This is a genomic window from Candidatus Margulisiibacteriota bacterium (assembly GCA_041658645.1).
Classification (GTDB): Bacteria; Margulisbacteria; WOR-1; order O2-12-FULL-45-9; family XYB2-FULL-48-7; genus JBAZZV01.
In genome coordinates this window covers 1-113,505 of sequence record JBAZZV010000001.1, presented here as the reverse complement: position 1 = coordinate 113,505, position 113,505 = coordinate 1, and the positions used below count along the sequence as shown (strand labels likewise).

General features: G+C 56.2%; 113 protein-coding genes, 2 tRNA genes and 1 pseudogene (1 of these 116 only partly in view). 66 read left to right on the top strand and 50 right to left on the bottom strand.

All coding sequences use genetic code 11. The annotated features are described in order from the left end of the window. Nucleotides 1–1,641, bottom strand: partial view of a tRNA uridine-5-carboxymethylaminomethyl(34) synthesis enzyme MnmG gene (gene mnmG, locus WC903_00580; protein MFA5892451.1) — the 5' portion only. 117 nt of this gene lie to the left of the window's left edge; 1,641 of the gene's 1,758 nt are visible here — the first part of the coding sequence; its start codon is at nt 1,639–1,641; the stop codon falls past the left edge of the window. Then, nucleotides 1,641–2,684 (bottom strand): PAS domain-containing protein, encoded by a 1,044-nt coding sequence (locus WC903_00575; protein MFA5892450.1) that lies wholly within the window; start codon nt 2,682–2,684, stop codon nt 1,641–1,643. Before WC903_00575 ends, mnmG begins: the two co-directional genes overlap by 1 nt. Nucleotides 2,685–2,715: 31 nt before the next feature. Between WC903_00575 and pyrH the strand changes: the two genes are divergently transcribed. From pyrH to nadC, 5 genes are all read left to right on the top strand, one after another. After that, nucleotides 2,716–3,450, top strand: coding sequence for a UMP kinase (gene pyrH, locus WC903_00570; protein ID MFA5892449.1), 735 nt, complete (start codon nt 2,716–2,718; stop codon nt 3,448–3,450). 1 nt (nt 3,451) lies between these two features. Beyond that, entirely contained in the window at nt 3,452–4,006 is a 555-nt protein-coding gene (gene frr / locus WC903_00565) for a ribosome recycling factor (GenBank protein MFA5892448.1), read from the top strand. A 141-nt stretch (nt 4,007–4,147) separates the two neighbouring features. Further along, nucleotides 4,148–4,837: an isoprenyl transferase gene (locus WC903_00560; GenBank protein ID MFA5892447.1), complete on the top strand. Its 690-nt coding sequence runs from the start codon at nt 4,148–4,150 to the stop codon at nt 4,835–4,837. Next, complete coding sequence (locus tag WC903_00555; GenBank protein MFA5892446.1) at nt 4,834–5,634, top strand: phosphatidate cytidylyltransferase; 801 nt, start codon at nt 4,834–4,836, stop codon at nt 5,632–5,634. The genes WC903_00560 and WC903_00555 overlap by 4 nt, the downstream gene beginning before the upstream one ends. After that, nucleotides 5,634–6,476, top strand: a complete 843-nt coding sequence (gene nadC, locus WC903_00550; protein MFA5892445.1) for a carboxylating nicotinate-nucleotide diphosphorylase — start codon at nt 5,634–5,636, stop codon at nt 6,474–6,476. Before WC903_00555 ends, nadC begins: the two co-directional genes overlap by 1 nt. Here nadC and WC903_00545 read toward each other — a convergent pair. Then, nucleotides 6,457–7,023, bottom strand: coding sequence for a hypothetical protein (locus tag WC903_00545; GenBank protein ID MFA5892444.1), 567 nt, complete (start codon nt 7,021–7,023; stop codon nt 6,457–6,459). The genes nadC and WC903_00545 overlap by 20 nt on opposite strands. Beyond that, on the bottom strand, nt 7,020–7,202 hold the full coding sequence (locus WC903_00540) for a hypothetical protein (GenBank protein MFA5892443.1): 183 nt from the start codon (nt 7,200–7,202) through the stop codon (nt 7,020–7,022). Before WC903_00540 ends, WC903_00545 begins: the two co-directional genes overlap by 4 nt. 173 nt (nt 7,203–7,375) lie before the next feature. Between WC903_00540 and WC903_00535 the strand changes: the two genes are divergently transcribed. From WC903_00535 to hisD, 32 genes are all read left to right on the top strand, one after another. Next, nucleotides 7,376–9,496, top strand: a complete 2,121-nt coding sequence (locus WC903_00535; GenBank protein ID MFA5892442.1) for an ATP-dependent helicase — start codon at nt 7,376–7,378, stop codon at nt 9,494–9,496. Nucleotides 9,497–9,498: 2 nt separating this feature from the next. Continuing rightward, nucleotides 9,499–10,146 carry a 3'-5' exonuclease gene (locus WC903_00530; GenBank protein MFA5892441.1) on the top strand — a complete coding sequence of 216 codons (648 nt, stop codon included), beginning with the start codon at nt 9,499–9,501 and terminating at the stop codon, nt 10,144–10,146. Between the two features lie 84 nt (nt 10,147–10,230). Beyond that, nucleotides 10,231–10,302 (top strand) — tRNA-Glu (locus WC903_00525). Between the two features lie 49 nt (nt 10,303–10,351). Continuing rightward, nucleotides 10,352–12,049 (top strand): right-handed parallel beta-helix repeat-containing protein, encoded by a 1,698-nt coding sequence (locus WC903_00520; protein MFA5892440.1) that lies wholly within the window; start codon nt 10,352–10,354, stop codon nt 12,047–12,049. A 134-nt stretch (nt 12,050–12,183) separates the two neighbouring features. Further along, the gene (locus WC903_00515) at nt 12,184–13,881 is read left to right on the top strand and encodes a right-handed parallel beta-helix repeat-containing protein (GenBank protein ID MFA5892439.1); all 1,698 of its coding nucleotides are present in this window, start codon (nt 12,184–12,186) and stop codon (nt 13,879–13,881) included. Further along, on the top strand, nt 13,882–15,168 hold the full coding sequence (locus tag WC903_00510; protein MFA5892438.1) for an S-layer homology domain-containing protein: 1,287 nt from the start codon (nt 13,882–13,884) through the stop codon (nt 15,166–15,168). A 48-nt stretch (nt 15,169–15,216) separates the two neighbouring features. Continuing rightward, entirely contained in the window at nt 15,217–17,133 is a 1,917-nt protein-coding gene (locus WC903_00505; protein ID MFA5892437.1) for a hypothetical protein, read from the top strand. Next, nucleotides 17,133–19,025 (top strand): S-layer homology domain-containing protein, encoded by a 1,893-nt coding sequence (locus tag WC903_00500; GenBank protein ID MFA5892436.1) that lies wholly within the window; start codon nt 17,133–17,135, stop codon nt 19,023–19,025. The genes WC903_00505 and WC903_00500 overlap by 1 nt, the downstream gene beginning before the upstream one ends. Nucleotide 19,026: 1 nt before the next feature. Continuing rightward, entirely contained in the window at nt 19,027–19,344 is a 318-nt protein-coding gene (locus WC903_00495; GenBank protein MFA5892435.1) for a hypothetical protein, read from the top strand. A gap of 64 nt (nt 19,345–19,408) precedes the next feature. Then, nucleotides 19,409–19,645, top strand: a complete 237-nt coding sequence (locus WC903_00490) for a hypothetical protein (protein ID MFA5892434.1) — start codon at nt 19,409–19,411, stop codon at nt 19,643–19,645. Continuing rightward, entirely contained in the window at nt 19,646–19,882 is a 237-nt protein-coding gene (locus tag WC903_00485; protein ID MFA5892433.1) for a hypothetical protein, read from the top strand. It begins immediately after the preceding gene. A 78-nt stretch (nt 19,883–19,960) separates the two neighbouring features. Then, nucleotides 19,961–21,103, top strand: coding sequence for a hypothetical protein (locus WC903_00480; protein ID MFA5892432.1), 1,143 nt, complete (start codon nt 19,961–19,963; stop codon nt 21,101–21,103). Between the two features lie 126 nt (nt 21,104–21,229). Continuing rightward, nucleotides 21,230–21,529, top strand: coding sequence for a hypothetical protein (locus WC903_00475; protein ID MFA5892431.1), 300 nt, complete (start codon nt 21,230–21,232; stop codon nt 21,527–21,529). Between the two features lie 28 nt (nt 21,530–21,557). Next, complete coding sequence (locus WC903_00470) at nt 21,558–22,745, top strand: hypothetical protein (protein ID MFA5892430.1); 1,188 nt, start codon at nt 21,558–21,560, stop codon at nt 22,743–22,745. 29 nt (nt 22,746–22,774) lie between these two features. Next, nucleotides 22,775–23,902 carry a hypothetical protein gene (locus WC903_00465; protein MFA5892429.1) on the top strand — a complete coding sequence of 376 codons (1,128 nt, stop codon included), beginning with the start codon at nt 22,775–22,777 and terminating at the stop codon, nt 23,900–23,902. Nucleotides 23,903–23,957: 55 nt separating this feature from the next. After that, a complete protein-coding gene (locus tag WC903_00460; protein ID MFA5892428.1) occupies nt 23,958–25,286 on the top strand; it encodes a hypothetical protein in 1,329 nt (442 codons plus the stop codon). A 27-nt stretch (nt 25,287–25,313) separates the two neighbouring features. Continuing rightward, entirely contained in the window at nt 25,314–26,504 is a 1,191-nt protein-coding gene (locus WC903_00455) for a hypothetical protein (GenBank protein ID MFA5892427.1), read from the top strand. Between the two features lie 39 nt (nt 26,505–26,543). Then, nucleotides 26,544–27,929, top strand: a complete 1,386-nt coding sequence (locus tag WC903_00450; protein ID MFA5892426.1) for a hypothetical protein — start codon at nt 26,544–26,546, stop codon at nt 27,927–27,929. 21 nt (nt 27,930–27,950) lie between these two features. After that, entirely contained in the window at nt 27,951–29,060 is a 1,110-nt protein-coding gene (locus WC903_00445; GenBank protein ID MFA5892425.1) for a hypothetical protein, read from the top strand. Continuing rightward, a complete protein-coding gene (locus WC903_00440; protein ID MFA5892424.1) occupies nt 29,057–30,223 on the top strand; it encodes a hypothetical protein in 1,167 nt (388 codons plus the stop codon). Before WC903_00445 ends, WC903_00440 begins: the two co-directional genes overlap by 4 nt. Further along, nucleotides 30,223–31,314 carry a redox-regulated ATPase YchF gene (ychF, locus tag WC903_00435; protein MFA5892423.1) on the top strand — a complete coding sequence of 364 codons (1,092 nt, stop codon included), beginning with the start codon at nt 30,223–30,225 and terminating at the stop codon, nt 31,312–31,314. The genes WC903_00440 and ychF overlap by 1 nt, the downstream gene beginning before the upstream one ends. Before the next feature lie 68 nt (nt 31,315–31,382). Next, entirely contained in the window at nt 31,383–31,787 is a 405-nt protein-coding gene (rpsF, locus tag WC903_00430; protein MFA5892422.1) for a 30S ribosomal protein S6, read from the top strand. Beyond that, nucleotides 31,771–32,178, top strand: a complete 408-nt coding sequence (gene ssb / locus WC903_00425) for a single-stranded DNA-binding protein (GenBank protein MFA5892421.1) — start codon at nt 31,771–31,773, stop codon at nt 32,176–32,178. The genes rpsF and ssb (WC903_00425) overlap by 17 nt, the downstream gene beginning before the upstream one ends. A 3-nt stretch (nt 32,179–32,181) precedes the next feature. Continuing rightward, nucleotides 32,182–32,616, top strand: coding sequence for a single-stranded DNA-binding protein (gene ssb / locus WC903_00420; GenBank protein ID MFA5892420.1), 435 nt, complete (start codon nt 32,182–32,184; stop codon nt 32,614–32,616). Nucleotides 32,617–32,629: 13 nt separating this feature from the next. Next, on the top strand, nt 32,630–32,881 hold the full coding sequence (gene rpsR / locus WC903_00415; protein ID MFA5892419.1) for a 30S ribosomal protein S18: 252 nt from the start codon (nt 32,630–32,632) through the stop codon (nt 32,879–32,881). A gap of 1 nt (nt 32,882) precedes the next feature. Further along, nucleotides 32,883–33,308, top strand: a complete 426-nt coding sequence (gene rplI / locus WC903_00410) for a 50S ribosomal protein L9 (protein ID MFA5892418.1) — start codon at nt 32,883–32,885, stop codon at nt 33,306–33,308. A gap of 3 nt (nt 33,309–33,311) precedes the next feature. Beyond that, nucleotides 33,312–34,577: an excinuclease ABC subunit UvrC gene (locus WC903_00405; GenBank protein ID MFA5892417.1), complete on the top strand. Its 1,266-nt coding sequence runs from the start codon at nt 33,312–33,314 to the stop codon at nt 34,575–34,577. Nucleotides 34,578–34,617: 40 nt separating this feature from the next. Then, on the top strand, nt 34,618–35,724 hold the full coding sequence (locus tag WC903_00400) for a peptidoglycan DD-metalloendopeptidase family protein (protein MFA5892416.1): 1,107 nt from the start codon (nt 34,618–34,620) through the stop codon (nt 35,722–35,724). A gap of 11 nt (nt 35,725–35,735) precedes the next feature. Beyond that, nucleotides 35,736–36,926, top strand: a complete 1,191-nt coding sequence (locus WC903_00395; protein MFA5892415.1) for a S41 family peptidase — start codon at nt 35,736–35,738, stop codon at nt 36,924–36,926. Then, on the top strand, nt 36,919–37,986 hold the full coding sequence (locus WC903_00390) for a bifunctional phosphoglucose/phosphomannose isomerase (protein ID MFA5892414.1): 1,068 nt from the start codon (nt 36,919–36,921) through the stop codon (nt 37,984–37,986). The genes WC903_00395 and WC903_00390 overlap by 8 nt, the downstream gene beginning before the upstream one ends. After that, nucleotides 37,983–39,065, top strand: a complete 1,083-nt coding sequence (locus tag WC903_00385) for an NDP-sugar synthase (GenBank protein ID MFA5892413.1) — start codon at nt 37,983–37,985, stop codon at nt 39,063–39,065. The genes WC903_00390 and WC903_00385 overlap by 4 nt, the downstream gene beginning before the upstream one ends. Further along, nucleotides 39,059–40,327, top strand: coding sequence for a histidinol dehydrogenase (gene hisD, locus WC903_00380; protein ID MFA5892412.1), 1,269 nt, complete (start codon nt 39,059–39,061; stop codon nt 40,325–40,327). The genes WC903_00385 and hisD overlap by 7 nt, the downstream gene beginning before the upstream one ends. On the opposite strand, the gene WC903_00375 is transcribed toward hisD, so the two are convergent. Continuing rightward, nucleotides 40,305–40,991, bottom strand: a complete 687-nt coding sequence (locus WC903_00375) for a histidinol phosphate phosphatase domain-containing protein (GenBank protein ID MFA5892411.1) — start codon at nt 40,989–40,991, stop codon at nt 40,305–40,307. The genes hisD and WC903_00375 overlap by 23 nt on opposite strands. Nucleotides 40,992–41,015: 24 nt before the next feature. Here WC903_00375 and rlmD point away from each other — a divergent pair, with 24 nt between their 5' ends. Further along, a complete protein-coding gene (gene rlmD / locus WC903_00370) occupies nt 41,016–42,233 on the top strand; it encodes a 23S rRNA (uracil(1939)-C(5))-methyltransferase RlmD (protein MFA5892410.1) in 1,218 nt (405 codons plus the stop codon). 73 nt (nt 42,234–42,306) lie between these two features. Here the strand turns inward: rlmD and miaA are convergent, their stop codons facing one another. The 7 genes from miaA to WC903_00335 form a co-directional block, all read right to left on the bottom strand. Next, the gene (miaA, locus tag WC903_00365) at nt 42,307–43,281 is read right to left on the bottom strand and encodes a tRNA (adenosine(37)-N6)-dimethylallyltransferase MiaA (GenBank protein MFA5892409.1); all 975 of its coding nucleotides are present in this window, start codon (nt 43,279–43,281) and stop codon (nt 42,307–42,309) included. Between the two features lie 20 nt (nt 43,282–43,301). Continuing rightward, nucleotides 43,302–43,706: a HEPN domain-containing protein gene (locus tag WC903_00360; GenBank protein ID MFA5892408.1), complete on the bottom strand. Its 405-nt coding sequence runs from the start codon at nt 43,704–43,706 to the stop codon at nt 43,302–43,304. Further along, nucleotides 43,699–44,037: a nucleotidyltransferase domain-containing protein gene (locus WC903_00355; GenBank protein MFA5892407.1), complete on the bottom strand. Its 339-nt coding sequence runs from the start codon at nt 44,035–44,037 to the stop codon at nt 43,699–43,701. Before WC903_00355 ends, WC903_00360 begins: the two co-directional genes overlap by 8 nt. Nucleotides 44,038–44,131: 94 nt before the next feature. Next, a complete protein-coding gene (locus WC903_00350; GenBank protein MFA5892406.1) occupies nt 44,132–44,308 on the bottom strand; it encodes a hypothetical protein in 177 nt (58 codons plus the stop codon). 116 nt (nt 44,309–44,424) lie between these two features. Then, nucleotides 44,425–45,102 carry a zinc metallopeptidase gene (locus WC903_00345; protein MFA5892405.1) on the bottom strand — a complete coding sequence of 226 codons (678 nt, stop codon included), beginning with the start codon at nt 45,100–45,102 and terminating at the stop codon, nt 44,425–44,427. Nucleotides 45,103–45,172: 70 nt separating this feature from the next. After that, nucleotides 45,173–46,522, bottom strand: coding sequence for a hypothetical protein (locus tag WC903_00340; GenBank protein ID MFA5892404.1), 1,350 nt, complete (start codon nt 46,520–46,522; stop codon nt 45,173–45,175). 16 nt (nt 46,523–46,538) lie between these two features. After that, nucleotides 46,539–47,633, bottom strand: coding sequence for a radical SAM protein (locus WC903_00335; protein ID MFA5892403.1), 1,095 nt, complete (start codon nt 47,631–47,633; stop codon nt 46,539–46,541). Between the two features lie 209 nt (nt 47,634–47,842). Between WC903_00335 and WC903_00330 the strand changes: the two genes are divergently transcribed. After that, nucleotides 47,843–48,865 (top strand): LacI family DNA-binding transcriptional regulator, encoded by a 1,023-nt coding sequence (locus WC903_00330; GenBank protein MFA5892402.1) that lies wholly within the window; start codon nt 47,843–47,845, stop codon nt 48,863–48,865. A gap of 22 nt (nt 48,866–48,887) precedes the next feature. Here WC903_00330 and WC903_00325 read toward each other — a convergent pair whose 3' ends face one another. From WC903_00325 to WC903_00305, 5 genes are read right to left on the bottom strand one after another with little or no spacing between them, the layout of a single operon-like run. After that, complete coding sequence (locus tag WC903_00325; GenBank protein ID MFA5892401.1) at nt 48,888–49,589, bottom strand: hypothetical protein; 702 nt, start codon at nt 49,587–49,589, stop codon at nt 48,888–48,890. 17 nt (nt 49,590–49,606) lie between these two features. Continuing rightward, nucleotides 49,607–50,677 (bottom strand): Ig domain-containing protein, encoded by a 1,071-nt coding sequence (locus tag WC903_00320; protein MFA5892400.1) that lies wholly within the window; start codon nt 50,675–50,677, stop codon nt 49,607–49,609. Further along, a complete protein-coding gene (locus tag WC903_00315; GenBank protein ID MFA5892399.1) occupies nt 50,658–51,161 on the bottom strand; it encodes a 3-isopropylmalate dehydratase small subunit in 504 nt (167 codons plus the stop codon). The genes WC903_00320 and WC903_00315 overlap by 20 nt, the downstream gene beginning before the upstream one ends. After that, a complete protein-coding gene (locus WC903_00310) occupies nt 51,158–52,411 on the bottom strand; it encodes a 3-isopropylmalate dehydratase large subunit (GenBank protein ID MFA5892398.1) in 1,254 nt (417 codons plus the stop codon). The genes WC903_00315 and WC903_00310 overlap by 4 nt, the downstream gene beginning before the upstream one ends. Continuing rightward, nucleotides 52,412–53,326 carry a hypothetical protein gene (locus tag WC903_00305; GenBank protein MFA5892397.1) on the bottom strand — a complete coding sequence of 305 codons (915 nt, stop codon included), beginning with the start codon at nt 53,324–53,326 and terminating at the stop codon, nt 52,412–52,414. It abuts the gene before it with no gap. A gap of 50 nt (nt 53,327–53,376) precedes the next feature. Between WC903_00305 and rnc the strand changes: the two genes are divergently transcribed. The 7 genes from rnc (at nt 53,377) to WC903_00270 (ending at nt 58,530) form a co-directional block, all read left to right on the top strand. After that, on the top strand, nt 53,377–54,171 hold the full coding sequence (gene rnc / locus WC903_00300) for a ribonuclease III (GenBank protein MFA5892396.1): 795 nt from the start codon (nt 53,377–53,379) through the stop codon (nt 54,169–54,171). Next, on the top strand, nt 54,168–55,457 hold the full coding sequence (locus WC903_00295; GenBank protein ID MFA5892395.1) for a dihydroorotase: 1,290 nt from the start codon (nt 54,168–54,170) through the stop codon (nt 55,455–55,457). The genes rnc and WC903_00295 overlap by 4 nt, the downstream gene beginning before the upstream one ends. Then, on the top strand, nt 55,441–56,082 hold the full coding sequence (locus tag WC903_00290; protein MFA5892394.1) for a carboxypeptidase regulatory-like domain-containing protein: 642 nt from the start codon (nt 55,441–55,443) through the stop codon (nt 56,080–56,082). Before WC903_00295 ends, WC903_00290 begins: the two co-directional genes overlap by 17 nt. Next, a complete protein-coding gene (locus WC903_00285) occupies nt 56,082–56,420 on the top strand; it encodes a hypothetical protein (GenBank protein ID MFA5892393.1) in 339 nt (112 codons plus the stop codon). The genes WC903_00290 and WC903_00285 overlap by 1 nt, the downstream gene beginning before the upstream one ends. Before the next feature lie 85 nt (nt 56,421–56,505). Next, the gene (locus WC903_00280; GenBank protein MFA5892392.1) at nt 56,506–56,946 is read left to right on the top strand and encodes a hypothetical protein; all 441 of its coding nucleotides are present in this window, start codon (nt 56,506–56,508) and stop codon (nt 56,944–56,946) included. 1 nt (nt 56,947) lies between these two features. After that, the gene (locus tag WC903_00275; protein MFA5892391.1) at nt 56,948–58,105 is read left to right on the top strand and encodes a secretin and TonB N-terminal domain-containing protein; all 1,158 of its coding nucleotides are present in this window, start codon (nt 56,948–56,950) and stop codon (nt 58,103–58,105) included. Continuing rightward, nucleotides 58,102–58,530, top strand: coding sequence for a four helix bundle protein (locus tag WC903_00270; protein ID MFA5892390.1), 429 nt, complete (start codon nt 58,102–58,104; stop codon nt 58,528–58,530). The genes WC903_00275 and WC903_00270 overlap by 4 nt, the downstream gene beginning before the upstream one ends. A gap of 55 nt (nt 58,531–58,585) precedes the next feature. Here WC903_00270 and WC903_00265 read toward each other — a convergent pair whose 3' ends face one another. Next, nucleotides 58,586–59,311 (bottom strand): UPF0280 family protein, encoded by a 726-nt coding sequence (locus WC903_00265; protein ID MFA5892389.1) that lies wholly within the window; start codon nt 59,309–59,311, stop codon nt 58,586–58,588. Nucleotides 59,312–59,325: 14 nt separating this feature from the next. Here WC903_00265 and WC903_00260 point away from each other — a divergent pair, with 14 nt between their 5' ends. Together WC903_00260 and WC903_00255 are read left to right on the top strand one after the other, a co-directional pair. Continuing rightward, the gene (locus tag WC903_00260) at nt 59,326–59,991 is read left to right on the top strand and encodes a metallophosphoesterase family protein (GenBank protein ID MFA5892388.1); all 666 of its coding nucleotides are present in this window, start codon (nt 59,326–59,328) and stop codon (nt 59,989–59,991) included. A 61-nt stretch (nt 59,992–60,052) separates the two neighbouring features. After that, nucleotides 60,053–60,958, top strand: a complete 906-nt coding sequence (locus tag WC903_00255) for a hypothetical protein (GenBank protein MFA5892387.1) — start codon at nt 60,053–60,055, stop codon at nt 60,956–60,958. 20 nt (nt 60,959–60,978) lie between these two features. Here WC903_00255 and hisB read toward each other — a convergent pair whose 3' ends face one another. The 3 genes from hisB to WC903_00240 are packed head-to-tail and all read right to left on the bottom strand — an operon-like array spanning nt 60,979 to nt 64,773. Next, complete coding sequence (gene hisB, locus WC903_00250; GenBank protein ID MFA5892386.1) at nt 60,979–61,605, bottom strand: imidazoleglycerol-phosphate dehydratase HisB; 627 nt, start codon at nt 61,603–61,605, stop codon at nt 60,979–60,981. Then, nucleotides 61,602–62,612, bottom strand: a complete 1,011-nt coding sequence (gene ruvB, locus WC903_00245; protein ID MFA5892385.1) for a Holliday junction branch migration DNA helicase RuvB — start codon at nt 62,610–62,612, stop codon at nt 61,602–61,604. The genes hisB and ruvB overlap by 4 nt, the downstream gene beginning before the upstream one ends. Then, entirely contained in the window at nt 62,593–64,773 is a 2,181-nt protein-coding gene (locus WC903_00240) for a transglycosylase SLT domain-containing protein (protein ID MFA5892384.1), read from the bottom strand. The genes ruvB and WC903_00240 overlap by 20 nt, the downstream gene beginning before the upstream one ends. Nucleotides 64,774–64,822: 49 nt before the next feature. On the opposite strand from WC903_00240, the gene galT reads away from it, so the two are divergent. Genes galT through WC903_00220 form a run of 4 tightly spaced genes read left to right on the top strand, consistent with a single transcriptional unit; the run spans nt 64,823 to nt 67,582 of the window. Next, complete coding sequence (galT, locus tag WC903_00235; protein MFA5892383.1) at nt 64,823–65,833, top strand: galactose-1-phosphate uridylyltransferase; 1,011 nt, start codon at nt 64,823–64,825, stop codon at nt 65,831–65,833. Continuing rightward, complete coding sequence (locus WC903_00230) at nt 65,830–66,405, top strand: TlyA family RNA methyltransferase (protein MFA5892382.1); 576 nt, start codon at nt 65,830–65,832, stop codon at nt 66,403–66,405. The genes galT and WC903_00230 overlap by 4 nt, the downstream gene beginning before the upstream one ends. Beyond that, nucleotides 66,371–66,808, top strand: coding sequence for a hypothetical protein (locus WC903_00225; protein ID MFA5892381.1), 438 nt, complete (start codon nt 66,371–66,373; stop codon nt 66,806–66,808). Before WC903_00230 ends, WC903_00225 begins: the two co-directional genes overlap by 35 nt. A 12-nt stretch (nt 66,809–66,820) precedes the next feature. Continuing rightward, nucleotides 66,821–67,582 carry an NAD(+)/NADH kinase gene (locus WC903_00220; protein MFA5892380.1) on the top strand — a complete coding sequence of 254 codons (762 nt, stop codon included), beginning with the start codon at nt 66,821–66,823 and terminating at the stop codon, nt 67,580–67,582. Here WC903_00220 and WC903_00215 read toward each other — a convergent pair. From WC903_00215 to WC903_00180, 8 genes are all read right to left on the bottom strand, one after another. Beyond that, on the bottom strand, nt 67,579–67,797 hold the full coding sequence (locus tag WC903_00215) for a hypothetical protein (protein MFA5892379.1): 219 nt from the start codon (nt 67,795–67,797) through the stop codon (nt 67,579–67,581). The genes WC903_00220 and WC903_00215 overlap by 4 nt on opposite strands. 10 nt (nt 67,798–67,807) lie before the next feature. Next, on the bottom strand, nt 67,808–67,996 hold the full coding sequence (locus tag WC903_00210) for a hypothetical protein (protein ID MFA5892378.1): 189 nt from the start codon (nt 67,994–67,996) through the stop codon (nt 67,808–67,810). 48 nt (nt 67,997–68,044) lie between these two features. Continuing rightward, a complete protein-coding gene (locus WC903_00205) occupies nt 68,045–69,010 on the bottom strand; it encodes a serine/threonine protein kinase (protein ID MFA5892377.1) in 966 nt (321 codons plus the stop codon). 20 nt (nt 69,011–69,030) lie between these two features. Continuing rightward, nucleotides 69,031–69,633 (bottom strand): hypothetical protein, encoded by a 603-nt coding sequence (locus WC903_00200; protein MFA5892376.1) that lies wholly within the window; start codon nt 69,631–69,633, stop codon nt 69,031–69,033. A gap of 18 nt (nt 69,634–69,651) precedes the next feature. Next, nucleotides 69,652–69,734, bottom strand: a tRNA-Tyr gene (locus WC903_00195). 330 nt (nt 69,735–70,064) lie between these two features. Next, the gene (locus tag WC903_00190) at nt 70,065–70,190 is read right to left on the bottom strand and encodes a hypothetical protein (GenBank protein ID MFA5892375.1); all 126 of its coding nucleotides are present in this window, start codon (nt 70,188–70,190) and stop codon (nt 70,065–70,067) included. A gap of 14 nt (nt 70,191–70,204) precedes the next feature. Next, complete coding sequence (gene rlmB, locus WC903_00185; GenBank protein MFA5892374.1) at nt 70,205–70,720, bottom strand: 23S rRNA (guanosine(2251)-2'-O)-methyltransferase RlmB; 516 nt, start codon at nt 70,718–70,720, stop codon at nt 70,205–70,207. Further along, a complete protein-coding gene (locus tag WC903_00180; protein ID MFA5892373.1) occupies nt 70,713–71,915 on the bottom strand; it encodes an aminotransferase class III-fold pyridoxal phosphate-dependent enzyme in 1,203 nt (400 codons plus the stop codon). Before WC903_00180 ends, rlmB begins: the two co-directional genes overlap by 8 nt. A gap of 40 nt (nt 71,916–71,955) precedes the next feature. Here WC903_00180 and WC903_00175 point away from each other — a divergent pair, with 40 nt between their 5' ends. Beyond that, nucleotides 71,956–74,220, top strand: a complete 2,265-nt coding sequence (locus tag WC903_00175) for a S8 family peptidase (GenBank protein MFA5892372.1) — start codon at nt 71,956–71,958, stop codon at nt 74,218–74,220. Here WC903_00175 and WC903_00170 read toward each other — a convergent pair. The 15 genes and pseudogenes from WC903_00170 to WC903_00100 form a co-directional block, all read right to left on the bottom strand. Then, entirely contained in the window at nt 74,217–78,278 is a 4,062-nt protein-coding gene (locus tag WC903_00170) for a hypothetical protein (protein ID MFA5892371.1), read from the bottom strand. The genes WC903_00175 and WC903_00170 overlap by 4 nt on opposite strands. Before the next feature lie 15 nt (nt 78,279–78,293). Next, entirely contained in the window at nt 78,294–79,529 is a 1,236-nt protein-coding gene (gene fabF, locus WC903_00165; GenBank protein MFA5892370.1) for a beta-ketoacyl-ACP synthase II, read from the bottom strand. Beyond that, nucleotides 79,529–80,485, bottom strand: a complete 957-nt coding sequence (locus tag WC903_00160; GenBank protein ID MFA5892369.1) for a nitronate monooxygenase — start codon at nt 80,483–80,485, stop codon at nt 79,529–79,531. The genes fabF and WC903_00160 overlap by 1 nt, the downstream gene beginning before the upstream one ends. Nucleotides 80,486–80,498: 13 nt before the next feature. Further along, nucleotides 80,499–80,744: an acyl carrier protein gene (acpP, locus tag WC903_00155; protein ID MFA5892368.1), complete on the bottom strand. Its 246-nt coding sequence runs from the start codon at nt 80,742–80,744 to the stop codon at nt 80,499–80,501. Nucleotides 80,745–80,779: 35 nt separating this feature from the next. Further along, nucleotides 80,780–81,523, bottom strand: coding sequence for a 3-oxoacyl-[acyl-carrier-protein] reductase (gene fabG / locus WC903_00150; GenBank protein MFA5892367.1), 744 nt, complete (start codon nt 81,521–81,523; stop codon nt 80,780–80,782). Between the two features lie 104 nt (nt 81,524–81,627). Beyond that, entirely contained in the window at nt 81,628–82,497 is an 870-nt protein-coding gene (gene fabD / locus WC903_00145; protein MFA5892366.1) for an ACP S-malonyltransferase, read from the bottom strand. Continuing rightward, the gene (locus WC903_00140) at nt 82,498–83,697 is read right to left on the bottom strand and encodes an electron transfer flavoprotein subunit alpha (protein ID MFA5892365.1); all 1,200 of its coding nucleotides are present in this window, start codon (nt 83,695–83,697) and stop codon (nt 82,498–82,500) included. A 73-nt stretch (nt 83,698–83,770) separates the two neighbouring features. Then, nucleotides 83,771–84,553 (bottom strand): electron transfer flavoprotein subunit beta/FixA family protein, encoded by a 783-nt coding sequence (locus tag WC903_00135; GenBank protein MFA5892364.1) that lies wholly within the window; start codon nt 84,551–84,553, stop codon nt 83,771–83,773. Further along, nucleotides 84,553–85,713: an acyl-CoA dehydrogenase family protein gene (locus tag WC903_00130; GenBank protein ID MFA5892363.1), complete on the bottom strand. Its 1,161-nt coding sequence runs from the start codon at nt 85,711–85,713 to the stop codon at nt 84,553–84,555. The genes WC903_00135 and WC903_00130 overlap by 1 nt, the downstream gene beginning before the upstream one ends. Nucleotides 85,714–85,746: 33 nt before the next feature. Further along, nucleotides 85,747–86,712, bottom strand: a complete 966-nt coding sequence (locus tag WC903_00125; GenBank protein ID MFA5892362.1) for a beta-ketoacyl-ACP synthase III — start codon at nt 86,710–86,712, stop codon at nt 85,747–85,749. Nucleotides 86,713–86,733: 21 nt separating this feature from the next. After that, nucleotides 86,734–87,717 (bottom strand): phosphate acyltransferase PlsX, encoded by a 984-nt coding sequence (gene plsX / locus WC903_00120; protein MFA5892361.1) that lies wholly within the window; start codon nt 87,715–87,717, stop codon nt 86,734–86,736. A 77-nt stretch (nt 87,718–87,794) separates the two neighbouring features. After that, nucleotides 87,795–87,965, bottom strand: a pseudogene (gene rpmF / locus WC903_00115) (50S ribosomal protein L32). 24 nt (nt 87,966–87,989) lie between these two features. Continuing rightward, nucleotides 87,990–88,421, bottom strand: a complete 432-nt coding sequence (locus WC903_00110; protein MFA5892360.1) for a DUF177 domain-containing protein — start codon at nt 88,419–88,421, stop codon at nt 87,990–87,992. 45 nt (nt 88,422–88,466) lie between these two features. Next, a complete protein-coding gene (xerC, locus tag WC903_00105) occupies nt 88,467–89,381 on the bottom strand; it encodes a tyrosine recombinase XerC (protein MFA5892359.1) in 915 nt (304 codons plus the stop codon). Next, entirely contained in the window at nt 89,371–89,796 is a 426-nt protein-coding gene (locus WC903_00100) for a DUF882 domain-containing protein (protein MFA5892358.1), read from the bottom strand. The genes xerC and WC903_00100 overlap by 11 nt, the downstream gene beginning before the upstream one ends. A gap of 136 nt (nt 89,797–89,932) precedes the next feature. On the opposite strand from WC903_00100, the gene WC903_00095 reads away from it, so the two are divergent. After that, nucleotides 89,933–90,085 (top strand): hypothetical protein, encoded by a 153-nt coding sequence (locus WC903_00095; GenBank protein MFA5892357.1) that lies wholly within the window; start codon nt 89,933–89,935, stop codon nt 90,083–90,085. A 33-nt stretch (nt 90,086–90,118) separates the two neighbouring features. Here the strand turns inward: WC903_00095 and WC903_00090 are convergent, their stop codons facing one another. Further along, on the bottom strand, nt 90,119–90,802 hold the full coding sequence (locus tag WC903_00090) for a hypothetical protein (protein MFA5892356.1): 684 nt from the start codon (nt 90,800–90,802) through the stop codon (nt 90,119–90,121). Between the two features lie 90 nt (nt 90,803–90,892). Here WC903_00090 and WC903_00085 point away from each other — a divergent pair, with 90 nt between their 5' ends. Next, complete coding sequence (locus WC903_00085; GenBank protein MFA5892355.1) at nt 90,893–91,510, top strand: hypothetical protein; 618 nt, start codon at nt 90,893–90,895, stop codon at nt 91,508–91,510. A 42-nt stretch (nt 91,511–91,552) separates the two neighbouring features. Here the strand turns inward: WC903_00085 and WC903_00080 are convergent, their stop codons facing one another. Continuing rightward, the gene (locus tag WC903_00080) at nt 91,553–93,355 is read right to left on the bottom strand and encodes an ABC-F family ATP-binding cassette domain-containing protein (GenBank protein ID MFA5892354.1); all 1,803 of its coding nucleotides are present in this window, start codon (nt 93,353–93,355) and stop codon (nt 91,553–91,555) included. 98 nt (nt 93,356–93,453) lie between these two features. Between WC903_00080 and WC903_00075 the strand changes: the two genes are divergently transcribed. Continuing rightward, nucleotides 93,454–93,795, top strand: coding sequence for an ORF6N domain-containing protein (locus WC903_00075; GenBank protein ID MFA5892353.1), 342 nt, complete (start codon nt 93,454–93,456; stop codon nt 93,793–93,795). 187 nt (nt 93,796–93,982) lie between these two features. Here WC903_00075 and WC903_00070 read toward each other — a convergent pair whose 3' ends face one another. Continuing rightward, on the bottom strand, nt 93,983–94,573 hold the full coding sequence (locus tag WC903_00070; GenBank protein MFA5892352.1) for an ORF6N domain-containing protein: 591 nt from the start codon (nt 94,571–94,573) through the stop codon (nt 93,983–93,985). A 181-nt stretch (nt 94,574–94,754) separates the two neighbouring features. Between WC903_00070 and WC903_00065 the strand changes: the two genes are divergently transcribed. The 4 genes from WC903_00065 (at nt 94,755) to metK (ending at nt 97,641) form a co-directional block, all read left to right on the top strand. Beyond that, entirely contained in the window at nt 94,755–95,321 is a 567-nt protein-coding gene (locus tag WC903_00065) for a flavin reductase family protein (protein MFA5892351.1), read from the top strand. 7 nt (nt 95,322–95,328) lie between these two features. After that, on the top strand, nt 95,329–95,850 hold the full coding sequence (locus tag WC903_00060; protein MFA5892350.1) for a M48 family metallopeptidase: 522 nt from the start codon (nt 95,329–95,331) through the stop codon (nt 95,848–95,850). A gap of 165 nt (nt 95,851–96,015) precedes the next feature. Then, nucleotides 96,016–96,297 carry an RNA-binding protein gene (locus WC903_00055; GenBank protein MFA5892349.1) on the top strand — a complete coding sequence of 94 codons (282 nt, stop codon included), beginning with the start codon at nt 96,016–96,018 and terminating at the stop codon, nt 96,295–96,297. A gap of 147 nt (nt 96,298–96,444) precedes the next feature. Continuing rightward, entirely contained in the window at nt 96,445–97,641 is a 1,197-nt protein-coding gene (gene metK, locus WC903_00050; GenBank protein MFA5892348.1) for a methionine adenosyltransferase, read from the top strand. Here metK and WC903_00045 read toward each other — a convergent pair. Further along, complete coding sequence (locus WC903_00045; GenBank protein ID MFA5892347.1) at nt 97,638–100,367, bottom strand: hypothetical protein; 2,730 nt, start codon at nt 100,365–100,367, stop codon at nt 97,638–97,640. The genes metK and WC903_00045 overlap by 4 nt on opposite strands. Beyond that, a complete protein-coding gene (locus WC903_00040; protein MFA5892346.1) occupies nt 100,364–102,592 on the bottom strand; it encodes an AAA family ATPase in 2,229 nt (742 codons plus the stop codon). Before WC903_00040 ends, WC903_00045 begins: the two co-directional genes overlap by 4 nt. A gap of 36 nt (nt 102,593–102,628) precedes the next feature. Between WC903_00040 and WC903_00035 the strand changes: the two genes are divergently transcribed. The 6 genes from WC903_00035 to radA are packed head-to-tail and all read left to right on the top strand — an operon-like array spanning nt 102,629 to nt 112,611. Beyond that, a complete protein-coding gene (locus tag WC903_00035; GenBank protein ID MFA5892345.1) occupies nt 102,629–103,846 on the top strand; it encodes an S-layer homology domain-containing protein in 1,218 nt (405 codons plus the stop codon). After that, the gene (locus WC903_00030; GenBank protein MFA5892344.1) at nt 103,846–105,549 is read left to right on the top strand and encodes an S-layer homology domain-containing protein; all 1,704 of its coding nucleotides are present in this window, start codon (nt 103,846–103,848) and stop codon (nt 105,547–105,549) included. The genes WC903_00035 and WC903_00030 overlap by 1 nt, the downstream gene beginning before the upstream one ends. Continuing rightward, the gene (locus WC903_00025; protein ID MFA5892343.1) at nt 105,546–106,451 is read left to right on the top strand and encodes a hypothetical protein; all 906 of its coding nucleotides are present in this window, start codon (nt 105,546–105,548) and stop codon (nt 106,449–106,451) included. Before WC903_00030 ends, WC903_00025 begins: the two co-directional genes overlap by 4 nt. Then, nucleotides 106,451–108,652, top strand: a complete 2,202-nt coding sequence (locus tag WC903_00020) for an ATP-binding protein (protein ID MFA5892342.1) — start codon at nt 106,451–106,453, stop codon at nt 108,650–108,652. The genes WC903_00025 and WC903_00020 overlap by 1 nt, the downstream gene beginning before the upstream one ends. Before the next feature lie 36 nt (nt 108,653–108,688). Further along, a complete protein-coding gene (locus tag WC903_00015; GenBank protein MFA5892341.1) occupies nt 108,689–111,220 on the top strand; it encodes an ATP-dependent Clp protease ATP-binding subunit in 2,532 nt (843 codons plus the stop codon). Further along, entirely contained in the window at nt 111,220–112,611 is a 1,392-nt protein-coding gene (radA, locus tag WC903_00010; protein ID MFA5892340.1) for a DNA repair protein RadA, read from the top strand. Before WC903_00015 ends, radA begins: the two co-directional genes overlap by 1 nt. On the opposite strand, the gene WC903_00005 is transcribed toward radA, so the two are convergent. After that, entirely contained in the window at nt 112,583–113,341 is a 759-nt protein-coding gene (locus WC903_00005) for a lysophospholipid acyltransferase family protein (GenBank protein ID MFA5892339.1), read from the bottom strand. The two genes, radA and WC903_00005, sit on opposite strands and share 29 nt — an antisense overlap. Between the last annotated feature and the right edge of the window lie 164 nt (nt 113,342–113,505).

The window sequence follows — 113,505 nt, the reverse complement described above, 5'->3', positions numbered from 1 at the left end:
ATGCTGAGCGAGTTTGATCCGTGATTCCCGAGACAGGCCAGACAATCCGTCGAAATCAAGGTCGCCGGGGATCAAGCGGTGCTCCAGTTTTTTGAACCGGGCGATCTGCTGGAGCTGGCGGGCGATATAGCCGGCATACTTGGCGCTGATCTCGATCTGTTCCGAGATCTCGGTGGAGAGCCGGTCGCCTTGTTCAACCGCAGCCTGTTTTTTCCGGAAGGCGCGGTAGCGCTCCTCCGGCACCAACCCGACACGATATCCTTTCTCGGTCAGGCGGAGGTCGGCGTTATCCTGGCGCAGGACGAGGCGGTATTCCGACCGCGAGGTGAGCATCCGGTAGGGCTCCAGGATCTCCTTGGTGATCAAGTCGTCGATCAGTGTACCGATGTAGCTATCAGCCCGCCCCAGGATGAGCGGTTCTTTCCCTTTAACCTTGAGAGCGGCGTTCAACCCGGCGACCAGCCCCTGGGCCGCCGCTTCTTCATAACCGGAGGTGCCGTTGATCTGACCGGCGCAGAACAGGCCGTTGATCGTTTTTGTTTCCAGAGTATATTGCAGTTGTGAAGGCAAAACATAATCATATTCGACGGCATAGCCGGGACGGAGGAGCTCCACTTTTTCCAGCCCCGGCATCGTCCGGAGAAAAGCGAGCTGGACATCTTCCGGCAGAGAGGTCGACATCCCCTGCGGGTACATTTCCTCCGTCTCCCGCCCGGTCGGTTCAATGAAACATTGCTGGCGATCTTTTTCCGGGAAGCGGACGACCTTGTCCTCAATTGAAGGGCAATAGCGCGGGCCGGTCCCTTTTATTTTCCCCTGGAAGAGTGGGGAGCGGTCGAGATTGGCGCGAATTATCTTATGCGTCTCTTCATTCGTCCAGGTCAAATGACACGGCACTTGGGGAAGTTTGGCCGCCGGGTTCTCGGGAACGTTGGGCAGGCCATACTGCGCGTACTCCCAGATAAAAGAAAACATTTTGGGCGGCTCGTCCCCGGGCTGGAGCGTCATTTGCGAAAAATCTATTGAACGGCGGTTCAACCTGGCCGGGGTGCCGGTCTTGAGCCGGCCGAGCTGGAGGCCAAGCCCGGCTAAGGCAGCGGATAAGCCGGTGGCCGGCGGCTCGCCGAGTCTTCCCGCCGCTTGATGACGCATTCCGACATGGATAAGGCCGTTCAAGAAGGTGCCGGTCGTGACGACGACCGACCGGCCCTCATAAATAACATCCAAACTTGTCTTAACGCCGCAAACTATTTGCCGCTCGGTTAGGATCTCGACGACCTCGGCTTGTTTAAGGTCGAGGTTGGCTTGTCCCTCGAGGCGGTGTTTCATCGTCTGGTGATATTGCAGACGGTCGGACTGGGCGCGGAGGGCGTGGACCGCTGGCCCCTTATTAGTGTTGAGTGTTTTCATCTGGAGAAAGGTGAGGTCGGTAGCGAGGCCGATCTCGCCGCCGAGCGCGTCGACTTCCCGGACCAGCTGGCTTTTAGCCGGCCCGCCGACGGCCGGGTTGCACGACATGAACGCGAGCGTGTCGAGATTCAGCGTCAGGAGTAAAGTTTGGCAACCAAGGCGTGCCGCAGCCAAGGCCGCTTCGATCCCGGCGTGTCCGGCGCCGACAACGATCACATCATATTGTTTCATCAGCCGCGGACGTCGCGAACGACAAAGACGATGCCGAGGGTTTCGCCGAGATGGCGGTCGCGGATGATCCGGGCATTGATCAAGGCCGGGATCCGCTCGCCGAGCGGGTTGACCAGCTCAGCTTCAAATCGTTCCACGACCAATCTTTTCTCCACCACCTCACGGTAGAGCCGGTAGAAATCGTCTTTGTTGCGGAAGAGGTCGGCGATACAGTGTCCGGCGATCTCCTCCTCCGGCACGTGAAAGAACTGCCGCGCTTCCTCGTTAAGGAAAATTACGCGGCCGGTCAGGTCGGTGACCAAGAGGGAATCCGGCATGGTCTCGATGATCGCGTCGGCCGCCAGCTCCGGCGAGATGGCGAACAGGCTGTAGCGGCGCATGGTGATAAAAATGAAAAAATTCATGACAGCAATGTCAAAAACGACTGTTGGCGGAATAATCCTTTGTCCCAAAAAAAGCGGCAGGAACATATCGGTAATCAGCCCGATGACGACCGGAACGATCGAGCCAAAAGCGATAATATAGGCCTGGGTCCGGACTATTGGCTGCACGGCCCGCCGGCCATAGTTAAGCAAGAGGCAAGCGCCACCCAGACAAAAGAGGCCCGCCTCCAAAAGAAACAGAGTGTAGAGCGGGGCCGGTTGGCTGATAATGCCAATGGCAACTATCTCGTGCCGCAAATACATCCAGTTAGTGAAAAGGAAGAGCGCGCCGATGATAGAGGGCGGCAGATAAAGCGCGACCAGGCTCCAGGGGTTAGCCAGGAGGCGTTCTTTCTTGGTGAAAATAAGGACAAAGTGGAAATACATGGCAAAAACGAACGCCCAAAGCGTGGCGCTGATCCGGTTGATGTCGGCCGCGAACTCGAGCGTGAAGGCGATGCGTAAGGAATAGGTCAGGATCGCCGCCAGGAAGGCGAGGAAGCCGAAGAGAGAATAGAAGCGGGCCAGGCGGTTCCCATAGTGACGGGTCCAGATCTGGAAAGCGAGCAGCAGGATAAAAAGGGACGCGGCCAATTCAAAGTAAGGGAAAAGAATTGCCATGACGCTAAAATTATAGTATAATCCGCCTGATATGGCAAGGCCGCGCTACAAACGAATTCTCCTTAAACTCTCCGGTGAAGTCTTTGGCGGCCGGCAGAAATACGGCATCGACCTGGAAGTCCTCTCGGTGGTCGCTAACGAAATAAAGTCGGTCCACGACGAAGGGGCCGGGGTGGCGGTGGTCGTTGGCGGCGGCAATATTTTCCGCGGCGTGGCCGGCGCGGTCAAGGGGATCGACCGGGCGACCGGCGACTACATGGGGATGCTGGCGACCGTGATCAATTCCCTCGCTCTGCAGGACGCCCTCGAACGGCTGAAAGTCCCCTGCCGGGTCCAGACGGCGATCGAGATGAGCTCGGTAGCCGAAGCCTTTATCCGCCGGCGGGCGATCCGCCACATGGAAAAAGGGCGGGTGGTGATCCTGGCCGCCGGGACCGGTAACCCCTACTTTTCGACCGATACGACGGCCGCCCTCCGCGCGGCCGAGCTCGACGTCGATGTCGTCATCAAGGCGACCAAAGTGGACGGCGTTTACGACAAAGACCCCTGCCAGTTCAAGGACGCCAAGCGGTATAAAAAGATCACCCACATGGAGGTACTGCAGAAGCGGCTAAAGGTCATGGATTCGACCGCCGCTTCGCTCTGCATGGAGAACAAGATCCCGATCATCGTCCTCGACCTCATGAAGCTGGGCAATATCAAGCGGGCGGTCCAGGGGAAAGAGATCGGGACGCTGGTCGAGGTCGAAAAACAAGGAGGAAAATGAGATGGAAGACGTCTTGAAAGATGGCGAAGGGCGGATGCTGAAGGCAGTCGAGGCGCTAAAAAAGAACTTTGCCTCGATCCGGACCGGCCGCGCCCACCCGGCGCTCCTCGACAATATCGTGGTTGACTACTACGGGGCGCCGACCTCGCTGAAACAGTTGGCCCAGGTCTCCGCTCCCGAAGCGCGAGTGCTCCTCATCACCCCTTACGACAAGAGCGCCGCGGGGAATATTGAGAAAGCGATCCTCGCCTCCGACCTCGGGATCAATCCGAAGAACGAGGGCGGGGCGATCCGCCTCATTTTGCCGGAGCTGTCGGAAGACCGCCGCCGGGAGCTGGGAAAAGGATTGAAAAAAGAAGTGGAAGAGGCGAAAGTCTCGATCCGCAATGTCCGCCGCGACGCGATCGAGGTGCTGAAAAAACAGAAAGCCGAGAAGAAGATCACCGAAGATGAGGAAAAGCTCAAGGATAAAAAAGTCCAGGAGCTGACCGACAAATATACCGCCGAGACCGACAAGCTCTTTGCCGCCAAAGAAAAAGAGATAATGGAGGTCTGACCATCAACCTCAAACCTCCAACTTCCAACATCAAAACAAAGGGCAAATAACAATTTATAAATACCAGAATTTTTGGTAGTTGTTATTTATTGATTGTCGATTGTTTTGAGGTTTGAAGTTTGATGTTGGAAGTTTATACAAATGGTTAACAACAGTATCCCCCAGCATGTCGCGGTGATAATGGATGGCAACGGGCGCTGGGCGAAACAGCGCGGACTGCCGCGGATCGCCGGCCATAAGACCGGGGCGGAATCTCTTCGCGCCGTCCTCAAAGCTTGCGCCGAGTTCGGCGTCAAATATCTGACCGTCTACGCTTTCTCCACCGAGAACTGGGGGCGCCCCCGGGATGAGGTCGACTTTCTGATGAGCCTCTTTTCCCTGACGATCGACCGGGAAATGAACGAACTGATGAAAAACCGCGTCCGCCTCAAGTTCCTCGGCCAGCTCGACCGCTTCTCCCCCGAACTGCAGACCAAAATGAAGGAAGCGATGGAGAAGACGAAGGAGAACGACCGCATTACCTTAAGCGTCATGGTCAACTATGGGGGGCGGGCGGAGATCGTTGACGCGGTGAATGAATTGATAGGTACCAGGGAGAAAATAACCGAAGAAGAATTTGGCAAGTATCTTTACACCAAGGATCTGCCGGACCCAGATCTGTTAATAAGGACGGCGAATGAAATGCGCATCTCCAACTTCCTTCTCTGGCAGATCGCCTATGCCGAAATCTATGTCACGCCGACCCTCTGGCCCGATTTCCGCCGCGAACAGCTGGCCGAGGCGCTGGCCGCTTACGCCCAGCGCGAGCGCCGCTTCGGGAAGGTCAAATGATCGTCCGGGTAGTGACCAGCCTGATCGGGGCGCCGCTGATCCTGGCCGCCGTTTATTACGGCGGGATCCCTTTCCTCCTGCTGGTGCTGGGGCTGGCGATCGTCGCGGTCAACGAGTTCTACAATTTGATGATGAAGAAAGGGCTCTTCCCGGCTTATTATGTCGGCAATATCATCACCGGTTTCTTTATCGTCTTCTCTTATTACGCCCTGAAACGGAACTGGGAGCCGGCCCACTCGGCCATCCTGACGCTGGCGGCCGCCCTGGCGCTGATCTCTGGCGTTTTCCTGAAGAGGGAGAAGGATACGCTGGTCGATGTGGCCGTAACCATCCTGGGGATGATCTATGTCGGCTGGTTCTTCAGCTACCTGATCTTTATCCGGGGGTTGACTGACCACGGCGGCTATCTCTTTTTCCTGATGTTCACGATCTGGGCAATGGATATTGCCGCTTACCTGGCCGGTAAGTTTCTCGGGCACACCCCGCTGGCGCCGTCAATCTCGCCGAAAAAAACCTGGGAGGGGGCGCTGGCCGGTTTTCTGGTCGCGATGGTCGCCGCCATGATCTTAAGCCAGACCGCCCAGCTCGAGCTTAGTCACGCCTTAATCCTGGGCGGGCTGATCGGCATCTTTGGCCAACTTTCCGACTTGGTTGAATCGCTGATCAAGCGTGATGCGGGGGAGAAGGATTCATCGAACATTCTCCCGGGACATGGTGGGGTGCTCGACCGGATCGACTCTTTTGTCCTAACCGCCCCGCTGATGTATTATTATGTTATCCTATTCGTCATTAAGTAATGAGCATTAAAGAAGTAACGGATTTTATGGTCAAGCTGGCGCTGGCGGAAGATGTCGGCCGCGGGGACCTTACGACCAGGGCGATAATCCAAAAAGATCAAAAAGCTAAAGCGATTTTAACGGCCAAAGAAGCTGGGGTCATTTGCGGGCAGGCCATCGCCGCCGAAGTTTTTCGTCATCTCGATCCGCGGATAAGATATTCTGCGAAAGTTAAGGATGGGGCCTTTGCCAAAAAAGGCAAAATCATTGCAGTAGTTTCCGGCCCGGCGCGGGGGATCTTGGCCGGCGAACGGGTCGCCTTGAATTTTCTTCAGCACCTCTCGGGTATTGCCACTCTGACAAAAAAATTCGCGTTACGCGTTACACATTACGCGCCTCGAACGAAAATACTCGATACACGCAAAACAATCCCCGGAATGCGCCTTCTCGAAAAATACGCGGTGAAAATGGGCGGCGGGCAGAATCACCGGATGGGCTTATATGATGCTATTTTAATTAAAGACAACCATATCAAATTAGCTGGGGGAATAGAAAAAGCGGTTGAGAAGGCAAGGGATGGGGGCCGGGGGACGAGGGGAGTGGAAATCGAAGCCAAGACTATTAATGAGGTTCAGAGAGCGATCAATGTCGGAGTGGACAGGATTCTGCTGGATAACATGGGCCCGAAAACCTTGCGTGCCGCCGTCAAGCTTTGCAAAAAGACCGGAGTTAAAACCGAGGCCTCGGGCGGGATTAATTTGAAGAATGTGGCCGCGATCGCCAAAACTGGCGTTAACTTCATCTCCGTCGGTGCGCTGACGCATTCGGCCAAGGCGCTGGACATCAATTTGAAGATAGTTTAGTTTTGAGCTCTTTCCAGATAGCGTGTGTCCCGTTTTTCAAGGCCCACTTGTCAATATAATTCAGGTCCAATTTATCGCCGGATATTTTTAAAATCCCTTCGATATCTTCCAGATGTTTTTGCGACTCCCCCATTTTAAACCATTCAAGCTTTTTGACGATCACATCTTCGGGAGAAGCGAAAAAAGCGGAAATATTTTCGTCAAAGGCCTCTTTTTTCTTTCTCGAAAACTCGGTTTGGCTGAAACTATCTTTGCCTAAAACATAAAAGTCAACTTTGATCCCGACCTCGGATTGAATAAAATTAAAATGCCCCGAAGAATTGACCGCTTCATTTATGCTTTCAGGATTAACGTAATATTCAGGCCCAAACGAAGCCGCGAATTCTTTGATCTTAGGAGGGGCTAAATCGATCACGACATCCATATCCAAGGTCAGGCGGGGTTCGCCGTAGGCGATCGACGCCACCGATCCCCCGATCATATAGGGTATCTTTAATTTTTCTAAAACGGATAGAACTTCAACAAAAACTTCTTGCGCGCTCTTCATCTGGCGAGTCGCTGATTAACCAATCGGGCCAGCTCGGCGGCTTTGAGGTGGGGATTCAAACGGCGGATTTCAGCGGAAATTCTCTGGCGGGCAAAGCTAAATAAGCCGAAGGCCAGGGCCAATCTCTCGGCGGGAGACTTTCTCCTCAGGATTTCAATTTGCTTATCGAGTTCAGCCATGACCTATGCAGTATATCATTTTCGGCGCGCTGACGCATTCGGCAGAGGCTTTGGACCTGAACTTGAAGATAGTTTGAGAAACAAGCGACTAAACGTCGCTGTTTCCAGTGAGGAACCGAGACGTTCAGTCTCAGGTTCCGAACGAGGTCTTTTTCTGATATAATGTCCCTTCAATGTCTCAAAAATACGTTTTAAAATCTCACTTCTCGGCCGAACCGAATTACCGCATCAACTATAAAGAGGCCCTGACCGCCGAACAGTTGCCGGTGGCGCTGGCCGCGGGCGGGCCGATGCTGGTGATCGCCGGCGCAGGGTCGGGCAAGACGCGAACCGTGACTTACCGCGTCGCCTACCTGGTCGAGTCGGGGGTGCCGCTGGACCGGATCCTCCTGGTCACTTTTACCAACAAGGCGGCACGGGAGATGTTGTCCCGGGTCGAAATGCTCCTCAAGCGGGACGTCAAGGGGATCTGGGGGGGGACCTTCCACCATGTCGGCAATTTGATCCTCCGGCGGCACGCCAAACTGATCGGTTATCAGCCGAACTTTACTATCCTTGACCGCGCTGACTCGAAAGAGCTGGTCGACTCGTGCCTGACCGAGTCGAAGATCGACGTTAAGGCCCGCTGTTTCCCCAAAGGGGATACGCTCCAAGCTATTTTTTCCCTGGCGCTTAATACCAGCCGCTCACTGACCGACGTCGTCGCTTATAACTATCCCCAGTTCGAGCCGCTGACCGAAGAGATCGAGGGGGTCTTCCGGCTCTACGGCGATCGGAAGCGGAAGAATGGCCTGATGGACTTTGACGACCTCCTCTATTACTGGTGGAAACTGCTCAACGACAACCCGGAAGTGGCCGGGCTCTACGCGGCCAAGTTCTTACATATATTAGTGGACGAGTACCAGGATACGAACGCCCTGCAGGCCAAAACGATCAACCTGATGGCGCAGGGGCACCGCAACCTGACGGTGGTTGGCGACGACTCGCAGTCGATCTACAGCTTCCGCGGGGCGCACTTCAAGAACATCATTAATTTTCCAAATGTTTATCCCGATGCCCAGGTCTATAAACTGGAGACGAACCACCGCTCCACGCCGGAGATCCTGGCCATCGCCAACCTGGCGATCACCCTGGCCAAGGAGAAGTTCGAGAAGAATTTAAAGACCCACCGCCCGAGCGGCCAGAAGCCGGTCGTCGCCGCGGTGACCACGGTCTACGAGCAGGCGGCTTTCGTCGCCCAGCGGATGCTGGAGCTGCGGGAAGAGGGGCAGTCGCTCAACGAGATGGCCGTTCTCTACCGGTCGCACTACCAATCGATGGAGATCCAGATGGAGCTGACCAAGCGGGGGATCCCGTTCGAGGTCCGCTCCGGCCTCCGTTTTTTTGAAGAAGCGCACATCAAGGATGTCCTGGCCTACATTAAAGTGGTCCAGAACCCGCGCGACGAGATCTCCTGGGGGAGGATCCTGAAACTCTTACCGAAGATCGGCCCCCGGACGGCGGACAAGATCTTCCGCCATATTGACGCGACGGCCGAGCCGCTCCAGGAGGTCCAGAGCGCGGCGACGGCGGCACTGGCTCCGTCCGGGGCCGAACGCTCTTTTAAGCGCTTTCAGGCGCTGATCGCCACCTTGCTCGAGAAAATGGACGCCCCGGCCGAGATGATCAAGGCGGTCAGCGAATCGGAATACGAAGACTACCTCAAGAACCAGTTCCCGAACTACCGCGAACGGCTTGAGGACCTGCAGCAGTTGGGGAGTTACTCCACGCAGTATAAGTCGCTGGAGGAGCTATTGAGCGCGCTGGCGCTCGCCTCGGGGATCGAATCGGAGACGATCGTCGAGGGCGAAGCGACCGAGAAAGAAGCTTGCGTCCTGACCACCATCCACCAGGCCAAAGGGTTGGAATGGAAAACCGTCTTTCTCGTCTGGCTGGCGGACGGCCGTTTTCCCTCGTACCTTAGTTTCGGCAAGGATGACGAGATGGAAGAGGAGCGGCGGCTCTTTTATGTGGCGGTCACCCGGGCCAAAGACGAACTATATATGAGCTATCCGTTGATCTACTCCGGCTACGACGGCGAGGTCCTGCTGAAGATCTCCCGTTATCTGGAAGAACTGCCGAGCTGGACTTTTGAGGAATGGCGGGTGGAGAATGAGGGGTTGGGCAAGGCATCAACAACTAGCGGCTCACGACAAGAAGTTGAAGAAGCGATCGACCTGTCCGAGTATCGCGAGGTTAAAGTTAAAAGCCGCGACAATTTTGAAGCGGTCGATATCAGCGAATTATTTAAATAATTATGCACGGATTTTTTTATACTGAAGAGTTTGTTAAACTGGAAGAACAGTTCCCCCTCCTGCGCCGGGCGCGCGAGCAATTCCTCGGCCTGCTCGGGCTGGGCGCCGTTATCATTGACATCGAGACGACCGGCCTTCTGCCGGCCGAAGCCGAGATCACCGAGATCGCCGGCTTGCGGATCGAGAAAGGGGAGATCGTCGACGTTTTCAGCGCGCTGGTCAAAATTAGCGGTGAGGTCCCGCCCGAGATCGTTAAGCTGACCGGCATCACCAAAGAGATGCTGGAGGAAACTGGCGAGGCTAAGCCAAAAGCCTTGAGCTCCTTCCTCGATTTCATCGGTGACCGGCCGCTCATCGCCCATAACGCCGAATTCGACATCCCGTTCCTCAACCACCATCTGCATAAAAGCTTTGGCCGGACGATCGCCAGCTCCCTGATCTGCACCTTGAAACTCTCGCGCAAACTTCTGCCCAGTCTTCCCTCGCACCGCCTGGCCAAAGTCGCCGAGCATTTCGGCATTCCGACCCCCTTGACCCACCGGGCCCCGGGAGATGTCGAGATCACCTTCCAGCTCTGGCTCAAATTTATCGACCTGCTGGGGCAAAAGGGTGTTCACAACCTCGACGATCTGCTGAAGTTCGCGGCTTGAACTACTCTCTGCTACTCTGATATACTTAACATTGCTTTTGAAGTTTGATGTTGGATGTTTGAAGTTCCCGCCGCAGGCGGTTGCGGCCCCATCGTCTAGGGGTTAGGACACCAGCTTTTCAAGCTGAGAACCGGGGTTCGATTCCCCGTGGGGCTATATCATTTGACATTATGCGAGGCATCGCTATAATTGTTATAATTTAGCTATGAATACACTCATACGTGCCTGGCTTCTTTTGGCCCTTTTTGCCTCCGCCTCATTTGCCGCTACTTACTATGTTGACGCCGTCAACGGCAGCGACGCGACCGGCACCGGCAGCCAGGCCTTGCCCTGGAAAACGCTGAGCAAGGCGACGGCACTGGGCTCGACCGCCGCCGGTGATACCGTCTACGTCAAGCCGGGCACCTACAACGCGGCGTTGGGAGAAACCTTTCCTATTACAATAACAAACAATTTTTTTGTTGCCACCGCGACATATCAGGCCACGATCGAAGAAAGCGGCGCCTCGACGCAGGCGATCAAACTGGTTGGCAACGCGTCGCTGGAGGGGTTTACGGTCAAGGGAGATGGCGATGATACGGCGGTCGTGGCCGGCTTGATAGATGCCGCCTCGGTCATAACGATCAAAAATAATATTATTAATGGATCAAATTTTACGTACGGCATTCAGTGCGTGCAAGTAAACGATACGGTCGATATCGCTTCTAATATTATTTATTCGGCCGGCCGCGGAATTTTTGTTAATGCCGCGCTGACCAGCGGCTCGATCACCAAAAATACGATCAGGGACTGCGCGAATTTTGGAATTTACAGCAACCAAAGCGATCTGACGATCGATAGGAACACAATTGTCAGAAGCGGCACGGGGATCTACGCGGATACCTCGGGAGCAGGCTATACCGTTGACGCGAAAAACACAATAATATATAACACCGGGGTTAGAACGACCGGGATTTCGCAAAATGGGGCGGAAGGTACCCTGAATTCAAATTACAATTGTGTTTTCGGGAACGCGACCGTTTACGACGGGACGGTTTCAGGCAAGATCGGGGACATATCAGTTGATCCGGCATTTTCCGATGCGACGGGCAATAATTTTAACCTTCAATCGTCATCTCCCTGCATTGACACGGGCGATCCCGCCTCCACGGTTGATCCCGACGGCTCGCGAGCGGACATGGGCGCCTATCCTTATGACCACCGGCCAACGGTCCAAGTTATCACCCCCAACGGCGGCGAAAACTTAACCGGCGAGGTTGCCTACAATATAACCTGGACCGCCACGCAGGACGCGGGGATAGATCACCTGGCGCTTTATTATTCGCTTAACAGCGGAACAACTTATCCAAATACTATTAGTTCCAGCGTGACCAACAGCGGCACCTACGCCTGGACCGTGCCTAACGTCAGCACCAACGAAGCCCGCGTCCGAGCGATCGTGACGGCCAGCAACGGTTACACCGCGACAGACGAATCTAATGCCAATTTCTCGATCAATTCAGCCACGACCACGACGACGACCACGACCACGACGACGACCACCACCACGACAACTACCACCATCCCTTCGGGGGTCACGGTGATCAGCTATCCAAGGGCGCCGCTGGCCGGCACCCCGCTCAAGATCTCCTTTACGGTCGACCGGCCGATCCAAATGGTCGCCTACATCATCAACGCGAACCAGGGGTTGGTCAAGACGATCGAACTGACGGCTCAGCCGAGCGTGGTTAACGAGATCGTCTGGTCGCCAAATGCCTATGGACAATACGAAGGGAATTACGGGTTTGTCCCGGCGGGGCTCTACCGTTGTGAAGCCTATGCCACGCAGACTGGCTTGAAGCAGAGCGTCATAAACGTCAAATTCCTGATCGGCCAGATCAGCAATCAAACGATCAACAACTAAATGACGAGGGCCACACTGCTGGCATTAATGGTTCTGCAACGAACATTGGTTTATCAATATGGTACTGAAGATGGGGTAAGGTCAATATCATTTGACATTATGCGAGGCATTGCTATAATTACTATAATTTAGCTATGAATACACTCATACGTGCCTGGCTTCTTTTGGCCCTTTTTGCCTCCGCCTCATTTGCCGCTACTTACTATGTTGACGCCGTCAACGGCAGCGACGCGACCGGCACCGGCAGCCAGGCCTTGCCCTGGAAAACGCTGAGCAAGGCGACGGCACTGGGCTCGACCGCCGCCGGTGATACCGTCTACGTCAAGCCGGGCACCTACAACGCGGCGTTGGGAGAAACCTTTCCTATTACAATAACAAACAATTTTTTTGTTGCCACCGCGACATATCAGGCCACGATCGAAGAAAGCGGCGCCTCGACGCAGGCGATCAAACTGGTTGGCAACGCGTCGCTGGAGGGGTTTACGGTCAAGGGAGATGGCGATGATACGGCGGTCGTGGCCGGCTTGATAGATGCCGCCTCGGTCATAACGATCAAAAATAATATTATTAATGGATCAAATTTTACGTACGGCATTCAGTGCGTGCAAGTAAACGATACGGTCGATATCGCTTCTAATATTATTTATTCGGCCGGCCGCGGAATTTTTGTTAATGCCGCGCTGACCAGCGGCTCGATCACCAAAAATACGATCAGGGACTGCGCGAATTTTGGAATTTACAGCAACCAAAGCGATCTGACGATCGATAGGAACACAATTGTCAGAAGCGGCACGGGGATCTACGCGGATACCTCGGGAGCAGGCTATACCGTTGACGCGAAAAACACAATAATATATAACACCGGGGTTAGAACGACCGGGATTTCGCAAAATGGGGCGGAAGGTACCCTGAATTCAAATTACAATTGTGTTTTCGGGAACGCGACCGTTTACGACGGGACGGTTTCAGGCAAGATCGGGGACATATCAGTTGATCCGGCATTTTCCGATGCGACGGGCAATAATTTTAACCTTCAATCGTCATCTCCCTGCATTGACACGGGCGATCCCGCCTCCACGGTTGATCCCGACGGCTCGCGAGCGGACATGGGCGCCTATCCTTATGACCACCGGCCAACGGTCCAAGTTATCACCCCCAACGGCGGCGAAAACTTAACCGGCGAGGTTGCCTACAATATAACCTGGACCGCCACGCAGGACGCGGGGATAGATCACCTGGCGCTTTATTATTCGCTTAACAGCGGAACAACTTATCCAAATACTATTAGTTCCAGCGTGACCAACAGCGGCACCTACGCCTGGACCGTGCCTAACGTCAGCACCAACGAAGCCCGCGTCCGAGCGATCGTGACGGCCAGCAACGGTTACACCGCGACAGACGAATCTAATGCCAATTTCTCGATCAATTCAGCCACGACCACGACGACGACCACGACCACGACGACGACCACCACCACGACAACTACCACCATCCCTTCGGGGGTCACGGTGATCAGCTATCCAAGGGCGCCGCTGGCCGGCACCCCGCTCAAGATCTCCTTTACGGTCGACCGGCCGATCCAAATGGTCGCCTACATCATCAACGCGAACCAGGGGTTGGTCAAGACGATCGAACTGACGGCTCAGCCGAGCGTGGTTAACGAGATCGTCTGGTCGCCAAATGCCTATGGACAATACGAAGGGAATTACGGGTTTGTCCCGGCGGGGCTCTACCGTTGTGAAGCCTATGCCACGCAGACTGGCTCGAAGCAGAGCGTCATAAACGTCAAATTCCTGATCGGCCAGATCAGCAATCGAACGATCAACAACTAAATGACGAGGGCCACCCTGCTGGCATTAATGGTCCTGCTTCTTAGTTCGGCGGCTTTCGCCGTTGACTCGGACAGCCTGTCGGTCGGTGCCCGGCCGATCAGCTTGGGGAAAGCCTATGTCGGGTTAGCGGACGATGCCTCGGCCATTTTTCTTAATCCGGCCGGGCTCGGCCAGATTAGCGCGCTCAACCTGTTCAACTCCTATACTTCTCCCCACTCGGACGAAAGCACCATTACGCTCGGCGCGATTTTTCCGCGATTCCAGGGGGTAACAGCCGGCCTTGGGTATGTTAATCACACCACAACCGGCATTCCGATGGAACTGCCGGCTACGGTCGAGGTTAATTACACCGAACAGGAGATCGTCTTTTCCCTGGCGGGGGCGATGGTTGACCGGTTGGCGATCGGTTTAAATTTAGACATATTAATGAAAGGCTTTTCGGTCGATTCCCCCCTCCTGGCGGCCAACCGCGGTTCCGGGATGGACCTCGACCTCGGTTTCCTTTACCAGGCGCGGCGCGACCTTAATCTCGGCCTTAATTTTCAGAACATCCTGCCGGCCAACCTGGGCGGAAGATTTAACTATGATTCAGGCGCGTCGGCAAGCTTGCCGGCGAACATTAAGCTGGGTGCCGCCTGGAAAGTCCGTAAGGAGGTTATGATCCTCCTCGACCTGGACAAAGCGCTGGAGAGGCCCGTCCCCCTCCTTTGGCATTCCGGTGTGGAGTGGCGCCCGAGCGAATTGATCGCGATCCGGGGAGGGATCGACCAGACCCCGAAGAACGGGAGCGAAACCTACACCAATTTTGCCGGCGGCATCGGCCTGCGGGCGCGGGGGATCACCTTCGACTACACATACTATAAGAGCGGTCTGCCGACCGAGCCGACGACCAGCTACTTTGCCATTGGTTACAAGGGGGAGGAAGTAAAAGCCGCGGGACCGACCCCAGAAGCGGTTATCCCGCCATCAGAGACGCTGCCGCCCCGGGTTGAGCTGGCCAAGTTCAGCGATGTGCCGGCCGGACATCCGGCCCGGGAAGCGATCGAGTTAATGGCCACTGCCGGCCTGATCAAGGGACAAAGCGACGGGACGTTCCAGCCGGACGAAAGAGTGACCCAGCGGGAATATGAGAACATTATGGCGGCCGCGCGCCGCGTCGAACCGAACAAGGTAGCTGATCCCGATAGCCCGGTGCCGAAAGGGGCCGGCTATCTGACCCGGGCGGACCTCGCCCAATTACTGCTCGCTTCGCCGCAAGGGCAGGCCGCGGCCAAGAGATTGCGTTGACAGTTCCGGGATCAAGGACTATAATAAAGTCGGCAACGAGGTAGTTTAATGACAAAAAAAATATTAGTGGGATTGGCTTTGCTCCTCTGTTTTGCCCCGCTGGCTTACGCCGGCTGGGACGGATTGACCACCGGGACGACCAAACAGCTTAACGCGGCCGCATTTTTCAATAAGGACCTCGGCTTTATCGTCGGCGAGACCGGCACGGAACTGAAGACGGTCACGGCCGGGGCTAGTTTTGACGTGGCCGCGGTCGGGGCGGTTGCCCTTACGGATGTTGTCGTTCTGAGCGGCAGCGAAGCGTACTTGGCCGGCGGGATAAACGGCCTGTATAAAACTACTGACGGGACGAATTTTTCCGCGGTCACTATTGCGGGGACGATCATCGGGGCCGATTTTCGCCGCGGCTCGGCCTACGGCAGCCGGATCGCTTTTGCCGCTTATAAAGCGAGCCCGGCCGGCAGCTTCCTTTATTATTCCAATGATTCAGGCGGGAGCTTTACCTCGGTTGCCTTGTCGGAGACGGCTTTCGAGGTCTACGGCGTCGTCCTGACGAGTGACGCCACCTGGGAGTGGGGCTCGCTTGGCGGCGGTACATACGCCCTGGTCAAGAACGATGTTACGGTTTGGACCGGGACGACCCCGGTCCGCGACCTCTTTTTTGCCAATAACCTGGTCGGCTACGCCGTCGGGGACAGCGGGCTGGTCTTGAGAACGGCCAATGGCGGCGGCTCGGCGGCCGATTGGCAGGTCAAGACGACCGGTTTTTCCCAGAATTTCCGCGCGGCTTATTTTGTCAACACTGATACCGGCTGGCTGGCCGGCGACTCCGGTTTGATCGCCTTCACCAAAGATAGCGGGACCAGCTATTTCCAGTATCCCGGGACGAGCGCCAGCGTCAATTATCAGGACCTGGCCATTGTGACCACGCTCGAAGCCGGGACCAATGTCGTCTACGCTTATGCCGCCGGTTCAGGCGGGACGGTCGGTAAACTCGCTTCGCCGACGATCGGCGCGCTCTCAACTATTTCCCGGACGCAGGGGTGGCTCGGGACCATAGAAGTCACCGGGACAAACTTTATCCCCGGCGCGGTCCTCTCGTTTTCCGGCAGCGGGATCGCGGCTTACGGGACAACGGTCGAATCGGCCACCAAGCTTCGGGCGACGATCGCCGTCAGCTCAACTGCCCCGGTTGGCGCGGTTGACGCTACCGTCACCAATCCCGACCTGACTTTTGTCACGAATACCGGCGCCTTTACGGTCACGGCCAATAACGGCGCGGTCACGATCAATGAGGTCTGGTTCGATGGAGTGAAATATCCCACGCCAGCGCTCGCGGTCAACGCCCAGCCAGCGATTACTTTTGCCGTAACTACCTCGGCCTCAACGTTGACCAAGAGCGGCTTGAATGCCAAAGTCCTGGTCATCCAGAGCGGGTCCAACAACACATATTCTATCCCCGAGAGCGCGGTGACCCTGAACGGAACGACCAAAGCATCGGTCGTCTTCTCCCTGCCGGCCAAAATGTCGACCGGTTGGGCGACGATCGAGCTTTATGCCGAAGATGTGGCCGGCAATGTCAGCCAGGAGGTCCTCCCGGTCGATGTCCCGCCATCAAGCGGCACTGTCGCCCAAGGAAAAAACCTTTTTGACGTTCTCCCGGTCCCTTACAAGGTCGACCTCGAGAGCGAAGACCTCGTCCTCTACTTTAAGTCAAAGGTCGCGGTCACGCTCGACCAAGGGGCGACAGTTTTGATCTATACCGCGGCCGGCGGCGCGCCGGCTTTTTCGAAGAACTACTCTGGTCCGATCACCAACGGGTCCAAAATAATCATTCCCAAGCGTTCGCTCCCGGCCGCCCTGCAACGGGTTTGCATCGCGCTGGTCCAGATAGTGGATAACAATACCAAGCGGATCGTCGCTTCAGGCAAGTTCGCTCTCGTCGACAAGAGGTATGGGATGTAATGAAGGCGAACAGGGGGAGCCTGGCTGTTGCCATATTGGCCCTGTGCGCCAGCTTGGCGCTGGCGCAGTACACTGCGCTTGACCCGACCCGGATCGTTCCGGACGCGCGGGTCCTGGGGCTCGGTAAAGCGTACTTTGGTTTAGCGGAAGGGACCGCCTCGATCTACACCAACCCGGCCGGACTGGCCGACGCCAAAGGGTGGCAGGTCACTTCGATGTCGGGAAAGTTCCTCGATGAATACAGTTACCTCGCTTTTGCCGGTTATTATCCGACCACCTATGGCGTTTTCGGTTTGGCTTATGCCGGGACCTCGATCGGCGGCGCCTTCGCGACCACGGTTGAGGTGGGGTCCGATCCGGACGACCCGATCTACACCTTTGACCTTAGCCAGCCGGTGATGGGGAACGAGAATTCGGTCATTGGCCTCGCTTACGCCAATAAAGTTGATGCTGTCGAATACTTAAAAAAGCTCCCCCTGGCTGACCGGCTCGCTTTCGGCACAACCCTGAAATTCTTTAATGCCTCACTCCACGGCGACAGCATTTTCGGGGGCGACGCCTCCGGCTTCGATCTCGACTTCGGCTTGAAGTTCGCTCCGCCGCAGACCTGGATCAAATTGGGGGCGGCGGTGCAGAACCTCCTCCCGGCCGCCCTGGGCGGGAAGCTCCACTACTCTTCCGGTCATGACGAATCATATCCGGCCTCGCTCAAGCTCGGTTCCGCTTTCCAGGTCATCGGCAAAAAAGACGCTGTCCGGGCGCTGGGCGACCACGAAGTCAAACTGATGCTCGATGCCGACACTTATCCGACCTTGAGCGGGTATCCCTGGGTCATGCATGCCGCGGTGGAGTGGAAGCCCTTCTCCATGCTGGCGATCCGGGCCGGCATCGACCAGGACGCGGCGGGTGACGGGGCCGGCGCTTTGACTACGGTAACGGACAACGCTTTCGGCGTCGGCCTGATGTTTGGCGGGTTCAACTTTGACTACGCCTACCACACTTTTGCCGGCATGCCGAACGTGGATAACCATTATTTCTCGCTCTCCTACGGGCTCCTGCCGCCGGTCGAGGTCAAGACCAAGCTTGTTCTGACCTCGCCGGAAGATAAGCTGATCACCTTCGATGAGAAGGTCAACGTTATCGGCACGGTCCTGGACCCGAACGCCAAGAAGCTTACTCTTAATGATACGGCGACTAAGTTCGGCCTAAAGGGGGAGTTCAGCTCGGTTTACGACCTCAAGTTTGGCAAGAACAAGATCACCGCCTCGCTCTATGACGGGGCGAACAAACCGATCTTCTCCGGCAAGCGGCGCGCCCTCCGGCTGATCACCTTCCCCGACGTCAAGATCGGTTACTGGGTCGACAAACAGATCTCTCTCCTGGCGATGGCGGGTGTGATCACCGGCTATCCCGACAAGACCTTCCGGCCGGAGGGGAACATTACCCGGGCCGAAATGGCGACCCTGATCGTCAAGACAATAGGCGGGACGCCGGAAGCCCTGCCGATGAAGTTTAAAGATGTCGCCAAGAAGCATTGGGCGGCGGCCTACATTGCCAAAGCGGAAAAGCTGGGCATCGTCCTCGGTTACCCGGGGAACAAGTTCCAGCCGAACGGCAAGATCACCCGGGCCGAAGGGTTGGCCATGGTTGCCCGCTACGGCGGCATCTCCGAAGAGGTCTTCACCGGCCAGTTCCAGGATATCGCGGCCGAGCATTGGGTCGCCAAGCTCCTGGCCGGCGCCAGCCAAGCGGGCCTGCTCGACTTCCTGAAAGACAAGCCGTTCGAGCCGAAGAAACTGCTTAACCGGGCCGAGACGGTCGAGATGCTTTATAAGACGGAGCCGGTGAAGACGCTGCTCGACAAGGATCTGCTGAATTGGGAGAGCTATTAAAATGGCGGAAGAAAGGGTAGCGTCGGCTTTAGACGTGATCGAGCGGCTGATCGTGGACGGGCAGAAAGAGGTTATGCAAGGGATTTTGCAACTCCAGAGCGGGCAGGATGAATTAAGGACGGGGCAGGATGAGTTAAGAGGCGGGCTGAATGAATTGAGAGAGGGGCAAAGATCAATAATAGACTGGGTGAAGAAGATCGACAAGAAGCATGACGTTAACGCGGACGCGCATTACGATTTACTGCAGGCCGTCAAAAAAGATGTCGGCGAAGTTAAGGAAAAGCTCGAGGCGCACATGCGTCAGCCGGCCCATGCTTGATAAGGGAAGGGTGGTTAGGTTGTTGGAAACGAAGAGTGGGAGGGGTAATGAGGAGAAAAAGAAAATGGTAAATCAGAAAAACAATTTAAATTTTGGATTTAAGCGGAGAGTCATCAAAAAGGAAAAGATCGGACCGCCGATTTGTTCTGATTTCAGGCAGGCTCAATATGGGGCGGCCTGCGAGCTTTCCAGCAAATGCAAGAACGCGACGTATCAAGGCGAATTTTCCGGCACATGTTATGGCGGCGCAAGAGAGACGGAAATCAGAGATCGTAAAAAACGTCAAGAGGTGGCTGTTTAAATGGCGGAGAAAGAAATAACGCTTAATCAGATAGCGGTCATGATCGAAAAGGTCGGGTCAGATGTCAAGGCGGTCGCCGAGGGCCATCAGGTGATCCGGTCCGAGATGGCTCAAATGGAAGGGCGACTTTCAGAAAAGATCGATTTTGTGGACAGCAAGGTTGAATTTTTAGCCGCGGATGTCCGTGAAATTAAAAAAGACTTGAAAGAGCATATCAAAATGCCCGCGCACGCGTGAGACTTGGATAAAATAGAAGCAAAAGTCGGGGCATAAAACCCTCGCGATGAGTTGAAAAGAAAAAGGGAGGACAATGATATGTTGAAAAAAATAATGACGGCAGGTTTAACGGCGGCGGTGATGGTGGCGATCCTGGTCGGATCCAGCTGGGCGGCGATCCCGCAAAAGATCAATATTCAGGGGGTTGTCACGCCAAAATCAGGCGCTCCTATTTCGTTTCCATTTACCACAGACGTTGCGGTTGGAATTTATAGTGATGAAGGTGGGACGGCGCTGGTTAAGGAATATTTAGTTTCAAAAATCACAATTGACGAAAAGGGATTTTTTAATATTCCGATTGACATCGATAATAGTTTTACGCCTTTTGATCAACCTTATTATGTTAAGATTATACTCGGGAAGCTGGGAGTGTTCCCAGAAAACGGCACTCAACCCCTCCTCTCCGTCCCTTACTCCCTCCGCGCGCAGGTGGCGGAAGGATTGCCGGGAGTTACGGTAAAAAGCGGCAATGTCGGGATCGGGACGACTAGTCCTTGGGGAAAGCTCCATACGGAAGATACATCTAATTATGGTGTAAGCCTTTATACTCGAGGAGCCCGCGGCGTATTAGGGATAAATAAAGATTCCCCGATAGATATAAATGGGAATGGAATCTATGGGTTACTTGGAGGGAAGCGTCTCCAACCCGGCGCTGATTGGGGGACCCAGCTGTTGGGAAATGGCAACGTCGGCGGCGTATACGGGCAGATCAATTACAATAATTTCGGATATCTGGGTTACAACCACTCTTCTTTTGGTGAAAACGGGGTTTATGGTTATAGCCAGGCTGGGACCGCCGTTATGGCATTTACTGCTAGTGGGACTGCAATTAGGGCGGAGAGTACAACCGGCACGGCAATTAATATCTCTAAAGGGACGATCAAGGTCAACAGTGTAAATCAAACTGTGGTTTTAACGGGTTTTGATCTGAATCCTCCCGTCACAACAACGATCAACGCAGCTGCTGGGACTGTTACCAATACTGGAGGGACCAGTGGTTTTGTTAAAGTATTGAACTCGTATGTCACGGCCAATTCAATTATCTTAGCTACCCCACAAACCGGTTACTGGTCAACTTCAACACAATTATGCGTGAAGGATATCCTGGCCGGAAGCTTTAAGCTGTTTGTTCCCGTTCCCGCAGCGGCTAATGGAAAAGTTGCTTTTCTAGTTATTAATTAGCAAATGATAAAGAAAAAATCATAGACAAGCAAAACAAAACTATTCAGCAAAAGAAAGAGATCGACGAATTGAAAGCGCTGGTCAAGAAATAGGGGGCAGGTGGTTGGGTAGAGGGGAAGATAAAATATGGCTGAAGAAAAGACTAACGAATTATTAAATAAGATCGAAAAGCTCATTGTGGATGGGAATAAGGAGCTTCTGGGCCGGTTTGACGCTCTTGCCGCTGACGTTGGCGTGCTTAAAGAAGATGTTGGCGTGCTTAAAGAAGATGTCGGCACTCTTAAAAACGATGTTGGTTGGATAAAACTGGAGCTGAAAAGAATCGACAAGAAGCACGATACTAACGCTGACGCGCAATACGATTTGATGCGGGATGTTAAAGATAAGCTCGAAGCGCATATGCGGGTGCCGCACGCGGTAGCTTAGGGGTCGAAGGGGACGGATGGTTGGGTTTATGAAAATGAATTTAAATAAAATATTTATAATATTAATATTACCGGCACTGGTCATTGCCGCCCCGGCCGCGGCCGACAAGCTTGAGGGGAGCGGCTATACCCTCTATGACGTCATTAACTCCGGCGGTCAAACACTAACGGGCAGTGGTTATACCCTTAAGGATTCCAAGGGAGATACGATCGGCGGGCAAATGACAGGGAGCGGTTATACGATAATTCCCGGACTGTTCGGGCTAGGCGGCGGCAATAAGATCGGCACGGCTCCCTGGGGAACGGTCCCGCTAACGATCGCCCGCGATGGCGATAACATTAAAATTACCTGGGACGCGGCGGCGGCTCCCGGGGCCAAGATCTACGTTTTAGCCGGCGACGGGACCGGCCAGTTCCAAAAAACTGACGATACAAAATGGAAACTTTATACAGACGCCTCAATTGCCAGTCAATTTGGCGTGACTAATATATTAGCGGGGATACTGTTCCATAATACTCAAGTTGGTCAGGGAGCCGGCGAAGTTTATTATTTCGGGTTGCAAGCAGGCGTGACGCCCCAAACGATCTGTCAGGATACCGACCCGCTCTACAAGGGCAAGACCTGTTTTGTGGTCGCTCCGGCGGTGGGGAAGGCGAATGTTAATTTATATAAAACGCCTGCTTCGGGCTGGAACTTTATCTCTTCCCCCTTGTTGCTTGGCGGATTAGATCAGGTTTTAGGGACAGATTATACGCTGGGGGATCAGGTTTGGGTCTGGGAAGACGCTAATCAAAAATTTATCGCTCCAATTACTTTTGATAAATCGACCTGGGGGAACAACAATTTTAATCCCGGATTTGGATATTTATTAAATTTAACGGCTAATTCCCCTAAAGTCACGACAATGATCGGGAATGTTAATACTAAGGCCCTGGATCGGCCGATAAGCTTTAAGACAGGGACGCCGTCGTACGGCTGGAATTTGATTGGCAATCCTCAGGCCACACTTGACCTCAATATGACAGGTTTTGCCGCAGGCAAAAGCGTTAGCGGGGATTCACTCTGGGAATGGGACAATGCCGGGCAAGAATTTCTTGCGCCGTTAACTTTTGACGGGACAAAATGGCCGGGCGGCACTCAACTTAAAATAATGAAAGCCTACGGCTATAATTTTACAGGCACAAATGCTTTTACCTGGCAGGTCCCGGCCCAGTGAGATTTACATATGAATAGGGAGGTTGCGATATGAAGATAATTAAAATTTTAAAAGGAGGCTTGGTGTCGGTTTTTCTAGTCGCCCTGCTTTTGCCGATATTGCAAGGATCGGCTTTTGGCTACGCGGGGATAGTGAAAATAAATTCAGGCATATTGGCCGGCGTTCCTGTGATAGTTTTTTCCGGCTCAAAACCGAATCAAACAACCCCGGCTGATTCACCAAGCACCAATTATACCGTTGAAACGGTCGGTGGCTACGTCGTATATAATATTTATGCCGCGCCGTCCGCCGCCACCTATCTCCTGTTAAAGACAGCCTCTACTTATTCTATTCTGCCGGTCAGCATGGGGACGACCATCCCTCCGACCACGACGTATGACACCGCGACGTTCTACAAGATGGGGCCGCCGAACGATCCTGTTATCCTGGGTAAATTATGGGGCTATGAAACGGCCAAGGTATCGTGGAGCTTGAGCGAAAACACCGACGGAACGGGTTTTGAATATTCCGGTATCGAGCTTCAGCTGGCGACAGATAATGGATATGCAAACTTGGTAGTCAGAATGCCCCAAAATGAGACCTTAACGAGCACCTCAAAAATTTACTCCTGGGCCCTGGGTGAGCTTGTCGACGGGCGGAAATTAACTTCCGGCACGTCATACTGGTTCCGTGTCCGCGGCCTGGTGGATGGAGTGGCTCCTTCAGGTTGGGCGAAAGCAGATTTTACAATGTTAGCTGCTGTCGCCGGCGAATCGACCTGGAATTTCTTTAAGGGATCGAATCTGGCCATCAACCAGCATGAATTGACGGTCGATCCGGCAACAACAACAATTTCTTGTTCCGATGGATTTGGATTGGGCGGATACGTGGAGCTGCCAAAACCGGCCATGGTAAAAAACCTGGTGACGGCCATTAATAAGTTCGCAAAAAATCAGGATAATATTGATAATGCGGTTAACGCCATCGGCTGGTGGGATTCGGTTACCGGCGCCCAGGGGATGCACGGTTACGCGATCGATTATACTAAAACGCCGCCGCAAACCCGTTCCGATGACTCAATTCAGGAGGACTGGGCGGCGGAGCCGCTGGTCTTGGGCCGGACCTACCAGTTCAGCGTCAACGGCTCATTTTCCGGGTTTAAGTTGAAAATAAAATAACGCGTGAGGAGAATAGTTGTTAAAGCGATTTAATATATTTTTAATTGTTGGTCTGATGGCAGCCTGGTTGCCGATTCTCCCGGCCCAGGCGATAACGCCGCCGTTCTTCAATGCCATGTACTGGCTCAAGGGCAACGTGACGGTCGACCAATCGCAGGAACAGGCTCATCCCATCATTCTTGCCCTGTCGAACCGTCAGGTAATTATATATAAGGACGTTTTCCCCGGCCCTTATGTCGGGGGCCAGCTGCACGCCATAACGATCAACATGCCGCCGCCCTCGAAAGTAAAGGGCGATTACATGATGAATATTATTGCTGAGAAAAAACTGCCGATCGTGGCGGGACAGCAATACAAAGTTGCGGTTGTTCAGGGGAAGGATGGTTATGGCATGAATCCGGTCGACGTTACGATCACTGATGTTGGCTATATTACTAAGGACCTGGTCATAAAATACGGTGAAGGACCGGCTTTCCCTTACGGCACAGTGCCTTTGAATATCGAAAGAAGCGGCAGCAATATTAAGGTTTCCTGGGACATCACGGTTTTTGAGTATCAGAACCCAAAGCTATTCATGCTGACCGGCGACGGGACCGGGAAATACACCAATGACGCGGGCTGGGCCACAATCAATGATAAGCTGGGTCTGGGTTTTCCGTTTGAAGGCAGCGACCTGGCCGGCGGCTATATTATTCACAAGAATCAGGTTGGACAGGGATTTGGTGAGGTCTATTTCAAGGGCATCCAAAATACTTTCCCGAATGAAATGGATATCAACCCCAATGTGCCCGGCAATATCTCCTATCTGGCGTCGGCCTGGGCGGTAGGGAAAGTGAATGTGACGGTGGAGAAATCTGGCCAGATGAAATTGCTGGGTCTGCCGGTTTCGGCAGGAAAAGTATCCAATGTTTTTCTCGGGCAACTTGGCGCGAATGAGGTCATTTTACTTCCGTCGACAGTTGGCGGGGGCGGATTGGATTACGTGACGGTTAATAACACTAATGTTACGGGAAATGATTTTCTCGTTGGGCCGGCGGTCGGTTTCTGGCTCAGAAATCCCGGAAGCTCCGATTTAACAATAACCTTTGCCGGCAGTTTGGCAAATACCGCCTTTACAAAGAATCTTTTGGCCTTTGATTTATCAGGAAATCCTTTCCCGCTTTCTGTTGCCAGCGGCGGGTTTGGTGTCGATGGAGATATCATTATGCCGCAGATGCAGACGGGAAACGGCTTGGACTATTTTGTTAAGACGGCTGGAAACTGGGGGCCGAACTTCCCAGCGCTCAAATTCGATGCCGGCTTCTGGTACAAATATGCGGCAAACAATAGAAGATGGAACGTGGTGCCTTTTAGCGACGCAAAAATTGAACAATACAAAAATTGAACAATATTAGATTAATGGAGGGATAAAATGAGAATATGTAATAAAAAGTTTAAATTGGGGGTGTGGTTGGCGGCTACCGGTTTCTTCCTGCTACTGCTCTCTTCTTCCGCCCGGGCGCTGTTAGAAGTCACTTATAATGAATCCTTGGTGATCGATCGTATCCAATATTATTGGGCCGGCGACTCCATGACAGCCGCTTCGACTTCAAGAATTATTAATCCAGACCCGAACATTTTATTTGATTTAGGCAATCCAAACTTTCAAGCAAAGCCAGCGTCTAACCCACCCAGCGCGATTTATGTTTTTGGCTCAAAAGACACAAACAGCCAGACAACTTACATTCGTATCTGGAGCGGCACGGCCCAACAAGATGGAGTAAAATACACTGCACTGCCTTCTTATTCAAATCCTGCCGGAACGCTTAATGCTGTGCCTGTAACTATTGCCTATTCATTTGTTCGGGCGGTCCCTGTTACGACAAAAATAACCCAATATACCGAAACCGGGACCACATTTCTCGACCCACAACTACCGTTATCGAAGAAGGCGACTTTCTCTTCAGCCACGGACCAGATCGGCAACATGACGATTGAGATCGGCAAATCAGACTGGGAAATAACTAAAAATGGCGGCGCGCCGGTCCAGGTAACTGGGCTGCCCGGAACCGGTTTTATTCTTCCGGATAATTTACCCGGCGACGTAATGAGCATGAATGATAAATATATAATCAAGGTAAAACATTATAATTTGTGGGGTCAAGCGGGACCGTGGAGTTCCACAGCTACTTATACTGTTGGTGCTACCGGTGACAGCGGCGGCGGAACTTATTCGATCAATTATAAATTCCTTAAGCCTGGCACAGGGATCAACACGATCGCTATTCCGTTCGACCCGACCGCCGGTAACATTACCGACAAATCAAGCACGGCGATCACCACGGTGGGCGAACTGATCACGAGTATTAATACGCAAATGGGCGCGGATGTTGTCACAGTGTTTGGCTGGTATGACGAAGCGAAACAGCAACACGTCGGTTTGACCTCGATCACCAGTTATACGAATCACGCGGTCACGGGCGGCGTTTCGTACCCGACTGATACCTACGCGACGTATGATAAGATCCTGGTCCTGCCGATCCAGAAGAATCGGGCCTACCAGATCAGCGTGAACAAAGATGTCTCGAGCACTCCTTACACATTGAAGGGAACGGCAAAATAGATTAATTAATGTTCAGGCATAGGTTAGAGGGAAAAAGAATTGAATAAACTCGTTAAATTATTGTTATTGATCCTGGCGATCGGCGTCATGGCTGGCGCGGGGGTTCGGGCTGACCAGCAGCCGGCGCCTTATCCGGCGGCGTTCTGGATCAACGGGACCCTGGATCCCGGCGCGACCGGTTTGACCGCCACCGATCTGGCGGGATTTGATGTCTATGTTTATTCGCAAGCAAATAATTATCTTCAGGCTTACGGGAAGGGGACGACCCAGACCGGCGGCGTATTTTCCGTTAACGCCATCGAAGACCTGCAGATGAACCCGATCACGGCAAAAACATATTATATTGGGGTGGTTGCTAAGACGGTTAACAACACATCATACGGCGTTAACCAGACGGACTTGCCCGTAGTTCAAGCCGACGTCGACAGCGGTTATAAGAACCTCACCGCCAAGTTTTTAACGCTGGCGGCTGGCCAGGGGATCACAACCGAAGTTGACACCGGGCTGTATATCTCCCGGAAGGCGGATCTGCCGGGATCATCCCTGGATATTAGTTGGGACCCGATAAAGATCAAGAGCCCGACGATCTATGCTATGACCGGTGACGGGACAGGTAAGTATGAAAAGGACAATGCCAACAATGTTTGGACGGTCCTGGTCAACGACATGGGCATGGTTGTCGTCCCCGGCGGCACTTACAACGGCGGCAAAGTTACGGCGGGGACCAACGGATTTACTCACGAGAACCAGGTCGGGGCGGGAGCGCCGGAAGAATATTATAAAGCGGTCGCCAAGACTGTGCCGCCTACGCCGTTCGCTGACGCGCCGGCGGTCGGTAAGATGGATAAGACGGTCTATGGGGCCGGGACCGGCGGCGCCAAGTATAACTTTATTTCTACGCCGTTCACCGCCACAAACGACGATCTGGCCAAAACATTCACGACCCAGATCGAAAAGGCCAGAATTGAGGTCTTCGGTTTCAACAATCTAGCGCAGAAATACGATCACGCTGCTTATTCGACAAAATGGGATATCCCAATCCTAATTAATAGGGGCTTGGCTTACTGGATCTATAATCCGCTGGCCAACGATATCCCGATCACCGTAGTCGGCAATGTGCCGGCGAATGATAAAGGATACAGCACAACTTTTTATAAGGGAGCGTTCTACAATGACTTCGCATTACCGCAATGCTGGTCCGGCTTGCTCAAGGACAAGGGGCTGGGAGCAGCCAAAGGGGCGGAAGTCTTTAAGTTTGACAATAAATCACAGTACTATCAACACGCGGTTTACGACGGCGTGAATAAAGATTGGTCGCTGGTCGATCTGGACGGCAAAGGGACGATGGGAGCCCTGAAGATGGAGATCGGCGGCGGGCTCTGGTATTACAACGCAACTTCAAACGACGTGACGTTCAATCCGTAACAAATAAAGGAGAGGATGACAATGAAGAAAATTCGCTTGTTAAAAGGGGGAATGGCTGTTTTGCTGGCCTGGCTGGTTTTCAGCGGACCGGTGCTGGCTATCGCGACAATCCGTAATCCTATTGTTAAAAAAGGCGGTAGCGCGGTCAGCAACGCTTTGATCCAAGCCATTGAAGGGGCCGTGGCTTCGACCGGAAGCGGGACTTATTATTCCGGCACTCTACGGGCTTTTGGTATAACCGATGCATCAGGCATCTGGCAGACCAGCACGTCTATTCAAGACGGGAGTTCCTTTTACCTGAAAGGCTGGAGCGATAATCCCCCGGCCCTGGGTAAATATTACGGGTTCAACGGCCCGTACCAGCTCGGCACGGCCAAAGACACGAACGACGTGGACGATAAGCTGATCAATCTTGATCATAAAGCGGCCGCCCCCCAGACGCCATATATCAACAATATTTCTGAAACGACCGCCCATCCTTATGATAGTGGTCATACCCCGCTAACCACAGTTTCAAACCTGATAGTTTCTTCCTCGCCGCATGCGGTTGATGACGGTATCAGGGAAGTTTCTTCGATGGATTGGTCGTGGGGGCAGGACCCAAATAAATTGACGCTGGACCCAAACCAACATGGCGCCAGTCTCATCCTCCCCTCGACAACCTTAACTCCGGGCGGAACTTATTATTTTGAGGTGGTTTATAACGGCCCCTTTGGCAATAGCCCGCCATGCGCCACTCTCGGCTACACATTAGGGGCCGGTGGTGTCGGCGGCGGGGTCACATCATTGACGATCACGCTCAAGAAAAAAACCGACGGCATGGGAGTCAATTCTATCGGCATGCCTTTCGACGGGCCGCTGGAAGTCCAGAAGGAAGACGGGACCTCGATCCTGACCGGGGTAGCCACCCTGGGCGATTTGATCAAGGCTGTCAATGCCACGGAAACTGCTAAGGTTACCGCCGCGGCTTATTGGGATGAAAGCCAACAGCTTTTTGGGGCCACCTATGACAGTGGCGGGAATAAGCTCTATGTGACCCCGTCCGGTGATCCGGCGGCTTTGACGCTCAAAGCCGGCAAAGGTTACTATCTATCGGTTGATAAGGACGTAACGATCAAACTGAAAAAATGAAAAAGTTAGCGCTGGTTTGCATAGGGTTGGTTTTAGCTTCTTGCGCTTGCCTGCCGTCAGGCATGGCCTTCGCGCAGACGGAGCTGAAACCCCTGATGCCCCCTTACTGGGTGGTCGGGACGGTCGCCGATACCCCGGAATCGACCGTCAACAACCGGCGGATCTTCTTGTTCCGCGATATGACCGAGCTGGGCGAGGGTAAATATGCCGAGAGCAGTTGTTTCGGCGCGGCCAATAGCTTCCTGATCAACGCCTTTGCCATCTTCCCCGGTTCCCTGGTCGTCGGTGATACCTATCGGGTCTCGACCGAGCAAGATGCCAAAGGTTACGGTGCCGATGGTTATGTTAAGATCTCCGGTACCGGGTGGGACGAGGTCAAAGGGATGGCGCTCTCTCTGGGCGGAGGTATTATTCCGCCGGTCGCGGGGGCGCAAGAGCCGGCGCCACGCGTCAAGATCTGGTTTGGCAACCGCCTCTATCAACCAGCGCTGGTCGCCAAGGGCCAGCCATTTGTCGTCTCCAGCAAACCGGATGTCAGGGTAGAGATCAATATTGATGCTCCCTATATGCTGGCAAAAAATATTGACGCTTACGCGGTGACGGTCGATCCGGGAACGAGCAACGTCAAATCATTAAAAGTCGACGCGTCAAGCGTCGCCTCCAAGACCTACGCCGCCGGGACAAGCTCGGCAGAGGACAAATTCAACGCCCTGAGCCTCAAGCTGTCCGTGCCGGAGGCCTTGGCCGAAGGGCCGCATAATTTTGTGGTCAGCGCGCGCTCCGGCGGAACCCTTGCCGCCGCCGCGATCGCGACCGAAACAGCGACCGTTGAAGTGATGGGCGGGCCGCTCCGCCTGGTCGGGCCGCCACTGACCTATCCGAGCCCGTTCAGCATCAGCAAGCAGAAGCTAGTGACCATCCAATACGGGTTGTCGGCTGACGCTAATATCGATATCTATGTCATCGGTGTCGGCGGGGTGAGAGCGAAGAAGTTCACCTTGATGGCCGGCGGCGAAGGTGGTTCAGCCGGGGTCAATAAAGTTACCTGGGATGGCCGGACCGATATGGGAACTCTCGCCGGTAACGCCATCTACGTCGGCAGTTTGATCTCCCGCGATGACGGACGCCTCCTCGGCAAGTTCCGCCTGACTATCGTTGACTAATGGGGTTCACGCTCGGTATCGTCGGTTTGCCTAACGTCGGTAAATCGACCCTTTTTAATCTTCTGGCCCAGGCCAAAGTAGACGTCTCCAACTATCCGTTCACAACTATTAAGCCGAATGTCGGCGTCGTCGCCGTGCCGGACGAGCGGGTCGCCCAGATCGCCGCGGTCGTTGGCTCGGCTAAAACCGTTCCGACTGTCATCGGGTTTTATGATATTGCCGGGCTGGTCAAAGGGGCGCATCGTGGGGAGGGACTCGGCAACCAATTTTTAGCGCACATCCGGGAGGTCAACGCCATTGCCCATGTGGTCCGTTGTTTTCCTGACCCCAATATTACCCATGTCGAGGGGACGGTCGACCCGCGGCGCGATATCGAGCTGATCAATGCCGAGCTTATCCTGGCCGACCTGGCCACGCTGGAGAGTAAATTAGCACCGGTTAAGAGCGCTCTTAAAATTGGCGACAAGAACGTCCTCAAATACCTCCATCTCCTGGAAAAGATCAAGGGAGAGCTTGACTCCGGCCGCCCGGCCCGTAAGGTCTTACCTGCTTTGAGCCATGAAGACCTGGCCCTGCTGGCCGATCTCCCCCTGCTGACCTTCAAGCCGGTCCTTTATGTCGCCAATGTTGATGAGACCGGCAACCGGACGGAAGTTGATGGGGTCAAAGCTCTGGCGGCAGAGGAAAATGCCGGGGTAGTGGCGATCTGTGCCAAACTGGAGGGGGAGATCAATGAACTCCCCCCGGCCGAAGCCGAGGAATACCTGAAAAGCGTCGGTCTGGAAGACTTTGCCCTCCCCCGCCTGATCCGGGCGGGCTACCGACTGCTCGATCTAATAACTTTTTTCACTGCTAACGCCAAAGAATGCCGTGCTTGGACGGTCAAGCAGGGGACCCGCGCCCCCCGGGCGGTCGGCCAGGTCCATTCGGCCATGGAAAAGGGCTTTATTGCCGCCGAGGTCATCGGCGCGGCTGAACTGGTCCGGGCCGGCTCATACGCCGCCGCCCGCGAGCGCGGTTGGCTCCGGACCGAGGGAAAAGAATACCAGGTCAAGGATGGCGACCTGATCTTAGTCCGCTTTACCCCCTGACTTGTGAGCTGACCACTTTTGTGCTACAATATACACTTGCCTGTTGACCCTAAAAGGAGGTTTTGTCCGTGAACCCGTACGAACTAATAATCATAATGGATCCCGCCCACGGCGAGGAAAAAATCGGGCTGGTGGTTGGCAAAGTCGAAGAGAAGATCAAGGAGCTGGGGGGCCAGATCGACAAGACGGAAAAATGGGGGACCCGGCGCCTGCAGTCGATATTGATGAAAGCCAAACGGCTGACCCAGGGCTATTACGTCCTGGTCCGCTTTCAGTCCCCGCCGGCGCTCCCTAACCAACTGATCGGCTACCTCAAGGTGAACGAGAACATTATCCGTTACCTTATTTCCCAGGCGGTAGAGCCGGACGCGGTGAGACCGGAACGGGCCGAGAGAAAGGATATCTCCGGGACGCCGATCGAGGCCGTGGCCGTCGGCGAGATTAAGGGAGAACCGCTTGGCGAATCTAAATAGGATCATCCTGATCGGGCGGCTGACCGCCGACCCCGAGCTCCGCTCTACGAACGACGGCCTGCCGGTCGCCAAATTCCGTCTGTCGGTCGAGCGGCCGGCGACGAGTCACGGGGAAAATGGCGCCGATTTTATCGACATCGTGGCCTGGCGCGGGCTGGCCGAGGTCTGCGGCCAACATTTGAAAAAAGGGCATCTGGCCCTGGTCGAGGGACGGATCCAGAACCGCTCTTTCGAAGACCAATCCGGCCAACGGCGCTGGGTGACGGAAGTGGTGGCCAAGAGCATGACTGAATTGGAGAAGGGTACAGGGTCACGGGTCAAGGAAGAAGCAAAAGTGGCCGTTGACGAAGTCGTCGACGATTCCGGCCTGGAGGGCGACCTGCCGTTCTAAACCATGTATAACAAAGTATTTCTAATCGGCAATTTGACGCGCGACCCGGAACTCCGCTACACGACCAGCGGCATCCCGGTCGCCCGTTTCGCTATCGCCGTCAACCGATTTAAAAAAGGGGGGGCGGCCGAAGGCGAGCAGGACGTTGATTTTATCAACATCGTTGCCTGGCGGCGTTTGGCCGAGATTTGCGGCGAATATTTGAAAAAGGGGCGGCCGGTGGCGATCGAGGGACGCCTGCAGATCAGGACCTTTACCGGCAAAGATGGCCAGCCGCGGACCATGTCGGAAGTCGTGGCTGACGGGATGCAGATGCTTGGGCAACGAAGTCAACCGTCGACAATTAACAGTCAACAGTCGTCAGTTGAAGGCGGACAGAAGACTGAAGACAAAGGACAGAAGACTGACGAAGTCGTCGAAGACGAGATCCCATTTTAAGCGAGGTGGCTAAATGACCAGAGAAGCAAGGAAACCGAAAAAAGAGGGGATGTTCAAGAAGCGCAAGCGGAAGCCGTGCTTCTTCTGCATCGAAAAAGTCGGGATTGATTACAAGGATGTGCCGTTCGTTAAACGCTTTATGACCGACCGTGGCAAGATCGCGCCGCGCCGGATGAGCGGTTGCTGCGCCCTGCACCAGCGGATGGTCGCCGCGGCGATCAAGCGCTCGCGCCAGATCGGCCTCGTGCCGTACGTGGTGGATTAAGATGAAAGTATTATTTTTAGAGGACGACCGGGTCGAAGAAGTCGCCGTCGGCTTTGCCCGCAACTATCTCCTGCCGCGCAAGTTGGCCATTGCCGCCACCGAGGCGGTCGTTGCCGCGGCCGCCAGGCGCCAAGAAAAGAAAAAGGCCGAGATCGGCCAGCGGCGCTCCGAGATGCAAGGCCTCGCCGATAAGCTCTCCGCCGCCGACTTGACCATTAGCGTTGACGTGGGCGAGGGAGGCAAGCTCTTCGGTTCGGTCACGACGGCCGATATCGCCGCCGCGGTCAAGCGGGCGGCCGGGGTAGACTTGGACAAGCGCAAGATCGAGGTGCTGGAGCCGATCAGGATGATCGGCGAGTACAGCGTCGCCGCCAAGCTCTTCCAGGACATTCACGCCAAGCTCAAGGTCAAAGTCGTCGCCAGATAAGCGATGAGCTCCCTGCCGGAGAAGCTGAAGGCGCTGCCGCAGAAGCCGGGCGTCTACCTCTTCAAGGACAAAAGCGGCACCGTCATCTACGTCGGCAAGGCCAAGGCGCTCCGCCGGCGCGTCGCCTCTTATTTTAAACCCAACCCCGAGCTCAAGGTCAGCATTCTCCTGAGCAAACTGCGCGATATTGATTATCTGACCACCGCCTCGGAGCTGGACGCGCTTATCCTGGAAGATGAGCTGATCAAGAAATACCGGCCGCGCTACAACGTGGCGTTGCGGGACGACAAAAGTTATCCTTTTCTGAAGCTGACCGTTAACGAAACTTGGCCGCGGCTCCTGCTGGCGCGGCGCCAAGAAGACGACGGGGCGCTGTATTTCGGCCGTTTCCAGGGGGGGATGGTCCGGGCGGTCATCCGCCTGGTCAAGAAACTTTTCCCGGTCCGCTGGTGCCGGGAGACGCCGCTGAAACCAAGAGAACAGCCGTGCCTCTATTACCACATCGGCGCTTGCGCCGGCCCCTGTGTCGGCCGGATCTCGCGCCGGGATTACCGCTCGCTGGTCGAGGGGATCAAGCTCCTCTTGGCTGGTCAGACCGAGGCGGCCCTGGGTCAGTTGGCCAGCGAGATGAAAAAAGCGGCGGCCGCCCAGGATTTTGAGCGGGCGAAATATTTCCGCGACAGCAGTCAATTGTTGCGGAAGATGATGGCCGGGAAAGCCAACCTCTCCCGGTCGCCGCTCCCCCAGGCGCTGGGCGACGTGACCGAATTACAACAAGTATTACATTTGTCCCGGCCGCCGTTGCGCTTGGAATGTTTCGACATCTCCAATATTCAGGGGACCAATATTGTCGGTTCCATGGTCGCCTTCCTCGGCGGAGTGCCGCTGAAGAGCGATTACCGGCGCTTCAAGGTGCGAAGCGTCGTCGGCCGGCCGAACGATGTCCAAGCGATCTATGAAGTGGTCAAGCGGCGCTATGGCGGTTCCCTGGCGAAAAAGATGGCTAGACCCGACTTGGTCATGGTCGACGGCGGCCCGGCCCAGGTCGCTTTTGGCCGCAAAGCCTTGCTCGAGACCGGCTGTTCCGACCTGCCGCTGATCGGTCTGGCCAAACGGGAAGAGGAGATCTTCTTTCCCGGGAAGAGCCGGTCGCTACGGTTACCCAAGAGTTCGGCCGCGCTGCGGCTGCTGCAGCGGGCCCGGGACGAAGCGCACCGTTTTGCGGTGACCTTCCACCGGCAACGGCGCCGCCAGGCCTTCTTCGGATAACCTTGAGGGGGCTCCGCGTATGTGTTATTATCTTAAATTAATGAGGTTTATCAGTTGCCTGCTCGGGGTGTGCCTGCTGTTTGGTGCCGCCTCGGCTGAAATGAGCGTCGAGCAGGCCAAGCTGGAGAAGATCCAGCATGAACTGAAGGCGAGCCAGGAAAAACTGAAGCTGACCAAGCAACAACAGCAGGAAGTCCTGGGGAAGATGGTGGTTGTGACGCAGGAGTTGCGGCTGACCAACCGGAAGCTCAACCGGGCCAAGACCAAAGTGCAGGAGAACGAAGTGAAGATCGGCGAACTGACGGTCGAGCTCAAGCAGAGCGAGGGCGAGCTGGAAAGGAAATCGAGCCTTCTGGAGCGGCGGGTGCGCGAAGCGTACAAGAACGGCCGGATCAGCTACCTTGACCTGCTCCTTGGCGCGACCTCGATGTCCGATCTCCTGAACCGGCTCTATTATTTTGAAAAGATCGTGACGCGCGACGCAAATCTAATAAGGGGCGTCAGGCAAGATTTGCTACAGACCAAGTCGGCCCGCCAGGACCTGAACCAGCGGACCCGGGAGATCAAGGTGCTGGCCGCGGTTATTGCCGAGAGCAAAGAGAAGATCGCCGATCAGCTGGCGGAAAAGAAGAAAGCCTTTGAGGAGCTCAAGTCGCGGCGGGCCGAGTCGGAACAGAAGATCGCCGAGCTGGAGCGAAGCTCGCAGGAGCTCGAGCTATTGATCCAGAAGAAAATGGCCGAGCGTTCGCGCGCCGGCCTGGTCGCCCACGGCAGCGGCGTCTTTATCTGGCCGCTCCAGGGGCGGATCACTTCGCGCTACGGTGTTTACCGGCGGCGCGGTTCACGCCACACTGGGGTGGATATTGCCACTACCTACGGGACGCCGATCCACGCGGCCGACGCCGGTGAGGTCATTTTTTCCGGCTGGTGGGATGGTTACGGCAAGGCGATCGTCATCGACCACGGCCGGGGGCTGGCCACCGTTTATGGCCACATGTCGCGTCTTTATCCGTCGGTCGGGGCGACGGTGGCTAAGGGACAAACTATCGGACTGGAGGGGAGCACCGGTTATTCGACCGGCCCGCACCTCCACTTTGAAGTGCGCAAAAACGGCAAACCGGTCAACCCGATGCCGTACTTACCTTAAAGGAGGAAAATATGTCGCTGTTCAAACGGTCCCGGTTCTGGATCCTGTTGCTGGTGGCGCTGACCGCTTTTTCCATCGGCCGGGTGATCGCCCAGGGGGAGCTCGACCGCAAACTGGAAACCTATTTGCAAGCGCTGGATATCGTCAAGAACGATTATGTCCATAAGGACCTGGACGACCAGAAGCTGGTCTATGGTTCGATCCGCGGGATGCTGGACGCGCTTGATGATCCCTACACCCGCTTTATGGAACCAAAGTCATACAAGGAGATGCGGCTCCGGATGAGCGGCTCTTATTCCGGTATCGGCATCTATATCGGCATCAAGGATAAGGTCCTGACCGCTATTTCGCCGATCGAGGACACGCCGGCCAAAAAGGCCGGGTTGAGGGCGGGCGACGCCATCCTCAAGATCGACGGCAAGGAGACCAAGGAGATGGCGCTGGAGGAAGCGGTCAGCCTGATCCGCGGCCCGCAGGGGAGCAAGGTCAAACTTAATATCTACCGCCGGACCTGGAAAGAACCGAAGGATTTTGACATTCCCCGGGCCAAGATAGTGATCAAGAGCGCCGTAGCCAAAAAACTGAGCGGCAACATCGGTTACATCAAGCTTAACACCTTTGAGAACGTGGCGGCGGCGCGCGAGTTCGAGAAAGGGCTGCGCGATCTGCGCGACACCGACGGCCTGATCATCGATGTCCGCGGCAACGGCGGCGGGCTGCTGCAAAACGCGATCGACATCGGCAGTATGTTCATCCCCACGCCGGGGATGATCGTCCAGACCGTCGACCGCGAAGGCCGGCGCGAACAGCTCGAATCGACCGGCCGGGTCCTCTGGACCAAACCGGTCGTTCTGCTGATCAACGAAGGGTCCGCCTCCGCTTCGGAGATCCTGGCCGGCGCCCTGCGCGACAACAAGATCGCCACCCTCGTCGGCAACCACAGCTTTGGCAAGGCGTCCGTGCAGAATGTCCGCCAGCTTAATGACGGCTCGGCTCTCCTGGTGACCATTGCCAAATATCTGACCCCCAACGGTGAGGATATCAACAAACGCGGTATTTCAGCTGAGGTGGTCGTGACAATACCGACGAAAGAAGCTGATGAGGCGCTGGACTCCGACCTGCCGGATGAAGAGAAGGACAGCCAGATCCAGGCGGCGGAGAAGGTGCTCCGGGAGAAAATTGCCGGGGGTCCCAATGGCTAAACCGGAACAGCTGGACAGCGCGGCCACGCTGGGCGCGATCGATCCCCAGGGAATGCTGGCGGTCGTCGGCCGGTGGCCGGAGATGCTGCAGCAGGCGGCCGAGTTTTCGGCGCGGGTGACCGTTCCGTCCGGCCTCCGGGCGAGCCAGGTCATCGTCTCTGGGATGGGGGGATCGGCGATCGCCGGAGATATCGCGGCCGATCTGTTGCTGCGCCAGATGAAGGTCCCGCTCGTCGTCAATCGGAGCTACTCGTTGCCGGAATATGCCGGGCCGGAGACGCTCCTGTTTGCCATGTCCTATTCCGGCGACACGGAGGAGACCTTGAGCGCGGTCAAGGAAGCGGACCGCCGCCAGGTCCAGGTCATGGCTGTCACGGCCGGCGGAAAATTAAAAGAATTGGCCGATAGTAAAAAATATCCCGTTTTTCTCCTCCCGGCCGGTTTCCAGCCCCGGGCGGCGCTCCCCTTTATGTTGGTGCCGCTGCTGACCGGCCTGGCCAAAGCCGGCCTGGCGCCGGACCTGTCAGGGGACATAAGCGAGGCGGTCGCGGTGCTGCGTAAAGTCCGCGACGAATACAGCCCTAACCGGCCGGCGCGCGCCAACCTGGCGAAACAGCTGGCCAAGAAACTGCTCGGCAAACTGCCGCTGATCTTCGGTTCAGCCGGGACGACCGGGGCGATCGCCCTGCGGGCCAAATGCCAGTTCAACGAGAACAGCAAGCAGACCGCCCTGGCCAACGTTTTTCCCGAGCTAGACCACAACGAACTGGTCAGCCTGGCCCAGTTGAAACGGGACAACCATAATTTCGCCGGGATCGTCCTGCGCGACGAGTCCGACAGTGAGCGGATCAAGAAGCGGATCGAGATCACCAAGTCGCTCTTGAGCCGCCAGCTTGGCGGCTTTAGCGAGTTGCACCCGCAGGGGAAATCTCCCCTGGCGCGGGCCCTCTCGCTGATCTGCCTGCTCGACCATGTCAGCGTCTATCTAGCCTTACTGCAAGAGATCGACCCGACCCCGGTCGAAGTGATCGGCCGGTTGAAGAAGGAACTGACAAGGTGAAGGCGGTCATTATTGCCGGCGGGCTCGGGACGCGGCTCCGCCCGCTGACCAATAATACCGCCAAGCCGATCGTCCCGGTCGCCAATCGCCCTTTTGTCCTCCATCAGATCGACCTCCTCCGCCAGCATGGGATCACGGAGATCGTCCTTAACCTCCACTATCTCATGGACAAGATCAAGGCGATCTTGGGGGACGGCCGCAAATACGGGGTGAAGATCTATTATTCGATCGAGGAGCGACCGCTCGGCACGGCCGGCGCCGTCAAGAACGCCGAGGAATTCTTTGACGACGAACCGCTCCTGGTCTTTAACGGGGATGTCCTGACGGACATTAACCTGACGCAGGTGATCGACGCGCATAAAAAGAGCGGGGCCCGGGCCACGCTGACCCTGACCCGGGTCGAAGACCCGACCGCGTACGGCGTCATCATTACCAACAATCAGGGGGTGGTGACCCATTTCATTGAAAAACCGAGCTGGGAGCACCTGGCCAATTTAAAATCTGTCGGCCGGACCGACACGATCAATGCCGGTATTTATGTGCTTGACCCGAAGGTCTTCCGCCACGTCCCGGCCGGTGTCGAGCACTCCTTCGAACGCCAGCTTTTCCCGGCACTCATCGAGAAAGGGGAGTTAGTGTGCGGCTTTATCTCCGACTGCTATTGGATCGACATCGGTAAACCGGTGCAGTACCGTCAGGCGCACGAGGCGATCTTACGAGGAGAAGTGGCGGTCAAGCTCTTTGGCGACCGGGTTGATAACCGGGTCTGGATCGCCGAAAAGACCAAGATCGATCCGAGCGCGAAGCTGGGCGGTCCGGCGATCATCGGCGAGAAGGTGCAGATCGGAGCGAACAGCCGGATCAACGATTACACTGTCCTGGGGGACGGGGTGAGCGTTGGCGCAGAAGCTTCACTGACCGGGGCGATCGTCTGGGCCGGGAGCCGGATCGGCAACCACGCGGCGCTTAACGGCTGCATTATCGGTTATCATTGTCTGATCGAGGACGATGCGGTCATCGGTCCGGGCGTTGTTCTGGCCGACCATTCGGTCGTGAAAAAAGGTTCACTCCTATGCTAAAACGGGTCAGTCCGGCGAAGGTCGCGGCCGAGGTCGAGAGGCTTATTGCCGCCAAAACCCTGCTGGCTGCCCCGCGGGAAGAGGGGGTCGTGGCCGGGATCATTGCCGCCATCCGGCAGGATGGGGACCAGGCTCTTCTTGCCTATACCGAGAAATTTGATAAAGAGAAACTAACCGCCGCCCAGTTGAAAGTGACCCCCCAGGAAATAGAAGCGGCCTACCAGCAGATCAAGCCGGGTTTCCTCGATTCCCTGACCAAAGCTGTCCAGAACATCACCGCCTACCACCGTAAGCAGAAGAGCGACGAATGGTTCGAGACCTTGCCCCTTGATGTTCTGCTTGGCCAGCGCCTGATCCCGCTGGAGAGGGTCGGGGTCTATGTTCCAGGCGGTCGGGCGAAATATCCCTCCACTGTGCTGATGAATGCCATCCCGGCCATGGTGGCAGGGGTCAAAGAGATCGCTTTGGTCTCACCGCCGCCGGTCAGTCCGTACGTTTTGGTCGCCGCGGCTGAAGTCGGCATCAACGAGATCTACCGGGCCGGTGGGGCGCAAGCGATCGCCGCCCTGGCTTACGGCACGGAGACGATCCCCAAGGTCGATAAGATCGTCGGGCCGGGGAACATCTATGTTACTTTAGCCAAGAAACAGGTCTTCGGCCAGGTCGGGATCGAGAGCCTGGCCGGTCCGTCCGATGTCCTGATCATTGCCGATAGCGACGCGGAAGCGGAGTTCATCGCGGCCGATATGCTGGCCCAGGTCGAGCACGATCCGAGCTCTTCCGCGATCCTGGCGACCAATTCAGTTAAATTGGCGGAGAAGGTCGAGAAGGAAATCGGAAAACAAGCGGGCAAACTTTCCCGCCAGGCGATCGTCGCCGCGGCCGAGCTGGTCATCCTCGAGGTTGAGAGCCTCAACCAGGCGGTCGAGATTGCCAACCGGATCGCCCCGGAACATTTGGAACTCGAAGTTGGTTCGCCGCAGCGGCTCCTGGAAAAGATCCGGAACGCGGGGGCCGTTTTTCTCGGCCCTTACTCGCCGGTCGCGGTCGGCGATTACATCGCCGGGCCGAACCATGTTTTGCCGACCGGGGGAACGGCCCGTTTCGCCTCGCCGCTCGGGGTTTACGACTTCGTCAAGCACCAGAGCATTATCGGCTACACCAAGCCGGCGCTGAAAAATGTCTGGAAAGATATCAAGTTACTTGCCGAGATCGAGGGGCTCGACGGCCACGCCCGCTCTATTGACGTTCGCTTCTCTTAAGCAGGATCCGCGGGTTATCGCGGATCACCACCAGCGCTTCCTCGTCCGATAAGCCGGCTTCCTTGCAGATGATAAAAGCCTGTTCCTGGGTGATCAGGTCGGTTTCGTCGTGGCAGTCGGTATCGACGATCAAGCGGGCGCCGTAACGGCGGGCCATTTCTGCCACATGGTGGTTGCCGTCGCGGTGGCCGCGCCGGGCGGTCAGTTCCAGGAAGACCTCATTTTTTGCGGCCAGGATAGCATCCTCTTCGACGAGATCGCCCGGATGGGCCAGGATGTCGACCAGCCCCGCCTCCTTGACCGCGGCATGGTTGGTCCCGGGGTAGACAGACTCGACCGGCGATTCACCATGGACGATGATCAGTTTGGCCCCGCGCTGGCGCGCTTTCAGGCAATACTCTTTGATATATGGCGGTTGGATATAGCTGATCTCGGCCCCGGGGATAAATTTGATCGGCAATTTGCCGCGCATTTCCCGGGCGAACTTGGTCAGACCAGCCAGGACCTCTTCCAGGTTCGAGGGATCAACATGGTCGGTTATGGCCAGGGCGGCATGGCCCCGGACCTCCGCTTCCCGGACGAGGGCGGCGGGGAGGAGGGTTCCGTCGGAAAAGATGGAATGGCTATGGAATTCGCAGCGTTGGCCTAAGTCCCTTTCAGACATGAGACTATGCTATCATATATGAATATGAGCCGCAATTTAGCCAGATGCCCGTATTACGGGACGTGCGGCGGGTGCCAGTTGCAGCACCTCCCCTATGACGAACAGCTAAGCCTTAAGACCAAAATGGTCAAAGAGAGCCTGGCCGGAGAAGGCTTGACCGGGGTAGAGGTTAAGCCGACCCTCGGTATGGAGGATCCCTGGTTTTACCGGAACAAGATCCAGTTCCCGATCAGGGCGCAGAACAACCGCCTGCAAATGGGTTATTTCAAAGCGCGGACCCATGAGGTCGTCAACATCAAGGAATGTTATATCCAGGACCCGTACCTGACGGAGATCGCCGGGATCGCCCGCAAGATCATGGAAGAGCGGGGGCTGACCGCCTATGACGAAAAGAGCGGCCTGGGGTTACTGCGCCATTTTATCGGCCGGAGCGGCTACCAGACCGGCGAGATGCTCCTGGGGATCGTCGTCAACGGCCGGGGTTTGCCGGCCGGGTTTACGGTCGCCGACGAGATCAAGAAGCATGAACGGCTGATGCACCGGCTGGTTGGCCGCCACACCGACTACGCGGAACTCGACCGCCCCCAGAAACCGAAGATCGTCGGGATCGTCCAGAACGTCAATCTCACCCGGGGGAATACGATCCTCGGGGTAGAGAACACTAACCTCCTTGGCCTCTCTTTCCTGATGGAGAAGCTGGGCCGCTTCAAGTTCAAGATCGGCCTCAACTCTTTTTTCCAGGTGAACCCCAAGCAGGCCGAACGGCTTTATAACCTGGTCAAGCGGCTGGCCGAGCTGACCGGCAAGGAGAAGGTCGTTGACGCCTATGCCGGGATCGGCACGATCGCTTTTTGGCTGGCCGACAAAGCAGCTGAAGTGGTGGGGATCGAAGAGAACGAGCTGGCGGTCAAGGACGCTAACCGGAATATCGAAATGAACAAGCTGACCAACGTCAAAATGACCGCCGGGGAGATCGAGCATCAGTGCCCCAGGCGGGCCGACGTGATTATTCTCGATCCGCCGCGGGCCGGTTGTTCGCCGATCGCCCTGGCCCGGGTAGCGCGGGCGGAGCCCAAGACGATCATCTATGTTTCCTGCAATCCGCAAACGCTGGCGCGCGACCTTAGACTACTGGTTAAAGAGGGGTACAGTTTAGAAGCGGTCCAGCCGATCGACATGTTCCCGCAAACCGACCATGTCGAAGCGGTGGCGCAACTGCGGCGCAAAGCAGGCGCCAGCTAAGCCGTTTGGGCCGAGGGTTTGCGCAGCAAGCCTTTCTTGCGGCGGATTTCCTTTTTCCGTTTTTGGCGTCGTTTTATTTCTTTTTGTCTCGTTCTTGGCATAGCTTCATTATACCATCTTTTTCGTCAGGGGAGAACCAGTGGACGTCCGAGAAGCGCCGGAACCAGGTCAGCTGACGCCGGGCGAAATTCCTGGTCCGCTTCTTCAGCTCCTCGATCATTTTTTCTTTTGTCCAAAGGCCAGCAAGATATTGGACGACCTCTTTGTAACCGAGCGCCTGGAAGGAGCGAAGTTCTTTAGAGTAGCCCTTGGCCAATAAGCCTTTTACTTCATCGATCAATCCCTGGGCGATCATATTCTCAACCCGTTGGTTGATGCGGGAGTAGAGGGTTTCTCTAGGTAGGTCTAAGCCGATTAACAGATAGGAACCTGCGACTGAACGTCGCGGTCCCTCATTTGTAGAGGCGACCTTTAGGTCGCCATTTAATGGAGGTCTAAAGACCTCCGCTACACGTTTTTGTTGCAGTTCCGAGATCGGCTTCCCCGTCACTTCATAAACCTCCAATGCCCGGATAAGTCTCTTTTTGTCGTTAGCATGGATTTTGGCGGCGGCAGAGGGATCGATATTAGAAAGTCGAGAGTGAAGAGCTGAAGCAGATAGTAGTTCCAACCTGGCCCGAACTTCTTTGTCTTCAGGCGTGATCGGGAAAGCGAAGCCTTCCAACAGTGACCAGAGATAAAGGCCGGTCCCCCCGACAATTATTGGGACTTTACCTTTCTTTTGAAGTTTGAGGTTTGAAGTTTGAGTTTCGCCGACGAAGTCGGCGACGGTCCACTCTTCATCGGGGTTCTTAATATCGATCAGATGATGCGGAATACCCTGGCGTTCTTCGACGGTCGGCTTAGCCGTACCGATGTCCATGCCGCGATAGACCTGCATCGAGTCGGCCGAAATTATCTCGCCGTTGAGTTGCTCTGCGAGCTCAATTGCCAGTTTGGTTTTGCCGACGGCGGTGGGACCGAAGATCAGAATGGTTTTTTTAGTCATGTAAAATAAAAAGGCAGGAGTTAAAGGAAGTCGTTTTTTGACAAGTATTCATTTATTCTCGAAATAAGCTTTTTTGCGGAAAAAATCCTTTCTTCGGCTTCGGCCCCGACGAATTTCTTGGTTACGTCATAATCACTATCTTCTCTGTCATCTTTGGCTTCAATGAATAAATCATTATATTCAGCTTCGATCAACCCGGGCTTAATAAAATGCAGCCCAAAAAGCGTAACGACCCCCTGATGCGTGGACGGCTCCTGACTAACGGTTAATAAAACGGCCTTAACTGAATGAAACATGGCATAATACGCGCTGGAAACGGACTCATCGAAAAGGCCCGCTTTTAAATTCAATTCGGCGCTTTTGAGAGATTCATCCCCTCTTTCCAGTTCAAGCTGGATCTTTTCTTTTAATATTTCTTTATTCAATGTTTATGCCGTCCCGTTCAACATTTTTGATAAAACCGGTTTCCAGTCGTTTCTGGTAAGCATACCGGACTTCGGGAATTAATCGAGGCGAGATCAGAACCTCGTATTTGAGCAATAATTTGTTTACGATTTTAGCGGTCTGGCGTTTCAAGGCGTGATCAACCTGTCCAGTCAGAATAAAAAGATCCAAATCCGACTCCTTATTAAAATCACCGCGGGCCTTTGAGCCGAACAAGAGAATTTGTTTGATATTCTTGCCGGAAAAAGCCCGCAATTCATCATTAAAAGCCCTAACCGCCTTTTCTTCCGTTTCCGTGAGTTTGCCGATCATATTTAAACCTCTAAGAATTCCCTTACTTCCAGCAACAGCATTATAGCTCCTCGACAAGCTCGGGGCAAGGCGTAGTGGTTCCGATGCCGGCCAATTAAAAGCCGAGGATATCCTTGATAAATAGGACAAGGGCGATCGCGTCAAGGTGTACCGTTTCCGCCGGGGTCTCAAAGTTGAAGGTCAGCGGTCGACCCGGGTCGCGGGAGCGGAGTAACTGACCGATGATCGACAAAACCTTTTCCCCTTCAATCCGCTCGAGGCTTTCATGCAAGCCTAAATGTGTGTCGAGCCAGCGCGCCGCGGACCAAGGTCCGAGCCAATTTAGGCAAATTGATGTTAGGCATTCCGCCTATTTATCGTATATAAAATAGGGAAATTTCAGAGAGCCTAGTCTCTCTGGTTGCGGAGGACGAGGAGTCGGACCAGGTTAAGCACCGCCATGGCGGTCGAAGCGACGTAGGTCAGGGCGGCGGCGTTCAGGACCGCCTTGGCCTGGGGCAATTCCCGCTCGGTCAGGAAATGGCCGTCAGCCAGAACCCGGATCGCCCGGGAGCTGGCGTTGAACTCGACCGGCAGGGTGATGACCGAAAAGATAACGGCCAGGGCAAAGAGGATGATGCCAAAATCCATCAACTGCGGCAGGCTGGCGAACATCCCTATGAAGAAAAGAGGAAAGGCGAGCGTTGTCCCGAGATTAGTGACCGGGACGAGGCCGTTCCTCAATTTGAGGGGAACATAAGCTTTGGCATCTTGGATGGCATGGCCGGCCTCGTGGGCGGCCACGCCGATCGCCGCGACCGAATTGCTCCCGTAGACCGATTCCGACAGGCGGAGCTTCCGGGAACGCGGGTCATAATGGTCGGTCAGCTCTCCCCGGACCGGTTCCACGGCGATGCTTTGCAAGCGGTAATCGTCCAGGATATAGCGAGCGACCTGGGCGCCGGTGTACCCCCGGCTGCAGCCGACCTTGGCGTATTTTTTAAAGGTGCTGGAAACCTTCCACTGGGCGTAGATCGCTAACAGGACAGCGGGGATAAGTAAAATGAAAGTAGGGTCGTAAAACATGCTTATATTATAACAAGATTTTATTATTCGTTCAAATTACCCGCGAGCTTTTGTCCGGCAAAATAGTGCTTCAAACCGGGAATTTGACAAAAAGGCCTTTTCTTTCGTGATTGATCTCAATGTTGAGCCGTGATTCAATTCCATCAATTGGTTGGTGTTCCAAAAGAGAGATAAGAGCAGCGATTTCTTTCGGCTTACGGATTTTATCGAATCTTGAATAACATAATTCAATCCAATCAACCCGGTCCTTATATTTTCCCATAATAGTTACAACCCAAAAGACCAATCGAGCCCTTAATTTTGGGTCAGGCAGTTCTCGTTTTAAATTAAAAATTAATCCAATAAGCTTAATTCGCCCAAGGCGCCTGAAGAAATCAGCTCGGTCGGCTACTGATGGAACGAGTCTCTCCAGTTCGTGGTGAGCCGCGGCAATCTCCTTTTCTTCTTGCGGTGTTTCTTCCATGGCGGTAAAGCTATTAAACATGCTTCCCCCCCAATGCAATTCATTCATTTCTTCCGTTTTTAAGTCCTCTGGGCTTGCTAGGCGAGTTGTTTTCCCGGCCAACTTAAAAAGATTCCCAACGGTTTCTACCAGTTCGCGAATTTTTCGATTTGTCAGGCGATTATAACTTCCGATATCGGCAATAGCGATCAATAAAAGTGCCTTGATGAATTTGTCCCGCTGTCCCTTGTCGCGTGAGCTGGTCAGCAAAGAGAAGTAAGCGCCAAAGAGATTCCGTTCCCGGCAAAGAATTGAGTCCGGCAGGGTGGAGTGCAGCCCGGCCAGAATGGCGATCGAATTAATTTCTTCTTCGCCGAATATTTTGGCCAGAGCTCGGCGAACATCAGTATTATTCTCAATGAACGTTTTGCTTAATTGGGGGTGGTCTTCCTGGCCGATTAATTTACCGATATCGTGCAGCCACAGGGAGCTCAATAAAACCCGATAAAAATCCCTGCCTTGTTTTAATTCGGCTAGAGATCGATTAAGCCGTACAAAATCGGGGGCGGAATCAATAATACCGTTACGATCAACAATCTCGGGGTTGCCATGGGCCATCAAATATGACCTCAATGAGGCCGGCTCTTTTTCGGCTTCAGCCAAGACTTGAAAGGTGCTTAAAACTCCCATCGTATGCTCAAATATTTCGACTCGCTGGAAGGCTTCAACGATGGGGAGGCTAACTACCCCTAGAGATGCTTGCGCTAATGCAGGCAGTTTAGTCCCATTTATAGAGATGTCCATTGAAGACAATATTTTTAGCTCTCGCGCGGAAAAATGCTGGACAAATTCCTTTAAATTATGCTCACCAAAAAATGTTGGCTTTATTTGAGGGCGAACATGGAGCCGATAGCCATCAACCAGCTTATGATAGCCGGCTTTTAAGGTGCCTTCAAAATCATGATTGGTTGTTTTCAACTTTTTATTTTATCCCTTAAATGAAATCCACTTCGTCATTGCTTGGGCCGGAATGCTTTTCGATCAATTGTTCAAGCCGGCCGGGGGAATTCAAGGCATCCGCCAGAATATTATTCATTTCATGGAGCTTGCAGCCAAGAAAGCATGATTTATTCGGATCAAGCGATTCGACGACCTTTTTTCTCCAATCGGAGCGCCAAATATCTTGCAGTGTCTGGGCCGAGAGATCGCCCAAAAAATAGCGCCGATCATATTTATATTCACAGCAAACATAAAGTTTGCCATCGGACCCGAGGGCGGTCGTCCATTGTTGTCCCAAACAGCGGCGATAAACCCTTTTAGTCTGCATGGAAAATCTTGAAAGAATGATCCGATCAGCGTAGGGAGAATCCCGCTTAATGTCCGCTAATAAATTATTCGCTGATTCTAATTTCCCAAAGTTAAAGCAAGTGCCGCCAGGCATGTGACAATTGGCGGTCCGCATGGGCTTAAATTGTAACCGATCCAATCCCATTTCCCCTAAGGCCAGACCGATAGCCGTTTTGAAGTCAGTTTGGTTGGGTTGAAAGACGAGGTAACTTGCGCCAAGAATTACCGGCAGTTTGTTTTTTTCTCTGATCGCCGATGCTTCCCGGATATTATCGACGGTTCGCTGAAAATGATTGGCGTTAAGCCCATGGGTTGCCGCATATACATCGGGACTTCCCGCATCAAGTGAAAATCTTACCCAGGAGAAATAGGGCAGGGTCCTTTCAGCAATTTGTTGGCTATAATCGTGGCCACTGGTTATCAATCCCGCTTTCAACCCCTGTTGTTGGCTGAAGGCCGCGATCTCAGCAAAATCTGGATGTAAAACGGGCTCACCGCCTCCGGTAAAAGTTATAGCTTTGATCCCAAAATCCGCGGCCTGTTCGATCGCTTTTTTTGCCAGTTCCTTTGGCAGAAACCGCGCCGGCAAAAGCCTCTGGTCCCGGTAAGTGCATTCCGGGCAACGATTGCTGCAGAGGGTCGTTAAATCCATATCCAGAGTGATCGGCGGAGTGTGTAGATTATTAACGCCGGAACGGAGACTTCCCGGATGACGAAATATTTTTAATGGTGATATTTTCATAATATGTATCCTCCTAATATTTATCTGATACTAGTAAAATAAATTTTGTCAGATAGAAAAATATGATTAAAGCAATCTATAATAAATGTTGTAAATAAGGCAAAAAGTGCATACAAAATAGTTATTTATAATGTAAAATATAGTAAAAATATATGTAAAACATTGAAATTTATGATATATTTATTCGATAATAATATTGATGGTGACATATGCCTAAGAGAAGAAAGATCGTAAGTATCAAAGATGTGGCAAAAAGAGCGGGAGTTTCGCTTTCTACCGTTTCGTTTGCCATGAACAACCCTGACCGGGTGGCGATCAATACCCGCCGGAATGTGCTCCGGATCGCTCGAGAGCTGGAATATAGCCGGGTTAAGAAGCACGGCAAACGCGGCTACATCGGGATTGTGACGGATGACTACTACAATTTCCTGTTTGGGGAATTCTATAACTGGGTCATCTTCGGGATCCTGGAGGAATTGAAAGCCCGAGGGATCAATATACTGGTGGAATCGACCGGTAAGGACCCGGAATATTTCCCCAGGATGATCACCAAGAACTTGGTCGATGGTGTTTTGTTCATCGGCAAGAGTTCGCTTGACCTGACCTATATTTCGCAGCAAAAAGGGATTCCGATACTGCTGGTCGGCCATCCGATGTCGGAAGGAGAGCTGCATACGATCGTAACTGACGGCCGCTCTGGCGCCTTCCAGGCCATTAACCATCTGATCGATCTTGGCCATAAGAAGATCGCGCTGATCACCGGTGAGCCGATGTATGATCCGATCACGGCTGAACGGGTCGAAGGATATCGTTTCGCCCTGAATAAAGCGGGGATTGAAGAGCGTAAGGAATATCTCATTCAGGCGGACTTTGGCAAACCGGAGACGGCAATAAATGCGACCAAGCAATTGTTAGCGCTAAGCGACCCGCCCACGGCTATATTTTGCGCCAGTGATTCGCTGGCCTACCGGGCTTATCAGGCGATAACGGCGCAAGGATTAAAGATCCCACAGGACATTTCCATCGTCGGTTTTGATGACATAACCGCGCCCGACTACGCGGCTTTGCCGCGGCCGGAATTAACGACTGTCCACGTTGACCGCAGGATGATGGGGAAGAAGAGCGTGGAGATACTGTTTGACTTGATCCAGAACCAGGCCAAGGCCGCCTATCGCTATACTCTGCCTGTCCAACTGGCAATAAAGGGATCGACGGCTAAACCCCACGGATGATCAGGCGAGTCGTAGAACATGGTCAGTCGCTGTTCCCGAGAGAATAATAGTTGTAGCGGATGAATTCATAGGCCAGGAGGAGGGTCGCTAGCATTGCTGGCATCGGGGAGGAGTAGGTCCCCAAGTAAACAAAGAAGGGGAGGATCAGGTTCAGGTTAAAGAAATGGGCCAGGAGAAGGAGGATCGCCAGCGAAATACCTGCTTCCGCTTTTTCGTCAGCTGACCCCGGCCGGAAGAGAATGGCGAGCTCGAGCAGGGAGATGGCGAACGTCAGTGCCGCGCCGCAGATAACGATCGCCCAATAACCGCTGCCGAAAAGCAGGCGGAAGCCGAGCGGGTTCTGGACGATCCCGGTCAGCATCAGCGGGCTCAAGGCGTAGAGGAAAGAGATAATGACCGGCGGGAGGTAGAGCCAGAGATAGGCCCGGCTCTCCCAGAGGAGATGGGAGCGAGTAAAGGCGAAAAGGGAGAAATGGCAGAGTATGGAGAGGGTGAAAAGGGCGCAAAAGATGTTCAGCGAGTTGGCCAGGAGGATCAGAGGAAGGTTCGGGTTCCACTGGAAGATCAGGTCGGAGAGCCCCAGGGTCGAGAGGAGGATGATCAATAACAATAACAGGTTTCCGCCATGGGTAAAGCGCCGGCGGGCGACCATAAAGCCGAAAAGGAAAAGGAGCAGGCTCAAGTTGGCGACCACCATAATAATATCGTTGTAGAAATAATCCATCGTTTCCCCCGTTCAGTTCATTGATAGACGGTCAGCTTGGCCTTGCCGAGTATCTTCCGTTCGTTCCGGTCGACTAGCGTGGCCAGATAAATGCCATTGGCCGCGAACCTCCCCAGCTCGGTCCGGCCGTCCCAGGCGACCTTGTTCAGGCCTGGCTTGCCACCCTCTTCGCCTTTGTATATCTGCTTTTTTTTCAGGATCTCGCCGGTCGAAGAGATGATCATTAGATCAATATCGGCTCCCTGGGTCAGGGTGTATTGGATATAGACCGGATTGCCGGCCGCCGGGTTATAGGGGCTGGGAAAAACAAGCGGTGTGCCGACCAGCCGCATCCCGAAGGCAGTAAAGGGGATCGCTTGGTTGGTGGTACCAAGGTTGTTGCCGGCCCGGACGACTAGATTGTGGTCGCCCAGGGGGAGCGCTTTCGGTTCCAGCTGGATGGTCAGGCTAAGGGTGTCCCGGTCGGGGCCGAGCGATTGGATATTGAAGAACGAAGCGATCGGCAAGCTGGTGCCGTCAAGCTCCACTTGGAGTGATTTAACGTCGACATTGTAAAGGCTGGCCAGGTCGACCTTGATGATTGGGTTGGCGGAGGCGGCCAGCTCTTTTTGCCCGGGGGCTGATGGCTGACCGTCGATCTCGACCCGGGTTACTCGGGGGTAGAGGTCGGCCAGGTCGGTCGTATCGACCAGCGTCTCTTCTTTCAGGGCCAACCCCCAGCTTTTTTCCAGCCGCTGGGCCCGAAAATAGACTTTGACCCGGAAAGTTTCACTGACCGACTGGCTGGGGAGGCCGTTATCGGTTACGGTCACGGTGATTGGATAGATGCCGAGCTGGCCGATTGACGGGGTCCAGTTGAAATTACCTTCTCGGTCGAAATTCGCCCCGTCGGGGAGCTCGCTTGCCGAGTAGGTCAGGGTATTCCCGTCCTCATCGACCCCGCGGACCTGGAAGGTCAGGGGAGAATTGACCTGGACAGCTTGATCGCCGACCAGGACCAGCTTGGGGGGATGGTTGACCTGTGCCCAAGCGCCGGCGCTAAGACAGCAGAGGGCGAGGACAACAAATTTAAATTTTAAAGCCGCCATGTTTTTTAAAATGTTCGACCAGACCGCCGTCCGCCAGCAGTGTTTGCATGGTCTGGGGCAAAGGAGCTATCTTCAGCTCTTTATTTTTCGTTTTATTCCGGATGACGCCGTGGTCCAGATCGACCTCGAGCTCGTCGCCTTCGTCGATCCCGTCGGTGTCGACCTCGATGGCCGGCAGGCCGAGGTTGAAGCAGTTGCGGTAAAAAATACGAGCGAACGATTTGGCCAGGACCGCCGAGATGTTGGCGTATTTGATCGCCATCGGCGCCTGTTCGCGGGAAGAGCCGCAGCCAAAGTTCTTGCCGGCGACCAGCAAATCGCCTTTCTGCAGGCGGCTATAGAAAGTCGGGTCGACATCTTCCATGACGTGCTTAGCGAGCTCGTTCGGGTCCTGGATCTTGAATTTATACCGCCCCGAAATGATGTAATCAGTATTAATGTCGTCTTTTTGCGGCAGGCACCGCGCTTTGCCCGTTAAATTCATAAATACTTCCTTGGATCAGCTATTTTCCCCTCGATCATTGATGCCGCAACCGTGGCTGGCGAGCCGAGATAGATAAAGGCGTTCCGGTTCCCCATCCGGCCCAGGAAGTTCCGGTTGGCGGTCGAGATGACGTTCTCCCCGTCGGAAGGAACGCCGTTATGCGTCCCCACGCACGGCCCGCAACCCGGAGTGACCGCGACCGCGCCCGATTCGATCAAGCTTTGATAAGTCCCGTCCTTGATCATCGCCATCATAATATCTTTAGAGGAGGGGGCGACGATCAGGCGGCAACCATCTTTTACTTTCTTCCCCTGCAGGATCCTGGCCGCGATCTGGAAATCTTCCAGCCGGCCGTTGGTGCAGGTCCCGATCAATCCTTGTTGGACAGGAACATCGCCCAGCTGGGAGATGGGGACGACGTTGTCGACGGCGTGCGGTTTGGCGATCTGCGGCTCCAGTTTGGCCGCATCGATCTCGATCACTTTAGCATATTTAGCGTCTTTATCGGCTGCTTGCGGGTTAGGCTTCTTCCGGCCGTGCTGTTTGACCCACTCCAACACTTTTGCGTCAGCGTTCATTAAGCCCGCCTTGGCGCCGCATTCGATCGCCATGTTGGACATGGTGAACCGGGCGTCAACCGACAGTGCGTCGATCGCTTCACCCGCGATCTCCAGCGCCAGATAAGTCGCGCCGTCCGCTCCGATCTGGCCGATCAGCTTCAGGATCAGGTCTTTGGAATAGACTCCCTTGGGGAGTTGGCCCCGGTAAACGACTTTGATCGTTTCCGGCACTTTGAACCAGAGCTTTCCCGAGATCATCCCGGCGGCAAGGTCGGTCGAGCCGATGCCGGTCGAGAAGACATTGATCGCGCCGTAGGTGCAGGTGTGGGAATCGGCCCCGATCACCAGATCGCCCGGGACGACATGGCCTTGTTCCGGAGTGATCTGGTGACAGACGCCGCAGCCGATGTCATAGAGTGTAATGCCCTGCTCTTTGGAGAATTCCCTGATCTTTTTATGGATGGCGGAAACCCCTTCGTTGGGGGAGGGGGAGGAATGGTCAATTATGATGGCGATCTTTTTCGGATCAAAGACTTTTTTGGCCCCCATCTTACGGAACGAGTCGATCGCTACGCCGGAAGTCCCGTCCTGGCCGATCATAAAATCGAGGTCGGCAATAACGATGTCGCCGGCTTTAGCGTCTTTCCCGGAATGATTGGAGAGGATCTTTTCGGCGATCGTCTTACCCATTTATTTTTTCTTGGCGGCGCGGTCGCGGAGTGCCTTTTCTACCAGGCTGGCTTTTTCGATCAGATACGGATCGAGCCCTTCCATCTGGTGGACCTCTTTAAGAAGCTTGTCGGCCTTGGGGTGGGAGACGAGATCGGCCAGGTTAAGTTTGGCCCGGGCGATCAGGTCCTTATAGGCAAAAGGGATCTTGACGACCTCGGTCAGCAGGTTTTCAGCTTTGGCCAGGTCGCTCTTCTTGCCGCGGCGGGCGAGGATCTCCGCTTTGACGATCTTGCCTTTACTGGCGAAGTAATCGTCCGGCCGTGACTTCATTTCCTTGAGCGAAAAATCGACCAGTTTGAGCGCGGTGTTGAGGTCGTCCGGATTGCGGTAGAGGACGATCTCGGCCTTGGAGAGGAGGGCGCGGCCGCGGAAATACCAGTGGGCGTCCTTTTCCTTGACCACCTGGTTGATCATTTCCAGAGCGGTCGCCCAATCCCCTTTGTCGCGGCGGGCGAGACGGAGCTCCGCCTCGACAATGATCGTCTTAGCGGCAAAGAACTCGGCCATATCCTTGCCGAGGATCTGGCGGGCTTTTTCGCAGAGCGAAATGGCGTTGCCGAACTCGGCCGGTTGGCCGATCAGCAGTTCGGCCCGGCCGATCAGGGCGCGGGCCTTAAGGTATTCCGGCGGGTTGCGGAGGAGGATCTGGTCGTAGAGCTTGGTCGCCTCGGCGTGGTCGCCCGGTTCCCCCCGGCCGACCAGCAGGTCGGCGACGCCGAACATGATCTCGGGGGAGTCAGTGCGCTTGGGGTGCTGGGCCAGGATGTTGCGGTAGCGGCGGAGCGCCTTGTTGATCTTTTCCTTTTCCGAGGGGACCGGAAAACCGATCTCCTTATCGACGACATAACTCATGATCGGCGAGAGCATGACCATTGATTAACTCCTTGCGTTCCTATTCTATATAATGTAGAATATATTGTCAAATGGAACCGCTCGTGCCCGAACGGCAGAATGAACTAATCCGCCTCGAAACTAAGCTCGGGACCAACTTTCTTAATAAAACCCTCCTCAACCAAGCGCTGACCCACAGCTCCTACGGCCACGAAAAGAACCTGCCGGACAACGAACGGCTGGAGTTCCTGGGTGACGCCGTCCTCAAGCTGGTCATGACCGAATACCTCTATAACAAGTTCCCCGAACTGGCCGAAGGTGACCTGACCAAGATCCGCGCCTCGGTCATTTCTGACGATACTTTGGCCCAGATCGGCCTCAAGGTCGAGCTGGGCGAATTCCTCCTGCTTAGCGCCAATGAGATCAAGAGCGGCGGCCAGAAGCGGAAGTCGAACGTGGCCAATGTCTTTGAAGCCCTGCTCGGGGCGATCTACCTTGATGCCGGTTTGGGGAAAGCGCGCGACCTGATCGTCGAGTCGCTCCGCGATGAGGTGGACAAGGTTTCCCGCGTCGGCTATATCCGCGACTTCAAGTCGGCCTTGCAGGAATACGCCCAAAAACAGCATCTGGAACTGCCGCACTACCGGGTGATCAAGGAAACCGGCCCCCGCCACCGCCGGGTCTTCTGGATGGAGGTCAAGCTGAAGGGGCGCCGTTACGGGATCGGGCGGGGCGCCAACAAAAAAGAAGCGGAACAACGGGCGGCTGCTGTCGCCCTGAAAAAGATCAAAGGGGAAGAAAAAGGGGAGCGGCCGGAACGGAAAGAAGCCCAGACCGGTTTGCGGGCCCTCATCACTAAAGTCAGGAAGAAGATAAAACTGTCATGAGCGCTTTATTGATCAAAGGGGGACGGCTCGTCGATCCAGCCGCAAGGATAGATGGGATCAGGGATATCCTGCTCGACAACGGCAAAGTTAAGGCCATCGGTACCAGGGGCCAGGGATCAGGTGCCAGGGTCATTGATGCCAAGGGGATGCTTGTTTTCCCCGGATTGATCGACATGCATACTCACCTCCGCGATCCCGGCCGGCCGGACAAAGAAACTATCGCCAGCGGGACCCGGGCGGCGGCCCTTGGCGGCTTCACTTCCATCTGCTGTATGGCCAACACCTCACCCATTGCTGACAACCCGGCGGTGATCGAGTATATCATCGCCAAAGCGAAGTCCGAAGGGGTGGTCAACGTTTTCCCGATCGCCGCAGTCACCCGGGGATTGAAAGGGGAAGAGCTGGCTGAGATGGGGCGCTGTTTTGCCGAAGGGGCGGTCGCCTTCTCCGATGACGGCCAGCCGGTGATGCGCGCCGATGTGATGCGCCGGGCGCTGGAATATGCCAGGCAGTTCAACGTCCCGATCATCTCCCACGCCGAAGATGCCAACCTGGCCGCCGGCGGGGCAATGAACGAGGGAGAAATATCGACCAAGATCGGTCTGCCGGGTATCCCGGCGGTAGCCGAAGAGACGATGGTCGCCCGCGATATCATGCTGGCCAGAGAATTTGGCCGGGTCCATATTGCCCATGTCTCGACCGCCGGCTCGGTCAAGCTGATCCGCCAGGCCAAGCGCCAGGGGATCCCGGTCACGGCCGAGACCTCCCCCCATTACTTCACTTTGACCGAGGCCGCGGTCAAGGATTATGACACCAACGCCAAGGTCAACCCGCCGCTCCGGACCGCGGCCGACCTCCGCGAGATCATCAGGGGGATAAAGGACGGGACGATCGACGCGATCGCGACCGACCATGCCCCGCATACCGTGGAAGATAAAAAGATCGAGTTCGGCCTGGCGGCGACAGGGATGGTCGGCCTGGAAACGGCGCTCGGCCTGGTCCTGACCAAATTGGTCGCGACTAAAATGCTGACCCTGAAGGGGGCGGTCGCCGCGCTCTCCACCGCGCCGGCCAAGATACTCAACCTGAAAAACAAAGGGACGCTCAAAGTTGGCGCCGATGCCGACGTAGTGATCGTTGACCCACAGGCGGTCTGGACGGTTGACCCGGATAGGTTCGCCTCCCGGAGCAAGAACACCCCCTTCACCGACTGGATGCTGACCGGCCAGGTCCGGCACACCATCGTCGGCGGCAAGGTTGTCGTGAAAAATGGCGAGCTCGTCTAAGCAATTATTTATCTCTGTTTTTCTTCTCGCCCTGCTTTTAATCCCTGCGGGTTGTGGTGATCTGGAAGGGGAGGTCTCCTCGGTGACGGTCAGCCCGACCAGCGCCACGGTTGGGATCAGCCAGGGTTACAGCTTTTCCGCTATCGGCAAGAACAGCGTCGGAACGATCGTCACGGTCAGTCCGACCTGGAGCGTTGAGGGGGGGATCGGTACGATCTCCACGACCGGATTATTCACGGCCGGAGGGACAGTCGGCAGCGGCAACGTGATCGCCACGGTCAACGCCACTTCCGGCGGGACCCTGACCGGGAGCGCGGCCGTCACACTGACTGATAAGGGGTGGTTAACTGGGACGATCAGCGACACGAATGGCGGGGTGGATCAGGGGATTACTGTCTATCTGGCACAACAGCCGGTTTTGCAGGCTCTTTCTGATTCTAAGGGGAAGTATACTATCGCTGATATACCGGCCGGCACTTATTCCGCAGTTATTGATACCAATTCGGGGATCCAATCATCTGCCATCTCTAAAGAAGTGACGATTAGCCAGGGGGCGACCTTTACCTGGAGCCCGGTACTGATCGTTCCCACTACTGTGACCACTCCCACCACGTCACCATTTTAATGAGCGAAGAATTTGATCCAGTAGCTGAAGGCCGCCGCATCGTCAGCGCCTATCTTAGCCATCTCGGCTGGGCCAAAGAGTGGCGCCGCTCCCTCAACACCCAGTTGTACCCAGCGTTCGAGCGCGAGGAGTTGGAAGAGAAAGAGCGCCTCTGCGACCAGCGGGAAGAGGAAGCCGAAGCCGGTTTAAGCAGCCAGGTAGAGCGCTGGCGGCATGACGATTCTCCCCAAGCGAAGGAGGTCCTCCGCACTATTTTTGATCTGCTCCGCAACCGGAACGACCTTGGCTTCTTCGCTAAGCGGATCGTCGAACATCTCCGCCGCATTTTCGCCGGCTGACGAATTCTCGCCGCTGATCACTGCTTTTCACGCTGGGTCGGTTTGGCAATAAAATTGCTTATCCCTTGCCTGAAGGGAGTTGATCATGATTTTTGATCCATCAGGTTTGGGTTTTTGGCTTTCGCTCAAAGCTTTCAAACACTACTTTCGTTGGTTTGTACTCCTTTTGGTCGGCTTATTTGTTGGGACGATGTTGACCTCTTGTGCCGCCAAGTCTTCCTCCCCGGAACGGGAATTTATCCCCGAAGTTAGCACTACCCGGGAAGTTGAACCGCGCGGTTCGGTCTATGTTTACGGCCAGGATCGACCGGCCAATTCGGGTCGGGTCATTTTGCAGCTTAACGGCGAGCCCCTCCTCCTCCCATCCGGTTACGCGCGGGTCGTTGGGGTGGTCAGTGGGGTCAGTCCGGTCGCTTGTTTAGAGATCGGGGGGAGGGGGCTCGCTCTGGGTGAAGGGGATAAGCTGGATGATTATCAGGTTATCTCGATCAATGAACGATCGATCGTTCTACAAAAGGGGAAATAGGATGCTGAAAAATATTTTATGTTTCTGGGTCGTTCTGGTCCTAGGTCAGAGCATAGTCTGGGGGGAGGGTAAGCTAGCGCGGATTGATTTTGAGGACGCGTCGGTGATCAATGTCGTGCAAACGCTGGCGCGGAGCGCCGGTTTTGATCTGGTCCTCTCCGGTGACCAGGCCTCGGTCCAGACAAAAAAAGCGACGATCCATCTGAAAGAGGTCACGATCGAAGAAGCGATCGATCATATTTTGCGCACCAACGGCTTCAGCTACGAGAGGAAAGGTAAGGTTCTGCTGGTCTCCAGCCTGCCGCAAGATTTGAGCCAAACCGGGTTCAAGTCTGAAGTGGAAGTTGTCTCTCTCCGCTATCTGGCGGCTTCCAAAGTGGTTGATTTGCTGGGGAAGCTTTTTGCCGGAGTATCTTTTCAGGTGGGTGGTAGAGCGAATGCTTTGATCGTGCGCGGTAAGGATTCGGATATTGTTGAGGTTAAGAAGCTGCTGGCCGTAATTGACAAGCTGGCGCCCCAGATCCTGATTGAAAGCAAGGTGGTTGAGCTCTCGCAGAGCGACTCGCTCCGGCTTGGGGTGTCTTATGGCAACGGCGCGGCTAAATTTGTCACTGATAAAACGACGAAAAAAACCTCGCTGGCCGACTCCATTACCACCACGCTCAACGCGCTGGCGGCCGACGGTAAGGCGAACGTTATCGCCAATCCGCGGATCGCCACGCTGGACAACCAGGAAGCGCTGATCAATATCGGCAGCCGGATCCCTTACGCTGTGCCGGTCAGCAGCGGCACAGGGGCCACGCAGTGGGCGGTGGAATATCTCGATGCCGGCGTTAAGCTGAAGATCACTCCCCAGCTGGGGGCCGAAGGGTATATCTCCACCTTTATCCAGCCGGAGGTCTCCTCGATCTCCGAGTGGCGGACCACGGCGGCCGGGGAATTCCCGGTGATCTCGACCCGCAACGCTTCGGCCACCGTCCGGGTCAAAGATGGGGAAACAATTGTCATCGGGGGATTAATGTCGGAATCGGCCCGGGAGAATCTCACTCGCGTCCCGATTCTGGGCCACTTCCCGCTGATCGGGTTCTTGTTTCAGAATAGGATTATCGAGAAGGAAAAAACGGAGATCGTTTTTCTGATAACACCGCATGTCATATGAATGAACCTCAAACATCCAACATCCAACCTCAAAACAAAAGGCAAATGCCAATAAATAATAACCAAGGGGAGAAAATATACGATATTAGGGAAAGGCTGATGCGGTTTTCTAACAGAATAATTCAAATTACTAGATCTTTGCCGCGCACGATTGATGGGGAAGTGATAATTAGACAACTAGCAAAGTCTGGCACCTCAGTGGGGGCTAATTTCGAAGAGGCCGATGGAGCGCTGACCAAGAAGGACTTTATTAACAAGGTGGCAATTGCTAGAAAAGAAGCAAAAGAGACTAAGTATTGGTTAAAACTTTTATGCGGCAATTACTTGCCGGAGGAAGTCATAAGAATGGACATCCAAGAAGCTGAAGAAATTATCTGCATTTTAAGCGCGATCCTGAAAAAACTTGGCTATCAATTCCGATTGTAGTTTGTCGTTTGCAAGTTGCCTTTTGTTTGGATGTTTGAAGTTTGAGGTTGGATGTTTATAGCGGAACGATCTTTAATTTGCCCAGCGCACCCAGTTGGTCATCCTTGATGATGAGTACCCCGTCCAACCCCCTGATCTTCTTAGCAAACTTTAAGGCGGGCTCGATGTCGCTGACCTCTTTGACCTGGTTGCCAATGGCGGTGGCGGCGGCATCCGCCAGGGAGGCACTGGAGGAGATGACGACCACGGCGTCCGCCTTGCCGAAGCTGAAGGAGTGGCCGACGGTACCAGACGAGGTGCAGACCGAGAACGGCTTGGCCCGCGGCTCGAGCTCGAGGGCGATCTTCTCCGAGAAGGGTGACTTCCCCGCGTAAACCCCGACTTTCCGCGGTTGGTTGATCTTGAGGTAAATATCGCCGCCATTTTCAACAATTATCTCATCGGTTGAGGCGCGCAGGTCGCGGCCGACGAACTCGGCCAGGGCGCCGGCGACTGCGGCCATCGGCCCGACCTTGACCTGGCGGGCGGCGCGGGCCATTTCCCGGGCAATGGGCGGGGCCTCGTAGCGGAGGCGGACCGGCGAGTAAGATCTCTGGAAATTAGGGTCAAGGGCGATATATTTGTCCAACTCGGCGCGATATTTCAGGACGGCGGCCTGGGCCCGGTCATAGAGGTTGCTCTCGGCCAGGATAAGCAGGTCGGTTTCCTGCTCAATGACCTCGAACTTGATCAAGTTGTCGGCGCGGACGTAGTTGCGGTAGGCGCGTTCTTCATAAGCCATGTTATAATGCCCCCGTGCTTTATGGGATTATAGCAGATATTCACAGCAATTTGGAGGCGCTCCAGGCGATCCTGCCGGAATTGCGCGGGGTTGACCAGATCATTTGCCTGGGAGACATTGTTGGCTATGGCCCAAACCCCAACGAATGCCTGGAAGTTATCAGGCAAAACAGGATTGTGTCGATCGCCGGCAACCACGACCGGGCCGCCGTCGGCCTGATGGAGACCGTCCGGTTTAATGACAGCGCTCGCCGCGCGATCGAATGGACGGGTGCAGAATTAACCCCGGCCAACAGGAAATATCTGGCCGACCTGCCTCTATTGCTCAAATTCCCCGATTTTCAGGTCGTGCACGGCAGTTTACGCTCACCGCTGGAAGAATATATCTTTGGCCTTAAAGAAGCGCTGCCGACCACTGAGAGGATGTCGAAAAACCTGCTTTTTGTCGGCCATACGCATCTGCCGTTGTGCCTGAAGGAGAGAGGGAAAGAGATCATCAATCCAGGTGCGGTGGGACAGCCCAGGGACGGCGACCCACGTGCCAGCTTTGGTATCTACGATTCGGATAAAAACCTCTTCACATTTTGCCGTGCCGAATATAATATTCCCCCCGTTCAGGAAAAAATGAAAAACGCGGGACTGCCTCTGTCTTTGATCGAAAGAATAAGGTTTGGCGGGTAGTTTTCCAGATTTCCCCGGCTAAAATGAAATTTCTAAGCCAACCGTTCGATAATAAATTGTTATGAACAACTTGCCGGGCGTAAGTATTAAGAAAGGAAATGTAATCCATCAGGTTGATGCGTGTGAGCATCAACAAACTCTTCGAAAATTAAGAGAATTTCCCCGAACACGAGAAAAGATTGCTTTAATGAGCGAAAGTTTTTTTGGGAAGCCGCAGATTAGAATATGTCAACAGGGTAACTTGGTTACGGCGATAAGGGAAGACCATTCGAGAGAGATAAGCACCTTAATTAATATGCCGGAAAGTGATTATGTGCAACGGTTAAGTCTCAGCGAATGGAATTTAATGACAAGCTACCATGGGGACGATAGCCTGGTTAGAGTGCCTGTTACCATGCATGATGTTTTCGTGCAGGGAAAAATAACGATCAAAACCGGGAACCCCTATATGAATAATGCTTGGGAGGAATTTTACAACGCCCTAAGGGCCCGCTATCTTGGGATTGTAGAAGCAAAATCTCCAATCGGATTTTCTTTTTGGCTGGATGATATATATGGGGAAAGAAAACCGGGCAAAGTTTTTTATAAACACCTTACTGGAATGGATTTGGAAGAGGCGATCCGAAAAAATGATGCCTCACTTCTCAACTGGGCCCTTTGGGAAGCCGGGAAATTCTTGTCAAGGCTGATCCATGCCCACCTTTATTTATTTGATTCCGAACGGCTGGGCAACTATCTGATCGAATCGAGTTCAGCGGTCAGGGTTTTTCGTTTTCTGGATATGGAAAAGATGTATTATTTGCCCAAGTATAGCGATGAGAAAAAAGTAAAAATGCTAACAGGTTTTATTCAAAAAGCCTCCCACGTGGGCTTTCTTTCTCCCGAGAAAATGTCTGAATTTATCATTGTTTGCTCGGGAGGGTCAGACAGGCTTGCCTCATTAGTCAAGAAGACTTTGGGGCTTTAAAAAAAGCCCCGGGATAAATTTTATAGCCGGCCCTTGGTTGACGGGACCCCTTTTTTCCTCGGGTTGATCTGACAGGCCCTTGAGAGCGCGACTCCAAACGCCTTAAAGATCGCTTCGATCTTATGGTGGGTATTTTTGCCGCGTTTCAGATCGACATGCAGAGTGATCCCCGCTTTATAGACAAAAGCCTCGAAAAATTCCCGGAGCATTTCATCGTCTAGATAAAGCTTAACTTTTTCCCGGCCGATTTGCGCGTAGATCAACTCTTTGGGGAATTTAGCTTTAAAGGTGAAGTGGGGACGGCCGGAAATATCGACTGCGGCTTTGACCTCGGCCAGCGATTCGTCCATCGGCACGATCGCGTGCCCATAACGCTCCAGCTTTATTTTTTTCCCGAGAGCTTTATTAAAAACTTCGCCCAGAGCTAACCCGGTATCTTCGACCAAATGATGGAGGTCAACTTCCAAGTCCCCTTTGGCCTCCAGTTTAAGGTCAAATAATCCGTGCTTGGAGAAGAGGGCCAGCATATGGCCGAGAAAAGGAATCGGGTAGACGATCTTATTCTTCCCCGAGCCGTCAAGGTTCAGGTTGATCTCGATCTCGGTCTCTTTGGTCTTCCGGACCAGTTTAGCTTTTCTTTGTTTCATTGAAATAAGCCCCCTTGCGGCGCTGTTTTTTTATCCGAACTCAATTTGCGCCCGACATGGCTGGCGGCCGACGGCGTTGCCATTCTACCCCGCGGCGTCCGCTCGATAAAGCCGAGCTGCATCAGATACGGTTCATAAACATCCTCGATCGTTTCCACTTCTTCGGAAATGCCCGCGGCCAGGGTTTCTACGCCGACCGGCCCGCCGCCGAACTTGTCGATAATAGTAATGATGTACTTCCGGTCGATCTTGTCGAGGCCGAACTCGTCGACCCCCATGGAGTCAAGGCATTCTTTGGTCAGGGCAAAAGTGATCGCGGCCTCGCCTTTGACCTGGGCGTAATCCCTGACCCGCCGGAGGAAACGGATGGCAATGCGCGGGGTCCCGCGGGAACGTTTGGCGATTTCGAGCGCCCCGGCCTGGTCGATCTCGCTCTCGAGCTTCCGGGCGGCCCGTAAAATTACCTCCCGGAGCTCTTCCGGCGAATAGAACTCCAAGCGGTTAACGATGCCGAAGCGGTCGCGTAGCGGGGCGGAGAGGAGGCCGATGCGGGTCGTTGCCCCGATCAGGGTGAAGCGGGGGAGGTCGAGCCGGATCGAACGGGCGCTCGGACCCTTGCCGATTATGATGTCGAGGCCGAAGTCTTCCATGGCCGGATAGAGGATCTCTTCGACCACATTGTTGAGCCGGTGGATCTCGTCGATAAAGAGGATATCGTGTGGCTTGAGGTTGGTCAGAATGGCGGCGAGGTCGCCCGGGCGCTCGATCGCCGGTCCCGATGTGACCTTGATATCCGCCCCGACCTCGTGGGCGATGATATTGGCCAAGGTCGTCTTGCCGAGGCCGGGCGGGCCGTAGAAGAGGAGATGTTCGAGCGCTTCTCCGCGCGACCTGGCTGCCTCAATATGGATCTTGAGGTTCCGGAGGACCGCTCCCTGGCCGACGAACTGGCCAAAGCCCTGCGGCCGCAAACCGACGTAAAGCTGGTTATCCTCTCTTTCGGTCATAAAGCCTCTTGTACTCGAAGTAGCTCCCCATCACTTTCTGGACGTAGAGGCGGGTCTCGCGAATGGGAATGCTTTCAACGAACTCATCGATGTCGACCGCCCCCAGGTTGCCATTATACCAGCTATCGACGTATCTTTTGATCCGGTTCGGCCCGCCGTTGTAGCCGGCCACGGCCAGGTAGGCGTTGTCGCTGAAGCGCTTGATCAGGTCGGTCAGATAATAACTCCCCATCTCGATGTTGACTGCCGGCGTGTAGAGGTGGGCGGTCCGGTAACTGCCGTATTTTAAATTTTTAGCGATCCCCCGGCCGGTGGCCGGCATGATCTGCATCAGGCCGCGGGCGCTGGAGCGGGACTTGGCCCGCGGGTTGAACCGGCTCTCTTCGCGCATCACCGCCAGCAAGAGATAAGGGTCGGTCCGGAATTTGGCGGCCTGGCTCACGGCTTGGCGCCAATACGCCTTGGGATAAGAGAGCTCCCACATTTTCTTGGGGACGGCGCTTTGCTGGCCGGCCATGATCGCTGCCTTGATCCGGCGGTCGGCGAACCTGATCGGCGTCCGGTAATTGCCGCGGCTGACCAGCATTTCACCCAGTTTTGTCTGGACAGATTCTTTCTCGGTATCAGAGGTAATGCCGACCAGATAGCGGGCCTCATCGGCGGCGTAATCGGTCAGGTTAAGGCTCATCAGTTCCTTGTATTTGATCAGGTGGGCCTGGGCTTCGGCGCTGTTTGAGTCCCCCAGCACTTCCGCGTTCGCTCTTTCCCAGATCTCCATGATGGCGGCTAATTTGGCGGCATCGGGGGCCTCCATATCGTTCAGCGCCAGGCTAAAATCTTCGCCGGTGAAAGGGGAGCGGTTATGAAAGGTCAAACCATAGGCGTTGATCTTATCCAGCGCCCGGTAAGCGTAATAGGTGTGGTCGTAGCGGTCGACCAGCTTTTGGTAGCCCTCGATGGCGGCGGCCCGGTTGCCGAGCCGCTCCAGCGCCTTCGCCTCAAAAAAGAGGCAGCGCGGACTATCTTCGCCCGGCGGGTAGACCTGGGCTAAATGGAAATAGGTGGCGGCGTTCTTGAAATCGCTGTTCCAGTAATAAATGCGGCCGAGCCGCCAGATGGCGGCCGAGACCGACGCGCTGTAGGGGTAAGACTTGATCAGGTTGTAATAACCACCCAGCGCTCCGTCGGTATTCCCTTTCTGTTCATAATAATAAGCGATCCAGTAGGCGGCGTCGTCGGCCAGGCCGGACTCGGGGTAGCGGTCAGTTACTTTTAAGAGAGAGACGATGGCGTTGTCATAATCGCCGCGGCGGCCGTAAGCCTGGCCGAGATAATAATGGGCGCGGCCAGCCAGGTTCGGCGGCCCGGCCGTGGCGCGCCGCAGGTCGGAAATAGCCGCTGATTGGTTGCTCTGCATTTCGGCCCGGCCGAGCATCAACCAGGCTTCAGTGACGAGCCGGCTTTTAGGATATTCACGGGCCAGGCGGGAAAAGATGTTAGCCGCCATCTCAAAGTCGTCCTGGTCGAAATAGTCCATCCCCTTCTTGAAGAGCGCGGCGGCGGAGGCCTGGAATTTAGGGAGCTTTTTTTTATGGGCCTTTTTCAGCGCCGCGATCGCCAGCCGGGACTGTTTGCCAAAGTAAGTCAGAGGATGGAGGAGATCGGTCTCCCCGTAAGCGAGATAGGCCCCCGCCCAGTCGCCAGCCCCCTGCTTGGCGCGCGCGATCAGGAAAGAGGCTTCGGCCGCTTCGGGCGCGTCAGCATACTTGTTGATCAGGTTACGGAATGTTTTTATAGCTTGGGGGAAGTTCTTACTATTAAAATAGGCTTTACCTAACATTAAATTTGCCGGGGGCTGGAGGAGGCTGCCGAAATAGCCGGTGACTAACTGGTAATATTCGGGGATAGCTTGCTCATAGGCGCCGCCGGCGTAAAGGGTCTCGCCGACCTCGAACTGGGCGTAATCGGCCAGGGGAAAAGCCTTGGCTTCGGCTGCCTGGCGGAAGAGGGCGAGCGCTTCGGTGGTCCGTCCGGCGGCGCGCAGTTCAACGGCCTGGGCAAAAAGCGCCCCCGCTTCAAGCTTCCCTCCCTCGAGTGAAGCGGCCTGGAGGGGCCAAGCCAGCGCCAGGAGCAATAATAGGGTAGCCAGGGAGTGTTTCATGCTGTAGCGTCGCCAATTATAGCATTTTTTGTGTTATAATTCAAACACCATGCCAGAGTTGCGCCAGAACCCGGCGACCAAAGAATGGGTCATCATAGCGACGGAACGGGCCAAACGGCCGGAAGAATTCTACTCCGGGCCGATGGTTAGGCTCCCGGTCGAGAAGGATGGCTGTCCGTTTTGCGTCGGTCGGGAAGACCAGACCCCCAAAGAGATCCTGGCTTACCGCACCTACAACACCAAACCAAATCACCCCGGCTGGTGGATCCGGATCATTCCCAACGCTTTTCCCGCCCTGGTCCCGGAAGGGGTCCCCGAACGTTCCCAGGTCGAGAACTTTTTTACCCGCATGGCCGGGTTGGGAGAACACGAAGTGATCATCGAGTCCCCCAACCATGACGAAACGATCGTGACCATGGAGCCGAAACAAGTTGAGGAGATATTTCTCGCTTACCGGGAAAGATATATCACCCTCTCCAAGGACCCGCGCTTTGAAATGGTCATCCTGTTCAAGAACCATGGGGCTTCGGCCGGGACCTCGCTCCGGCACCCGCACTCCCAGATCATTTCTGTTCCGGTCACCCCCCTGCATATCCGCAACCGGATCGAATCGGCGATGCATTATTTTGACGACTACGGGACCTGCGTCTATTGCGAAATGATCAGCAAGGAAATTAAAATGGGCGAGCGGATAGTGTTGGAGAGCGATAATTATGTCGTCTTTGAGCCGTTCGCCTCACGCTCCCCTTTTGAGACCTGGGTCCTGCCGAAAAAACATAACTCCTCCTTTGAGAACATCTCGGCCGAACATGCCAAGGAGCTGGCCTTTGTTATGCGCGGCGCGCTGACCAAGATCTATAATTCGTTGAACAACCCGGATTACAACTTTGTCATCCGTTCCACCCCGGTCCATGAAAAAAATGTCGAGTATTTCCACTGGCACATCATGATCCTCCCCCGCGTTTCCGCGGTGGCCGGTTTTGAGCTCGGCTCCGGTATTTACATTAATACGGTCATTCCCGAAGATGCCGCCCGGTATCTGCGCGAGACCAGGGTGTGAGCCCCTTTGTCAGCCGCGGCGGGCTCAAGCTCGAACATGCCCTGAATGAGTTTAAGATCGATGTTACCGGCCTGGCCTGCCTCGACGTGGGGGCCTCGACCGGCGGCTTTACCGACTGCCTGCTGCAGCGCGGCGCGGCCAAGGTTTACGCGATCGATGTCGCCTACGGCCAGTTCGACTGGAAATTAAGGAACGACCCAAGAGTCGTGGTCGTCGAGCGGACAAATATTCGTTACCTGAAACCGGACCAACTTTATGGCGCGGCGGACAAAGCCAGTCTGGCCGTGATCGACGTTATCTTTATCTCGCTGGTCACGATCTTCCCGGCGGTTTATGACCTGCTAGCGCCCCAAGGAGAGATAGTAGCCCTGATCAAACCGCAATTTGAGGCGAAGAGAGAACAAGTTGGCCGGGGCGGGATCGTTCGGGACGAAGCGGTCCGGGCAGAAGTGGTGGCGAGGATCAAGCAAAAAGCGGCTGAACTCGGTTGGGAGGTTGGCGGCCTGACCCGGTCGCCGATCGAAGGAGCGAACGGCAATGTTGAGTTTCTTATCCACCTCACCAAAAAGTGACGTTGAGAACCTCCTGAAACGGGCGGGCTACCGCCTCGACGCCCGGAACAAAAAAGGGGTCGTCATCGTCTCCGTTGATAACCAGGAGCACCTCGGCGACCTGGCGGCCGATTATATCGTCAGCCGGGAGGGGAAGCGTTTTGTCGTTGTGGTCAAGGCGAGCGCGGAAGCGTTCGACCCGACCGAACCGGTCCAACGCCGCCGCCTGGTCGAGCTGGACTGCGCTTTCGCCCTTGATGGTTTGCTGGTCGTCGACCTGCCCGAACGCCGGATCCACCGCCTCGGTTTTAAATTCCCCAAAGAGCGGCCGCTCGACGCCTTTTTCCAGATCGTGATCGGCGGGTTTCTTCTCGGCGGGGTTGCTGGTATAATCTGGCTGCTGGCGTATCTCAAGCTGTTCTAAAAGGAGTATTATATGACGACCGTCGGGGTTATTTACAAGAAAGAAGATTCGCTGATCGCGGGGACCGCCCAGCAAGTGATCCGGGACCTGAAAAAAGAGGGGTATAAGGTCGATCTGGCCAAGGCCAAGTTCGTCATTACCCTCGGCGGCGACGGGACGATCCTCAAAGCGGCCCGGGCGCTGGCGCCGCGCGGCCTGCCGATCCTGGGAGTCCACCTGGGGGGGATCGGTTTTCTCTCGGAGCTGGAACTGCGCGAATTAAAAACCGCCTTGCGGCAGGTCCGGGCGGGGAAATATGTGATTGACGAGCGGATCATGATCGAGGCGCACACCGCCGGGAAAAAACTGGTCGCCTTGAATGATCTGGTCATCACTAAAAGCGGTATCGCCCGGGTCATTAAATTTGAATTAGAGGGGATCGCCCGCTACACGGCCGACGGCTTGATCCTGGCGACGCCGACCGGCTCGACCGCCTACAACCTGGCGGCCGGCGGCCCGCTCCTTGACCCGAATGCTTCCAGCCTGATCATCTCGGCCATCTGTCCTCATAGCCTAAGCAACCGCTCACTGGTCACGAATGGGCCGGTGACCTTTACCTTGCACCGGGGCGACGGAGTTCTTCTGACGGCCGATGGCCAGCAACTCCTCCCGTTGAAGGTTGATCAGCAGGTCGTGGTCAGGAAGTCGGAGCACAAAGCGCGGTTCATCCGATTAAAAGATTATAACTTCTTTGCCCGGGTGAAAAAGACTTTTGGTTTTGGAGAAGGGAACTAGTTGTCGTAGCGGCCGGTATTGAGCGCCGTGAAGCGCGAGATGTCGTCCACCAAAACGAAGGCGTGCGGGTCGGAAAAATTCGGGGCCGCAGTGAAGGGGAAAACGGAAAAGAGAACGACCCGGTGCATATCGGCGTCGACCAGCTTTTCGAAGTAATTATACATCGTCTGCTTTTCCAGGGTCTCGATCACTTTGGCGTTGTCCATTGTATTCATGGCTTAGCTCCTAAAAGTAACTCTTCTTACCCGCTTCGTGTTTCAGGAAAATATCGGCGAACACTCGGACGAACTGCCCGGAGGGTTGCTGTTGTTTGCTCATTTTTAGCGCGTCCTGGACGTAATTGGCCCTTTTTTCTTGGCCGGTCCGGCTGATCGAGGCGACATCGTATTCGTTCTTGTTTGGTTGGCTGCTCATCTTATTTCTCCCACATATATATCGGCACTTTCGGCGGGTAATTTCACTTTATCGGGGGAGGGTCAAATCTGTGTAGATCAACGCCTGCAGTTCTTTGATCAGTTCGTTCCAGTAGCGGGGAGTTCCGGTCTCGGGGAAATGGGTCGGGAAATCAGGCTCCTGGCTCTGGACCGCCAGCCAGGCGGCAAAATGGAGCATCCTCATCCCCCGCAGAGGGAGATAAAGCTCCAGTGAAGCGCGGTCGAACGGCCGGAAGAGTTCATAGCCTTTTAGGAACCAGGCCAGTTCATTCTCGCACTTTTCCGGCGTATCCGGGAGGAGTAGCCAAAGGTCCTGGACCGGCGGGGCGACACAAATATCGTCAAAATCGACGATGTAGATCCCCTCGTTGGGGCGGTGGATCAGGTTCCCTTTATGGCAATCGCCGTGGCAGAGGATGAATTCGACCCCGGCAAAGAGGGGATCTTTGGCTTTAATGAATTCTTCGGCGGTCCGCTCCAGGGCCAGCTTAAAATCGGGGAGGAGGAAAGGGCTGTTAAGTAAAACTTCCAGGTGATGCCGCGTCGCGACCGCCGGCCGCCAGACGACCCGTTGGCTTTTTGTCTGCAGAGAGCTGATCAGATGGATCCTGGCCAGCAGACGGCCGAGCTCTTCCCAAGTCGGCTGGTTGAACTCGTCGAGGGCGCGGCCGCCTCGTTTAGGGAAAAGAGCGAACGGGATGATATTGTCGAAGAGGGTTTCCCCCTTAATTTCCAGCGGGGGGATGACCGGTATTTCTTGCTCGGCCAGGGTCTTTAATAATTGATGTTCTTCGCGGATGAGGGTTCCCGGCCAGCGTCCCGGGCGGTAGAATTTAGCGATCAGCCGCTCGCGCGAGGCGTAGCGCTCCAGCTCATAAACCCGGTTGATGTAGCTGTTGCGTTGGAGGAGGAGGGGGCTTAGTTTTTCCCCGATGGTCCGCTCGCAAGCGTCGAGGATATTGTCATGGTTCAGTTCCTGCCAGACGGAAGTCATAGGTTAATGATAGCAGATTCTTACCGGCCGAAGAAGACAAAGTCTTTAAGTTTCTGATAGAGCCAACCCTTTTTTAGCCCCCCTTTGTAGCCGGCATGTGAACCGCCGCTAACGACTGCCGCGTAAGCCGCTTCCGGACGATAACCTTTGACCTCGACCAGGTAGCGGCCGATGACCGCTCCAGTCCGGTCCGCCCCCCATTTACAATGGATATAGACCGGTTGTTGCAGGGCGGCGAGGAATTCCTGCCACTCGCGATCGTTCGGCACTTTGGCGATATGAAGCGGAAGGTGCAACCTTTTTAGTCCGCTCTGGGTGAGGAGTTGCGCGTAGCGGGTCTGGATGCCGGAACTGTTTTCCAGATCGATGACCGTGACGACCCCCTGTTTTTTCAGATAAGCGAGGATGGCCAGGACCTCCGCGTCGCTGTTGCCGAAATTATTGGTCGGGTTAAGCGGGTGCCCGCCGGCGTGGACCGTCCGATCGATCACCCGGTAGTTGTAGGGGAGGGGGCCGCTGCCAGAAACTTCGGCCGTCGGATATTTTACGCAGATAGAACTGGTCGCCACCGAGGGGAGGACCAGGAGGAGGGCCAGCAGGAGTGTAGATAGCCAACGTATCATTAGTTTATTTATTAAATATGGAGAGGGAAGGATTTGAACCTTCGAAGGCGTAAGCCGCCTGATTTACAGTCAGGTGCATTTGACCACTTTGCTACCTCTCCACAACGATCAACCTCAAACCTCAAACTTCCAACCTCAAAACAAATATCAAACTACAAGTTTCAATTTCCAATTACGCGTTACGCATTACGCGCTTCGCGTTACGACCCAGTTAATATCCCCGATTCGCGCGTTTTTCTTTTTTCAGGACCCGCTTTTCTTTCAGCGATAATTTAGCGACCTTCTTCACGTTCTTGCTGCTGCCTTGTTCTTTGTTGGCCATGCTGTCACCTCCTAAAATAAGGGAAAGGGGTTTCGGTTACGAATCGTTGTCCGCTAACTGTGGAATCGCCGAACCAACGCCGCAACCGAAACCCCAAATAAACGGTTGCTTACCGCTTTTTGCTCTTTTTCCGACCGCGGGCCATCTTCGCGCGTGAAATGTCCCCCTTCTTGTCGATGAAATAGAGGTAACCTTTCTCTTTCTTAACCCCGCACTTCAATACTTTTTCCGCCATTGCCATTCACCTCCTTATATAGGAAGTCGTTGTCGAAGAACCTCGTAAAGTAATATGCCGGCAGCCACGGAAGCGTTGAGCGAGTTGATCTTGCCGCGCATCGGCAAACGGACCACCTCGTCGCAGCGCTCCTTGACCAGGCGGGCGATCCCCGCTCCTTCGCTGCCGATGACCAGGGCGACAGGTCCCCGGTAATCTGCTTGATTATATAACCTCTTTCCGTCTATTTCAACCCCAAATACCGTCAGAGATTGGTCGCGCAGCCAGCGGATAGCCTCGGCGATGTTGGGCACCCGGGCGATGGGGACCATTTCCGCCGCGCCGGTCGAGACTTTAATGACCGTTTCGGTCACCGGGGCCTGGCGCGCCTTGCGGATGACGACGCCGTGGACGCCGGCCGCCTCGGCCGTGCGCAGGATGGCGCCGAAATTATGCGGGTCCTCAATACCGTCGAGAACGAGAAGGAAAGGGGACTCGTTCCTAGCCGCGGCGATCTCGAGCAGTTCGGGCAGGTCGCGGTATTTAAACATTGGCCAGCGCCGCGGCAAAGACGCGCAGCGCCTGATCGATCTGTTCCCGGGTGACGTTGAGCGGCGGGATAAAGCGGATGACCGTCCCGTCGCCGCCAGTCGAGATGAGGACCAGTTGTTTAGCCAGGCAGTAATTAATTATTTTTTTGACCGGTTCACTGGCGGAGAAGTCAACACCGATCATCAGGCCGAGCCCCCGCACTTCCTTGATGACGGGGAACTTTTTCTGCAGCTCTTTCAATTTACCCAGCAGATATTTCCCCTGCTTTTCAGTGTTGGGGAGCATCTTCTCCGCTTTGATAACCTCGATCGTGGCGATGGCCGCCGCGCAACCGACCGGGTTACCGCCGAAGGTCGAGCCGTGCGCTCCGGGTGACCATTTACCCATGACTTCCGCGCTGGCGATACAGGCGCCGAAGGGGAGGCCGGAGGCGATCCCTTTGGCCAGGGCGATGATATCGGGGGTGACGCCGGCGTGCTGGCAGGCGAACCATTTGCCGGTGTGGCCGAACCCGGTCTGGACCTCATCGAAGATCAGCATTATTTTTTTCTGGTCGCACAGCTTCCGCAACCCCTGGAGAAATTGCTTGGGGACGGCAACATAGCCCCCTTCGCCGAGGATCGGTTCTATGATCATTCCGCCGATCTGGTCGGGGTGGCTCTTGATCAAACCTTCCACCACTTTCAGGTCGAACGGGGCGATGTAAACATTAGGGATAAGCGGTTCGTAGCCGTCCCGGTATTTCATTTTGGAGGTAGTGACCGAGAGGGCGCCGAGGGTCCGCCCGTGGAAAGCGCCCTGAAAGGCGATGATCCCCGGTTTCCTGGTGACATACTTGGCGAGCTTGAGCGCGGCCTCGACCGCTTCGCTCCCGCTCTGGCAAAAGAAGGACTGGGCGTTCTTCATGGGGACGATCCGGGCCAGCTCTTCGGCCAGCCGGACGTACGGCTCGTAATAGGCGACGCCGATGCAGGCGTGGATCAGCTTCTCCGCCTGCCGCTTGATCGCGGTCACCACCTTGGGGTGGCAATGGCCGGTGACGGCGCAGGCGATGCCGGTGGCAAAGTCGAGGTACTTCTTCCCGTCCAGGCCGTTGAGATAACCGCCGGAGCCGCCGGCGATCTCAAAGTCGTCAAAATATTTACCCAGGACCGGGGACATCACCTTTAGGCCGCGCGCTTTCAAATTGTTCATCCTTTTATTATACGACAGAGTTATGCTATACTTCAACACCATGAACCGCCAAGTTTTGTCGGCCGCCGCCGGCTGGCTCCTCCTTTCATTATTATGCCTGGCCCACGCTGACTATGCCCCCGGCCAATTAGCGGTCAAATTCAAACCGGGACAAGTTAAAACCACGTCGGTTTCCGCTCTGAGCGTTAAGCGCGGCGTTGCCGAGATCAAAAAACTTTTCACGGCCGCGTCGGTTTCCGCCTTGAGCGTTAAATACGGCGGTTACCGGATTAAAAAACTCTATGCCGATGCTTTGGCCATCCGTCCCGACTGGACCTATCTGGATAACCAATACGTGTTGGTCTTTTCTCCGGAAGCCGACGTGAAAAAAGCGGCGCGCGATTTCGGCCAGGACCCGAATGTCGTGACTGCCGAGCCGGTCAGCAGGGTGCGGGCTTTTGATGTCACCCCTCTCGACACTCATTATGCGCAGCAATGGGGGTTGCTGAAGATCTCGGCGCCGAGCGGCTGGAGCCGGACGACCGGTGCTTCGGAAGTGATCATCGCGGTCCTCGATACCGGGCTTAACTACAACCACGAAGATTTTGCCGGCAAGGTCGATACCGTCCACATGAAGGATTTTGTCAACGGCGATAACGATCCTATGGACGATTTTGGCCACGGAACCGCCGTCTCCGGCGTGATCGGCGCGGTCACCAACAACTCCAAGGGGATCGCCGGGGTTGATTGGGGAGCAAAGATCCTGCCGCTTAAGGTTCTCGACAGCAGCGGAAGCGGGGTTCTGACCGATATCAATGATGCGTTAGCAGATATCGCCGCTCTTAAATCGACCGGGACCAATATTGTGGCGGCGAACATGAGCCTGGGCCAATATAACTCTGGGGCGGATAAATACGCGGAAGAGAACCCGAGCAATTTAAAGGACCGCTGCCAGGAGGCTTATAACCAGGGGATAGTTTTGGTGGCGGCGGCCGGTAACGATAACGTTGACTGGAATACTTATCCCGCTTACTACTCCACGGTAATAGCGGTGGCGGCGACCGACACGACCGACAAGCGTTCGGTCTGGAGCAGCGGGCAGGCTTCGAATTACGGCAGTTGGGTCGATGTGGCCGCCCCCGGGAGCGGGATTTACAGCACCGGACATCCAGAATCAAGCGTCCAGGAGAATAATTATTATGGTAGTTGGAGCGGGACTTCGCTTGCTTCCCCTTATGTCGCCGGCCTGGCCGGCCTGGTCAAAGCGGCCTTTCCTGCCTCGAGCAATGCGCAGATCATGGACCAGATCGAGAACTGGACCGATAATATAGATGCCCAGCAAGACCCGGCCTATGTCGGCAAGCTGGGGAGCGGCCGGATCAATGTCTATAAAACGCTGGTCAGCGCCGGGTTGCTGGCCAACATCAGCGCGCCGGCCGCCGGGGCGTACCTCCGGGGGACGGTGACGGTCAGCGGCAGCGCCAGCGGCTGGAACTTCGGGGCCTACACGCTCGAGGCGGTCAGTAACGGAAGCGTGGAGGCGACCATTACCAGCAGTTCCAGCCAAGTCGATAATAATACCCTGGCCAACTGGGACACGACCACGGTCAGCGACGGGGCCAAGAGCCTGCGCCTCCGGGTCTATACTGTCGACGGCGCGAGCCTGGAAACGGCGGAGGCCGTGACTGTCAATAACATCCTGCCGGTCGCGGCCTTGCTCACGCCGGCCGCTGGCGCTACGGTGGAGGGGCGGACGACGATCACCGGCACGGCCAGTAACGCTTTCCTCGACCATTATTTGCTGGAGTATGGTTCAGGTGAAGCCCCGGTCGTCTATCAGACGATCCGCCTTGGTTATACTTCGGTGACCAACGGCGCGCTCGGAACCTGGGAGAGCGCCGGCCTGTCGGGCAACTATACTCTCCGCCTGACCGCCTATAACCAGGCCGGATCAGCGGCGACTACCTCGGAAATAGTGGCGATCAAGAGCGAAGCGCCGACCAAGGAGATCGAACCGCAGCCCGGCCTCCCGCTGACCTTTGCCCTGCCGAACCCTTTTGACCGGCAGAGCGCCGGCGAGGTTTCCCTGGTTTACAACTTACAGGGAAATTTCAATACCACCATCTATCTTTTTGACCTGAACGGTAACCTGATCTGGCGCCGGACGTACGGGGCCGGGGAAAATGGGGGGAAGTCCGGGGCGAACAACCCGGGCTGGAACGGCCAGAATTTATACGGTGAAGGGGTCCCGAACGGGGTTTATTTCTACCAGATAACTTCCGACCGCCAAGTCATTGGCCGCGGCAAGATCATCGTCCTCAATTAAAAGTTCATCGTCCCTTCGAAACTGATCAGCTTCGCTTTGAAGTCGTCGCCGTGGTTCTGGTTATTGATGTAGTCGACCTGCTTGAGCGAAGCGAGGACGTTGAAGTTGGAGAGGACCGGATTATCGACCGGGATGGTGATGTTGAGGCTGATCGTCGTCGTCGTCTTTTTCAGGTCGAGGTCGACCACCGAGCCGGACTGCACTTCCCCCTTATTGATCTCGTCCGCTATCTCATAATTGAGCGTTCCCCAGCTGAAGACCTGGTAGCTCGCCCGGGTGTTGGTCATGGTCTTGGGCCGGCTGTCGCCGGTCTTGAGATTCTTGGTGATCTTCTGGTTATAATCCCCGTTCAAACTTAATTGCGGCAGCATTGGGATGGTCAGGGTGGTGTTGGCGGTGACCGTCTGGTTCTCGGTTTCGGTGCTGACCGGCGAGGTCAGAGAACTATTGTAGTTCTTGTATGATTCGACATTCAGACCACAAGTAATCGGCAGGATCGGGATGATATTGACATTGAGCGTATAGTTCTGGGAGAGGGTGTTGGTCTGGGTGCTGACCATTTCCGACCCGGACGGGGCGGTCTGCAGGGTGTCCGAGGTGGCAAAGCGCGAATTCAGCTTCAAGGCGTTAAAGGAGATGGGGGTGAAGTCGATATCCCCGGCCTTGCTCCGGCCGGTCGTCTTGTTAAGCGCCCCGGTTTCCGGGATGGTCAGGCTCCGGGAATAATTACCGCCGACCGAGAACCAGCTGAAGGGAGAGAGGCGGGTGCCGGCGGCGGTCCGCTCGCTCATCGGGTTTTCCTGTCCGGCAGTGTAGGCGGTCCGTTCCTGGCGGTTATGGTCGAGCGAGCCGGCCAGCATCGAGAACGGGGTGACGTCCATGTGATAGGTCTCGTTCTTGGTCGAGACGGCCGCTTCCGGGATCGGGACGAGCTTCAACTCATCGTGGTTGAGGAGCGAGACGCGGGCCGTCCATTTCTGGAGGAAGAGCATCGTCAGGTCGAGGTTCAGGTTATAGGCGTTGTCGAGGATCCGGTTATGGGCGGTCTTGGCCTCGTCCGAGCCGAGCGTGAGCGGTTCGTTATATTGGAAATCGTAGCCGGCGCCGATCCGGTCGGTGAACTTGAGGTTGCCGCTGGCGTGGTAGTAATCGATATTCTGGGTCGACTTGTTGGCTCCCCGGTCGATCACGTCAGTCTTGGAAGTGGTCTTGCGGTAATCGTATTTCTGGGAATAACCGAGCACCCCCCGGGACCAAGCGGCCGGGACGAGGCTAATAGCGTAGGATTCCTGCTGGTTGTCATTGTTGTGCAGGGCGCCGGCGGCGAGCGGATCGTCGATCGTGGCCAGGGTCCGGTAATCGACGTTGAACTGGGCCAGCCCGCCGGGGTTGATCCCGGTCGAGAGCGAGTTGTCGTAACTGTAGGTGAAGGTCTGGCGTGAAGAGCCGAGCGGGTTCTTGTTGACCTTATACGAGTAGTTGGTGAAGAACGACTGGACCGGCGGCTTAAAACTAAGGTTGTATTCGTCGTATTCGGAGCCGACGCCGATCGCCGTCCCGCCGAGCGGCGAGAAGTCAAAACCGATCTTCTTGGTCGAACCGCCGGCGGTGAATATATCGCCGAAGAGCCGGGTCTCGGCCCCCAGGCGGAAGGCCGAGTCGCTCTTGACCTTGGTTTGCGAGATGGGGCCTTCGCTCGACTGGTAATTGTACTGGACGGAGATGACGTCCTGGGTGGCCGGGGTGATGTAGTAGAAGTTGAACGCGCCGGGAGCGGTGTAGCTGATAAAATAATCGATATCCCGGTTGAGCAGCTGGTTATTGACGTAAAGCTGTTCGCTGGCGTCGATGATCGTGGCGGGGGAATGGAGCTGGTAGTTTTTCGTGCCGTTTCCAATAATGGGAGGTTCGGCCGTGGTCACGGAGGTATAGACCTGATCGGTCTCGCTCCGGGCGTAGGAGCTATCCACCTTGAAGGCGTCCCCGATCTTGAAGCTCCCGTCAAAACCATAGGCGACCTGGGAAATGTCGTCGCTTCCCGTGCTCTGGGGGGCGACATACTGGTAGATCAGCTGGAAGTTCTTGGCCGGGGCCAATTCCTTGTTGAAAGTGAGCGCGGGGCTGTCGGCGTTATAGTTGATCGCGTAACCAGTGTCCCCGGCGTTCGATTCGAAACTGCCGTTGCGGGTGTAGGTGGTGATGACCGACGACCCCTGGTCCCAGACCTGGAGAGTTTCCGAGCCGGGGACGATCTGGCGGATATTGCGCAGGTAGTAGGGGCCGCGGCTCCCGTCGCCGACGCCGGAGTATTTGCCGACGATGCTCTTCTTATAGGTATAAGTGACCGTGACCTCGTCGGAGGCCTCCAGGCTCAAGATGTTGTTGTAGAAGTAGAGCGTGCCGGTGCCGTAACCGTCGGTCGGGTCGTTGCGGTCGGTAATATAGCCGAGCGAAACGGGGGGGGTGACCCGGATAAAACCGGTCACCGGGTCGACATCGGTCGTCGGAATGGTAAAGTCGACCTCCTGGGTCAGTGGGCGGCTGATCCCCCCCTGCTTGAGGAGGACGGTCAGGTTCGCTTCGCTCGTCGGCAGGACCGGCCGGTTCTTGAGGTTAAGCAGGTAATTGTTGCTGATGAGCGACGAGCCGGTGGCGCTTTCGATGACGCTGGCGGTCGGCGAACCCCCGCCTTTCTTGGCTGATTCCTTGAGGTAGGTGGCGCCGAGCTTCAGCTCTTTGGGGAACTTCGACGGCGTCGAGGGCGGGAAGGCCATGGCGTTATAGCGATAGTTCGCCTTGATCTGCGAGGTTGGGCCGAGCACCACACCGAATAGGATCTCGCCGGTCTCGTAGTTGATCGTGTAATCGAGGTCGCGGACAAAGAGCTTGCTGTCGACCTCCAGCCGTTCGCTCTCCGGGACCAGCCGTTTGTTCCGCGTCCGGTAGGGGCCGCGGCTGCCGATGCCGGGGATCATTTCCACTTCCTGGGAGGTAACGTAATAACGGGATTCGACCGACAGGGCTTCTTCCGACGAGGGCATGAAGCGGGTCAGCAGTTTAAGCTCCCCGGTATCGTAGCGGATGATATAATCTTCGTTCTTCTTGAGCTGGGTCCCCATGAAGGTCAGGACCTCGCTGAACTTGACCAGCGGGGCAAAACGGAGCCGGTAGCGCCCGGAAGCCTCTTCTTCCTGGACCTCCGGTTCGACCGAACCGGCCGAGGGAAAAACGTCGCGGGCCATGGTGATGACCGGTTCTTCCTTGGGGGCCGGCTGGCCGAATTTTTCCGGGTCGATAGTGAAGCGCGACTGGAAGCCGAAGAAATCGCGCTTGGAGAGCGACGGAAAGAAGAGATCAAGGACATTGGTGTATTCATACGAATATTTGAACTCGTCGGTCGAGTTGAGGATCCGGTTGAAAGTGATCTTCCCTTCGAAATAATCGACGGTGTAATCGACGTTCTTGGTCAGGGTCAGCCCGTTCATCTGGACCTGTTCGGTCCCTTCGACGATCGAGCCGTGGCCGAGGTTGTAGGGGCCTTTGCTGTTGTTCCCTTTCTGGGAGGTCAGCGCCTGGGTCTGGCTTTTTAATTTGGCGGAGGGGACGGTGACGATGTCGTACCAGGTATCCTTGGCGGTCAGCATGACGCCGTTAAGGTATTTCGAGGTCGAAACGAACTCGTTGCCGGAGAAGTTGGCGGTCAGGTCGCCGAAGGTCAGTTCATTATTGTAGTATTTGACCTTGACGTCGAATTTCTCCGGGGTTTCCGGCTGCTGCTCCAGGTCGTAGGTCACCGAGAGGTCTTCCGAGAGCTGGCCGAGGATGCGCAACTGCAGCCGCTCCTGCCAGGGGCCGCCGGAAAAGGTCGGGTAAAAGCCGCCCAGCTGGGTCAGGCCGGCGAAATAATTATTGGCGGGGTCGATCTCAACTTTCTTGTTCTCCCACTTCTTGAAGCCGGAGATGTCGATCTGGGGGTAGGCCGATTCGGCCAAGGCGAGAGAAGAACAGAGAACACAGAACACGGAACACAAGACGATGACGGCTGAGCGCTTTTTCACGAGGCCATTATATCATCAGGCGTATTTTTTGACTACCAGAATAGCGTTGTGCCCGCCGAAGCCGAAAGAGTTGGAAATAGCGGCGCGGATCGGCATTTTTCTCGCCTCTTTGGGGATGTAATCCAGGTCGCACTCCGGGTCCGGGTTCTCGTAATTGGCGGTTGGCGGGGCGAGATCGTTGACCACTGACAGGGTGGTGGCGATGAGCTCGACCGCGCCGGAGGCGCCAAGGAGATGGCCGATCATCGACTTGTTGGAGCTGATGGCGAGCTTTGGGGCGTGGTCGCCGAAAGCGGTCTTGAGCGCCATCGTCTCGTATTTATCGTTCAGTTCGGTCGAAGTGCCGTGGGCGTTGACGTAGTCGATATCTTCCGGCTTCAGGTTGGCGTCCTTGAGCGCCGCCCGGATCGCCCGGACCGCCCCTTCGCCGCCGGGCGCGGGCGCGGTGATATGGTTGGCGTCGCCGCTGGCGCCGTAACCGACCAGTTCGGCGTAAATATGGACGCCCCGTTTCTGGGCCGATTCGAGAGTTTCCAGGACGACGATCCCGCCCCCTTCGCCCATGACAAAACCGTCCCGTTCCCGATCGAACGGCCGGCTGGCCCGGGTCGGTTCGGCATTGCGGGTGGAAAGGGCCCGGGCCGCGGAGAAACTGGCGACCCCGAGCGGGGTGATGGCCGCTTCGGCCCCGCCGCAGAGGGCCATTTCGGCCGCGCCGCGCTGGATCGTCTTATAGGCCTCGCCGATGCAGTTGGTCCCGGTGGCGCAGGCGGTCACGACGCAAAAATTGGGGCCTTTGGCGCCGAGCATGATCGAAACGTAACCGGCTGCCATGTCGGTGATCATATAGGGGACGGTGAACGGGGAGAGCCGGGACGGTCCTTTGTCCCGCAAAATATAGGCCTGTTGCTCCAGCATGTCGATCCCGCCGATGCCGGAACCGACAACGACGGCGATCTCGTTGCAATTGTCCGGGCCGATGGCCAGTTTGGCGTCGGCGACCGCCAGTTTGGCGGCGGCCACGGCGAACTGGATAAAGCGCGCCAGCTTGCGCGCCTCTTTCCGCTCCAGGAAGAGGGCGGGGTCGAAGTCGTTGACCTGGCCGGCGATCGTCGTCTCAAAGCCGGTCGTGTCAAAATGGGTGATCGGACCAATGCCGCTCTGGCCGGCGCAGAGGTTGGCGAAATACTTGGCGTGGCCGATGCCGATCGGGGTGACGGCGCCGAGGCCGGTAATGACGACCCGTCTCATTAGTTGGCTGCCTCCGCTTCGCTGACTATCTCGGCGACGATCTTGGCCGCCGGCTTGATCGAGCGGTCGGGGATCTTCCAGACATATTCGCCGGAAAAGACGACCCCGTTATCGATGTCCCCTTGCTGGGCGTTATTCAGCGCCTGGATGATGCAGTACTCGAGCGAGCAATGCTTGAGGCAAAAATCGCAGCCGACCGGTTTGGGCGCGGTCTTAGTGCGGATCTTATCAACGAAGGGGGTCCGGATCGCCCGGCCGGGCATGCCGACCGGCGAACTGATCAAGACGATGTCTTCCTTGGTAGCTGACTGGTAACGTTGTTTGTAGATGAGCGGGGCGTTGCACTCTTCGGCCAGGACAAAACGGGTCGCCATCTGTACCCCGGACGCCCCGAGCTTGAGCGCCCGGACCACTTCGGAGCCATGGACGATGCCGCCGGCGGCGATGACCGGGAGCTTGACCGCCGCTTTGACCTCCGGGAAGATATCCCAGACGGAACGGTCGGTCCCGAGGTGCCCGCCGGCCTCTTTCCCTTCGACGATGATGGCGGCGGCGCCCAATCTTTCGGCGGTCTGGGCCAGGCGGGCGGAGGAGACGATGGAAACTATCGGGGTCTTGCCGGAATGGCCGTAGCCGAAAACGTCTCGGGAAAAACCAGCCCCCGTGATGATGAGGTCGATTTTTTCCTTGATCGAGGTCTGGACAAGTCCGACAAATTCCCGGGCGGCGTACATGATGTTAACCGCCACCAGTCCCCCTGCCGCCAAATCCCTGGCGATCTTGATCTCTTGCCGCAGCTCGTCAAAAGCGAGGCCGGAGGCGCCGATCACGCCGATCGCGCCGGTCGCGGCCACTGCCCCGGCCAGTCGGCCGGTGGATATCCTGACCGCCATCCCTCCCTGAATAATCGGGAGCCGGGCGGTCAAACCATCGATCTTGAGCTGCGGTAACTTCATGTTGATTCTCCTGTTACTTTTTGCCGTGCGCCATGACGTAGGTGATCGTGTCGCCGATCGTCTTGATCTTTTCGGCGTCCTCGTCCGGGATCTCCATCCCGAAATTCTCTTCCAGGGCCATGACCAGCTCAACGGTGTCGAGCGAGTCGGCGCCCAGGTCGTCGACGAAAGAAGCGGTGCGGGTGATCTCGGCGTCGGTCACGCCCAGCTGCTCACTCACCACTTTTTTCACTGCCTCGTAAACTTGGTTTTCGTCCATATTCATTCCACCTCCTTCCTTAATTAAATACTAAACTACATGTACATCCCGCCGTTGACGGCGAGCACCTGGCCCGTGACGTAATCCGACTCGGGCGAGGCGAGGAACAAGACGGCGTTGGCGACGTCTTCCGGCGTGCCCAGTTTGCCGAGCGGGATCTGGGCCATCATCTTCTCTTTGACCTCGGGCGCCAGCTTGTCGGTCATTGCCGTCTGGATGAACCCCGGGGCGATGGCGTTACAGCAAACATTACGCGACGCGAGTTCTTTGGCGATCGTCTTGGTGAAACCGATCACCCCAGCCTTGCTAGCCGCGTAATTCGCCTGCCCGAAGTTCCCCATCTGACCCACGATGCTGGCGATATTGATTATTTTACCGTATCTTTGCTTCATCATCAATCCCGCGGCCGCTTTGGCACAGTTGAAGACGCTGGTCAGGTTGACGTTGATAACCGCGTCCCAGTCCTCTTTTTTCATCCTGATCAGGAGGTTGTCCTTGGTGATCCCGGCATTATTGACCAGGATGTCTACTTTACCAAGAACTTTAACGGTTTCCGCCAGGGCGGCCTCGACTTCGGCCGGATCGGTCACATTGGTCTTCAAGGCGAGCGCCTTGACCCCCAGGGCTTCAACTTCCTTAGCGGTTTGGGCGGCCAGTTCCAGGTTGATATCGGAAACGACGACATCGGCCCCGGCTTTGGCCAGGGTGAGGGCGATCGCTTTGCCGATCCCTTGCGCGGCCCCGGTCACGAACGCGACCTTACCCTTTAGCTTCGTCATATTTTCCTCCTCGGAAACCTGCGAATAAACTTCGCGGTTTCCTCATCGATGTAGGGACAACCCTTGTGGTTGTCCATTATTTCGGACAGGGACAAGCCCTGTCCCTACATTTCCGAAAAAGACTTTACTTCAACGTTACTATCGATCTTCTTGATCAAGCCGGCCAAAACCTTCCCCGGCCCAACTTCCACGAACGAATTAACTCCGTCGGCGATCATTTTGCGGACCGAATCTTCCCAGAGGACCGAGCTGGTCACCTGTTTATACAATAATTCTCGGATCTCGGCCGCGCCGGTCACCGGCTGGGCGGTCACGTTCGCTATTACCGGGACCTGGGCCTCGTTTAACGCGATCTTCTCGAGCTCTTTTTTTAATTTATCGGCTGCCGGCTGCATCAATGGGCAATGGAATGGGGCCGAGACGGCGAGTGGAATGACCTTCTTTACTCCGGCCGCTTTCAGTTTCTCTCCGGCGGACTCAACCGCTTCCTTTTTCCCGGAAATGACGACCTGACCGGGCGAATTGAAGTTGGCCGGCCAGACATTACCGACTGCGGCGCAGATCGCCGCGATCGTCGCCCGGTCGCCGCCAAGCAGGGCGGCCATCGCTCCCTGGCCAATTGGAACCGCCTCTTGCATGAACTGACCGCGCCGGTTAAGTATTTTTACCCCGTCGGCAAAAGAGATGGCGCCGGCGGCGTAAAGAGCCGAATATTCGCCGAGACTGTGCCCGGCGACAAAATCGGGCCGTAAGCCGTTGGCCGTCAGTTGTTCGAACATGGCGACCGAGATAACGAAGATGGCGGGTTGGGTGACGGCGGTCTTTTTAAGCTCTTCCTCCGGTCCCTCCAGCACGATCTTTTTCAGGTCGAACCCGAGGATGGTATTCGCCTGTTCCAGGTACTTTTCGGCCAGCCCTAACCCCATCCCCACGGTCTGCGCTCCCTGGCCCGGGAATACAAAGGCTGTTTTCATTTAACCTCGCAGTTCTTTGATCTGCCGCGTCAGTAGCGGGACATATTCAAAGAGATCGCCGACGATACCGTAGGTTGCAACCTTGAAGATCGGCGCGTCGGGGTCTTTATTGATGGCGACAATGGTATCAGACGACTGCATCCCGGCCAGGTGCTGGATCTTGCCGGCGATACCGCAGGCGATGTAAAGTTTAGGCGAAACAGTTTTCCCGGTCTGGCCGACCTGGTGGTGGGCGCTGATCCAGCCGGCGTCGACCGTGGCGCGTGAGGCGCCGACCGCCCCGCCGAGGATGGCGGCCAGCTCTTCGATCAGCTTAAAATTCTTCGCTTCCTGGAGCCCCCGGCCGCCGGAGACGATGATCTCCGCTTCAGAAAGATTTACTTTGACACTCTCATCGGCCACTATTTCCAGCAACTTGACCAGCAGGTCTTCCGCGTTGATGACCGGGGAGAACCGGATCACTTCACCTTTTTTCGGAGCGGCTACCTTGATCTTCTTGAAAACCTTGGGCCGAACGGTCGACATTTGCGGGCGGTGTCTGGGCGCCTGGATCGTCGCCATGATGTTGCCGCCAAAAGCCGGCCGAGTTTGTAAGAGAATTTTCTTGATCGGGTCGATGTCGAGGCCGGTGCAATCGGCCGTTAGCCCGGCGCCGACGCGGATCGCCAGGCGGGCGGCCAGGTCGCGTCCCATGGTGGTGGCCCCCAGGAGCATGATCTCCGGCTTATACTTCGTGATCGCTTCGGCGATCGCCCGGGTATAGGGAGCGGTATGATAATGTTTCAGTTCCGGGTGGATGAGCAGGTAGACCTTGTCGGCGCCGTAGTCGAACAGGTGGTCGAGTTCTTCTTCAATATTCTGATCGCCGCAGAGAACGGCGCAAAGTTCGGTCTTGAGAACGCCGGCCAGCTTCTTCCCTTCCGACAGGAGTTCATAAGCGACCGACTGGATCTTCCCTTCGCGCTGTTCGGCAAAGACCCAGACCCCCTTAAAGTGGGAGAGGTCGGCATCGGCCCCGCCCAGCTCTTTTTTCAGATCAATGGCGTTGAATTTGCACGATTCGACGCAGGCGCCGCAAAGGGTGCAGGTATCGAGATCGATAACGGCTTTCCTTTCGACCATTTTGATCGCTGCAAAGGGGCAGGACTTAACGCAGAGGGTGCAGCCGGTGCATTTTTCGGCAATTATCTTAATACTCATGGTTCTCTGAAAATGTAGGGACAACCCTTGTGGTTGTCCGTTTTTTCGGACAGGGATAAACCCTGTCCCTACATTAAATAATTTTTCTCTCCTTTAATTTATCTAACAATTTAGTGACGACCTCGTTTGCTTCCCCACTTAGAACTTCCCCGCCACCCTTGGCGGGCGGGGTAAAGATCCGGACGACCGAAGTGGGCGAGCCGTTCAAACCCATATTCTTCGGATCCCCTTCGATCTCGGTGGCGTTCAGGGTCTTAACTTCCGCCTTCTTCGCTCTCATTAACCCTTTGAGCGAAGGGAGGCGCGGTTCGTTGATCTGTTTAACGACGGTCACGACCGCCGGCAGGGGGCACTCCACGACTTCGTTGACCTCTTCCAATAACCGCTCGATCTTGGCTGTGGAACCGTTGACCTCGATCTTGGAAGCGAAGGTGACTTGCGGGATATTCAGCCACTCGGCGATCCCCGGGCCGACCTGGGCGGTGTCGCCGTCGATCGCTTGCTTGCCGCAAAGGATCAGGTCGAACTTGCCGAGCTTTTTGATCGCCTGCGAGAGGGTGTAGGAGGTGGCCCAGGTATCGGAACCGGCAAAAGCGCGGTCGGAGACGAGTACCACTTCATCGGCTCCCATGGCGATCGTTGTCTTGAGCGCTTCTGCCGCTTGGGGAGGGCCCATGGTGACGACGGTTACCTTTCCGCCGTGCAATTCCTTCAATTGTAAGGCGGCTTCGACGGCGTTCTCGTCAAAGGGGTTAACGATCGAAGGGACCCCTTCCCGGATGAGGGTGTTGGTCTCCGGGTTGATCCGGACCTCGGTCGTGTCGGGGACCTGCTTGATGCAGACGATGATGTCCATTATTTCGAAGAAGCCAGTTCCTTGATGAGGGCGAGGCCGATCTGGTTCCGCTGGATCTGGTTCGTCCCCTCATAGATCTGGGTGATCTTGGCGTCACGGGCCATCTTTTCCACCGGGTATTCCTTCATGTAGCCGTAGCCCCCGAGGACCTGGATGGCGTCAATCGTCACTTTCATGGCGGTGTCCGAGGCGAAGAGCTTCGCTTCGGAAGCGGGGAGGGTGAAATTTTTGGCGCCGGCGTCGATCATCCGGGCGCAGGAGTAGACGAGGGCGCGGGCCGCTTCGATCTGGGTCGCCATGTCGGCCAGGATGTGCTGGATCGCCTGCAGCGAGCTGATCGGCTTGCCGAACTGGACCCGTTCGCGCGAATAGCGGAGCGCTTCGTCGAGCGCCCCCTGGGCGATCCCGACCGCCTGGGCGCCGATGCCGGGGCGGGTCATGTCGAGGGTCTTCATTGCCACGATAAAGCCCATCCCCTCTTTGCCGAGGAGCTGGCTCTTGTGGACCTTGCAATCCTGGAAAACCAATTCGCGAGTGGCGGAACAGCGGATCCCCATCTTGTTCTCTTTCTTGCCGAAAGTGAAGCCGGGGGTCCCTTTCTCTACTATGAAAGCGGAGGCGCCGCGCGGCCCCTTGCTCTTGTCGGAGATTGCGATGACGGTGTAGGTTTCAGCCTCGCCGCCGTTGGTGATCCACTGCTTGGTCCCGTTAAGGATAAAGTAGTCGCCCTCTTTCTTGGCGGTCGTTTCCATCCCGGCCGCGTCGGAGCCGGCGTTCGCTTCGGTCAGTCCGAAGGCGGCCAGCTTTTTACCCTTGGCGATGTCGGGCATGTATTTCTTTTTCTGTTCGTCGCTCCCGAAGAGGAGGATCGGAGTGGAGCCGAGGGCTGAGGCGGCGAAAGTGACGCCGACGCCGCCGCAAACGCGGCTGATCTCTTCGGTCGCCAGGCAGAAGTTAAACACACTCTGGCCCATCCCGCCGAGCTCTTCCGGGATGTAGAGGCCGCAGAGGTCGGCCGCGGCAAAAGCCTTGAGCGCTTCCCACGGGAACTCGCCGGTCTCGTCCCATTCGGCCCGTTTCGGCAAGGCCTTTTCCCGGGCCACCTTCTTGGCCAGGTCGCGGATCATTTGTTGTTCTTCGGTCAAAAGATAATCGAGCATTAACTTCCTCCTCGCCCCGAGCTTGTCGAGGGGCTACATTCTGACTATATTTGCTCCGTAGGTCAGTCCGGCACCAAAACCGGACAACACGAGCAGGTCGCCTGATTTTATCTTCCCTTCAGCCGTAGCCTCGTCCAAGGCGATGGGGACAGAGGCCGCCGAGGTATTCCCGTACTTTTGCAGATTAACATAAACTTTTTCTTTTGGCAACCCCATTTTCTTGCTGACATGGTCAATTATTCTGATGTTGGCCTGGTGGGGGATGAGGAGATCAATGTCGGCCGCAGTTTTTCCGGCTTGAGCCAGGATATCCCGGACCGAAGTCTCGAGTGCCCGGACGGCGAAGCGGAAAACTTCCTTCCCATCCATTTTAATGAAGCGGCCGTTCTTTTCTTCCGGATCGCGCGAGCCCCCTCCCGGCATCGTTAGGAAATGGCCGAGGTTCCCCTCCGCCCGGATCAGGCTGGCCAGGACCCCTTCGTTCTCGTTCTTGGTCGCGGTCAAAACGACCGCCCCGGCGCCGTCGCCGAAGAGGATGCAGGTGCCGCGGTCGGTCCAGTCGAGATATTTGGTCAAAGTGTCGGCGCCGACCAGGAGGATCGTCTTGAATTGGCCGCTCTCGATAAAGCTGCTGGCAGCGGTCAGGCCAAAGTTGAAGCCGGAGCAGGCGGCCGAGAGGTCAAAAGCGGCCGCTTTGGTCGCTTTTATTTTATCCTGCAGAATGCAGGCGGTGGACGGGAAGAGCATATCGGGGCTGCAGGTGCAGACTATTATTAAATCGAGCTGGTCGGGAGTAACTTTGGCGGCGGCGAGCGCCCGTTCGGCGGCGACTACGGCGAGGTCGGAAGTAGCGGTCGCGGCACCGGCAACCCGCCGTTCCTTGATGCCGGTCCGCTCCTGGATCCAGGCATCATTCGTGTCAACTAGTTTGGAAAGGTCGTCATTGGTCACGACCTTGGCCGGGAGGCAGGAGCCGGTCCCAATGATCTTTGCCTTCATTTAATTATTCCTTTCCTGCCGTCAAGACGGCATCTTGGAAATACAACCGACCAGGTCTTCGCGGGCCGCTTCGTAGGTGACCCGGATGGCGTTCTTGAACGCTTTGGCTTTGGCCCGGCCGTGCGCTTTAAAAACGACCCCGTCGATCCCGAGCATCGGGGCGCCGCCGTATTCGTCGTAATCGGTCCGTTTCTTGATCCCGGCAAAGGCCGGGAGGAGGAGAAAAGCGGCGAGATAGGTGATCGGGTTCTTGGTCAGTTCCTGCTTGATCAGGTGGAAGAGGAAACTGCTGACCGATTCGCCGAACTTGAGGACCAGGTTGCCGGTGAAGCCGTCGCAGACGACGACGTCGATCTCCCCGGAGAAGACCTCTTTTGGCTCGACGTTGCCGGCAAAATTGATCGGCGCCGCCTGGAGGAGCGGCCACGATTCGGTCACCAGCTCGTTCCCTTTTTCTTTTTCTTCCCCGATGTTGAGGAGGCCGACCCGGGGGTTTTTCACTTTGAGAATATGCTCGGCGAACTGCGACCCCATCTCGGCGAACTGTTTCAGCTGCTTCGGTTTGCAGTCGGAGTTGGCGCCGATGTCGAGGAGGAGGACCGGCCGTTTCTTCGTCGGGAAGAAACCGGCGATCGCCGGGCGTTCGATCCCGGTGATCCGGCCGAGGCCGAAGAGGGAGGCGGCCATCAGGGCGCCGGTGTTGCCGGCCGAGACTATGGCGTCGGCTTTTTTCTCTTTGACCAGGTTGACGGCGACGTTGAGCGAGGAATCTTTCTTCTGCTTGACCGCCTGGACGGGGGATTCGTCATTGCCGATGACGGTTGCGGCATGGACTATGGAGATCTCGCCTCGGGCCCGGTAATGGCCGAGCTCTTTTTTAAGGCGGGGCTCGTCCCCGACCAGGATCAGGCTGACCGGATACTCGAGGGAGGCCTGGACGGCGCCTTTAACGATCTCGTGCGGGGCATGGTCGCCCCCCATCGCGTCGACGGCGATCCGGATCACTATTTATTACCTTTTTTCCCTTTCTTCTCTTTTGGCTCTTTCTTTTGTTTCTTTTCTTTGGTCTCTTTGGACTTCAGCTTGAGGACCTGCCGACCTTTAAACATGCCGCAGCTCGGGCAGGCAATGTGCGGGAGGGTTGGCGCGCCGCATTGCGGGCATTTGCTCAACGAGAACGGCTTAAGACGATAATTGGAAAAGCGCCTCTTCCCCTGTCTGATATTTGAGTGTCGTTTCTTTGGTACTGGCATTTTTTATTCTCCTTTGGCCCGAGTTTATTGAGGGCCTGTGCAATTTTCTTCACAGATCGTTTGGGCCGGGACCGCTAACAGCAGATTCTGCCGCAAGACTTCTCCCAGGTCGAGCTTGTTGTCCCTGGGGAGCGGCAGGACAAAATCCTGGTCGGTCAGTTCAACCTCCGCCCCCTTTTTATACTCCGGTTGGGGGAGGTGGCTGGCGTATTCCTCGTCCAGCTCGGCGGTCAGAGCAGTCTTGAAGCGCCGGCCGCAGCGGGAACAGTCAACTTCGATCTCGGTCTCGGCGCTACCCTTCAGGGTGACGGTCGGCCCGAGATTGGTCAACTCGGCCTTGACCCGGACCGGCCGGGTCAGGACCAGGCCGGCCTCTTCTAAATTGAGCCTGACCTCCCGATCAAGATCAGCGATTTGGCCGCTCTTCCCGAGCAGTTTCGACAGGTCAATTTTCACAAGGCTATTCATTATACTAATAATGGGGCGGATTGGCAAGAGTGGTCAGCGGGCGCGGGGGTGGGCGTCGTCATAGACCTTCTTCAGCCGCTCCTTGGTGACATGGGTATAGACTTGGGTGGTGGAGAGGGAGACGTGGCCTAACAGCTCCTGGACCATCCGGAGATCCGCCCCCCCTTCCAAAAGGTGGGTGGCGAACGAATGGCGGAGGGTATGCGGGGTCACTTTCTTGTGGACCCCCGCTTTCTTGGCGTAAAGGAGGATCAGCCGCTCGATCTGGCGGGTCGACAGCCGGGTCCCCCGGCGGCCGAGGAAAAAAGCGTTCGTCTTGGCCCCACTAAGGAGAGCTGGCCGCGCTTTAGCCAGGTACTCTTTCATTGCTCGGCCGGCGTGGGAGCCAAAAATGACGATCCGCTCTTTCGACCCTTTGCCGAAAACCCTGATCTCCCCTTCTTCGAAGTCGACATTGGCTAGGTTGAGCCGCGCCACTTCAATGACTCGGATCCCGGTCCCGTAAATGACTTCCAGGATCGCCCGGTCGCGGAGTCCGGCTGGTTTTTCCGTCTCCGGGGCGTCCAGCAGAGACTTCATCTCTTCCGGGTAGAGGAAATTTGGCAGTTTGCGCGGTAGTTTAGGGGTAACGAGGTTCTGGAACGGGTTCTGCCCGACCTCTTTTTCCCGCATTAGATAGCGGAAGTAGGAGCGGGCGGCGGAGAGCTTGCGGGCGATCGAGCGGCGCGAGTAGTGGTGCTTCTCCAGCGCCAGCAGGTATTCCCTGGCCGTCAAACGGTCCAATTTCTTCCCTTTAATAAACCCAACGAGAAAGTTGAGGTCCCGGCCATAGTTGCTAATCGTGTGAGGAGAATAATTTCTCTCGTTTTTTAGGTGATTCAAAAAATTGTCAATTGGGATTTGTTTTGAAGTTTGAGGTTGGATGTTTGAGGTTCTATCAGAGCCCATATTGGGCGCGCTTGTCGGCGGTCAGCGGGACGTAACGGCCTTTTTCCTTGACCCAGGCGTCTTTTTTCTCAATAGGGCGGGTGTCGATATGGACCATGTTCTCTTCGGGGTAGAAACCGAGGCCGTTGATCCCCTCTATTTTCTCGGCGTACTTAAAAACTTCGGCCGCGGGGACCCCTTCGATCGTAAAGTTGACCGCTTTCCCCTTGGAGTGCCAGCTTAGCTTGTCCCGGTTCAGTTTTTCCGTATAACGGTCGCAGTAAAAGGCGGAAATGATCTTCGGCCGCTTCTTGAAGTTGACCGCGATCTGCTCCAGCATCCCGACCAGCCCGAGGTGGATCCGGTATTCGCCGCGGCACTCGGGGCATTTGCAGGCGAAGTCCCGGTGATTGAAATTTTCGCTCAGATTACCCATTAACATCATTCTATCATGCCAAGGTTAGTTCGTCATTCGGATTTGAACTTTGGTAATTAGTCGGCCCCCCCCATTGCCTTCTCCCTCCAACAAGCGTAGTATTGACCTTATGGGCGGGTTGAAGCGTAAAGTCTTAATGAAGTGTGAGTGCGGCCAAACAGTTGCCGTCGGAAGCGTTTTTTGCCCATATTGCCAGGGGGAGATCCAAAAGAAGAACGCCAAAGTGATCAATAGAGAGGAACAAGGATATCAGAAGAAGATCAGAGGGAAGGGGAAGAAGGCAAAATAAATACCCCCCGTTCCTTAGCCCCGCAGTCCCCCGCTAAAACGACCACTGGACATTTACGAAAGGCAAAAAGCTGGCTCTCCGGTCCATCGAATCGGCCGCGTAGAAAAGGCCGCTTACGCTGACGGTCCGGTTTTCGCTGATAAAGTCGGCGCCGACGGCGAGTTCGGAGCTCCGGCCGATCGGGACCCAATTCGCATAAGCTTCGACAAAGAAGTGGGACAGATCGCTTTGGTTGGTTATGACGCCGGCTTTAAAGCCCAACCCGGGAGTATTGATTGGATTAGAAGTGGCCAGGGCGCTGTCGTTGATATTGGTGGTCTGTTTGATCCCGCCGTGCACGATATAGTTGCCGTTATCAAACGCTCGGGAGAGATTGACCGCGAAGTCGACCGAGATGGGGGTGCTGGCGGCCAGCGGGTAATAGAGCGAAGAACCGATCGAGACTTGCGGCGCAAGGTCTGATTCCTCGACCAGCACGTACTTGCCGTAGAAGTTGGGGACTTGGAAGATGTCGAGCAGGCCGTTCGTTCCCACTTGTAACTTATTGGTCAGCCCGTAATTAACCCAGCCGATCATACTGGCATTTACTTGTCCTTGTTTAAGGTTATAGGCGGTTTCGGAAAAGAGCGACCAGGCTGGCCGGCCAGTCGCGGCGAAGCTTGCAGGACCAAATACGATCAGCAAACCTAAAGCGATAACGAGGACGTTGTTTTTCATGATCTCCCCCTTAAATTGACTAAGAGTAGTATAGCATTTAGTATTTAGAGTTCCAGCCCAGTGTAGTACAATTGCTGCTGGAGGCAAACCATGAAACACCTCATCGCTTGGTCCCTGGTTATCCTGTTGGGCGGCCAGTCGGCGGTCTTGGCCCGGGCTTTTGATAAACAAAAACTAATGGCGCTCGATCCGCTCTGCACGCAAAGGATCACCCATCAATCGGCGGCTTTTCAGAACGACCGGCTTTGGGCAAATCTGGGGCTCGGCGTGGCTCTTCTGACGGTCATCTGGAATAATAGCGGCGGCATGAGCAATGATGCCAAACTGGGCAATCTCACCCAAGGCTTTACTTTGCTAACGACCGGCGGCATTCTTTATTTTACCTCCGGAGATCCGGTGGTCCAGAAAGATATGCTCCGGGACCTCGATCTGAAGGGGATAGAAGCCGAAGAGGTCGCTTATTCGATCCTCAAGTATAACGCCGCCCGGAGCAAGGTGGCCCGGGAAAATTCCAGCATGATCCTAATGGCCACCGGGCTCGGCTATACCTGGTTAACCTCTATTGCCACGAGCGCCTCTCAATCTTATAAGGATGTTATGTATCTTAGCGCGGCCTACTATTTTCTCCAAGGTATCTGGGCTTATCTGAATCCCGGACAGAACGAAAAAGATATGGACAAGATAGACCAGGCGGTGGGAGCCAACTAGGCAGTCAAATTCTAAATTCCAGAAACATCAGTAATTTAGAGTTTATTGCGGTTTATTTCTGTCCAGCACATCCAACTCGGCAATAAGCTGTTCCAACTGCGCGTAGGCGGCGTCGAGGACCTCCTGGTGCGCGTGGGCTTTGATCTGTAACTTCTGGACTTCTTCACCGTTCAACTTACTGGCCGCTTCGGCCATTTTCAGATTTGCCGCCTCGAGCGCCAGCTCTTCGTCGTCGATCATCTTTTCGACCGCGGTTGTTTTAGTGAGCAAGGCGCAGCGCTGTTTGTTATAGGCCGCTTCTTTCGCTTCCTGGGCGCGGCGCGCCGTGACCGCCGTTTTATCTTTCTTCGGCTTTTTCGTGTCCGCTTCCCAGCCAACTCTGTCCAGAAAATCCTGATAGGTCCCCTCAAAGAGAGCGGCGCGCTCTTCGTTGAAGACGATCAATCGCTTGGCCAGGTGGTGGAGGAACATCTCGCTGTGGGTGACGATGATGACCGCGCCGGGAAATTCGTCGAGGGCGGCGATCAGCGAATCGCACGATTCGACGTCGAGGTGGTTGGTCGGCTCGTCGAGCAGGAGCAGGTTGGTCGGGGAGAGGAGGATCTTGCCGAGCGAGACCCGGCTCTTTTCGCCTCCCGACAGGACCGAGATCGGCTTCAGGGCAAGGTCGCCGCCGAACATCATTGCTCCGCAGGTCTTCCGGATATCGCTGTATTTAAGGTCCGGGCGTAATTTAGCCAGCTCCTGCTCAATGGTCAGGCTCTCGTTAAGCCGCAGGATATTGGTCTGGCCGAAATAACCGATCTTACAGTTGTCATGGCTGGTGATCTCACCGTGCTGGGGCGCGAGCTCGCCGGCCAGGAGGCGGAGGAGGGTCGATTTTCCTTTCCCGTTCTTGCCGACGACGCAAATGCGGTCCCTTTTTGCGATATTAAGCGACAGTTTTTCGATCAGGGTCCGTTCCGGCGTGTAACCGAAGGAAATTTCGTGGACCCGCATTAGCTGTTTAGCCGGGAACTCCAGCGCGTTAAAGCGGAAACCGAGGTCCATGATCTTGGCCAGCTCTTCTTTCTTCCCCATCTTTTCCAAAGCCTTGACCCTAGATTGGACGAGGCTGGCGCGGGCGGCGAGGGCGCGGAAGCGATTGATGAACTCGATCGTCTCTTCCCGTCTTTTCTCTTCCTTCCGGCGGGTCTTTTCGTAAACTTCTTCTTCCACCGCGATCTGCTCAAAAAGCTTGGCCGTGTCCCCCTCGATCTTCTTGATCTTGCGGCGGTGGATTGCCATAGTGTGGGTGGTGACGCTGTTCATAAAATCGCGGTCGTGGGTGATGATCATCAGCTCGTTCGGCCAGCGCTGGAGGAAGCGGGTGAACCAGCGGATCGAAACGATATCGAGATAGTTGGTCGGCTCGTCAAGCAGCAGCAGATGCGGCTCGGCCAGGAGGACCTTGGCCAGGTTAAGGCGGACCTGGAAGCCGCCGGAGAATTCGGCGGGCGACTTCTGGAGCTCCGCTTCGCTAAAACCGAGACCGGTCAGGATCTTCTCCGCTTTCCAGACCTGGCCTTTTTCTTCTTCCTGAAGTCCGAGGCAGGCTTCTTCCAAAACGGTCGGCTGGCTGAACTTCAGATGCTGTTTGAGGTAGCCGATCGTGTAGTTCTTGGGCAAAGAGATCCGTCCCTCGTCTGGCTTCACTTCGCCGGTGATCAGGCGAAAGAGGGTCGTCTTGCCGGAGCCGTTACGTCCGACCAAACCGATCCGCTCGCCGTTGTGGATGTTGAAGCTGATCTCGTCGAGCAATTCCTGCCCGCCGAACGAAAGTGAAAGGTCATTGATCTGTAGCATACATTTAATATATCACAACTTGCCTCGAGTGACGAGATTTCGCCGCTTCATTAACTAACAACACGCTCGCCTCTCGGCTCGCTACAACTAACGACTTCATGTTTTCATTGACCAGACAAGAAATACTAAGCATATCGCAAATTGCGATATCCTCTTCGCTCAAGTTTGCCAAGAATGTCAATGTCTTTACCGAACAGGGCGTGGCAATGCTGTCTGGTGTCCTGCATAGTCCAAGGGCGGTCATGGTCAATATCGCGATTATGCGAGCCTTTGTTCGTCTGAAGCAGACCTTGGCGGCACATCATGAATTGGCCGAAAAATTCAAACAGCTCGAATCAAGAGTGGACGAGCATGCTAGTGCGATCGTCCAGATAGTGGAAGAGATCAGGCGGATCGTCGAGCCGGTGAGGACAGATGCGATCGGGTTTAACGTGAGGTAAGGGTTGGGGGACTAAGTTGTTATTTACAAATTAAGCGAATTACTACATTGGCGGGGTTTAGGCAAAAAAAGGGGGGGGGCTCCCGACTTTTCCGTTTCAGCATTTTTTTGTTTTATCATTGTCAAATGCGCCCCCGTTATAAAACCAATCAAACGTCGCCGATTCGGTCGAATAGGGCTAGGGATAATTATTCCTCCTTTTCAACATTAAGGCCGATCTTAGCTTTCGGTTTCTTTTCAAAAGCGATCATTTTTTCAATCGCGCGAATGATCAGCCCGATCTCGTTGTCGTGGCGGTCGACTTTGTGCTTTAGTTCTTTGAATAGGTAGGAGAGACCCTTGTTTTTTGCAACGATCTGGCGGAGGTGGGTAAAGGCGCGCATTATTTGGATGTTGATCTTTATGGCGCGCCCGCTGTGCAAAACCGAAGAGAGCATTGCTACGCCGTTTTCAGTGAAAGCATAAGTCTTCTTTCTCCTGCCACCCCAACTTGATGTCACAAATTGTGACTTCAAGTTGGTAGCTCCCTTGGGTTCCAAGGGCTCAAATTGTGACTCTGAAGATGATATCGCAATTTGCGATATGTTTATTATTTCTTGTCTAGTCAGGGAAAACATAAGGTCATCCGGGAACCTATTGAGATTCCTCCTGACAGCCTGGTTGAGGACTTTAGTCGGGACACCGTATAGTGCAGCCAGGTCGAAATCCAGCATTACTTTCTGCCTTCTTATCATATAGATCTTGTTCTCAATCCTCTCGATCGGTATCATTTCCTTCATGTTTTCCTCCTTAACCCCCTGGTACTTGGTCGCTGGCACCTGATACCTAAGTTATAGCAATCTTATTACCAGGCTCGAACACAAGCGAAAGAGGTTAAAAACGACGAATATCCGACAGCAAGCGGCGAAAAACATCCATGGTGCGAGTCCGGGCGTTGGTGCTGTGCTATAATCGTCCATCATGAGCAAAGCAATCTGGAAAGAAGGGAACATGCTTTACCCAGCGCCGGTGGTTTTAGTCAGCTGCGGCGCGGTGCCGGCCGAATACAACCTGATCACGATCGCCTGGACCGGGAATATCTGTACCAACCCGCCGATGACCTATGTTTCGATCCGCCCGTCACGCCTTTCGCACGGGATCATCAAGCGAACGGGAGAATTCGTTATTAATTTAACGACCAAAGAATTGACGCGGGCGGCCGATTACTGCGGCGTTAAGTCCGGCCGCGACATCAATAAAGCGAAGGAGCTTCACTTGAACCTCCTCCCGGCGAGCAAGGTCAAGGCGCCGCTGCTAGCCGAGAGCCCGATCAATATTGAATGCAAAGTTACGGAGATCAAAAAGCTGGGGAGCCACGATATGTTCCTGGCCAAGGTCCTCTGTATCCATGCCGATAAAAAATATATTGATAATAAAGGGGCCCTTCGCCTCGACCAGGCGGAACTGATCTGTTACTCCCATGGCAAGTATTACGCCCTGGGAAAAGAACTCGGCCATTTCGGCTATTCGATCCGGAAACGGCGCTGAAACTAAAATGCTCCACCAGATAATCCGCTCCCGCCGCCGCAGTATAGCTTTAGAGATTACCCCTCAAGCGACTTTGGTTGTCCGCGCGCCGCACCGCGCTCCCCATGCCATGATCGCCGAAATGATCGCCCGGCATAAGGGGTGGATCGAACGGCAGATCGAACGCGTTACGCGTTACTCGTTACGCGTTACGCATGTTCCGTTAACCCCCGCGGAGCGGGAGTCCTTCTTACATATAGTAAGGGAGCGCGTCGAGCTCTTTTCGGCCAGGGGAGGGTATCGGCCGCAAAGGGTCCGCTTATCCCGGGCGGCCAAAAGATGGGGTTCATGCAGCCGGCAGGGGAGCCTCAATTTCTCGGACCGGCTGGCTCGCGCTCCTTTGAGCGTCCTCGATTATGTCGTCGCCCACGAACTTGCTCATCTTGTCCAACCGAACCACTCCCGGCGCTTTTGGGCGGAGGTTGAGCGGCTCCTCCCAGGGTATAATACCGAACGGGTCTGGCTCAAAGAGCGGGGCCGCTCTTTATAAGGGAAAAATGGGGCTTGACAAAACCGGACCGGGTTTGCTATACTAGACCAGTCGAAGTTAATGGTGATGAGATCTTGAGATTCTGCAGCTTAGATCATGTTGATGCCCTCTTATGTTGGCCTCACATACCGTTAATCGCAGAGAAATAAATAAAGGGAGAAACATCTGATGAAAAGTATTTTTGTGGGCAATTTGCCCTGGTCCGTTAATGACGCCGAGCTGTCTTCGCGCTTCAGCGAATTCGGCAACGTCATTTCGGCCCGCGTGGTGAACGACAAGTTCACCGGTAAGTCCAAAGGTTTCGGTTTCGTCGACATGGAAGATTCCGACGCTGAAAAAGCCATTGCCGCGATGAGCGGATTCAAATGGGGCGATCGGGAGATCACCTGTAACGAAGCCAAACCGCGGACTGAAAGTCGCGGCAACGATCGCCCGCGCCGGTTCTAATAACCGACGTTGCGGTCTAGGCTGATTTATTTAAGGCCCCGGGTAACACCGGGGCCTTTTTATTTGCCAGGTTAACCAGTTTATGTTATAGTGAATTTGGTATTCATTAACTCGAGCTTGTCCGCTCGTATGAGGGAGGCAAAGAAAATGAAGAAGAAGTACCTGTTTACCTCGGAGTCTGTGACCGAAGGCCATCCGGATAAGGTTTGCGATAAGGTTTCCGATTCGATCGTCGATGCTATCATTGCCAAGGACCCGCCCGCCCGGATCGCGGTCGAAACGCTGGTCACCAACGGCCTCTGCGTCGTGGCCGGCGAAGTGACGACCGGCTGCTACGTCGAGATCCCCGCCATCGTCCGCGAAGCGATCAAGGACTGCGGCTACACCCGCGCCAAATACGGTTTTGACTACGAGACCTGCGGTGTCCTCGTCTCGATCAAGGAACAATCCAAGGATATCGCCCGCGGTGTCGATACCGCCCTCGAGATCAAGGGTGGGGAAGTGACTAAGGAAGACCTGGAAAGACTGGGTGCCGGCGACCAGGGGTTGATGTTCGGTTTTGCCTGCGACGAAACCCCCGAGCTGATGCCGCTGCCGATCACCCTGGCCCACCGCCTGGCGCAAAAGCTGGCCGAGGTCAGGAAGACCGGAGAGCTCTCTTACCTCCGCCCCGACGGCAAGTCGCAGGTCACGATCGAATATGAGGACGATAAGCCGGTCCGCATCCACACCGTCCTGATCGCGGCGCAGCACGCGCCGGATACCGATACCAAGGTCCTGCAGCAGGAGATCCTGGAGCGGGTCGTCCTGCCGGTCCTGCCGGCGGAGCTGGTCGATGACCAGATCAAGTATTATGTTAACCCGACTGGCCGTTTTGTCATTGGCGGTCCGCAGGGGGACACCGGGGTGACCGGCCGCAAGATCATCGTCGATACCTACGGCGGCTACGCCCGCCACGGCGGCGGCGCTTTCTCCGGCAAGGACCCGACCAAGGTCGACCGCTCGGCCAGTTATGCCGCCCGCTGGGTAGCGAAGAACATCGTGGCCGCCGGGCTGGCGACCAAGTGCGAAGTGCAGATTGCTTACGCTATCGGTATCGCCCGGCCGCTCTCGGTCATGGTCGATACTTTCGGCACGGGGGAGATCCCGGACAGCAAGATCGCCAAGCTGGTTGACGAAACCTTTGACCTCCGCCCCGGGCTGCTCATCAAGCACCTTAAATTGCGGCGGCCCATCTACAAGCAGGTCGCGGCTTACGGCCATTTTGGCCGGCCGGAACTTGACTTGCCCTGGGAAAAAACGGATATGGCGGCGGAGTTAAAGAAAAAAGCTAACCGAGGTTAGTCGAGGCTGAAGCGCTGGCCGAAGAGGGCTTTACCGCCCCCGGTGTAATCTTCCCAGATGATAATGAAAGAGGAGCTCCCCGGCTGGCCGAGTATTTTCGGCGCGCGCGCCCCGTTGGTTGTCTTCACCTGTAAACCGTTGGCGATCCAGCGCGGCTGCCCGCGGCCAGTCAACCCCTGATAAAAGATCTCGTACTGCCGGCCGTTGCGGTAATCTTCCCAGGTGACGATGATCCCGCCGTCTTTCCAGCAGATGGCTTGCGGCGCGTATTGCGTCAGCGGCAGTGAAGCGACCGGCATGCCATCTTCCCCCCAGGTCAATTTCCCCTGGGCCGAGATGGCCGCGGCGAAAATATCCCAGTTGCCGTAGCGGTAATCTTCCCAGACGAGGATCGAGTTGTCGCAGAGCTGCGGATTCTGCTGGGTGCGCGGCGCCTGGTTGATCGGTATCCCGTCAGTCAGCCAGAGGGTCTTCCCTGCCGCGTCGAGCCGCTGGGTGTAAATGTCGTAGCTGCCGCCTCCCTTGTCGGTCCAGACGATGACCGCGCCGCCGGCGCCGTCACTCGATATCTTCGGGTTGCGCTGGATGTCAGGGGCGCCGCAGACCATGACCCCCTCCTTGTTCCAAAGCGCTTTGCCGCTCCCGTCGAGCCGCAAAGCGTAGATGTCGGGGTTCCGTTCCCCCCGGCGGTAGTCGGACCAGGTCAGGATGATCCCTTTCCGGCCGTCAATAATCATATTTGCCTCGATCTGGTCGCCGTTCTCGCCGCAGGCCGCGGCCCCGTTCTTCCCCCAGAGGAGGTCTCCACTGCCGGAGAGGCGCTGGCCGTAAAGATCTTTCAGGCTAAGGGTGTTGCGCTCGTCTTCCCAGATGACGATCGCGCCACCGCCGCCGTCGGAAGCGATGACCGGCTTCTCCTGACGCGACTTGATCTCGGTCAGGGGGAGGCTCCCCCCGGCGAAAAGCTTGCGGCCGTCGCTGCCGATATGCTGGGCGTAGATCTGGGTCCCCTGCGGATTGCGGCTGTCTTCCCAGGCGACGATCACGCCGCCCGAACCGTCACTGACCGCCTGCGGGTTCAGCTGGTCAGCCTGGACCTTGGCGACCGGCAGGGCGTTCTTCCCCCAGAAGAGGGTCCCTTCGCGGTCGATCTTCTGGGCGTAGATATTGAGATAACCGGAGCGGGCGTCTTCAAAGACTAAGATAAGATTTCCCCCGCTGGCGTTGACCAGGCTGGCATTTTGGTGGAGGACCAAGCCGGGCGCCGCTGCTAGGCCCAGGCCCTTCTCACCCCAGCTGCGAAGACCATCGTTAACTGTCAGCCTCTGGCCGAAAATGTCATAATTGCCGGAGCGCTTGTCCTGCCAGGCGAGCGCCAGCTCGCCCGCGGTTGTGACCGCCAGAACTGGTTTTTCTTGGGGGCGATTGCTGCCGGCGACCAGGTTCCCCGCTTCCGACCAGAGCGGCAGGCCGGAGTTGTTGATCTTCTGGGTGAAAAGGAGAGGGTAACCCTTGCGGCTGTCTTCCCAGACGACGACCCAGTCGCTCGTTTTCAGTTTGACGATCTCGGCATGCTCCTGCCGGCCGGTGGCCTGGGCGAGGCGGCGTCCGTTCTCCTCCCACTCTGTTTTTCCCGTGTTGCTGACCCGCTGGGTGTAGATGACGGTTTCTTCTTCGCGGCCGTCGCTCCAGGCGACCACTGCGCCGCCGTTGCCGTCATCGGCCAGGCGGGGGTCATTTTGGTTGAAGGGAGCGATCGTGACCGCCACGCCATCCTCGTCCCAGAGCGGAGCGCCGGCCAGGTCGATCTTTTGGGCGTAGATATCGACATTACCGTTCCGGCTGTCGTGCCAGGCGAGGATAAATCCTTTATCAACCGGGAGGATAAGCGGCCGCTCCTGGTTCTGCGCCGCGGCGCAGAGCGGGATTCCCTCCTTTTCCCAGAGCGCCTGGCCGTTCCCGTCAAGCCGCTGGCCGTAAATGTTGTTGTCGGCGGCGCTGTTCCGCCCGTCGGCCCAGACGATGATCGCCCCGCCGGCCCCGTCGGAGGCGATCTTGGGATACCATTGCGTGCCGGCGGCCGTGCAGACCGGGAGGCCGTCGGAGAGCCAGAGCGGGAGCCCGGAGGCATTGACCCGCTGGGCATAAATATCTTCACCGCTGCCGCTCCGGTAATCATGCCAGGTAATGATGGCGCCGCCCGCGCCGTCGCTGGCCAGGTTGGGGGCGAATTGTCCGGCGGCGGCCTTACAGACCACTAGGCCGTTCTCGCCCCAGAGCGGGGTGCCGCGCGAGTTGAAACGCTGGGCGAAGATGTCGGCATTGCCGCTACGATACTCTTGCCAGGTCACGATCAGGCCGCCGAGACCGTCGTCGATCAGTTGGGGGCTATTCTGGTTGCCGTTCCGGCCCAAACTAACGCTGGCCTCGGCCCAGAGTTTCTCGCCTGCCGGAGAGAGCTTCTCGACGTAGATGGCGGTGTAGCCGAAACGTCCGTCTTCCCAGGCGAGCAGAAGATTGCCGTCGCTCGCCGGGCGGAGTTGAGGGTTTTGCTGGATGGTATTGCCCGGAGTATTGCAGATCTCCAGGCCGTTCTTCCCCCAGAGCGCGGCGGGCGGGGTGGCGGATGTGGCCGCTTCTTCGCTGGTCTGGGCTGCGGCCAGCCAGGCGGCGCTGCCGAGAATAAAAGCCAGGGCAAGTAATGCCGCCAGCTTAGCGCGTTTCATTTGGCCGCCGCTTCAGCCAGTTTCATCGAAATTATTTTCGAGACTCCCGGCTCTTCCATGGTCACGCCGTAAATGTTGTCGGCCGCCGCCATCGTCCGCTTGTTATGGGTGATGACGATCATCTGGGTGGAGTCCGAGAAATCCCGGAGCAATTCGGTAAAGCGGCCGATATTGGCTTCGTCGAGCGCCGCGTCAACCTCGTCCAGGAAACAGAACGGTGCCGGACGGATCTTCAGCAGCGAGAAGAGGATGGCGATGGCGCAGAGCGAACGCTCGCCGCCGGAGAGGAGCGAGAGGGAGAGCCAGCGCCGGCCGTTCGGCCGGACGGCGATCTCAATTTCTGCCTCCAGCGAGGCCACTCCCTGGGTCAGGGTGATGCGGGCTTCGCCGCCGGCAAAGAGCTTGGCAAAGGTCGCGGAAAAAACTTCGGAGAGCTGGCGCATCGTCTGGCCGAAACTCTCTTCGGCCCGGGTATCGAGTTCGACGATCAAATTCTGTAAATTCTCCCGGGCGGCGTTGAGGTCGGCCAGCTGCGCCTCCAGGAAGGTCAGCCGCTCGCGGCTCCGGTCAAACTCCTCGATCGCCAAGAGGTTGACCGGTTCCAGTTCGCGCAGGCGGCGTTTTCCCGCCTCGACATCCGTTTTTGCCTTGGTCACGTTGCTGACCGTGTAGGGGAGCGCGAGGGTCTCGGGGAGAGAGAGGTTATACTCGGCCGAGAGTTTCTCTCCGATACCGATGACCTCGCCTTCCAGCTTGGCCAGGGCGATCTCGAGGCTCGCGGCCGCTTCCCCTTTTTCCCGTTCCAGCTTCTCATCGCCGTGCCGCTTCTCTTCCAGGGCGAAGATCTGGGCGCGCAGAGCTTCGCGTTGTGTTTTCAAGGCGGCCACCCGCTCGGCCAAGGTCGTCTTGGTCTCGGCGGCGCCGCCGGCGAGAGTGGCCAGTTCGTTCCGGTGGGCCTGCAGGCTAAAGTGGTTCCGTTCCAGCGCTTCGGCCAAACGAGCGCTTTCCCCGGCCAGCAGGTCGAGCTGCAGTTGGCGGGTCGCTTCCACTTCTTTGCTTTCGAGCAGTTGGTAGGGGAGCATCTGTCCGAAGCAGGCGGCGATCTCGGCTAACAGGGCAAAAAGTTGCCGGGTTTGCTGGAGGAGGAGCTCGAACGTTTCCCCGGCATTCCCAATATTTAAATGTGAGGCATTGTTCTCGCCGCTGTTGGCCGTGAGCTGGTCAATCTTACGTTGCAGGTCGGCCTGCTTGGCGACCAGCTCCAAGCCGCTTCTTTCCGCCCGCTCGATCTCGCCGGCCAGGAAGCGCCGGTTCAGCTCCAGGTCGCGGAGGCGGTCTTTTTCGGTGTCGAAGCTAGCCAATGATTCGTCGGTCTCGATCTCGAGGCGGCGCAGCTCTTCACGCCGGTTGTTCAGCTCGGTCTCGTCCTGTTGTTCCGCGGCCACCTTCTCGGCGCTGGCCTGCCTGGCCTGGGCCAGGTCGGCCTCGAGCTTGACCTTCTTTTCCAGTATTCCGCCGAGGAGCTTCTTGCACAGGCCGATCTCGGTCTCCTTGACCTGGCCCTGCAGCTCGAGGTACTCGCGCGCCCGGCGGGCCTGTTCCTCGAGGGTAATGAGGTGTTCGCCAACCTCAACCTTGAGGTCGTTGATCCGGAGGAGGTTCTGTTCCGCGGCGATCAGTTTCCGCTCGGCGGCCACTTTGCGCGTTTTGTATTTATTGATCCCGGCCGCTTCTTCGAAGACCGCGCGCCGTTCCTCGCCTTTGCTGGAGAGGATGGCGTCGACCTGGCCCTGGGTAATGATCGAATAGGAACCTTCCCCAAGGCCGGTGTCGAGCAAGAGGTCGCGGATATCCTTGAGGCGGCAGAGGTTTTTGTTGATCGAGAATTCGCTCTCCCCTTCGCGGAAGGTCCGCCGCTTGATCGCCACTTCGCTGAAGGCGACCGGGAGCTTGCCGGAGCTGTTATCGAAGAGCATAGTGACTTCGGCCAGCGAGAGGGGGCGGCGGTGGTCGGTGCCGGCAAAAATAATGTCGGAGAGGGCGCCGACGCGCAGCTCCCGCGGATTGTCCTCGCCGAGGACCCAACGAGCGGCGTCCATAACATTGCTCTTGCCGCAGCCGTTCGGGCCGACCACGGCCGTGATCCTTGCTTCAGGACTTAAGCTGATCTCGGTATTATCAGCGAAGGTCTTAAAGCCGCGCAGAGTCAGGGATTTTAATAGCATTTTACATTACTATAACATATGTTAAAATAACTGCCAATGAGTAAGTTTCTCTGGCTCCTCTGTTTGCCGGTCCTGGCTACAGCCGGCTGGGCGGAAGTTACTCTTTTTAATCCCCCCGATAAGTTCGTCACCTTTTCCCCGGTCGTCATGCTGCAGGGCCAGAGCGCGCCCTCCGCGCCGTTACTGATCAACAACACCAGCTTTACCGCCAAGAGCGACGGAAGCTTCAGCTGCGGGCTCGTCCTGAACAAGGGGAAGAACCGGATCGAAGCGGGCGGAAAAACGGTGCGCGTCCTCCGCCTGGTTACTTTTCCCGATATCGAACAGGCCTACGAAGGGAAAAAGCACTGGGCGCGCGGACCGATCGTCTATCTGGCCACGCTTGGCATGATCGAAGGTTATCCCGACGGCAATTTCTATCCCGGCAATCCGGTGACCCGCGGCGAGCTGGCCACCTGGCTGGCTAAAGCGAAAAAACTCCCTGTCCCCACGCTCGAGGTCGACGTTTTTTTCGACGTGCCGAAAGAGCAGTGGCGAGCTCCTTACGTTAAAGCGATCACCGCCGCCGGCTACATGCCGCCGTATTCTACCGAGATGTTCGGGCTGGACGACCCGATCTCGAGACGCGAAGCGGCCGAGATCGCCATCAAGACCGAAGGCCTCGGCATCGTCGCCAAGATCACTTCGTTCTTCCGGGACGTGCCGCAGCAGGAGCGGGGAGCGGCGCCGATCTACACCGCCCGCGAAGGCGGGCTGGTGATCGGTGTTTCCAAGGATGTCATGGTTTATGACCCGGAACGAGCGATCACCCGGGCGGAAGCGGCGACCCTGGTTGCCCGTTTCTCCGCCGCCCAATGGGGGATCCGCTATCTCTCCGATTTTGAGAACGGTTATGGTCCAGAGCGATTATGCGGTCTCAATGTCGCTCCGCGGGTCGTCTCTTTTGCCGTCTTACCGGCCGAGGTCGGGCTGAAACCTGGGGCCAAGATCAGGCTGCGGGCCGAGCTCGCTTCGCGCGAGGTTTTCGCCCCGCTGGCCAAGGTCAAAGTAGACCTATCCTCGATCGGCGGCCTGGCCGACGCCGAGATGTATGACGACGGAACCGGCGGCGACGACACGCCAAACGACCTGATCTACGCGCTCAATCTCTCTTTCGATCCGTTGTCGGCCGGGACCAAGACTTTCTGGTTGTCCGCCACGGATAAGCTCGGTTGGGAAGGTACCGCCCAAACCACCCTTCTGGTCGTGAAGTGATGCAGGCGCAACGTCTTCGGCTGTTGATAGTCTTGCTGGCCGGTTGCTGTTTTGCCGGCAGCGCCTTTGGCCAGCTGGCCGAGCTCGGCCTCAACCCGCTCCGGCTCGAAATAGGGGCCCGGCCGCTCGGTTTCGGCGGGGCCTTTACCGGCCTGGCTGATGACGTCAATACTGCCCTGTATAATCCCGGCGGGCTCGCCTGGGCCAAAGGGATCTCGCTTACCCTCAAAGGTTTCGAAGATATCGTCGCCCTCCAGGCTTATCCGACCGGCTTTGGCTCCTCACTTGGCCTGGCGGTCATCAACCAGCGCCTGACCGATATCCCGGACCCGTTAGGCGGCGTGGCTAATTCCAACAGTAACATCGTTCTCCTCGCCTATGGCAGCAAGCTCAATTTTATTCCTGCCCTCTATAACCGTGACGAGGCTTTTCAGCGGATGGGGGTCGGCTTTAGCCTGAAGGGGTTGCTGGGGGAAACGCTCCGGCGGACCACCCAGCGCGATCGTTCGGCGTCCGGCTGGGACATGGACCTTGGCTGGCTCTGGAAATACAAAGACTGGTGGTCGGTGGGTGCGACGGCGCAAAATATCCTGCCGGCTAAAATGCTCGGCGGCGGCGAGATCAGGTGGGATGTCGGCGGCGTGGAAGGGATCCCCTCCACCCTTAAGTTCGGCACAGCCGCCCGGGTCATCGGCGACCTGGGGGCGCCGCTCGTCCTGGAAGGGCGCGAGTTAACGCTCGGCGGGGAGCTTGACCTGGTCAATGGCAGCGGGGCGCTCCTCCGGCTCGGCGGCGAGTGGGGGGTCAACAAGACCTATTATTTCCGCACCGGCATCATGGGCCAGTCCAAGCCGGGCGGCAGCGCTTACAACCTGAACTTTGGCTGTGGTTACCGGACCGAAGCGTGGGGGATCGACCTGGTCGCCGCTCACGAGCCGCTGCGCGACGAAGGAATATTCTATTTTTCCGCTCTGTACTTCCCGAAGGACTGGATCGTCCTCAAACAGCTTGATCTCGACCGGCCCGGCCTGTTGCTCGAAGAGGCGTTCGAGAAGTTCTCGCTGGCCGATAACATTGTTACTTACGAGGATAAGATAGAAATATTCGGCCAGGTCAAGCCGGGGGTCGAGGTCTATATCAACGGCCTGCGTGCCGCCACGGCCGCCGATAATACCTTCCGGGTCATGGTGCCGCTCAAGCTGGAGAAAAATTTAATTATCGTCGAAGCGCGTTACGAAGGGGACAAGAAGACCTGGACCTACAAGGTCCTCCGCCAGGCCAAAGTTAATTTGGCCGGAGAGAAAGAGCTTAAGCAGCAGCTCGACCGGGCCAAGTCCGAGGCCGAGAAAGAAGCGCTGAAGAAGAAGCAGCAGGAGATGGCCCAGAAGAAAAAGAAGGTCGAAGAACTGGTTACCCTCGGGGTGATCGAAGTGACGGCCGAGGCGGAGTTCCGGCTCGACGCCAGTATCACCCGCGGCGAACTAGCGACCTGGCTGGCCAAGTCGACCGGCCTGCCGCTCCCCAAGGTTGACCGGGACCTCTTCTCCGACGTCAAACGCGACGATCCGCGCGCCCCCTACATTAAGCTCGTCCTGGATTGGGACCTACTGCGCGGCTTCCCGGACGGCACCTTCCGGCCCAACGCGCCCGTTTCCAAAGAAGAGGGGGACAAGCTTTTCCGTGTCCTGAAAGTGCAGAAATGAACGCCCCACGCCAACCATTGAATAAATATTGCCTCGGCCTCCTCCTGGCGGCGCTGGTCCTGGCCGGCCTGGGGAGCGGCGCGGCCGCGGCCGCCAAGCCGGCCGCGGCGGAAGAGACGCTGACCAAGGGCGAAGCGGTCATGCTGATCTCGGCGACCGATTTCATGAAACAGAAGATCGGCGAGCTCTTCTCCTGGACGGTCGGCTACGACGTCACTAAGGTCAATCGGGTCCGCCTGACGCCGACCATCAACTATGTTAGGGCGCTGCCGAAAAAAGTGCCGCCCGACGGCCGGACCGTGGTCGAGGTGGTCGCTTCGGTCGATGACCCGTCGGGGTTGCTCAATATCGCCGGCGTCCGCGCCGACCTTAGCTCGATCGGCCGCCTGGCCAACACGATGCTGGTCGACAACGGCCTCTTTGGCGATGAGAGATCGGGCGACGGTGTCTACACGCTGCAGACCAGCGTTTCGCAAAAGATCGACCTCGGCTTCAAGGATATCCCAGTGGCCGTGGCCAACAAGAAGGGGTGGCTGGCACTGGCCAAGACGACGCTCGACATCAGGAAAAACCCGCTCATTCTGGAGGCGCGCTGCCAGCCTAATCGGGTCTTGGCAGATGGCCGATCATCCGTTACAATTAGCGTCAGGGTCGATAATCCGGGCCGGCTGGCCGATGTGGCCGCCGTCTTGGCCGATCTCCGGCAGTTTGGTTTGCCTGACCGGGTCGGCCTGTTGAACGACGGCCTGCGCGGCGACAAGGCGGCCAATGACGATCTCTGGACGATCCAGTTCGCCTTACCGGCGGGGGTCTCCCCGGGGACCTATCTTGTCCCGATCCAGGTGACCAATTTGGTCGGCGGCCTGGCGGCCGGCGAAACGACCCTGGCGGTATATAAATAATGTTCTCAACATTAACGATCATTAGTATTTTCATGGAGATCTTTACCGTCGGGATATTGTTCTCCGGCGGGCTGACCTTCCTCTGGAACGCTCTCGCTAAACGGAGCCGCAAGGACCTCTTTTTAGGCCTGGTCTTTCTGGCCAGTTTTTCTTACATCGCGGCTGTCTTGAGTTCCCAGCTAATGAACAACCTGGGGCGCCCGCTGGCTGACCTGATCGTCGCCCAGAAGATCGTTGCGATCAGCATTCTCCTCGGCGGCCTCTTCGTCTGGCTCTTTTTGGTCGAACGCTTTAAGGTCCGTTTCGGCCACTGGCTCTCCCTGCTGATCGGCCTGGGGGTTGCCGCCCTCATTGCCCGAGTCCTTTCTTCCAGCGTCAATCTCGTCTTCCGCGAAGGGATCATCGAGCCGATCGTCTATTTTTCCCACTGGGTCCCGGTCAAGCCGTTCTTTGCCCTGATGTGGGCCTTGCTGGCGATTTTTTATTTCGGCTCGGCCCTGGCCAGCGCTGGCGGCCGGCGGGCCCTTGCCTTATACGCCGGCGGTTCGGTCATGCTCGTCCTGGCGGCGTTGTTCTCTTCCTTCCTCTACATTCGTTTCGGTGAGGCCGGTTACCTGCTCGCCTCCTGGATCTTGCTCCTCATCTCCAGTCTCGGACTGCTACTAAGCGAGCTCGTCTCGCCCGACGCGCCGGAAGCCTTTTCCCCGCTCCGTTTCCTTAGGACCCGCATCCTGTTCAAACTAGTCCTCATCTTCATTCTCCTGATCGTTATCCTCTTCGAAGCGACGACCCTGGCCACGATCAATATCAGCAAGACCGCCCTCTCCAAATACATCAAGGCGACCTACTTGAAGGTCGCCCAGAATATCGCCGGCCAGATCGCGGCCAGCCCCGAGGCGCCGACGCCGGAAAAGCTCCAGGTGCTCATCTCGCAAGTCGAGCTCGCCGCGAGCGGCGTCATCTTTGTCGTCAATAACCGGGGAGAGCTGGTCGCCCATCCCGACCGCAAGCGCGCCCTGCAGCGGGAGAACCTCCGGGCGAACGAAGGGGTCAACCGGCTGCTGGAAGGCCAAAGCGGGGCGGGCGAGTTCCGCGACGAGCTTAACGCGACGGTCGTCGGGGCCTACGTGCCGATCCCCAAATACGGGTTGGGGGTGGTGGTCGAGGAGCCGAGGCCGCTGGCTTATTTTGACATGCGCTTGCTCGAGAGCAATTCGCTCCTCTTTGTCATCGCCGGGATGATCCTGACGGCGCTGACCGGGATCTTTTTCGCCCGCTCGATCGAGCGGCCGATCAAGGCGCTGACCCTCGGCACCGAGGCGGTCTCGCGCGGCGAGCTCGGCTATCACATTTCGGTCAATTCGGTCGACGAGATCGGCCGGCTGGCGACCGCTTTCAACCAGATGACGCGCGACCTGCGCGACAGCCAGGAGCGGCTGATCCTCTCGGAGAAGCTCGCCTCGCTGGGGACGATGGCGGCCGGCATGGCACATGAGATCAAAAACCCGCTCGTTTCCCTGCGGACCTTTACCCAGTTGTTACAGCAAAAATGGGACGACAAGGAGTTCCGCGACAAGTTTTCCCAGATCATCCCGACCGAGATCGAGCGGATCAACCGGATCGCCGAGTCGCTCCTTAAGTTTGGCCGGCCGATGAAACCGGAGCTGACCCGGGTCGATGTCAACGCGCTGCTGGAAGAGGTCCTCCTCCTTTTTGAGAGCGAATGCAAAAAGTACAACGTCAGCGTGACCAAGAAGATGGCCGAGCTCCCCGAGATCTCGGGCGACGCCGGCCAGCTCTCGCAGGCCTTCGTCAATATCATCAAGAATGCCATCGAGTCGATGCAGGCCAAGGGCGGCGAGCTGATCGTCAAGAGCGACGTCGGCGAAGTGGTCAAGCTCGGCAAGATCCGGAGCCGCAAAGGGACCAAGCTGGGCGAAGAGATGGTCTGGGGCGAGGAAGAGGAGATGGTCAAGCCGCTGCCGGTCATTTTTATCGAAGTGACCGACACCGGCGAGGGGATCAATGAAGAGAACTTAAAGAGCCTGTTTGATCCGTTCTTTACCACCAAGATGACCGGGACCGGCATGGGACTCCCGATCACGCTCCGGATCATTGAGGAGCACAAAGGTTCGGTCAAAGTAAAAAGCCGTCCCGGCCAGGGGACGACTTTCATAATAACGCTGCCGCAGAAACTTTAGCCGCGGATCTTTTTCATCTTGTGCTATAATGGCGCCATGTTCGAGCGTTTTACCGAACGCGCCGTCCGGGTCATTATGGCCGCCCAGGAAGAGGCCAAGCGGCTTAACTCCAGCTTCCTGGGGGCGGAGCATATGCTGCTCGGGATGCTGCGCGAAGGAGAACCGATCGTTTTCAAGACTCTGGACCATTTTCGGGTGGAACCGGAGCTGGTGCGGGGGCGGTTGGAAGAAGCGACCCAGAGCCAGGAGTCCCGCGCCCCGCGCGGGCCCGATCTCCCTTTTAATGCCCAGGCGAAAAAAGTGATCGAACTGGCCTGGGATGAGGCCCGGGGTTTGGGCCACAGTTACGTCGGCGTCGAACATCTTTTTCTCTCGATCCTGCGTGAAGGGACCGGGATCGCTGGTACCGTCCTGGCCGATCTCGGCATTACTGCCGCCTCGGCCCGCGCCCAGATCGTCTCCCTGCTTGGCGAGGTAGCTCCCGGCGGCCGCAAAACGGCCCGGGCCAGCAAAACCCCGCTGCTTGACCAGTTTGGCCGCGACCTCACGGCGATGGCGGCCGATAAAAAACTCGACCCGGTCGTCGGCCGCGCCCAGGAAGTCGAGCGGGTCGTTCAGATCCTCTCCCGCCGCCGCAAGAACAACCCGGTCCTGCTCGGCGAAGCCGGGGTCGGCAAGACGGCGATCGTCGAAGGCTTAGCCCAAAAGATAATTGTCGGCGACATTCCGCACACCCTGCTCGGCAAGCGTTTAGTCTCGCTTGACATGGGACTGCTGATCGCCGGGACCCGCTACCGGGGCGAGTTCGAAGAACGGCTGAAAAAGGTCCTGGACGAAGTGATCCGCCACGGCAACGTCATCCTCTTTATCGACGAACTCCACACCCTGATCGGGGCGGGGGCGGCCGAGGGGGCGATGGACGCGGCCAACATCCTCAAGCCGGCGCTGGCCCGCGGCGAAGTCCAGTGCATCGGCGCCACGACGATCGACGAGTTCCGCAAGCGGATCGAGTCCGACCCGGCGCTCGAGCGCCGCTTCCAGTCGGTCATGGTCGGTGAGCCGTCAGTCGCCGAGACGATCGAGATCCTAAAAGGTTTGCGCGCCCGTTACGAAGAGTTCCATAAATTAAAGATCAGCGACGACGCCCTGGTCGCGGCGGCGCGGCTCTCCGCCCGCTACATTGCCGACCGTTTTCTCCCCGATAAAGCGATCGACCTGCTCGACGAAGCGGCCTCGCGCGTCCGGCTCCAGTCGTCGGGGACGCCGCCGGAGCTGGTCGAACTGACTAAAGAGTTGGCTGCCGTCCGGCAGGACAAAGAAAAAGCGGTCGAGACCCAGCAATACGAGCAGGCGGCGCAATTACGCGACAAAGAAGAGACGCTCAAGCTCCAGTATGAAACGGCGGCCGGCAAATTGGCCAACATTCCCCGCGAGCAGCTCCCCGAGGTCACTTCAGAAATTATTGCCGAGGTTGCTTCCGCCTGGACCGGCGTCCCGGTCACCCAGTTGACCGCCGCGGAGACCGAGCGCCTGTTACAAATGGAAAAAGAACTGGGCGGCCGGGTGATCGGCCAGAACGAGGCGATCAAAGCGATCTCCCGCTCGATCCGCCGTTCCCGCACCGGGATGAAAGACCCGCGGCGGCCGATCGGCTCGTTTATCTTCCTCGGCCCGTCCGGGGTTGGCAAGACCGAGCTGGCCAAGCGGCTGGCCGAGTTCCTCTTTGGCGACGTCGACGCCATGATCCGGATCGACATGTCAGAATACCTGGAGTCGCACACCATTTCCCGCCTAATCGGTTCCCCGCCCGGCTATGTCGGTTTTGGCGAGGGGGGGCAGTTGACCGAGCCGGTCCGCCGGCGGCCCCATTCCGTTGTCCTGCTCGACGAGATCGAGAAAGCGCACCCCGACGTCATGAACATCCTCCTCCAGATCCTTGACGAGGGGAAAGTGACCGACGCCCAGGGGCATGAGATCGACTTCAAGAATGCCGTCCTGATCATGACGAGCAACGTCGGCGCCGACTTGATCCGCAAAGAGACGGCGATCGGTTTTGTCACCCGGGCCGATGCCAATGCCGGCTACGACAAGATGAAAGAGATCGTCCTCGAACAACTGAAAAAGAGCTTCCGCCCCGAGTTCCTCAACCGGGTCGACGAAATGATCGTCTTCCACCCGCTGGCCAAGGAAGACTTGGAGACGATCGTTGCCCTGATGATCGAAGAGATCAACCGCCGGATCGAAGAGAAGGGGCTCTACCTTAACTTGAGCAAAAAAGCGGTCAAGTTCCTGGTTGAGAAGAGCTACGATCCGAAGTTCGGCGCCCGCCCGCTGCGGCGCGCCATCGAAAGCGAGATCGAAGACCCGCTCTCCGAAGAGGTCCTGAAAGGGCGTTTTGGCTACGGGACCGAAATAAAAGTCGATGCCAAGGAAGACAAACTCCACTTTTCCGGTAAGCCGCGCAAGTTCGCGCCGCAACTGGAGTCTAGCCGCCACCTGACCACCCTGGACGGATCCCGCCGCAGCAAAAAACAGAGCGGGCGGGCCAGTCAGGCCAGCGGGCGCTAATGGCCAAGCCGGAAACCTCCTTCGTTTGCCAGTCGTGCGGCCTCGGTTCTCCCCGTTGGTCCGGACAATGCCCGGCCTGCCAGGAGTGGAATACACTCGTGGAAGAACTTCAAACCTCCAACGTCTCCGCCAGAGGCGGATCCGCCTTCGGCGGAAAACATCCAAACAAAATACAAAACACAAATCCCAATTCACAAAAACCTATTTCCATTACCAACGTAGATTTTAAGCAGGACCAGCGGCAGGCGACGGGGATCGTCGAAATTGACCGGGTACTTGGTGGGGGAGTGGTTGCCGGTTCGGTCGTCCTCGTTTCCGGCGAGCCGGGGATCGGCAAATCGACGATGATGCTGCAGATCGCCGAGGCGTTGAGCAAAAAAGAGAAGGTCCTCTATGTCAGCGGCGAGGAGTCGGCCACCCAGATCCGCTTAAGGGCCGAAAGGTTAGGAACTTTGTCGCCTAATCTTCTCCTTTATCCCGAAACGAGCCTAATGGCGATCGAACAAGCGATCACGGAAGGGGAGCCAAAAATCGCCATCATCGATTCGATCCAGACGATCTTTCGCGAAGATATTGCTTCCGCTCCGGGATCGGTGGCGCAGGTCCGCGAATGCGCCGCTTATCTGGTCCGGATCGCCAAGGCGACCGGGATCCCGATCTTTATCGTCGGTCACGTGACCAAAGAGGGGAATATCGCCGGACCGCGGATCCTGGAACACGTTGTCGATACGGTCCTCTACTTTGAAGGGGAACAGCATAAACAGTACCGGATCCTCCGGGTGACCAAGAATCGTTTCGGCTCGACCAACGAGGTCGGGATCTTCGAAATGAAGGAGAAAGGGCTGATCGAGGTGGCCGATCCGTCGCGGATCTTCCTCTCCGAGCGGCCGACTGATGCGCCCGGGTCGGTCGTGACGGCGGCGATCGAGGGCACCCGGCCGATGCTGATCGAGATCCAGGCGCTGGTTGCTCCCACCAAGCTCCCGTATCCGGCTCGGAAGACGACCGGGGTCGATTACAATCGGACGGCGATGATCATTGCCGTCCTGGAGAGGCACGCCGGCTTAAAGCTGGCGACGCAAGATATTTACGTGAACGCCGCCGGCGGCGTGGTTGCCGAAGGGACGGCGATGGACCTGCCGATCGCCCTGGCGATCGGTTCCAGCTACCAGAACAAGCCGGTCGACCCGGAAACGGTGATCGTCGGCGAGCTCGGACTGTCAGGTGAGATCCGTTCGGTCGGCCGGATCGAGCAGCGGGTCGGCGAAGCGGCTAAACTCGGCTTCAAGCGGATCTTCGTTCCCAAAGCGAACGTGAAAGAATTAGGCAAGGTAAAGATATCAGTTCTCGGTGTCTCCTCGATCAAAGAAGCGTTGACGGCGTTGTTGTAAATACTTCCGCTATTGACTTAGGTGACAGCATCTTGGCGATAGAGCTTCTTACTGCTTCCACTTTTTCGTCATACTCTTTTTCGTCTTTAATGTAGATCGGCTGGCCGACGGAAAGCCTCACCCGGCTGGGATTGACCAGATAAGTCCCTCTCGGCATGATGTTGTAACTGCCGGAAATGGCGATCGGGATTATCGGCGCCCCGGACTTGAGTGCGGCCATCAGACTGCCCCTTTTAAACTTGCCGAGAGAGCCGTCGCGGCTGCGCGTCCCTTCCGGGAAAACCATGACCGATTCGCCCGACTGCAATATTTCTACGATCGTTTCCACTGTTTTGTAAGCCGAGAGGATAACAGCGCGATCGACCGGGAAATAGCCGGCCTGCCGCAGGTACCAGCCGAAGACCGGGACCTGGAACAATTCTTTTTTGATGGCAAAGCGGAAATAGACCGGCAAATAACCCAGGAGGATCGGGATATCCGCCGCGCCCTGATGGTTGGCGACGAGGATCAGCGGTTTGTTCAACGGGATGTTCTCCAGCCCGGAAGTTTCTACCCTGATCCCGGAAAAAAGGCCAAGAAATAGTGACCAGTAATGGGCGGCAGCCTGAAAGAGCCGGGTCGAGGGCCGGACAAAAGGGAGGAAACAAAACGCGATGGCAATCCCCATAAAATAGCTGACAAAAACCAGCAGAAAAAGAAAAACGGTGTGCAAAAGACGGAAGACTATCATGGCTAAAGTATAGCAAGGATCGGGCAGTTTCTAAAGTCTGGGCTATATACCCACATCGTGTGCAGGATTTTGGGGGGCGGGGTTGGGGCTACGCTGATCAAATCCTCAAGAAACTACGTAAAAAGATGAAAATCAAAGAAGTATTAGCCAGGCTGCTGGCAGAA

Bases quoted from the DNA above. Each gene is read 5' to 3' on its own strand.
- WC903_00575 (MFA5892450.1), bottom strand. From the start codon at position 2,684: ATGGCAATTCTTTTCCCTTACTTTGAATTGGCCGCGTCCCTTTTTATC.
- pyrH (MFA5892449.1), top strand. From the start codon at position 2,716: ATGGCAAGGCCGCGCTACAAACGAATTCTCCTTAAACTCTCCGGTGAA.
- frr (MFA5892448.1), top strand. From the start codon at position 3,452: ATGGAAGACGTCTTGAAAGATGGCGAAGGGCGGATGCTGAAGGCAGTC.
- WC903_00560 (MFA5892447.1), top strand. From the start codon at position 4,148: ATGGTTAACAACAGTATCCCCCAGCATGTCGCGGTGATAATGGATGGC.
- WC903_00555 (MFA5892446.1), top strand. From the start codon at position 4,834: ATGATCGTCCGGGTAGTGACCAGCCTGATCGGGGCGCCGCTGATCCTG.
- nadC (MFA5892445.1), top strand. From the start codon at position 5,634: ATGAGCATTAAAGAAGTAACGGATTTTATGGTCAAGCTGGCGCTGGCG.
- WC903_00545 (MFA5892444.1), bottom strand. From the start codon at position 7,023: ATGAAGAGCGCGCAAGAAGTTTTTGTTGAAGTTCTATCCGTTTTAGAA.
- WC903_00540 (MFA5892443.1), bottom strand. From the start codon at position 7,202: ATGGCTGAACTCGATAAGCAAATTGAAATCCTGAGGAGAAAGTCTCCC.
- WC903_00535 (MFA5892442.1), top strand. From the start codon at position 7,376: ATGTCTCAAAAATACGTTTTAAAATCTCACTTCTCGGCCGAACCGAAT.
- WC903_00530 (MFA5892441.1), top strand. From the start codon at position 9,499: ATGCACGGATTTTTTTATACTGAAGAGTTTGTTAAACTGGAAGAACAG.
- WC903_00520 (MFA5892440.1), top strand. From the start codon at position 10,352: ATGAATACACTCATACGTGCCTGGCTTCTTTTGGCCCTTTTTGCCTCC.
- WC903_00515 (MFA5892439.1), top strand. From the start codon at position 12,184: ATGAATACACTCATACGTGCCTGGCTTCTTTTGGCCCTTTTTGCCTCC.
- WC903_00510 (MFA5892438.1), top strand. From the start codon at position 13,882: ATGACGAGGGCCACCCTGCTGGCATTAATGGTCCTGCTTCTTAGTTCG.
- WC903_00505 (MFA5892437.1), top strand. From the start codon at position 15,217: ATGACAAAAAAAATATTAGTGGGATTGGCTTTGCTCCTCTGTTTTGCC.
- WC903_00500 (MFA5892436.1), top strand. From the start codon at position 17,133: ATGAAGGCGAACAGGGGGAGCCTGGCTGTTGCCATATTGGCCCTGTGC.
- WC903_00495 (MFA5892435.1), top strand. From the start codon at position 19,027: ATGGCGGAAGAAAGGGTAGCGTCGGCTTTAGACGTGATCGAGCGGCTG.
- WC903_00490 (MFA5892434.1), top strand. From the start codon at position 19,409: ATGGTAAATCAGAAAAACAATTTAAATTTTGGATTTAAGCGGAGAGTC.
- WC903_00485 (MFA5892433.1), top strand. From the start codon at position 19,646: ATGGCGGAGAAAGAAATAACGCTTAATCAGATAGCGGTCATGATCGAA.
- WC903_00480 (MFA5892432.1), top strand. From the start codon at position 19,961: ATGTTGAAAAAAATAATGACGGCAGGTTTAACGGCGGCGGTGATGGTG.
- WC903_00475 (MFA5892431.1), top strand. From the start codon at position 21,230: ATGGCTGAAGAAAAGACTAACGAATTATTAAATAAGATCGAAAAGCTC.
- WC903_00470 (MFA5892430.1), top strand. From the start codon at position 21,558: ATGAAAATGAATTTAAATAAAATATTTATAATATTAATATTACCGGCA.
- WC903_00465 (MFA5892429.1), top strand. From the start codon at position 22,775: ATGAAGATAATTAAAATTTTAAAAGGAGGCTTGGTGTCGGTTTTTCTA.
- WC903_00460 (MFA5892428.1), top strand. From the start codon at position 23,958: ATGGCAGCCTGGTTGCCGATTCTCCCGGCCCAGGCGATAACGCCGCCG.
- WC903_00455 (MFA5892427.1), top strand. From the start codon at position 25,314: ATGAGAATATGTAATAAAAAGTTTAAATTGGGGGTGTGGTTGGCGGCT.
- WC903_00445 (MFA5892425.1), top strand. From the start codon at position 27,951: ATGAAGAAAATTCGCTTGTTAAAAGGGGGAATGGCTGTTTTGCTGGCC.
- WC903_00440 (MFA5892424.1), top strand. From the start codon at position 29,057: ATGAAAAAGTTAGCGCTGGTTTGCATAGGGTTGGTTTTAGCTTCTTGC.
- ychF (MFA5892423.1), top strand. From the start codon at position 30,223: ATGGGGTTCACGCTCGGTATCGTCGGTTTGCCTAACGTCGGTAAATCG.
- ssb (MFA5892420.1), top strand. From the start codon at position 32,182: ATGTATAACAAAGTATTTCTAATCGGCAATTTGACGCGCGACCCGGAA.
- rpsR (MFA5892419.1), top strand. From the start codon at position 32,630: ATGACCAGAGAAGCAAGGAAACCGAAAAAAGAGGGGATGTTCAAGAAG.
- rplI (MFA5892418.1), top strand. From the start codon at position 32,883: ATGAAAGTATTATTTTTAGAGGACGACCGGGTCGAAGAAGTCGCCGTC.
- WC903_00405 (MFA5892417.1), top strand. From the start codon at position 33,312: ATGAGCTCCCTGCCGGAGAAGCTGAAGGCGCTGCCGCAGAAGCCGGGC.
- WC903_00400 (MFA5892416.1), top strand. From the start codon at position 34,618: ATGAGGTTTATCAGTTGCCTGCTCGGGGTGTGCCTGCTGTTTGGTGCC.
- WC903_00395 (MFA5892415.1), top strand. From the start codon at position 35,736: ATGTCGCTGTTCAAACGGTCCCGGTTCTGGATCCTGTTGCTGGTGGCG.
- WC903_00390 (MFA5892414.1), top strand. From the start codon at position 36,919: ATGGCTAAACCGGAACAGCTGGACAGCGCGGCCACGCTGGGCGCGATC.
- hisD (MFA5892412.1), top strand. From the start codon at position 39,059: ATGCTAAAACGGGTCAGTCCGGCGAAGGTCGCGGCCGAGGTCGAGAGG.
- WC903_00375 (MFA5892411.1), bottom strand. From the start codon at position 40,991: ATGTCTGAAAGGGACTTAGGCCAACGCTGCGAATTCCATAGCCATTCC.
- rlmD (MFA5892410.1), top strand. From the start codon at position 41,016: ATGAGCCGCAATTTAGCCAGATGCCCGTATTACGGGACGTGCGGCGGG.
- miaA (MFA5892409.1), bottom strand. From the start codon at position 43,281: ATGACTAAAAAAACCATTCTGATCTTCGGTCCCACCGCCGTCGGCAAA.
- WC903_00355 (MFA5892407.1), bottom strand. From the start codon at position 44,037: ATGATCGGCAAACTCACGGAAACGGAAGAAAAGGCGGTTAGGGCTTTT.
- WC903_00345 (MFA5892405.1), bottom strand. From the start codon at position 45,102: ATGTTTTACGACCCTACTTTCATTTTACTTATCCCCGCTGTCCTGTTA.
- WC903_00335 (MFA5892403.1), bottom strand. From the start codon at position 47,633: ATGAAAATATCACCATTAAAAATATTTCGTCATCCGGGAAGTCTCCGT.
- WC903_00330 (MFA5892402.1), top strand. From the start codon at position 47,843: ATGCCTAAGAGAAGAAAGATCGTAAGTATCAAAGATGTGGCAAAAAGA.
- WC903_00325 (MFA5892401.1), bottom strand. From the start codon at position 49,589: ATGGATTATTTCTACAACGATATTATTATGGTGGTCGCCAACTTGAGC.
- WC903_00320 (MFA5892400.1), bottom strand. From the start codon at position 50,677: ATGGCGGCTTTAAAATTTAAATTTGTTGTCCTCGCCCTCTGCTGTCTT.
- WC903_00315 (MFA5892399.1), bottom strand. From the start codon at position 51,161: ATGAATTTAACGGGCAAAGCGCGGTGCCTGCCGCAAAAAGACGACATT.
- WC903_00310 (MFA5892398.1), bottom strand. From the start codon at position 52,411: ATGGGTAAGACGATCGCCGAAAAGATCCTCTCCAATCATTCCGGGAAA.
- WC903_00305 (MFA5892397.1), bottom strand. From the start codon at position 53,326: ATGGTCATGCTCTCGCCGATCATGAGTTATGTCGTCGATAAGGAGATC.
- rnc (MFA5892396.1), top strand. From the start codon at position 53,377: ATGGAACCGCTCGTGCCCGAACGGCAGAATGAACTAATCCGCCTCGAA.
- WC903_00295 (MFA5892395.1), top strand. From the start codon at position 54,168: ATGAGCGCTTTATTGATCAAAGGGGGACGGCTCGTCGATCCAGCCGCA.
- WC903_00290 (MFA5892394.1), top strand. From the start codon at position 55,441: ATGGCGAGCTCGTCTAAGCAATTATTTATCTCTGTTTTTCTTCTCGCC.
- WC903_00285 (MFA5892393.1), top strand. From the start codon at position 56,082: ATGAGCGAAGAATTTGATCCAGTAGCTGAAGGCCGCCGCATCGTCAGC.
- WC903_00280 (MFA5892392.1), top strand. From the start codon at position 56,506: ATGATTTTTGATCCATCAGGTTTGGGTTTTTGGCTTTCGCTCAAAGCT.
- WC903_00275 (MFA5892391.1), top strand. From the start codon at position 56,948: ATGCTGAAAAATATTTTATGTTTCTGGGTCGTTCTGGTCCTAGGTCAG.
- WC903_00270 (MFA5892390.1), top strand. From the start codon at position 58,102: ATGAATGAACCTCAAACATCCAACATCCAACCTCAAAACAAAAGGCAA.
- WC903_00265 (MFA5892389.1), bottom strand. From the start codon at position 59,311: ATGGCTTATGAAGAACGCGCCTACCGCAACTACGTCCGCGCCGACAAC.
- WC903_00255 (MFA5892387.1), top strand. From the start codon at position 60,053: ATGAACAACTTGCCGGGCGTAAGTATTAAGAAAGGAAATGTAATCCAT.
- hisB (MFA5892386.1), bottom strand. From the start codon at position 61,605: ATGAAACAAAGAAAAGCTAAACTGGTCCGGAAGACCAAAGAGACCGAG.
- ruvB (MFA5892385.1), bottom strand. From the start codon at position 62,612: ATGACCGAAAGAGAGGATAACCAGCTTTACGTCGGTTTGCGGCCGCAG.
- WC903_00240 (MFA5892384.1), bottom strand. From the start codon at position 64,773: ATGAAACACTCCCTGGCTACCCTATTATTGCTCCTGGCGCTGGCTTGG.
- galT (MFA5892383.1), top strand. From the start codon at position 64,823: ATGCCAGAGTTGCGCCAGAACCCGGCGACCAAAGAATGGGTCATCATA.
- WC903_00225 (MFA5892381.1), top strand. From the start codon at position 66,371: ATGTTGAGTTTCTTATCCACCTCACCAAAAAGTGACGTTGAGAACCTC.
- WC903_00220 (MFA5892380.1), top strand. From the start codon at position 66,821: ATGACGACCGTCGGGGTTATTTACAAGAAAGAAGATTCGCTGATCGCG.
- WC903_00215 (MFA5892379.1), bottom strand. From the start codon at position 67,797: ATGAATACAATGGACAACGCCAAAGTGATCGAGACCCTGGAAAAGCAG.
- WC903_00210 (MFA5892378.1), bottom strand. From the start codon at position 67,996: ATGAGCAGCCAACCAAACAAGAACGAATACGATGTCGCCTCGATCAGC.
- WC903_00205 (MFA5892377.1), bottom strand. From the start codon at position 69,010: ATGACTTCCGTCTGGCAGGAACTGAACCATGACAATATCCTCGACGCT.
- WC903_00200 (MFA5892376.1), bottom strand. From the start codon at position 69,633: ATGATACGTTGGCTATCTACACTCCTGCTGGCCCTCCTCCTGGTCCTC.
- WC903_00190 (MFA5892375.1), bottom strand. From the start codon at position 70,190: ATGGCGGAAAAAGTATTGAAGTGCGGGGTTAAGAAAGAGAAAGGTTAC.
- rlmB (MFA5892374.1), bottom strand. From the start codon at position 70,720: ATGTTTAAATACCGCGACCTGCCCGAACTGCTCGAGATCGCCGCGGCT.
- WC903_00180 (MFA5892373.1), bottom strand. From the start codon at position 71,915: ATGAACAATTTGAAAGCGCGCGGCCTAAAGGTGATGTCCCCGGTCCTG.
- WC903_00175 (MFA5892372.1), top strand. From the start codon at position 71,956: ATGAACCGCCAAGTTTTGTCGGCCGCCGCCGGCTGGCTCCTCCTTTCA.
- fabF (MFA5892370.1), bottom strand. From the start codon at position 79,529: ATGAGACGGGTCGTCATTACCGGCCTCGGCGCCGTCACCCCGATCGGC.
- WC903_00160 (MFA5892369.1), bottom strand. From the start codon at position 80,485: ATGAAGTTACCGCAGCTCAAGATCGATGGTTTGACCGCCCGGCTCCCG.
- acpP (MFA5892368.1), bottom strand. From the start codon at position 80,744: ATGGACGAAAACCAAGTTTACGAGGCAGTGAAAAAAGTGGTGAGTGAG.
- fabG (MFA5892367.1), bottom strand. From the start codon at position 81,523: ATGACGAAGCTAAAGGGTAAGGTCGCGTTCGTGACCGGGGCCGCGCAA.
- fabD (MFA5892366.1), bottom strand. From the start codon at position 82,497: ATGAAAACAGCCTTTGTATTCCCGGGCCAGGGAGCGCAGACCGTGGGG.
- WC903_00140 (MFA5892365.1), bottom strand. From the start codon at position 83,697: ATGAGTATTAAGATAATTGCCGAAAAATGCACCGGCTGCACCCTCTGC.
- WC903_00135 (MFA5892364.1), bottom strand. From the start codon at position 84,553: ATGGACATCATCGTCTGCATCAAGCAGGTCCCCGACACGACCGAGGTC.
- WC903_00130 (MFA5892363.1), bottom strand. From the start codon at position 85,713: ATGCTCGATTATCTTTTGACCGAAGAACAACAAATGATCCGCGACCTG.
- WC903_00125 (MFA5892362.1), bottom strand. From the start codon at position 86,712: ATGAAGGCAAAGATCATTGGGACCGGCTCCTGCCTCCCGGCCAAGGTC.
- xerC (MFA5892359.1), bottom strand. From the start codon at position 89,381: ATGGGCTCTGATAGAACCTCAAACATCCAACCTCAAACTTCAAAACAA.
- WC903_00100 (MFA5892358.1), bottom strand. From the start codon at position 89,796: ATGGGTAATCTGAGCGAAAATTTCAATCACCGGGACTTCGCCTGCAAA.
- WC903_00095 (MFA5892357.1), top strand. From the start codon at position 89,933: ATGAAGTGTGAGTGCGGCCAAACAGTTGCCGTCGGAAGCGTTTTTTGC.
- WC903_00090 (MFA5892356.1), bottom strand. From the start codon at position 90,802: ATGAAAAACAACGTCCTCGTTATCGCTTTAGGTTTGCTGATCGTATTT.
- WC903_00085 (MFA5892355.1), top strand. From the start codon at position 90,893: ATGAAACACCTCATCGCTTGGTCCCTGGTTATCCTGTTGGGCGGCCAG.
- WC903_00080 (MFA5892354.1), bottom strand. From the start codon at position 93,355: ATGCTACAGATCAATGACCTTTCACTTTCGTTCGGCGGGCAGGAATTG.
- WC903_00075 (MFA5892353.1), top strand. From the start codon at position 93,454: ATGTTTTCATTGACCAGACAAGAAATACTAAGCATATCGCAAATTGCG.
- WC903_00070 (MFA5892352.1), bottom strand. From the start codon at position 94,573: ATGAAGGAAATGATACCGATCGAGAGGATTGAGAACAAGATCTATATG.
- WC903_00065 (MFA5892351.1), top strand. From the start codon at position 94,755: ATGAGCAAAGCAATCTGGAAAGAAGGGAACATGCTTTACCCAGCGCCG.
- WC903_00060 (MFA5892350.1), top strand. From the start codon at position 95,329: ATGCTCCACCAGATAATCCGCTCCCGCCGCCGCAGTATAGCTTTAGAG.
- metK (MFA5892348.1), top strand. From the start codon at position 96,445: ATGAAGAAGAAGTACCTGTTTACCTCGGAGTCTGTGACCGAAGGCCAT.
- WC903_00045 (MFA5892347.1), bottom strand. From the start codon at position 100,367: ATGAAACGCGCTAAGCTGGCGGCATTACTTGCCCTGGCTTTTATTCTC.
- WC903_00040 (MFA5892346.1), bottom strand. From the start codon at position 102,592: ATGCTATTAAAATCCCTGACTCTGCGCGGCTTTAAGACCTTCGCTGAT.
- WC903_00035 (MFA5892345.1), top strand. From the start codon at position 102,629: ATGAGTAAGTTTCTCTGGCTCCTCTGTTTGCCGGTCCTGGCTACAGCC.
- WC903_00030 (MFA5892344.1), top strand. From the start codon at position 103,846: ATGCAGGCGCAACGTCTTCGGCTGTTGATAGTCTTGCTGGCCGGTTGC.
- WC903_00025 (MFA5892343.1), top strand. From the start codon at position 105,546: ATGAACGCCCCACGCCAACCATTGAATAAATATTGCCTCGGCCTCCTC.
- WC903_00020 (MFA5892342.1), top strand. From the start codon at position 106,451: ATGTTCTCAACATTAACGATCATTAGTATTTTCATGGAGATCTTTACC.
- WC903_00015 (MFA5892341.1), top strand. From the start codon at position 108,689: ATGTTCGAGCGTTTTACCGAACGCGCCGTCCGGGTCATTATGGCCGCC.
- radA (MFA5892340.1), top strand. From the start codon at position 111,220: ATGGCCAAGCCGGAAACCTCCTTCGTTTGCCAGTCGTGCGGCCTCGGT.
- WC903_00005 (MFA5892339.1), bottom strand. From the start codon at position 113,341: ATGATAGTCTTCCGTCTTTTGCACACCGTTTTTCTTTTTCTGCTGGTT.